The organism is Oerskovia sp. USHLN155 (assembly GCF_037145535.1).
Taxonomy (GTDB): domain Bacteria; phylum Actinomycetota; class Actinomycetes; order Actinomycetales; family Cellulomonadaceae; genus Oerskovia; species Oerskovia rustica.
On record NZ_JBBCXG010000003.1, the window covers coordinates 170,298 to 285,640 of the forward strand.

Annotated in this window: 96 protein-coding genes, 1 tRNA gene and 2 pseudogenes (2 of these 99 cut by a window edge); 72 read left to right on the forward strand and 27 right to left on the reverse strand. The window is 70.8% G+C overall.

Annotated features, from left to right (window positions below; translation table 11 throughout):
* The 4 genes from WFH32_RS05615 to secA all read left to right on the forward strand — a co-directional run.
* On the forward strand, positions 1-235 hold the 3' end of the coding sequence (locus WFH32_RS05615; protein ID WP_336706440.1) for a ComF family protein. The gene continues 728 nt to the left of window position 1, outside the view; only the last 235 of its 963 coding nucleotides appear in the window; the start codon falls outside the window, past its left edge; it ends in the stop codon at positions 233-235.
* 97 nt (positions 236-332) lie between these two features.
* A complete protein-coding gene (gene hpf / locus WFH32_RS05620) occupies positions 333-980 on the forward strand; it encodes a ribosome hibernation-promoting factor, HPF/YfiA family (RefSeq protein WP_191794144.1) in 648 nt (215 codons plus the stop codon).
* Positions 981-1,075: 95 nt separating this feature from the next.
* Positions 1,076-2,347, forward strand: a complete 1,272-nt coding sequence (locus WFH32_RS05625; protein WP_336706442.1) for a winged helix-turn-helix domain-containing protein — start codon at positions 1,076-1,078, stop codon at positions 2,345-2,347.
* 186 nt (positions 2,348-2,533) lie between these two features.
* On the forward strand, positions 2,534-5,554 hold the full coding sequence (gene secA, locus WFH32_RS05630; protein ID WP_191794142.1) for a preprotein translocase subunit SecA: 3,021 nt from the start codon (positions 2,534-2,536) through the stop codon (positions 5,552-5,554).
* Positions 5,555-5,585: 31 nt separating this feature from the next.
* Here secA and WFH32_RS05635 read toward each other — a convergent pair whose 3' ends face one another.
* Together WFH32_RS05635 and WFH32_RS05640 are read right to left on the reverse strand one after the other, a co-directional pair.
* Positions 5,586-6,116, reverse strand: coding sequence for an Rv3235 family protein (locus tag WFH32_RS05635; protein WP_191794141.1), 531 nt, complete (start codon positions 6,114-6,116; stop codon positions 5,586-5,588).
* 92 nt (positions 6,117-6,208) lie between these two features.
* The gene (locus WFH32_RS05640; protein WP_336706445.1) at positions 6,209-7,336 is read right to left on the reverse strand and encodes a LysM peptidoglycan-binding domain-containing protein; all 1,128 of its coding nucleotides are present in this window, start codon (positions 7,334-7,336) and stop codon (positions 6,209-6,211) included.
* 172 nt (positions 7,337-7,508) lie between these two features.
* Between WFH32_RS05640 and WFH32_RS05645 the strand changes: the two genes are divergently transcribed.
* On the forward strand, positions 7,509-8,033 hold the full coding sequence (locus WFH32_RS05645) for a hypothetical protein (RefSeq protein WP_191794139.1): 525 nt from the start codon (positions 7,509-7,511) through the stop codon (positions 8,031-8,033).
* 91 nt (positions 8,034-8,124) lie between these two features.
* On the opposite strand, the gene WFH32_RS05650 is transcribed toward WFH32_RS05645, so the two are convergent.
* The gene (locus WFH32_RS05650) at positions 8,125-8,340 is read right to left on the reverse strand and encodes a helix-turn-helix domain-containing protein (RefSeq protein WP_138823467.1); all 216 of its coding nucleotides are present in this window, start codon (positions 8,338-8,340) and stop codon (positions 8,125-8,127) included.
* Between the two features lie 178 nt (positions 8,341-8,518).
* Between WFH32_RS05650 and WFH32_RS05655 the strand changes: the two genes are divergently transcribed.
* The 3 genes from WFH32_RS05655 to WFH32_RS05665 are packed head-to-tail and all read left to right on the forward strand — an operon-like array spanning position 8,519 to position 11,131.
* Positions 8,519-9,205 carry a hypothetical protein gene (locus tag WFH32_RS05655; RefSeq protein WP_336706447.1) on the forward strand — a complete coding sequence of 229 codons (687 nt, stop codon included), beginning with the start codon at positions 8,519-8,521 and terminating at the stop codon, positions 9,203-9,205.
* Positions 9,202-10,602, forward strand: coding sequence for an AAA family ATPase (locus tag WFH32_RS05660; protein WP_336706448.1), 1,401 nt, complete (start codon positions 9,202-9,204; stop codon positions 10,600-10,602). The genes WFH32_RS05655 and WFH32_RS05660 overlap by 4 nt, the downstream gene beginning before the upstream one ends.
* A gap of 4 nt (positions 10,603-10,606) precedes the next feature.
* Positions 10,607-11,131, forward strand: a complete 525-nt coding sequence (locus tag WFH32_RS05665; RefSeq protein WP_191790824.1) for a DUF6912 family protein — start codon at positions 10,607-10,609, stop codon at positions 11,129-11,131.
* Between the two features lie 110 nt (positions 11,132-11,241).
* On the opposite strand, the gene hisN is transcribed toward WFH32_RS05665, so the two are convergent.
* The 5 genes from hisN to WFH32_RS05690 all read right to left on the reverse strand — a co-directional run bounded on the left by hisN (position 11,242) and on the right by WFH32_RS05690 (position 16,133).
* Positions 11,242-12,021, reverse strand: coding sequence for a histidinol-phosphatase (hisN, locus tag WFH32_RS05670; RefSeq protein WP_191790823.1), 780 nt, complete (start codon positions 12,019-12,021; stop codon positions 11,242-11,244).
* Positions 12,022-12,024: 3 nt separating this feature from the next.
* Positions 12,025-13,158, reverse strand: a complete 1,134-nt coding sequence (gene rsgA, locus WFH32_RS05675) for a ribosome small subunit-dependent GTPase A (RefSeq protein WP_336706450.1) — start codon at positions 13,156-13,158, stop codon at positions 12,025-12,027.
* Entirely contained in the window at positions 13,158-14,501 is a 1,344-nt protein-coding gene (gene aroA, locus WFH32_RS05680; RefSeq protein ID WP_442946306.1) for a 3-phosphoshikimate 1-carboxyvinyltransferase, read from the reverse strand. The genes rsgA and aroA overlap by 1 nt, the downstream gene beginning before the upstream one ends.
* A 188-nt stretch (positions 14,502-14,689) precedes the next feature.
* The gene (locus WFH32_RS05685; RefSeq protein WP_191794135.1) at positions 14,690-15,304 is read right to left on the reverse strand and encodes a DoxX family membrane protein; all 615 of its coding nucleotides are present in this window, start codon (positions 15,302-15,304) and stop codon (positions 14,690-14,692) included.
* Positions 15,305-15,587: 283 nt separating this feature from the next.
* Positions 15,588-16,133 (reverse strand): ferritin, encoded by a 546-nt coding sequence (locus WFH32_RS05690; protein WP_030149991.1) that lies wholly within the window; start codon positions 16,131-16,133, stop codon positions 15,588-15,590.
* A 184-nt stretch (positions 16,134-16,317) separates the two neighbouring features.
* Here WFH32_RS05690 and WFH32_RS05695 point away from each other — a divergent pair, with 184 nt between their 5' ends.
* Positions 16,318-17,094 carry a sigma-70 family RNA polymerase sigma factor gene (locus tag WFH32_RS05695; protein ID WP_305778416.1) on the forward strand — a complete coding sequence of 259 codons (777 nt, stop codon included), beginning with the start codon at positions 16,318-16,320 and terminating at the stop codon, positions 17,092-17,094.
* The gene (rsrA, locus tag WFH32_RS05700; RefSeq protein ID WP_138823479.1) at positions 17,091-17,414 is read left to right on the forward strand and encodes a mycothiol system anti-sigma-R factor; all 324 of its coding nucleotides are present in this window, start codon (positions 17,091-17,093) and stop codon (positions 17,412-17,414) included. The genes WFH32_RS05695 and rsrA overlap by 4 nt, the downstream gene beginning before the upstream one ends.
* Before the next feature lie 207 nt (positions 17,415-17,621).
* Here rsrA and WFH32_RS19280 read toward each other — a convergent pair whose 3' ends face one another.
* Positions 17,622-17,696 carry a 50S ribosomal protein bL37 gene (locus WFH32_RS19280; protein WP_156968370.1) on the reverse strand — a complete coding sequence of 25 codons (75 nt, stop codon included), beginning with the start codon at positions 17,694-17,696 and terminating at the stop codon, positions 17,622-17,624.
* Positions 17,697-17,844: 148 nt separating this feature from the next.
* Between WFH32_RS19280 and WFH32_RS05705 the strand changes: the two genes are divergently transcribed.
* Genes WFH32_RS05705 through WFH32_RS05715 form a run of 3 tightly spaced genes read left to right on the forward strand, consistent with a single transcriptional unit; the run spans position 17,845 to position 20,317 of the window.
* Positions 17,845-18,825 carry a DUF4097 family beta strand repeat-containing protein gene (locus WFH32_RS05705; protein ID WP_336706452.1) on the forward strand — a complete coding sequence of 327 codons (981 nt, stop codon included), beginning with the start codon at positions 17,845-17,847 and terminating at the stop codon, positions 18,823-18,825.
* Positions 18,825-19,427 (forward strand): PadR family transcriptional regulator, encoded by a 603-nt coding sequence (locus tag WFH32_RS05710; RefSeq protein ID WP_030149987.1) that lies wholly within the window; start codon positions 18,825-18,827, stop codon positions 19,425-19,427. The genes WFH32_RS05705 and WFH32_RS05710 overlap by 1 nt, the downstream gene beginning before the upstream one ends.
* Positions 19,424-20,317, forward strand: coding sequence for a DUF4097 family beta strand repeat-containing protein (locus WFH32_RS05715; RefSeq protein ID WP_336706453.1), 894 nt, complete (start codon positions 19,424-19,426; stop codon positions 20,315-20,317). Before WFH32_RS05710 ends, WFH32_RS05715 begins: the two co-directional genes overlap by 4 nt.
* A gap of 169 nt (positions 20,318-20,486) precedes the next feature.
* Here the strand turns inward: WFH32_RS05715 and WFH32_RS05720 are convergent, their stop codons facing one another.
* Both WFH32_RS05720 and WFH32_RS05725 read right to left on the reverse strand, forming a co-directional pair.
* On the reverse strand, positions 20,487-21,134 hold the full coding sequence (locus tag WFH32_RS05720) for a GDSL-type esterase/lipase family protein (RefSeq protein ID WP_336706454.1): 648 nt from the start codon (positions 21,132-21,134) through the stop codon (positions 20,487-20,489).
* A gap of 143 nt (positions 21,135-21,277) precedes the next feature.
* Positions 21,278-22,192, reverse strand: coding sequence for an aldose 1-epimerase family protein (locus WFH32_RS05725; RefSeq protein WP_191794130.1), 915 nt, complete (start codon positions 22,190-22,192; stop codon positions 21,278-21,280).
* Between the two features lie 146 nt (positions 22,193-22,338).
* Here WFH32_RS05725 and WFH32_RS05730 point away from each other — a divergent pair, with 146 nt between their 5' ends.
* Positions 22,339-23,334, forward strand: a complete 996-nt coding sequence (locus WFH32_RS05730; protein ID WP_191794129.1) for an aldo/keto reductase — start codon at positions 22,339-22,341, stop codon at positions 23,332-23,334.
* Between the two features lie 101 nt (positions 23,335-23,435).
* On the opposite strand, the gene WFH32_RS05735 is transcribed toward WFH32_RS05730, so the two are convergent.
* The 3 genes from WFH32_RS05735 to WFH32_RS05745 form a co-directional block, all read right to left on the reverse strand.
* Positions 23,436-27,299: a multifunctional oxoglutarate decarboxylase/oxoglutarate dehydrogenase thiamine pyrophosphate-binding subunit/dihydrolipoyllysine-residue succinyltransferase subunit gene (locus WFH32_RS05735; protein ID WP_191794128.1), complete on the reverse strand. Its 3,864-nt coding sequence runs from the start codon at positions 27,297-27,299 to the stop codon at positions 23,436-23,438.
* A gap of 255 nt (positions 27,300-27,554) precedes the next feature.
* Positions 27,555-28,709 carry a sensor histidine kinase gene (locus WFH32_RS05740; protein ID WP_191794127.1) on the reverse strand — a complete coding sequence of 385 codons (1,155 nt, stop codon included), beginning with the start codon at positions 28,707-28,709 and terminating at the stop codon, positions 27,555-27,557.
* On the reverse strand, positions 28,706-29,467 hold the full coding sequence (locus WFH32_RS05745) for a response regulator transcription factor (protein WP_225227495.1): 762 nt from the start codon (positions 29,465-29,467) through the stop codon (positions 28,706-28,708). Before WFH32_RS05745 ends, WFH32_RS05740 begins: the two co-directional genes overlap by 4 nt.
* Before the next feature lie 220 nt (positions 29,468-29,687).
* On the opposite strand from WFH32_RS05745, the gene WFH32_RS05750 reads away from it, so the two are divergent.
* The 3 genes from WFH32_RS05750 to WFH32_RS05760 all read left to right on the forward strand — a co-directional run bounded on the left by WFH32_RS05750 (position 29,688) and on the right by WFH32_RS05760 (position 33,363).
* Entirely contained in the window at positions 29,688-31,169 is a 1,482-nt protein-coding gene (locus tag WFH32_RS05750) for a hemolysin family protein (protein ID WP_336706457.1), read from the forward strand.
* Positions 31,166-32,281, forward strand: a complete 1,116-nt coding sequence (locus tag WFH32_RS05755) for a hemolysin family protein (RefSeq protein ID WP_191794126.1) — start codon at positions 31,166-31,168, stop codon at positions 32,279-32,281. Before WFH32_RS05750 ends, WFH32_RS05755 begins: the two co-directional genes overlap by 4 nt.
* A 290-nt stretch (positions 32,282-32,571) precedes the next feature.
* Positions 32,572-33,363, forward strand: a complete 792-nt coding sequence (locus tag WFH32_RS05760) for a M15 family metallopeptidase (RefSeq protein WP_191794125.1) — start codon at positions 32,572-32,574, stop codon at positions 33,361-33,363.
* Between the two features lie 9 nt (positions 33,364-33,372).
* Here WFH32_RS05760 and WFH32_RS05765 read toward each other — a convergent pair whose 3' ends face one another.
* Positions 33,373-35,073 carry a cation:proton antiporter gene (locus WFH32_RS05765; RefSeq protein WP_336706459.1) on the reverse strand — a complete coding sequence of 567 codons (1,701 nt, stop codon included), beginning with the start codon at positions 35,071-35,073 and terminating at the stop codon, positions 33,373-33,375.
* A 224-nt stretch (positions 35,074-35,297) separates the two neighbouring features.
* Here WFH32_RS05765 and WFH32_RS05770 point away from each other — a divergent pair, with 224 nt between their 5' ends.
* Positions 35,298-35,957: a hypothetical protein gene (locus WFH32_RS05770; RefSeq protein WP_336706461.1), complete on the forward strand. Its 660-nt coding sequence runs from the start codon at positions 35,298-35,300 to the stop codon at positions 35,955-35,957.
* A 10-nt stretch (positions 35,958-35,967) separates the two neighbouring features.
* Here WFH32_RS05770 and WFH32_RS05775 read toward each other — a convergent pair whose 3' ends face one another.
* The 3 genes from WFH32_RS05775 to WFH32_RS05785 all read right to left on the reverse strand — a co-directional run bounded on the left by WFH32_RS05775 (position 35,968) and on the right by WFH32_RS05785 (position 37,989).
* Positions 35,968-36,594 (reverse strand): CYTH domain-containing protein, encoded by a 627-nt coding sequence (locus tag WFH32_RS05775; RefSeq protein WP_191794123.1) that lies wholly within the window; start codon positions 36,592-36,594, stop codon positions 35,968-35,970.
* A 22-nt stretch (positions 36,595-36,616) separates the two neighbouring features.
* On the reverse strand, positions 36,617-37,780 hold the full coding sequence (locus WFH32_RS05780; protein WP_336706465.1) for a N(5)-(carboxyethyl)ornithine synthase: 1,164 nt from the start codon (positions 37,778-37,780) through the stop codon (positions 36,617-36,619).
* Positions 37,781-37,913: 133 nt separating this feature from the next.
* A tRNA-Arg gene (locus WFH32_RS05785) sits at positions 37,914-37,989 on the reverse strand.
* A gap of 188 nt (positions 37,990-38,177) precedes the next feature.
* Here WFH32_RS05785 and WFH32_RS05790 point away from each other — a divergent pair.
* From WFH32_RS05790 to nrdF, 37 genes are all read left to right on the forward strand, one after another.
* Positions 38,178-39,512, forward strand: coding sequence for an MFS transporter (locus tag WFH32_RS05790; RefSeq protein WP_191794121.1), 1,335 nt, complete (start codon positions 38,178-38,180; stop codon positions 39,510-39,512).
* Positions 39,513-39,534: 22 nt separating this feature from the next.
* Entirely contained in the window at positions 39,535-41,229 is a 1,695-nt protein-coding gene (argS, locus tag WFH32_RS05795) for an arginine--tRNA ligase (RefSeq protein WP_336706467.1), read from the forward strand.
* A complete protein-coding gene (lysA, locus tag WFH32_RS05800) occupies positions 41,226-42,671 on the forward strand; it encodes a diaminopimelate decarboxylase (protein ID WP_442946307.1) in 1,446 nt (481 codons plus the stop codon). Before argS ends, lysA begins: the two co-directional genes overlap by 4 nt.
* Before the next feature lie 246 nt (positions 42,672-42,917).
* Positions 42,918-44,282, forward strand: coding sequence for a homoserine dehydrogenase (locus tag WFH32_RS05805; protein ID WP_191794119.1), 1,365 nt, complete (start codon positions 42,918-42,920; stop codon positions 44,280-44,282).
* A complete protein-coding gene (gene thrC / locus WFH32_RS05810; protein WP_336706470.1) occupies positions 44,282-45,385 on the forward strand; it encodes a threonine synthase in 1,104 nt (367 codons plus the stop codon). Before WFH32_RS05805 ends, thrC begins: the two co-directional genes overlap by 1 nt.
* Positions 45,386-45,441: 56 nt before the next feature.
* A complete protein-coding gene (gene thrB, locus WFH32_RS05815; protein ID WP_191794117.1) occupies positions 45,442-46,419 on the forward strand; it encodes a homoserine kinase in 978 nt (325 codons plus the stop codon).
* A gap of 326 nt (positions 46,420-46,745) precedes the next feature.
* Entirely contained in the window at positions 46,746-48,809 is a 2,064-nt protein-coding gene (gene rho / locus WFH32_RS05820) for a transcription termination factor Rho (RefSeq protein ID WP_336706472.1), read from the forward strand.
* A gap of 149 nt (positions 48,810-48,958) precedes the next feature.
* Entirely contained in the window at positions 48,959-49,177 is a 219-nt protein-coding gene (gene rpmE / locus WFH32_RS05825) for a 50S ribosomal protein L31 (RefSeq protein WP_336706473.1), read from the forward strand.
* Between the two features lie 188 nt (positions 49,178-49,365).
* Positions 49,366-50,466 (forward strand): peptide chain release factor 1, encoded by a 1,101-nt coding sequence (gene prfA, locus WFH32_RS05830; protein ID WP_191794115.1) that lies wholly within the window; start codon positions 49,366-49,368, stop codon positions 50,464-50,466.
* Positions 50,467-50,516: 50 nt separating this feature from the next.
* A complete protein-coding gene (prmC, locus tag WFH32_RS05835) occupies positions 50,517-51,479 on the forward strand; it encodes a peptide chain release factor N(5)-glutamine methyltransferase (protein WP_336706573.1) in 963 nt (320 codons plus the stop codon).
* Positions 51,480-51,484: 5 nt separating this feature from the next.
* Positions 51,485-52,234, forward strand: coding sequence for an L-threonylcarbamoyladenylate synthase (locus tag WFH32_RS05840; RefSeq protein ID WP_442946308.1), 750 nt, complete (start codon positions 51,485-51,487; stop codon positions 52,232-52,234).
* Complete coding sequence (locus WFH32_RS05845; RefSeq protein ID WP_191794114.1) at positions 52,231-53,490, forward strand: MraY family glycosyltransferase; 1,260 nt, start codon at positions 52,231-52,233, stop codon at positions 53,488-53,490. The genes WFH32_RS05840 and WFH32_RS05845 overlap by 4 nt, the downstream gene beginning before the upstream one ends.
* Entirely contained in the window at positions 53,487-54,002 is a 516-nt protein-coding gene (locus WFH32_RS05850) for a hypothetical protein (protein WP_336706474.1), read from the forward strand. Before WFH32_RS05845 ends, WFH32_RS05850 begins: the two co-directional genes overlap by 4 nt.
* Positions 54,003-54,400: 398 nt before the next feature.
* On the forward strand, positions 54,401-55,147 hold the full coding sequence (atpB, locus tag WFH32_RS05855; protein ID WP_336706576.1) for a F0F1 ATP synthase subunit A: 747 nt from the start codon (positions 54,401-54,403) through the stop codon (positions 55,145-55,147).
* A gap of 116 nt (positions 55,148-55,263) precedes the next feature.
* Entirely contained in the window at positions 55,264-55,491 is a 228-nt protein-coding gene (atpE, locus tag WFH32_RS05860; protein ID WP_030149959.1) for an ATP synthase F0 subunit C, read from the forward strand.
* Positions 55,491-56,084, forward strand: a complete 594-nt coding sequence (locus WFH32_RS05865) for a F0F1 ATP synthase subunit B (RefSeq protein ID WP_191794113.1) — start codon at positions 55,491-55,493, stop codon at positions 56,082-56,084. Before atpE ends, WFH32_RS05865 begins: the two co-directional genes overlap by 1 nt.
* Positions 56,084-56,899 carry a F0F1 ATP synthase subunit delta gene (locus WFH32_RS05870; protein WP_191794112.1) on the forward strand — a complete coding sequence of 272 codons (816 nt, stop codon included), beginning with the start codon at positions 56,084-56,086 and terminating at the stop codon, positions 56,897-56,899. The genes WFH32_RS05865 and WFH32_RS05870 overlap by 1 nt, the downstream gene beginning before the upstream one ends.
* A 134-nt stretch (positions 56,900-57,033) precedes the next feature.
* On the forward strand, positions 57,034-58,665 hold the full coding sequence (atpA, locus tag WFH32_RS05875) for a F0F1 ATP synthase subunit alpha (RefSeq protein WP_336706476.1): 1,632 nt from the start codon (positions 57,034-57,036) through the stop codon (positions 58,663-58,665).
* 1 nt (position 58,666) lies between these two features.
* Positions 58,667-59,563: a F0F1 ATP synthase subunit gamma gene (locus WFH32_RS05880; RefSeq protein ID WP_191794110.1), complete on the forward strand. Its 897-nt coding sequence runs from the start codon at positions 58,667-58,669 to the stop codon at positions 59,561-59,563.
* Between the two features lie 85 nt (positions 59,564-59,648).
* Entirely contained in the window at positions 59,649-61,130 is a 1,482-nt protein-coding gene (atpD, locus tag WFH32_RS05885; protein ID WP_138823534.1) for a F0F1 ATP synthase subunit beta, read from the forward strand.
* Between the two features lie 88 nt (positions 61,131-61,218).
* Positions 61,219-61,503, forward strand: a complete 285-nt coding sequence (locus WFH32_RS05890) for a F0F1 ATP synthase subunit epsilon (RefSeq protein ID WP_191794109.1) — start codon at positions 61,219-61,221, stop codon at positions 61,501-61,503.
* An 18-nt stretch (positions 61,504-61,521) separates the two neighbouring features.
* A complete protein-coding gene (locus WFH32_RS05895) occupies positions 61,522-61,935 on the forward strand; it encodes a DUF2550 domain-containing protein (RefSeq protein ID WP_191794108.1) in 414 nt (137 codons plus the stop codon).
* A gap of 129 nt (positions 61,936-62,064) precedes the next feature.
* Positions 62,065-62,760, forward strand: coding sequence for an endonuclease NucS (nucS, locus tag WFH32_RS05900; RefSeq protein WP_030149951.1), 696 nt, complete (start codon positions 62,065-62,067; stop codon positions 62,758-62,760).
* 190 nt (positions 62,761-62,950) lie between these two features.
* Positions 62,951-63,640: a TetR/AcrR family transcriptional regulator gene (locus WFH32_RS05905; protein WP_336706479.1), complete on the forward strand. Its 690-nt coding sequence runs from the start codon at positions 62,951-62,953 to the stop codon at positions 63,638-63,640.
* Between the two features lies 1 nt (position 63,641).
* A complete protein-coding gene (locus WFH32_RS05910; protein WP_336706481.1) occupies positions 63,642-64,583 on the forward strand; it encodes a YndJ family protein in 942 nt (313 codons plus the stop codon).
* On the forward strand, positions 64,580-65,104 hold the full coding sequence (locus WFH32_RS05915; protein ID WP_191794105.1) for a DUF1990 family protein: 525 nt from the start codon (positions 64,580-64,582) through the stop codon (positions 65,102-65,104). The genes WFH32_RS05910 and WFH32_RS05915 overlap by 4 nt, the downstream gene beginning before the upstream one ends.
* A gap of 85 nt (positions 65,105-65,189) precedes the next feature.
* A complete protein-coding gene (locus WFH32_RS05920; protein WP_191794104.1) occupies positions 65,190-66,512 on the forward strand; it encodes an N-acetylglucosamine-6-phosphate deacetylase in 1,323 nt (440 codons plus the stop codon).
* Between the two features lie 218 nt (positions 66,513-66,730).
* Positions 66,731-67,756 carry a LacI family DNA-binding transcriptional regulator gene (locus WFH32_RS05925; RefSeq protein ID WP_191794103.1) on the forward strand — a complete coding sequence of 342 codons (1,026 nt, stop codon included), beginning with the start codon at positions 66,731-66,733 and terminating at the stop codon, positions 67,754-67,756.
* Between the two features lie 179 nt (positions 67,757-67,935).
* A complete protein-coding gene (locus WFH32_RS05930; protein WP_225227493.1) occupies positions 67,936-69,204 on the forward strand; it encodes an ABC transporter substrate-binding protein in 1,269 nt (422 codons plus the stop codon).
* A 75-nt stretch (positions 69,205-69,279) separates the two neighbouring features.
* Positions 69,280-70,245, forward strand: a complete 966-nt coding sequence (locus tag WFH32_RS05935) for a carbohydrate ABC transporter permease (protein WP_336706486.1) — start codon at positions 69,280-69,282, stop codon at positions 70,243-70,245.
* Positions 70,245-71,150: a carbohydrate ABC transporter permease gene (locus WFH32_RS05940; protein ID WP_138823553.1), complete on the forward strand. Its 906-nt coding sequence runs from the start codon at positions 70,245-70,247 to the stop codon at positions 71,148-71,150. Before WFH32_RS05935 ends, WFH32_RS05940 begins: the two co-directional genes overlap by 1 nt.
* 30 nt (positions 71,151-71,180) lie before the next feature.
* Positions 71,181-73,460 carry an alpha-xylosidase gene (gene yicI / locus WFH32_RS05945; RefSeq protein ID WP_336706488.1) on the forward strand — a complete coding sequence of 760 codons (2,280 nt, stop codon included), beginning with the start codon at positions 71,181-71,183 and terminating at the stop codon, positions 73,458-73,460.
* Positions 73,461-73,718: 258 nt separating this feature from the next.
* Entirely contained in the window at positions 73,719-75,203 is a 1,485-nt protein-coding gene (locus tag WFH32_RS05950) for a GH1 family beta-glucosidase (RefSeq protein ID WP_336706489.1), read from the forward strand.
* A 643-nt stretch (positions 75,204-75,846) separates the two neighbouring features.
* Positions 75,847-76,089 (forward strand): glutaredoxin-like protein NrdH, encoded by a 243-nt coding sequence (gene nrdH / locus WFH32_RS05955; RefSeq protein ID WP_030149940.1) that lies wholly within the window; start codon positions 75,847-75,849, stop codon positions 76,087-76,089.
* Between the two features lie 37 nt (positions 76,090-76,126).
* Positions 76,127-76,558 carry a class Ib ribonucleoside-diphosphate reductase assembly flavoprotein NrdI gene (nrdI, locus tag WFH32_RS05960; protein ID WP_138823559.1) on the forward strand — a complete coding sequence of 144 codons (432 nt, stop codon included), beginning with the start codon at positions 76,127-76,129 and terminating at the stop codon, positions 76,556-76,558.
* Positions 76,528-78,687 (forward strand): class 1b ribonucleoside-diphosphate reductase subunit alpha, encoded by a 2,160-nt coding sequence (gene nrdE / locus WFH32_RS05965; protein ID WP_377679149.1) that lies wholly within the window; start codon positions 76,528-76,530, stop codon positions 78,685-78,687. Before nrdI ends, nrdE begins: the two co-directional genes overlap by 31 nt.
* A 235-nt stretch (positions 78,688-78,922) precedes the next feature.
* Complete coding sequence (nrdF, locus tag WFH32_RS05970; protein WP_030149937.1) at positions 78,923-79,903, forward strand: class 1b ribonucleoside-diphosphate reductase subunit beta; 981 nt, start codon at positions 78,923-78,925, stop codon at positions 79,901-79,903.
* A gap of 453 nt (positions 79,904-80,356) precedes the next feature.
* Here nrdF and WFH32_RS05975 read toward each other — a convergent pair whose 3' ends face one another.
* The 4 genes from WFH32_RS05975 to WFH32_RS05990 all read right to left on the reverse strand — a co-directional run bounded on the left by WFH32_RS05975 (position 80,357) and on the right by WFH32_RS05990 (position 83,209).
* Positions 80,357-80,995 (reverse strand): hypothetical protein, encoded by a 639-nt coding sequence (locus tag WFH32_RS05975; RefSeq protein WP_336706491.1) that lies wholly within the window; start codon positions 80,993-80,995, stop codon positions 80,357-80,359.
* Entirely contained in the window at positions 80,995-81,585 is a 591-nt protein-coding gene (locus WFH32_RS05980; RefSeq protein WP_336706492.1) for an SAF domain-containing protein, read from the reverse strand. Before WFH32_RS05980 ends, WFH32_RS05975 begins: the two co-directional genes overlap by 1 nt.
* Positions 81,586-81,689: 104 nt before the next feature.
* Positions 81,690-82,685 (reverse strand): hypothetical protein, encoded by a 996-nt coding sequence (locus tag WFH32_RS05985; RefSeq protein ID WP_336706494.1) that lies wholly within the window; start codon positions 82,683-82,685, stop codon positions 81,690-81,692.
* The gene (locus WFH32_RS05990; protein WP_336706495.1) at positions 82,628-83,209 is read right to left on the reverse strand and encodes a hypothetical protein; all 582 of its coding nucleotides are present in this window, start codon (positions 83,207-83,209) and stop codon (positions 82,628-82,630) included. Before WFH32_RS05990 ends, WFH32_RS05985 begins: the two co-directional genes overlap by 58 nt.
* 550 nt (positions 83,210-83,759) lie before the next feature.
* On the opposite strand from WFH32_RS05990, the pseudogene mobF reads away from it, so the two are divergent.
* The 10 genes and pseudogenes from mobF to WFH32_RS06040 all read left to right on the forward strand — a co-directional run.
* A pseudogene (mobF, locus tag WFH32_RS05995) lies at positions 83,760-85,637 on the forward strand (MobF family relaxase); the annotation flags it as partial.
* 61 nt (positions 85,638-85,698) lie between these two features.
* A pseudogene (locus WFH32_RS06000) lies at positions 85,699-85,851 on the forward strand (AAA family ATPase); the annotation flags it as partial.
* 69 nt (positions 85,852-85,920) lie between these two features.
* Positions 85,921-87,282 carry a hypothetical protein gene (locus WFH32_RS06005; RefSeq protein ID WP_336706586.1) on the forward strand — a complete coding sequence of 454 codons (1,362 nt, stop codon included), beginning with the start codon at positions 85,921-85,923 and terminating at the stop codon, positions 87,280-87,282.
* Positions 87,283-87,742: 460 nt separating this feature from the next.
* Complete coding sequence (locus tag WFH32_RS06010) at positions 87,743-88,036, forward strand: hypothetical protein (protein WP_336706497.1); 294 nt, start codon at positions 87,743-87,745, stop codon at positions 88,034-88,036.
* Between the two features lie 136 nt (positions 88,037-88,172).
* A complete protein-coding gene (locus tag WFH32_RS06015; RefSeq protein WP_336706498.1) occupies positions 88,173-88,415 on the forward strand; it encodes a hypothetical protein in 243 nt (80 codons plus the stop codon).
* 132 nt (positions 88,416-88,547) lie between these two features.
* Positions 88,548-93,851 (forward strand): sacsin N-terminal ATP-binding-like domain-containing protein, encoded by a 5,304-nt coding sequence (locus tag WFH32_RS06020; RefSeq protein ID WP_336706499.1) that lies wholly within the window; start codon positions 88,548-88,550, stop codon positions 93,849-93,851.
* A gap of 399 nt (positions 93,852-94,250) precedes the next feature.
* Complete coding sequence (locus WFH32_RS06025; protein ID WP_336706500.1) at positions 94,251-96,257, forward strand: type I restriction-modification system subunit M; 2,007 nt, start codon at positions 94,251-94,253, stop codon at positions 96,255-96,257.
* On the forward strand, positions 96,254-97,534 hold the full coding sequence (locus WFH32_RS06030) for a restriction endonuclease subunit S (RefSeq protein ID WP_336706501.1): 1,281 nt from the start codon (positions 96,254-96,256) through the stop codon (positions 97,532-97,534). Before WFH32_RS06025 ends, WFH32_RS06030 begins: the two co-directional genes overlap by 4 nt.
* A 3-nt stretch (positions 97,535-97,537) precedes the next feature.
* The gene (locus WFH32_RS06035) at positions 97,538-100,747 is read left to right on the forward strand and encodes a type I restriction endonuclease subunit R (RefSeq protein WP_336706503.1); all 3,210 of its coding nucleotides are present in this window, start codon (positions 97,538-97,540) and stop codon (positions 100,745-100,747) included.
* Positions 100,748-100,760: 13 nt separating this feature from the next.
* Positions 100,761-103,310: an HsdM family class I SAM-dependent methyltransferase gene (locus WFH32_RS06040; RefSeq protein WP_336706505.1), complete on the forward strand. Its 2,550-nt coding sequence runs from the start codon at positions 100,761-100,763 to the stop codon at positions 103,308-103,310.
* A 194-nt stretch (positions 103,311-103,504) separates the two neighbouring features.
* Here the strand turns inward: WFH32_RS06040 and WFH32_RS06045 are convergent, their stop codons facing one another.
* Positions 103,505-105,124, reverse strand: coding sequence for a DUF6119 family protein (locus WFH32_RS06045; protein ID WP_336706506.1), 1,620 nt, complete (start codon positions 105,122-105,124; stop codon positions 103,505-103,507).
* A gap of 362 nt (positions 105,125-105,486) precedes the next feature.
* Between WFH32_RS06045 and WFH32_RS19285 the strand changes: the two genes are divergently transcribed.
* Positions 105,487-105,912: a DUF6933 domain-containing protein gene (locus tag WFH32_RS19285; RefSeq protein WP_442946309.1), complete on the forward strand. Its 426-nt coding sequence runs from the start codon at positions 105,487-105,489 to the stop codon at positions 105,910-105,912.
* An 89-nt stretch (positions 105,913-106,001) separates the two neighbouring features.
* Here the strand turns inward: WFH32_RS19285 and WFH32_RS06050 are convergent, their stop codons facing one another.
* Both WFH32_RS06050 and WFH32_RS06055 read right to left on the reverse strand, forming a co-directional pair.
* The gene (locus WFH32_RS06050) at positions 106,002-106,496 is read right to left on the reverse strand and encodes a phosphoribosyltransferase (RefSeq protein WP_191794099.1); all 495 of its coding nucleotides are present in this window, start codon (positions 106,494-106,496) and stop codon (positions 106,002-106,004) included.
* Positions 106,497-106,625: 129 nt separating this feature from the next.
* Positions 106,626-107,588 carry an FKBP-type peptidyl-prolyl cis-trans isomerase gene (locus WFH32_RS06055; RefSeq protein ID WP_336706507.1) on the reverse strand — a complete coding sequence of 321 codons (963 nt, stop codon included), beginning with the start codon at positions 107,586-107,588 and terminating at the stop codon, positions 106,626-106,628.
* Positions 107,589-107,747: 159 nt separating this feature from the next.
* On the opposite strand from WFH32_RS06055, the gene WFH32_RS06060 reads away from it, so the two are divergent.
* From WFH32_RS06060 to WFH32_RS06070, 3 genes are all read left to right on the forward strand, one after another.
* Positions 107,748-108,047 (forward strand): hypothetical protein, encoded by a 300-nt coding sequence (locus WFH32_RS06060; RefSeq protein ID WP_336706509.1) that lies wholly within the window; start codon positions 107,748-107,750, stop codon positions 108,045-108,047.
* 236 nt (positions 108,048-108,283) lie between these two features.
* Positions 108,284-109,087, forward strand: a complete 804-nt coding sequence (locus WFH32_RS06065) for an alpha/beta hydrolase (RefSeq protein ID WP_336706578.1) — start codon at positions 108,284-108,286, stop codon at positions 109,085-109,087.
* A complete protein-coding gene (locus tag WFH32_RS06070) occupies positions 109,084-109,878 on the forward strand; it encodes an alpha/beta fold hydrolase (protein WP_336706511.1) in 795 nt (264 codons plus the stop codon). The genes WFH32_RS06065 and WFH32_RS06070 overlap by 4 nt, the downstream gene beginning before the upstream one ends.
* Before the next feature lie 15 nt (positions 109,879-109,893).
* Here the strand turns inward: WFH32_RS06070 and WFH32_RS06075 are convergent, their stop codons facing one another.
* Positions 109,894-110,430: a hypothetical protein gene (locus WFH32_RS06075; RefSeq protein ID WP_225227491.1), complete on the reverse strand. Its 537-nt coding sequence runs from the start codon at positions 110,428-110,430 to the stop codon at positions 109,894-109,896.
* Positions 110,431-110,434: 4 nt separating this feature from the next.
* A complete protein-coding gene (locus WFH32_RS06080) occupies positions 110,435-111,832 on the reverse strand; it encodes a hypothetical protein (protein WP_138823573.1) in 1,398 nt (465 codons plus the stop codon).
* 261 nt (positions 111,833-112,093) lie between these two features.
* Here WFH32_RS06080 and WFH32_RS06085 point away from each other — a divergent pair, with 261 nt between their 5' ends.
* The 3 genes from WFH32_RS06085 to WFH32_RS06095 form a co-directional block, all read left to right on the forward strand.
* A complete protein-coding gene (locus tag WFH32_RS06085; protein WP_336706513.1) occupies positions 112,094-113,314 on the forward strand; it encodes a hypothetical protein in 1,221 nt (406 codons plus the stop codon).
* Positions 113,311-114,330: a hypothetical protein gene (locus tag WFH32_RS06090; protein ID WP_336706514.1), complete on the forward strand. Its 1,020-nt coding sequence runs from the start codon at positions 113,311-113,313 to the stop codon at positions 114,328-114,330. The genes WFH32_RS06085 and WFH32_RS06090 overlap by 4 nt, the downstream gene beginning before the upstream one ends.
* 109 nt (positions 114,331-114,439) lie before the next feature.
* Positions 114,440-115,343, forward strand: partial view of a tetratricopeptide repeat protein gene (locus WFH32_RS06095; protein WP_191794095.1) — the 5' portion only. Its footprint extends 44 nt past the window's final position; only the first 904 of its 948 coding nucleotides appear in the window; the start codon lies at positions 114,440-114,442; its stop codon lies off the right edge, out of view.

Sequence of the window (115,343 nt, forward strand, 5' to 3'; positions counted from 1 at the left end):
GTGCGAACGGGCGCTGGAGGACGCTGGCGCCCGGGTCCTGGGCGCGGTCGCGCTCGGCGCGACACCCCCTCCGCGGCGAGGTGACGCGCCACCTGAAGTTCATCTCCCGAAGATGCTGCCTTTACCTACCGGGAGGGTTAACCTGGGGACCAGTCGTCACGGGGAACGGTTGGTAGGGGACCCGTGCGGCCACAGAGCGATCGACCCGAGGCAAGGTCCTCGGGCAGGGAGGTGATAGGTACTCCGGATCCCCCTCGGGGGAGCCAGACCCAGGACCACACGGGACGCTCTGGAAGCACCGAGAGCGTCCGAGACCCTTTGCGGAGGCTCACATGGAGATCGTTGTCGTCGGCAGGCACACGGAAGTGGCTGACCGCTTCCGCCGACACGTGGAAGAAAAGCTCGCGAAGTTCGAGCAGCTCGCACCGACCGCCCAGCGGATCGACGTCGAGGTCACCCACGAGAACAACCCCCGACTGTCCGAGGTGCGCGAGAGGGTCGAGCTGACCGTCCGCGCCAAGGGACCCGTCGTCCGCGCCGAGGCGGCAGCAGACGACCGGTTCGGGGCACTCGACCTGGCCATGAACAAGCTCCAGGAGAGGCTGCGACGCGTCAGCGACCGTCGCAAGAACCACCGCAACAACAACCCCGCACCGCCCGTCGACGTCCGGCCGTTCATCCCGGAGGACAAGCACCCCGAGCCCGCGCCGGAGCACCCGGCAGCACCGGGGGACGCGGTCGAGACCCAGCTCGGCGACTCGCCCGTCGTCATCCGTCAGAAGCTCCACTCCGCAGAGCCCATGACGATCGACGACGCCCTCTACGAGATGGAGATGGTGGGCCACGACTTCTACCTCTTCGTCGACGTGGAGACGGCCCGCCCCTCGGTCGCCTACCGGCGCCGTGGATGGAGCTACGGGGTCATCGCGCTCGACACGTCGTGCGCAGGCGGCACCAAGGCCGCACCCGAGGCGGGCTGACCGCCGCCACCAGCTGACCCGACGGGGTGACGTCGCCGACCAGGCGGCGCCACCCCGTCGGTGCGTCCGGGCGGGTGTCGGTGGCGCGCGGCAGGATGGACCGGGTGAAGACCGAGTCGATGTCGCTCGCCCAGGCCCGCAGGGTCGCCCTCGCCGCGCAGGGCCTGCACGCTCCACGGCCCGACGCCGCCGCGCCCCGGGAGGTCACGCTGCGCCAGGTGCAGCGCACCGTGGACCGGCTCGGGCTCCTGCAGATCGACTCGGTCAACGTCCTGGCCCGGGCCCACCTCGTCCCGCTGTACTCGCGGCTCGGCCCGTACGACGTGTCGCTGCTCGACCGGGCCGCGGGACGCGCACCGCGCCGGCTCGTCGAGTACTGGGCGCACGTCGCGTCCTACGTCCCGCCCGAGACCTACCGGCTCCTGGAGTGGCGCCAGCGCGCGTACCGCACCGAGGCGTGGGGGTCGATCAGCGGGGTCGAGGCCTCCCACTCGGCCGTCGTGGAGCACGTCCGGCGGATCGTGACCGAGCGCGGGCCGGTCACGGCGAGCGAGGTCCACGAGATCCTCGAGGCCCAGGGCATGGGCGAGGCGCGCGGCACGGTGGAGTGGGGCTGGAACTGGTCGCTGGCCAAGCGGGCCCTCGAGCTCCTCTTCTTCACGGGCGAGATCACTGCGGCGCGCCGCAACGCCGCGTTCGAGCGCTGCTACGACCTGACCGAGCGGGTCCTGCCGCCCGCGGTGCTCGCCGCGCCGCCCGTGAGCGACGAGGACGCCGTCCGCCGCCTGCTGGAGATCGGGGCGCGGGCGCACGGCGTCGGGACGCTGCGCTGCTTCCAGGACTACTTCCGGCTCAAGGGCCCGGCCCCGCGCCGCGCGCTGGCCGAGCTCGTCGAGGACGGCGTGCTCCGCCCCGTCGAGGTCCGGGGCTGGGACGAGACCACGTACCTGCACCGCGACGCCGCCCTCCCGCGTCGCGCCCAGGGACGCGCGCTGCTCAGCCCTTTCGACCCCCTCGTGTTCGAGCGCACCCGCCTCGAACGACTCTTCGGCACGTACTACCGCATCGAGATCTACGTGCCCGCGGCCAAGCGGGTCCACGGCTACTACGTGCTGCCGTTCCTCCAGGGCGACCGCATCACCGCGAAGGTCGACCTCAAGGCGGACCGTCGCGCCGGGCTGCTCAGGGTCCTGTCGGCGCACCGCGAGGAGCACGCCGACGCGGGCACCGCGCCGGCGCTCGCGGCCGAGCTCCGCCTCATGGCGACCTGGTTGGGGCTGGCGGACGTCGTCGTCGGGCCGGCGGGGGACCTGGCGCCCGCGCTCGCGGCAGAGGTCGGGCGGGTGGACGCCGGGGCTGCCGGGTAGCTCTCGCGCCCCGGACCGTGCGTTTCGCCGGAGAGCGAAACCACAGGTACCGGACAGAAGCCCACCCATGTGCCGGACTCGCCTACGATGGTCTGTGGTGTGATCCAGCCGACTGCCGCCAGGTGGTCGCCTCGCATTCGCCCCGGACCGTCCGGCCCGGGGGCTCGATCGATACGGGAGTACTGCGTGCCTGCGATCCTCGAGAAGGTCCTGCGCTTCGGCGAGGGCCGGATCCTGAAGAAGTTGTCCGGCCTGGCAGAGCAGGTCAACAAGCTGGAGCCCAGCTTCGAGGACCTGACCGACGAGGAGCTGCGCGAGGAGACCGACCGCTTCAAGGAACGGCTCGAGAACGGCGCGACGCTCGACGAGATCCTCCCCGAGGCGTTCGCCGCGGTCCGTGAGGCCGCCCGCCGCACCCTCGGGCAGCGCGCCTACGACGTGCAGCTCATGGGCGGTGCGGCCCTGCACCTGGGGAACATCGCCGAGATGAAGACCGGTGAGGGCAAGACCCTCGTCGGCACCTTCCCCGCGTACCTCAACGCGCTCACGGGCAAGGGCGTGCACGTCGTCACGGTCAACGACTACCTGGCCAAGTACCAGAGCGACCTGATGGGCCGCGTCTTCCGCGCCCTCGGCCTCACGACCGGCTGCATCATCTCGGGCCAGACGCCCGCCGTGCGTCGCGAGCAGTACGCCGCGGACATCACGTACGGGACGAACAACGAGTTCGGCTTCGACTACCTGCGCGACAACATGGCGTGGAGCACCGACGACCTGGTGCAGCGCGGCCACAACTTCGCGATCGTCGACGAGGTCGACTCGATCCTCATCGACGAGGCGCGTACCCCGCTCATCATCTCGGGCCCCGCGTCGGGCGACGCGAACCGCTGGTACGGCGAGTTCGCCAAGGTCGTCCGCCGCCTGAGCCCGGAGGCGGACTACGAGGTCGACGAGAAGAAGCGCACCATCGGTGTGCTCGAGCCCGGCATCGCGAAGGTCGAGGACTACCTCGGCATCGAGAACCTGTACGAGTCGCTCAACACGCCGCTCATCGGGTTCCTCAACAACGCGATCAAGGCCAAGGAGCTCTTCAAGCGCGACAAGGACTACGTCGTGCTCAACGGCGAGGTCATGATCGTCGACGAGCACACGGGCCGTATCCTCGCGGGCCGTCGCTACAACGAGGGCATGCACCAGGCCATCGAGGCCAAGGAGGGCGTGCAGATCAAGGCGGAGAACCAGACGCTCGCCACGATCACGCTCCAGAACTACTTCCGCCTGTACGACAAGATCTCCGGGATGACCGGTACGGCCGACACCGAGGCCGCCGAGTTCCAGGGCACGTACAAGCTGGGCGTCGTGCCCATCCCCACGAACCGCAAGATGCAGCGCGTGGACCAGCCCGACCTCGTGTACAAGAACGAGGAGGGCAAGTTCGACGCCGTCGTCGCGGACATCGTCGAGCGCCACGCCGAGGGGCAGCCGGTCCTGGTCGGCACCACGAGCGTCGAGAAGTCCGAGCTCCTGTCCTCGAAGCTCAAGAAGCAGGGCGTCCCGCACGAGGTCCTCAACGCCAAGCAGCACGAGCGCGAGGCCGCGATCGTCGCGCAGGCGGGTCGCAAGGGCTCGGTCACGGTCGCGACCAACATGGCCGGCCGTGGTACCGACATCATGCTCGGTGGCAACGCCGAGTTCATGGCGGTCGCCGACCTCGCCGCGCGCGGGCTCGACGCCGCGGAGAACCCCGACGAGTACGAGGCCGCGTGGCCCGAGGCCGTCGAGCGCGCCAAGGCCGCCGTGGCCGCTGAGCACGACGAGGTCACCGAGCTCGGCGGGCTCTACGTCCTGGGCACCGAGCGCCACGAGTCGCGTCGTATCGACAACCAGCTCCGTGGTCGTTCCGGCCGTCAGGGAGACCCGGGCGAGTCCCGCTTCTACCTGTCGATGCAGGACGACCTGATGCGCTTGTTCAACTCGGGTCTCGCCGAGTCGATGATGAACCGCGCGGGCTTCCCCGACGACGTGCCCCTCGAGTCGAAGATCGTCACGCGCGGCATCGCGAGCGCGCAGGGCCAGGTCGAGGCGCGCAACTTCGAGATCCGCAAGAACGTCCTCAAGTACGACGACGTCCTCTCGCGCCAGCGCACCGTCATCTACGACGAGCGTCGCCGCGTGCTCCAGGGCGAGGACATGCAGGAGCAGGTCCAGCACTTCATCACGGACGTCGTCACGGCCTACGTCGACGGCGCCACGTCCGAGGGCAACCCGGAGCACTGGGACCTCGAGGCCCTGTGGACGGCGCTGCGCGCGGTGTACCCGGTCTCGATCGAGGTCGACGAGGTGCTCGAGCAGGCCGGGGGAGCCACGCGTCTGACGCGTGAGCTGATCCTCGAGGAGATCCTGTCCGACGCCCGCGTGGCCTACCAGGACCGCGAGGCGTCGCTGGGCAGCTCGAACATGCGTCAGCTCGAACGCCGCGTGGTGCTCTCGGTGCTGGACCGCAAGTGGCGCGAGCACCTCTACGAGATGGACTACCTCAAGGAGGGCATCGGGCTGCGCGCCATGGCGCAGCGCGACCCGCTCGTGGAGTACCAGCGCGAGGGCTTCCAGCTCTTCCAGGCCATGACCGAGGCCATCAAGGAGGAGTCGGTCGGCTTCCTGTTCAACCTCGAGGTCAAGGTCGCCGAGCCCGGCGCGTCGCCGGTCAACCCGGTCTCGGCCGCGGCTGCCGCGCAGTCGGTGGCCGGTCAGGCCTTCGGCGGTACCGCCGGGGCCGCGGGGGCCGCCGCGGCGGCCGGGGCCGCGGCGAAGGCTGCGGCGGACGCCAAGGCTGCTGCTGAGGCTGCGCAGGCCCAGGCGGCGGCGCAGGCGCAGGCCGACGCTGTTCAGGACGAGCCTGTCGAGGACGAGCTCGTGGACGCGCCGGTCGCACCTGCCCCGAAGGCCGAGCCGACGCTCATCGCGAAGGGCCTCGACGGCCCGAGCGAGCAGGTGCCGCTGCAGTACTCGGCGCCGTCCGACGACGGCTCGGGTCAGGCCGTGGTCTCAGGAGACGGCTCGCGCCGCGCCCGCCGCGCCCTGCACGGCGAGGCGACCGCGGTCGAGGGTGACGGGCGCACGTTCCCCGGCACGCCCCGCAACGCCAAGTGCCCCTGCGGCTCGGGCAAGAAGTACAAGCTCTGCCACGGTCTGAACGAAGAGGAGTAGCCCTCTCCGAGAGGACACCCGCGAGCGGCGGTCAGCCGATCTCGAGGACCACGACGCGCCACACGCCGCGTCGGGCCTCGAGTCGGAGGGCCGCCGCTCGCACTCTGTCCATGTCCTCCAGGACCACCGTGGCCTCGGCCGTGGTCTCGCCGAGGCGCACGAGCCGCGCCCTGCGGATGACGACGGGCCGTGCCGCCACGTCCGGCTCGGCGGAGCCCTGCATCAGCAGCGCGCGTCGGCCCAGTGCGTCGAAGACGTCCGGGGCGAGCCACCGCTGGAGCTGCGCGACGGGGCGTTCACCGCGCAGCACCTCGACGGCGGCCCGGACGACCGAGCAGCAGATCGACGTCGGGTCCGGCAGCACGAGCTCCGTCGTCGACGTGACGGGCCGACCGTTGTCGGCAAGGTCCTCGGCGACGGGGAACTGCGGTGCACCCCCGAAAGTCAGGACCCGGGGCCCCCGCGGGACGGCTCGGGGGAGCGCGGCCGGCGGGGCGGCGAGGCGAGGGGCCGCACCGGAACGAATCGGGCGGGCATGGTGGCGGACGGCGGTGATCGGCATGACGTCTCCTGGGGTCGGCACGGGCCGGTGCGTCGAAGGACGACCGGTGGGACGGTGTGCGAGGTCGGCGGTGCTGTGCAGAGGTTGCAGGGTCAGGGAGTTCGGGGTGCCCGTAGGACCTGACCTGGTCTGATGAGGTCGGGGTCCTCGCCGATGACCGCGGTGTTCGCCGCGTACCAGCGCTGCCACTCCGCGGCGACCTCCGCGTCGGTCGCCCCCTCGCCGAGTGCTCGCTCGGCGAGGGACCAGAGGGAGTCGCCGCGCAGGACGACGACCGAGACGGTCGAGGCGTCGTTCCCGACGTCGGGCAGGAGAACGGCGGTCCCGGAGCCCTCTGACCGAGTCGGGCCAGACGACGCCACGGCGGGCGGGCTGTCGGCCCGCGGTGCCGGGACGACGCGCTGCGCGCCGCCCAGGAGCCCGCTGAGCGGGACGTGGCCGGGCCTCGCCGCGCCGGTGCTCGAGACCACGTCGGTTGGGGGTGGCGCGGGGCTCCCAGCGTCCCGGTCGCCTGGCGCGACGGTCGACGGCACGGCGTCGTCCGTCTGCCCCGTGCCCAGGTCGGAGGAGATCGGGCTGCCGGGGTCGACCGTCGGGGTGCCTGTGTCGGTACCTGTCTCGGCGGCGGGATGCTCGCGGTCGTCGGGTACCGGGGGCGCGCTCTCCGGGCTGTCCGCGACGGAGTCGGCAAGAACCTCCGTCGGTCCGGCTGCGGGGAGCGCCGCTTCCGGGGCGACGGCCTGCTCGGGAGACGTGCTCTGCCAGCCGAGATCGACGACCGCGGGTGCCGGGACGGGGGCGGCGGGGTCGACCTCGGCCGCCTGGGCGCTGCCGGCGCCCAGGACGAGTCCTGCCCCGACCGACACGGCGACGCTCGTGCTGGCGAGCCGGCGGACGAGGGCCGGCGCGTGCTGACGGACGATCCGTTCGCCGGCCGACCATCGGTGTCCCGCGGCGCGCACGAGGACGCACGCCACGGCGAGCAAGGAGTTGATCGCGACCCAGGCGGCGAGCAGGCCTCCCGCCCCGACGAGCGGGAGCTCCAGATAGGTCTCGAAGCGAGGGGTGGGGAGGTCGTCCGCGAGCGTCAGGACCCGCAGGGTGAGCAGGGCTGCGGCAGAGCTGGTCGCGGCGGCGAGGGCGACGAGTGCGGCCAGCCGCGGGCCGTGTCGAGCGTCTCGCCGCGCGTTCGCGTGGTCGGGTCCGGAGTGCTGCGCCATGCTTCCCCCTGAAGATGGACGACGACGTCGGGTCCGTGCTCGGATCGATCATCGCGTTTGATGCATTTTGATCGTGCTACATCAAACTAGACCGTTCTTCGGTTGTCCAGAGGGAGTTCGCAGTTCGGACGCCTCTGGACGAAACCCCCGGGCCGACCGCTACGGTGTGGGCGTGCGCTGGGACCTGTTGTTCGCCGACCTCGAGGCACAGCTCGACGCCGCCGACGTCCAGGCTGACGCCCACGTGCTCGCGGACCTCACCCGTGCGGAGCAGGCCACGATCTCGCTCGCAGACCGCCTGCGGGGAAGCATCGAGGGTCGGCCGGTCACGGTCAGGCTCGCCGACGGTTCACACCTGACCGGTCAGGTCCGGGCAGCCGCCGCCGACTGGTTCATGCTCGCGGACGGGAATCGACGGCACGTCGTGCCTCTGCTCGCGGTCACGGTCTTCGACGGGCTCAGCGCGCACGGCGTCCCCGCGCCCTCCGGCACAGGAGCCGGCCGCGGGCTGCCGGCCCTGCTGAGGGCGCTCATGCGCGACCGCGCCGTCGTCCGTGTGCGGACGCTCGCCGGTGAGGTCGACGGACGGGTCGGACGGGTCGGCAAGGACCACCTGGACGTCACGGACACCGGGGGCGGCGCGAGGAGCAGCCGAGCCGTCCCGTTCGCGGCGCTGCTCTGCGTGAGCGAGTCGTAGGCGACGGACCAGGGGGCGGGTGCAGGTGCAGGGGGAGCAGGGGGTGCGTGGCGCGGCGATCGCGTCACGCCGACGGCGACCGCTCGGGAGCTCAGGACTCGAAGTCGCCCGCGTCGATACGGGTGCGGGTCTGTGCGTACATGCGCTGGATGTAGCCCTCGAGCTCGCTGGCCTCGACCCGCCACTGACCTCGTCCGCCGACCTGGATCGCCGGGAGGTCACCGCTGCGGACCAGCGCGTAGGCCTGAGCCGCAGAGATGTTGAGCTCCTCCGTGACGTCCGCGAGGGTGAGGAAGCGCTGTGACATGGGAACAGTCTTTCACGGAGCCGACACCGGTACGGGTTGTCCACAGGCGACCGCCCCTTCGGCTCGCGCGGGGGGCGTCGGTCGGCATGATGGCCCCCTGGCTCCCTGATGCTCGCCACTCGGGGGCGTCGCCCCGCCCCTGCCCGCACGAAATCTCCCGACGACGAAACGGACACTCATGACGAGCTCCCTCGACCCGCTGCCGACGCCCACGGTCGCCCGACTTCGACGGCCCGGTTGGCGGGACCCTCGGCTGCTCCTCGGGCTCGTGCTCGTCGCAGCCTCGGTCGCCCTCGGTTCGTGGGCCGTGTCGTCGGCCGGTCGGACCGTCGCCGTCTACGCCGCGGCGGGCCCGCTCACACCGGGCGAGCCCGTCGACGCGAGGAACCTCCGGGCCGTCGAGGTGCGCCTCGGGTCCGGGGACGGGAAGTACTTCCTCGCGGGGCGACCGCTGCCGGACGACCTGGTGGCGCTCCGCGTGGTGGGTGACGGGGAGCTCGTGGCCCGCTCCGCGGTGGGCGGGTCGGAGGAGCTCGCGGTCCGTGCCGTGGCGATCCCGGTCGCGGGGGCGCTGTCCGACAGGGTCACCGACGGTGCCCTCGTGGACGTCTGGTTCGTCCCGGCCTCCGACGACGGGGCGACGGCGGCCGAGCGCAAGGCGGACGAGAAGGACGGGAGCGGGCCCTACACGCTCGCCTCGCAGGTCGTGGTCGCGCAGGTCGCGGAGTCCGGGGGGACGCTCGTGACCGGAGGGCCGACCACGCTCCACGTGCTGGTTCCCACGGACGAGCTGGCCGGGGTCCTCGCGGCTCTCGCGGCCGAGGGCGAGATCGCTGTCGTGCCCGTCGCAGGCGGCAGCGCATGACCGCCGACGCGACGCTGCCCGTCGCGTCGGTCCTGTGCGCGGTGAGGGGCAGCGGCGAGACCGCGGTCGTGACAGCGCTGACGACCCCCGGGTCCGGAGTCGCCGTGGCGCGCCGGTGTGCCGACCTCACCGAGCTTCTCGCCGCGGCCGGGGCCGGCGCAGGCACGGCCGCGATCATCTCGGCCGACCTGCCCGGGATCAACCGTGAGTCGATCGCGCACCTGCACGGGTGCGGTGTGCGGGTCGTCGTGCTCGCGGGGCGGCAGGAGTGGCTCGGCGACCGGCTGCGTGCCATCGGTGTCGACGTGGTCCTCGACGAGGACACCCCGAGCGAGGTGCTCGTCGCGACGGTCCGCGACGAGGCCCACGGACGGGGTCGTGGGCAGGGAGGACCGCCGTCGGGCGGCCTCCCCGCCGAGCCGGGTGACGGCGCGCGCGACCAGGCCCCGCGGACCGGGCGGGTCGTCGCGGTCTGGGGACCGGCCGGCGCTCCCGGGCGGACGACGCTGGCGGTGCACCTCGCGGCCGAGCTGGCCGGGCCGGACGCCCACCGGTCGCGGCGAGGTGGGCGACGTCGCCGCCGGGGCCAGGACACGCCGTCGGGCGCGGAGGGCGGGTATCTCGCCGAGGTGCTCCTCGTCGACGCCGACACCTACGCCGGCTCGGTGGCCCAGCACCTCGGCCTGCTCGACGAGTCACCGGGCCTCGCGGCGGCCGCCCGCAGCGCGGGGCAGGGAGCTCTCGACCTCGCGGGTCTGGCGCGCCTGGCCCCGGTCGTGGCACCGCGACTGCGTGTCCTGACCGGGATCACGCGTGCCGCGCGCTGGCCCGAGCTCCCGGCGACGTCGCTCGACGTCGTCTGGGGGCTGTCGAAGGCGCTCGCCGACTGGACCGTGATCGACTGCGGGTTCGGGCTCGAGCAGGACGAGCTGCTGTCGTACGACACCCACGCCCCGCAGCGCAACGGGGCGACGCTCAGCGCGCTCGCCGCCGCTGACGTCGTGCTGGTCGTCGGCGGGTCCGACGCCGTCGGGATCCAACGGCTCGTCCGGGGCCTGGGAGATCTTGCGGACAGCGGTGCGACGAGCGGGGCGCTGCGGATCGTGGTCGCGAACCGGGTCCGGTCCTCGGCAGCCGGGCCTCGACCCGAGGCCGCGGTCCGGGACGCACTCGGCCGGTACGGCGGTGTCACGGACCTGCACGTCCTCCCGGACGACCGGCAGACTCTCGACGCGGTGCTGCTCGCGGGCAGGACCCTCGCCGAGCACGCACCGCAGACCCCGGTCCGGCGGGCGGTCGCCGACCTCGCCGAGCGGGTGCGAGGGGCGGTCGGGCCCCCCGTGAGCGCGTCCACGCCGGGTGGACCACGCGAACGCGTCCCGGAACCGGCACACTGATCCCATGCGCATCTACGTTCCCGCCACCGTCGACGAGCTCGACGCCGTCACCGTGACCGGCGACGAGGCCGTCTGGTCCCTCGCTCCGCGAGCCGCCCACGCCGTCACGTCCGCCCTCTCCCGCGAGCTGCCCGACGAGGACGAGGAGGGGCTGGAGTTCGCCGCGGCCCTCGAGGCCGCCGACGACTCCCTCGCGCTCATCGCCGGTCGCGTCGGCGCCCCGCGTCAGCGTCTCGTCGTCACGGTCGAGGTGCCCGACGAGATGGTCGCGCTGACCCAGCCCGGCGACGACGAGTCGGCCGACGACCTCGCGCCCAGCGCGGTCGACGTCACGGCGTCCATCCCCGAGGTGCGCATCGTGTGCGTCCACGTCGACGAGCCCGAGGCCGCGACGGACATCGCCGAGGTCTTCGCGGCCGCCGACGAGGACCGCGACGAGGACCTCGACGCCGCGCTCGACCGCGTGAGCGAGCGCGACCTGCTCTGGTACGACTGGTCGGAGCTCAAGAGCGTCCCCCGCGCCAAGTGACCTTGCGGTAGCAGGTGCCGAGAACGGACCTGAGGCCGCCATCCACCGGATGACGACCTCAGGTCCGTTCTCGTCCGCCGGGCAGCCGGGCAGCCGGGCGGCCGGCCCGGTCAGGAGAGGCGGCCCAGGATCTCGTCGTGGAGCAGGCCGTTCGTGGCGACGGCGTTGCCGCCCCACGGCCCGGGCGAGCCGTCGAGGGACGTGAACGTCCCGCCGGCCTCGGTGACGATGGGGACCAGGGCCGCCATGTCGTAGAGCTCGAGCTCAGGCTCCGCGGCCGCGTCCACGGCTCCCTCGGCCACGAGCATGTAGGACCAGAAGTCGCCGTAGGCCCGCGTCCGCCAGGTCTCGCGGGTCAGGTCGAGGAACGCGTCGAGCTTGCCGCGCTCCTCCCACCCCGACAGCGACGAGTAGGACAGCGAGGCGTCGTCCAGCTTGCCGACCTGCGAGACGCGCAGCCTGCTCGCGGCCGCGAGCGAGCGCCCGCTCCAGGCGCCCGTGCCCTTGGCGGCCCACCAGCGGCGGCCCAGGGCAGGAGCGGACACGAGCCCGACGACGATCTCGTCGCCGTCGGCCAGCGCGATGAGCGTGGCCCACACCGGGACCCCGCGCACGAAGTTCTTGGTCCCGTCGATCGGGTCGATGATCCAGCGGCGGGCGCCGTGACCGGTCTCGCCGAACTCCTCACCGACGATCGCGTCGCGCCCGCGGGCCCGCGAGAGGTGGCTGCGGATGATCTCCTCCGCGGCGCGGTCGGCGTCGCTGACCGGGGTGTTGTCCGGCTTGGACTCCACGGACAGGTCGAGCGCCTTGAAGCGGGACATGGTGTGGGAGTCGACCTGGTCGGCGATCACGTGAGCCAGGCGCAGGTCGTCGTCGTAGGTCGGCATGGCTCACACCGTACCGGTGCGCGCCGCCAGCAGACGTCGGAACGACTCGACACGCGCGGTACGCGCCGCCTTCTCGTCCTCGGGGGAGGCCTCGAGCCAGTCGTCGAGCGCGCAGTCGGGCGCACCGTCGAGGTGCGTGCAGCCGCGCGGGCAGTCGTCGGCGACCACGTCGAGGTCGTCGAACGCCTTGAGGAGGTTGCCGACGTCGACGTGCGCGAGCCCGAACGACCGCACGCCGGGCGTGTCGATGACCCACCCGGCGGGGTTGCCCTCGGCGTCGGGCAGCCGCAGCGCGACGGCCGACGTGGAGGTGTGCCGACCGCGGCCCGTGACGTCGTTGACGACGCCCGTGGCCCGGTACGCGTCCGGGACCAGCGCGTTGACGAGCGTCGACTTGCCGACGCCCGAGTGGCCCACGAGGACCGACGTGCGGCCCTCGAGCTCGGCCCGCACGGCCTCGAGCGGCTCGATGCGCCACGCGTCCTCGGCCGCGTCGGAGGAGTTGTGGCCGGGCTCGTTGCCGTGTCCGCCGTGCCCAGCATCGTCGCCGGTCCCGGCAAGAGCATCGTCGTGCACCCGCCGCGTCACGACGACCTTGACCCCGATGGGCTCGTAGAGCTCGCGCAGCGGTGTCGAGTCGGCGAGGTCCGCCTTCGTGAGGCACAGCAGGACGTCCATGCCCGCGTCGTACGCGGCCACGACGCAGCGGTCGATCATGCGGGTGCGGGGCTCGGGCTGGGCGAGGGCCGTGACGATCACGAGCTGGTCGGCGTTGGCGACGATGATGCGCTCGTACGGATCGGTGTCGTCCGCCGTGCGCCGCAGGGTCGAGGTGCGCTCCTGGATGCGGACGATGCGCGCGAGCGTCCCGTCCTCGCCCGTGGTGTCGCCCACGATGTCGACGCGGTCGCCGCACACCACGCGGTTGCGGGTCAGCTCGCGCGCCTTCATGGCGAGGATGGTGCGCTCGGTCGGCTGGTCCTCGTCGAGCAGGAGCGTGTAGCGCCCGCGGTCGACGCCCGTGACGAGCCCGGACTCGGCGTCCTCGTGCTGGGGACGCTGCTTGGTCCGCGGGCGCGAGTTCTTGTTGCTCGCCCGGTCGCGGAAGTCGGACTCGTCGCGGACGCGCCGCGCCATCAGCTCGCCGATCCCGCGGCGCTCAGCATGCGGTCCCACATGGCGGTGAACCCGGGCAGGGTCTTGGCGGTCGTCTCGACGTCCTCCACGAGCACGCCGGGCACGCGCAGCCCGATCAGGGCGCCCGAGGTCGCCATGCGGTGGTCGTGGTACGTGCGGAACGTGGCGCCGTGCAGCGGGCGCGGCGTGATGACGAGCCCGTCGTGCGTCTGCTCGGCCTGCCCGCCGAGACGCGTGATCTCGGTCGCGAGCGCGGCCAGGCGGTCGGTCTCGTGCCCGCGCAGGTGCGCGATGCCGCGCAGGCGGCTGGGGGAGTCGGCGATCGCGGCGAGGGCCGCGATGGTCGGGGCGAGCTCGCCGGCCTCGTGGAGGTCGACGTCGATCCCGCGGACCTCGCCCGTCCCGGTCACGGCCATGACGCCGCCCACCAGCTCGGCGCGGCCGCCCATCGCGGTGAGGAGCTCGGCCATCATGGCGCCCGGCTGGGTCGTCACGGCGGGCCAGCCCGGGACGCGCACCGTGCCGCCCACCACGAGGGCCGCGGCGAGGAACGGCCCGGCGTTCGAGAGGTCGGGCTCGACGTACACGTCGCGCGCGGCGATCGGCCCGGGGGAGACGGTCCAGATCGTGGGGCGCGAGTCGTCGACCTGGACGCCGACCTCGCGCAGGACCTCGACCGTCATGTCGATGTGGGGCACGCTCGGCAGCGTCGGGCCCGTGTGGCGCAGCGTGACGCCCTGCTCGAAGCGCGCGGCGGCGAGCAGCAGGCCCGAGACGAACTGGCTCGAGCCCGACGCGTCGACGTCGACGTGCCCGCCGCGCACCGCGCCGCGTCCCGTGATCGTGAACGGCAGGGTGTCCTTGCCCTCGACGGGCACGCCCAGGTCGCGCAGCGCGTCGAGCACGGGGCCCATGGGGCGCACGCGTGCGCCCTCGTCGCCGTCGAACCGCACGGTGCCGTCGGCGAGGGCTGCGACCGCGGGGACGAAGCGCATGACGGTGCCCGCGAGACCGCAGTCGATCTCGGCGGGGCCGCGCAGCGCGCCGGGTGTCACGTGCAGCTCGCTCGGGTCCTCACCCTCGGTGATGCCCACGCCCAGGTCGCGCAGCGCAGCGGCCATGAGGTCGGTGTCGCGGCTGCGCAGCGCGCCGCGCAGCACGCCCGGCCCGTCGGCGAGGGCCGCGAGCACGAGGAGGCGGTTGGTGAGCGACTTGGAGCCTGGGACCGCGACGGTCGCGTCGAGCGGGGCGCCGGCGGTCGCGCCGGCCCGGCTGGGCGCGGGCCACGCCGGCAGCGCGGGGGTGGTCTCGTCGGGGCGGGCGGCAGGAAGGTCGCTGGTCACATGCCCCAGGTTATGGCACGGGGCTTCGGGGGAGGGCTTCGGTCCGGTCCTCGGCCGGGCCCGTCCACGGCCCGACGGCGTCGCTCACCTGCCGTGGTCGGGCCGCGGCGAGCGAACCGTCGGTGGGCCGGAGGCGGTCGTGCGAGGAAGCCGGGGCGGGCCTCCCGGGCCGGCGGTGCCTGTGGTCCTCAGTGCGAGACGGCGCCCTTGACGGTCCCGGCCGCCGAGCTCGCGGCGCGACGTGCTGTGCGGGTCGCGGTGCGGGCGCTCGCCGTCACGGCGTGCGTGGCCTTGTCGGTCGCGGACTCGACCTTGTGCTTGGCCGCGTCGACCTGGTGCTTGGCGTTCTTGGCCAGGTCGAGGTCCTTGCGTGCACGGTCGACGCGCCAGCGGACACCGGGGCGCCCCTCGTAGTCGGCCCCGGCGATGAGTGCCGCACCGATCGCGCCGAGGTTGCCCACGAACTTGCGGGCGCGCACGTCGCGAGGCACGTCGCTCGGGGTGAAGGGCTGGTTGACGACCGCGAGGGGAACGCTCAGGGCCGCGAGCGTGAGGGCGGCGGTCCGGGGCGCCTTGCCGACCGCGAGGAAGAGACCGGCGACCGCGGTCGCCGCGCCGTGAGCCCGGACCAGCGCCGAGACCTGCTTCTCGCTGAGCGGCTCCTCGACGCCGAGCTGCTGACCGACGAGGCTCACGCCCCGTCGGGCTGCGCGCACGTGCTCCGCGGGCTTGAGGGCGGCCTGCACGCCGTCGTAGATGAACCAGGAGGCCAGCATGGGCCTCGCGACGTGACGCAGCAGCATCGGTGGGTCTCCTTCGTCGAACGGGTACCGGTGAGAGCGGCGGACACCGGGACGCCGGTGCCGCCCCCGGTCGACCCAGCCTGTCCCATCGCTGCTCAGCATGCCACCGGGCGTGCACCCTCGGGGCGACGCGCGCCGGGGGAGCGGGGTGATCCAGGAGCGGGCGACGCGCGCGCCCGGGTGAGCGGCGCCGTCGGGCGGGAAGGTCCGGAGGCCGGCACGGGCGCAGGCACGGCGAGGGCGGAGCCGGGACCTGCCCGGCTCCGCCCGTGGGCTCGTCAGGTCAGAGCGCGCCGCCGGCAGCCTCGGGGGCGTCCGCGGACTCTCCGCCGTCTCCGATGGTCTCGCGGGCCACGTAGTTCTCGAGGTCGAACAGGTTCTCGCCGGCGCGGCGGGCGACGGTCAACAGCGTCGTGGCCGACGCGACCTCCTCGACCTGCTCCTTGAGGAACCACAGGAGGAACTGCTCGCCCAGGGCGTCGCCCTCCTCGCGGGCCGCGCGGAAGATGGCCTCGATCTGGTCGGTGACCTGCTTCTCCTGGTCGAGCGCGAGCTGGAGGGGCTCGAGCACCGAGTCGAAGTCGTTGCGCACCGCGCCCGTGCCGGGGATCGAGATCTCCAGGTCACGGTCGAGGTGGTACTGCACGATCATCATGGCGTGGTTGCGCTCCTCGACCGACTGGCGGTAGAAGTGCGCGGCGAGCTGGGGCAGGTCGTGCGAGTCGAACCACACGGCGATCGCGATGTACTGCTGGTGGGCGTCGAGCTCGTGTCCGACCTGCTCACGCAGGAGGGTGCGGAACCGGGAGTCGGGAGTCGTGGTCGTCATGCGGTCACGCTAGCGAGGATCGGGCCCGAGCACACCCGATGGTTGCCTGTCCTCACCGAGCACAGGCTTGCCTCTGCCCGCCCCGGGAGGCGTGCGAACCGCGGGATCCGGCCCCTGCGGGAATGACACGGCGCACCCGACGGTTGTGCTGAGCGTGACATGTGTACTGGAAGCGGAAGCGGCCGTGAGCGCCCCCGCCGCACCGAGCCTCGAGGTCGTGCCGTTCGGCGCGGTCGCACCTTCTGCGCTCTCGGCGGACACCCGACCGGCAGGAGGACTAGGCTCGTTGTCGATGACGGACCAGATCAGCAGCAGCGCAGGCGACCTCTCGGGCGCCGATGACGCCGAGGACACCAACCGGGCTCCCTCCACGGAGGACGACGCGGCCCGTTCGGCGCGCTTCGAGCGCGACGCGCTGGTGTACCTCGACCAGCTCTACTCGGCGGCGCTGCGCCTGACGCGCAACCCGACCGACGCGGAGGACCTGGTCCAGGAGACGTTCACCAAGGCGTTCGCCGCGTTCCACCAGTACCGCCCGGACACCAACCTCAAGGCGTGGCTCTACCGGATCCTCACCAACACGTTCATCAACAACTACCGCAAGAAGCAGCGCGAGCCGCTGCAGTCCGCGGCGGAGGACGTCGAGGACTGGCAGATCCACCGCGCGGCGTCGCACACGTCGCAGGGGTTGCGCTCGGCCGAGGCCGAGGCGTTGGACCGGCTCCCGGACTCCGACGTGAAGAAGGCTCTCCAGGAGCTGCCGGAGGACCGCCGGATGGCCGTGTACTACGCGGACGTCGAGGGCTTCCCGTACAAGGAGATCGCCGAGATCATGGGCACGCCGATCGGGACCGTGATGTCGCGGCTCCACCGCGGTCGGCACCAGCTGCGTGATCTCCTGAGCGACTACGCAAAGGACCGAGGACTGGTGGGGGCCAAGACCCCCGGAGGTGAGTCGTGAGTCAGCAGAACGTGGGCACGGAGGCGCAGGACGAGGTCATCGTGCCGATCCCCCACTCGACCGAGGGCGAGACCGAGTGCGAGCACGCGCTCAAGCACCTGTACGAGTACCTCGACTCGGAGATGACCTCCGACGACGAGGTGCGCATGCGCGCGCACGTCGCGCACTGCTCGCCGTGCCTGGCCGAGCTGAGCGCCGAGGAGCTGGTCAAGCAGCTCGTGCGCCGCTCGTGCCACGAGCAGGCTCCCGTGGAGCTCCGGCTGCGCATCCAGGCGCAGTTCACCGTACTGCGTACGACGACGGTCATCGAGGGCATCTGACGCGCCGCCCGGGGGCGTGACGCCGTCGGGCACCTCTGCGCTTCCGTGTCGGCCGCCTTCTCGGCGAGGCGGCGCGGCCGGGCCGCACCCCCGCGAGGGTGCCGCCGCCGAGAACGTCGAAAGGGCCCGTCCTCACCGAGGTGAGGACGGGCCCTTTCGTCGCACTCGCCCGCAGGGCGCGTGATCGCGGCCCTGGCGGGCTCGTGATCAGGCGTTGGGGCGCTTGCCGTGGTTCGCTGCGCTGCCCTTGCGGCTGCGACGCTTGCGTCCGCGCTTGCTCATGATTGCTCCTCACGCCGGATTCTGTCTGCTCCATGTTCCCACATCTGGGGCTTGTCCTGGTCCAAGACGCGATATATCGTGTGACCAGAAACGCGATACATCGCGTTCACGGGACCGGGCGGGACACCGCAGGAACGCGAGGAGAGACATGGCGACCGAGAACTGGACCGTGACCGGTCCGCAGACGATCGACGTCGGGCCCGTGGCCCGCCTCGACGCGAACCTGCTCAACGGACGCATCGACGTCGTGGTGCACGACGAGCCCGGCGTCCGCGTCGAGGTCCACTCGATCGAGGGCCGTCCGCTCGAGGTCCGCCTCGACGGCGACCGGCTCACGGTCGGGTACTCGCCCACGGGCGGCTGGCAGGGCTTCCTCGACTCGTTCCGCAACTACCGTGGCAAGGACCGCGCCGACGTCTACGTCGGCGTGCCCGCGCACGTCCGGGTCAAGCTCGCGACCGTGCGCGGCGACGGCCTCGTCGCCGGGACCCAGGCGAAGGTCTCCGTCGCCACCGTGGGTGGCTCGGTCATGACGACGCAGACGACCGGCGCGGTCCGCGTCGACACGGTCTCGGGCGAGGTCACGGTCCGCGACCACGTGGGCACCCTCGTCATGGACTCCGTGTCGGGCGACCTCACGGCCTCGGGCGCGCTGACCGACGTCAAGCTCAACACCGTCTCCGGGAACGTCACGCTCGACTCGAGCGCGACGCCCGACGTGATGAACGTCAACGCCGTCTCGGCCGACGTCCTGGTGCGCGTGCCCGAGCCCGACGCCCTCGACTACACCCTGCGCTGCGTGAGCGGTCGCCTCGTGGTCGACGGCGTCGAGCACCGCGGCACGCCCGGTGGCTCCTACCGCCAGGCGGGTCCGTCCGGGACCCCGGGCAAGAAGCTCCAGGTCAACTCCGTCTCGGGCAACGTCACGGTGCTGCGGGGGGAGCCCGCCGACGCCGTCGCGTGGGACGCACCCGGCGGTGTCGCGGACAGCGCCCCGGCCTGGTCGTTCGACGACGCCGCGACCGACGCGTACCCGGGGTACGGCGCCCCCTGGGGCACCGCGGACAGCCGCGCGACGTGGACAGGCACGCCCGGCGGCGGACCCGCGGACGGACCGGCGGACCGCTGATGGCCTCCGTCTTCGCCCACGGGGAGCTCCGGCTCTACCTCCTCGCGCTGCTCGAGTCCGGGCCCAAGCACGGCTACGAGCTCATGACCGAGCTCAGCGACCGCTTCGGCGGCACCTACCGCCCCAGCGCCGGCACCATCTACCCGCGCCTCGCCCGGCTCGAGGGGGAGGGGCTCGTGCGGCGCAGCGACAGCGCCCGCAAGTCGACGTACGAGCTCACGCCCGCCGGCCGGGCCGAGGTCGCGGCGCGCCGGGCCGACGTCGCGGCGCTCGAGGACGGGATCGCCCAGACCGTGCGCACCCGGGCGCACGCCCTGCGCGCCGACATCCAGGGCTCGATGCAGGGCCTGCGCGCCGAGCTCGCGGCCGCGGCCCAGGAGGCACGCGTCCGTCCGCGGCCGGCCGCCACCCCCGACCCTCGCCGTGGCGAGTCCTACGCCCGCCGCGTCGAGGCCGAGGCCATGGTGCAACGGTTCCGCGACGACGTGCGCGCCGACCTCCGGCGCGCCGACGCGAGCAGCGCGGTCACCGAGCTGACGCTCGAGACGCTGCGCACGGTCCTGGACTCCGCCCGGCGGGCGGTCCGGGGGACGCTGCCGTGACCGGCGGCCCCGAGGCGGCGGACCCGCACGACCCGCACGACCCGCACCAGCACGACGACCGGCACGACACGCAGACGACGAAGGAGAACGACATGGGAACCGAGTCCTGGGTCATCGCAGCACCGCAGCAGATCGAGGTCGCCGACGTGGCGTCGCTCGTCGTGGGCCTCACGAACGGGGCAGTCGAGGTCGTGAGCGACCCGAGCCGGGAGTCCGGCGCGACCGTCGACGTGACCGACGTGAGCCCCCGGCCCCTGCGGGTCACGACGCACGCGGGCGAGCTGAAGATCGCCTACGACTTCGACGGCGTCGAGGGGGCCGTGGACCGGCTGCGCGGCCTCAAGGACAAGGACACCGCCACCGTCCGGGTCGTGCTCCCGGCCCACCTGCCCGTCAAGATCGCGACCGCCCGCGCCTCGGCGACCGTCAGCGGCACCCGCGCGCCCGTGTCCGTGACCACGGCCGACGGGTCGGTCACCGTGACCGACACCGTGGGCCCCCTCTCGGTCAAGACCGTCGCGGGACGCGTCGCGGTCGCGACGCACGAGGGTGACGTCAAGGTCAGCACGGCCTCGGGCCGCGTCGAGGCCGAGGGCGCGCTCGGACGGGTCACGATCAGCACGGTCACGGGAGACGTGGTCGTGGAGGCCCGCGAGACGACCCCCCTCGTGACCGCCAAGACCGTCTCGGGCGACGTCACCCTGCGCCTGAGCGAGGGTGCGGGGGTCAACCTCAAGGCGCGCGCGGTCACGGGCAAGGTCGTGCTCGACGGCGCCCCCGTCCCCAGCGCGCAGTCCCGCACCACGTCCGTGGACCACTCGGAGGGCACGAGCGGCGCGTACGTGTCGGTCAGCACGGTCTCGGGCAACCTCACGGTCTCGCGAGGCTGAGACCCAGGGCGGTCTGCGCCCCGAGACGACGACAGCGGCCTGCGGTCACCCCTGGACGGGTGGCCGCAGGCCGCTGTCGTCTCGCAGCCCGGGTGTGGTCACCGTCGGCGGGTGAGACGGTCACCCTCGGCGCGCACGAGCGTCACCGTCGGCGGGCCGGGCGCCCTGGCTACACGACGTCGTCGGGCAGGCCGAGCCACGCGTGCCAGCCCGTGTGCAGGACGAGCCACGCCATGAGCCCGTAGCCCGCCTGCCCCGGGTACCCGCCGCCGCTCGTCGCGAGGTCCGCGAGCCACTGCTCGTGCGTGACCAGGGGCGTGAACGTGTCCACGTACGGCACGCGGCGCCGGTTGGCCACGTCCGCGAAAGCCGCGGAGAGCTCGGCGACCCGGTCGTTGTCCTCGGGTCGGCCGGGCGGCGGCCCGACGACGAACGTGGGCAGACGACGGTGCTCGGCCACGTCCAGGACGTTCGCCAGGTTGAGCCGCGACCGCGCCACCGACAGGCCCGCGTCGAGGTCGTGACGACCCAGGGCGAGGACGAGCCGGTTGTCGGCCTCGGGGTCGTGGTCGAAGCGCCTGCTCGTCTCGGCGTCCCAGCGCTGGCTCATCGCCGTCGTCGTCTCGCCCGGGATCGCGAGAGGGAAGACCATCGCCGTCCCCGGGAAACGGGTGCGCGCGACCACGCGCCCGGCCCAACCGAGGCCCTTGGCGTCGCCGACACCCGCGCTCAGCTCGTCGCCGACCACGCAGATCCGTACTTCAGGTTCTCCCACGGTGATGTGCTCCTCGTTCGCTCGCGCACCATTGTCCGTCACGACAAGGCTCCCGTGCGGGATGTCCGGCCGGTCGGGCGCCACCCGGACCGGGAATCGTCGACCTCCCCTCGCGCCGGGAGGCCCAGGGGGAGAGAGGCGCCCCGACGCCGGGCCGGACAGGACGTGACCGGCGCCACGCCCCGTCAGAGGAGCGTCGCACCCCACACGGCGTCGTGCGAGGCACCCGGAGCGAGGCGCACGAGGCGCTCGCCCGTCCGGAACGCGTCAGCGACGCAGCTCATGGGCTCGGCCGCGACCCCCGTGCGCCGGTAGCCGGCCGCCGAGACGTGGTCGCCCGTGCACACCTGCCACGTGTCCATCGAGGAGTCCATCCAGACCGCGGCCGTGCGGCCGTCGGGAGCTGCCAGACGCATCCAGGACAGCCCGTCCTCGTCCCGCAGGACGTCGACGTACGCGTCGTCGAGGTCGATGCCCGCGAGCAGGCGGGGCTCGCGCAGGTCGAGGTCGCCCGCAGCGGACTCGGTGCCCGTGGGCAGCAGCCGCTCGTCCGTCGTGACACGGGTGCGCGCGTCGAGGCGCAGCGTGCACTCGTCGACCGTCGCGGTGCCCGGCGACAGCCACGGGTGGAACCCGACGCCGTAGGGGGCGTCGGACGTGCCCACGTTCGTCGTGCGGGCCGTGACGCGCAGCCCTGCGTCGCTCAGTGCGTACGTGACGCGCGCGACGAGGTCGAACGGGTAGCCGGGCGTCGGGACGAGGTGCAGCTCGAAGGTCACGGCCGAGGTCGACTGCTCGACGACGTCCCAGCGTTCCCAGCACACCAGACCGTGGATGGCCGTGCTCCTCGGCACCTCGGTGATCGGGAGCTGGTGATCCACACCGTCGAACGTGTACCGCCCGTCGCGCAGCCGGTTGGGCCAGGGGAGCAGCACCGCGCCGTGCGACGCGGGAGCGATCTCGTCCTCGGCGAAGGGCGTGAAGACGTCGCGCCCCCCGACGGAGTACTCACGGACGGTCGCACCGACCGCCGTGAGCGTGGCACGGTGGTCCCCGTGCTCGATGCGGATCTGGACGCCTGACGGTGCATGGATGTTCACGTGCACACGCTACTGGGTGCGGAACTCCCCACGAACAGGGACAGTAGAACCCGGTCGTGCCGTCCTCCCGGGCGCACGGCCCAGCGACGCACCGTCCCCGGCACTGCCGGGGACGGGAGCACCACCCGCAGGACGAGGAGGAACACATGGAACGACGAGTGCTCGGACGCACCGGACGACTGGTCTCGGTCGTCGGGCTCGGCACCTGGCAGCTCGGGGCGGACTGGGGTGAGGTCAGCGAGGCCGACGCCCGCGCCGTGCTCGACGCCTCCGCCGAGTCCGGCGTGACCTTCTTCGACACCGCCGACGTCTACGGCGACGGTCGCAGCGAGGAGATCATCGGGTCCTACCTCGCGGACAACCCTGGCGCGGGCATCACGGTCGCGACCAAGATGGGCCGACGAGCCCCGCAGGAGCCCGCGAGCTACACGCTCGCGAACTTCCGCGAGTGGACGGACCGGTCGCGCCGCAACCTGCGCACCGAGCGCCTCGACCTCGTCCAGCTCCACTGCCCGCCGTCCTCGGTCGTCGACGACGACCAGGTGTACGACGCGCTCGACACGCTCGTGGCCGAGGGGTCGGTCGCGGCCTACGGCGTGAGCGTCGAGACCGTCGACGAGGCGCTCGCGGCCATCGCGCGCCCCGGCGTCGCGACCGTCCAGATCATCCTCAACGCTTTCCGGCTCAAGCCCCTCGACGAGGTGCTGCCCGCGGCGTCCGACGCGGGCGTCGGGATCATCGCTCGCGTCCCCCTGGCCTCGGGCCTGCTGTCCGGGAAGTACACGCGCGAGACGACCTTCGCCGAGAACGACCACCGGAGCTTCAACCGCGACGGTTCCGCGTTCGACGTCGGCGAGACCTTCTCCGGGGTCGACTTCGCCACCGGTCTCACGGCTGCGGGGGAGTTCACCGCGCTCGTGCACGACGTGCTCGGACCCGACGTGTCCCCGGCCCAGGCCGCGATCGCCTGGATCTGGCAGCAGCCCGGTGTCTCGACCGTGATCCCCGGTGCCCGCAACGTCGAGCAGGCCCGCGCCAACGCCGAGGCCGGTTCGGCGGAGGTGCTCGGACCGCTGTTCGCGTCGGGGGTCCGTGAGATCTACGACCGGTACCTGCGCGAGCAGGTCCACGGCCGCTGGTAGGCGACCCAGCCGGCCTGTACGACGCATGACGAAGGCCGCCTCCCCGGACGGGGGAGGCGGCCTTCGTCATGGCCCTCAGGGGGTCAGCGCGCGAGTCCTGCTCAGCGGGCGAACGCCTGCTCGAGGAGGACGGCCTGCTGGGCCTGGTGCTTCTTGGCCGTGCCGGCAGCGGTCGAGGCCGACGCCGGGCGCGAGACGACCCGGACACGAGGCAGGTCCTCGGGCAGGTTCACGTGGACGAACGACCACGCGCCCTGGTTCTCCGGCTCGTCCTGGACCCAGACGACCTCGGCGCCCGCGTACTTCGCGACCTCCCGACGGATGCCTTCCACGTCGAGCGGGTAGAGCTGCTCGAGGCGGACGATCGCCGTCCGGTCGTCCCCACGCTTGGCGCGCTCGGCGACCAGGTCGTAGTAGACGCGCCCCGTGCAGAGCAGGACGCGGTCGACCGACGACGGGTTCGCCGTCGTGTCCCCGAGCACCGGCTGGAAGGTCCCGGTCGTGAAGTCCTCGACCCCGGACGCGGCCGCCTTGAGACGCAGCAGCTGCTTGGGCGTGAACACCACGAGCGGGCGGCGCGGGCGGGCGTACGCCTGCTGACGCAGCAGGTGGAAGTACGACGCCGGCGTGGACGGCTGCGCGACCGTGAGGTTGTTCTCCGCGCAGAGCTGGAGGAACCGCTCGATGCGGGCCGACGAGTGGTCCGGCCCCTGGCCCTCGTAGCCGTGCGGCAGGAGCATGACGACCGAGGAGTTCTGGCCCCACTTCTGCTCGGCGGACGAGATGAACTCGTCGATGACGGTCTGCGCGCCGTTGACGAAGTCGCCGAACTGCGCCTCCCACAGCACCAGGGCGTCAGGACGCTCGACCGAGTAGCCGTACTCGAACCCGAGGGCCGCGTACTCGCTCAGCGAGGAGTCGTAGACCCAGAACTTCGCCTGGTCCGCGGAGAGGTACAGCAGCGGGGTCCACTCGGCGCCGGTCTCGCGGTCGTGCAGGACCGCGTGGCGCTGGACGAACGTGCCGCGGCGCGAGTCCTGGCCGGCGAGGCGCACGGGCGTGCCCTCCACGAGCAGCGACCCGAACGCGATCAGCTCGCCGTAGCCCCAGTCGATGCCGCCGTTGGCGGACATCTGGTTGCGCTTCTCGAGGAGCTGCGCCAGCTTGGGGTGGACCGTGAAGCCCTCGGGCGGCGAGACGTGCACCTGACCCACGCGCTCGATGATCGACTGGTCGATCGCGGTCTTCCACCCGACCATCGTGCCGGCGTCCTCGCGCTGGGACTCGGGGCGCTCCAGGCCCGCGACGGGCTCGGTGGCGGGCGACGGCGTGAAGCCGCCTTCCTTGGTCTCGGTGAAGACGCGCTCGAGCTGGGCCTGGTAGTCCTGCAGGACGTGCTCGGCCTCCTCGAGCGTGATGTCGCCGCGTGCGACGAGGTTCTCGGTGTAGAGCTTGCGCACCGAGCGCTTGGCCTCGATCAGGTTGTACATGAGCGGCTGCGTCATCGAGGGGTCGTCGCCCTCGTTGTGGCCGCGGCGGCGGTAGCAGATCATGTCGATGATGACGTCACGGTCGAACTGCTCGCGGAACGCGAAGGCGAGCTCGGCGACGCGCACGCACGCCTCGGGGTCGTCACCGTTCACGTGGAAGATCGGGACCTGGTAGCCCTTGGCGACGTCGGTCGAGTAGAGCGTCGAGCGCGACGAGGACGGGCCCGTGGTGAAGCCGACCTGGTTGTTGATGATGACGTGGATCGTGCCGCCCGTGCGGTACCCGCGCAGCTGCGCGAGGTTCAGGACCTCGGGCACCACGCCCTGGCCCGCGAAGGCCGCGTCGCCGTGGATGAGGATCGGCAGGACGGAGAACCCGTCGCCGCCCAGGTCGATGCGGTCCTGCTTGGCGCGCACGATGCCCTCGAGCACCGGGTCGACCGCCTCGAGGTGCGAGGGGTTGGCCGCGAGGTAGACGCGCGTCTGCGCACCCGACTCGGCCGAGAACGTGCCCTCGGTGCCGAGGTGGTACTTGACGTCTCCCGAGCCCTGGACGCTCTTGGGGTCCTGGTTGCCCTCGAACTCGGCGAAGATCTGCGCGTAGCTCTTGCCGGCGATGTTCGCGAGGACGTTGAGGCGGCCGCGGTGGGCCATGCCGATGCAGACCTCGTCGAGGCCGCCGTCGGCCGCCTTGGACAGGACGGCGTCGAGCAGCGGGATGACGGACTCGCCACCCTCGAGCGAGAAGCGCTTCTGGCCGACGAACTTGGTCTGCAGGAAGGTCTCGAACGCCTCTGCGGAGTTCAGGCGGCGCAGGATGCGCAGCTGGTCCTCGCGCGGGGTGCGGGCGTACCCGGACTCGAGGCGCTCCTGGAGCCAGCGACGCTGGGCGCGGTCCGCGAGGTGCATGTACTCGATGCCGATCGAGCGGCAGTACGAGTCGCGCAGCAGGCCGAGGATGTCGCGCAGCGTCGACTTGGTCTTGCCGCCGAACCCGCCCGTGGGGAAGGTGCGGTCCAGGTCCCACAGCGTGAGGTCGTGGGTCTGGACGTCCAGGTCGGGGTGCTTGCGCTGGCGGTAGGCGAGCGGGTCCGTGTCGGCCATCAGGTGGCCGCGCGAGCGGAACGAGTGGATGAGCTCGGCGATCTTGGCGGGCTTGGCCGCCTCGATCTCGGCGTCCGTCGTGTTGTCGCGGGTCCAGCGGACCGGCTCGTAGGGGATGCGCAGCGCGGCGAAGACGCGGTCGTAGAACCCGTCCTCACCGATCAGCTTGGTCCCGAGGATGCGCAGGAACTCGCCGGACTGGGCGCCCTGGATGATGCGGTGGTCGTAGGTCGACGTGATCGTCAGGACCTTCGAGACGCCGAGGCGCGCGAGCTGCTCGACCGAGGCACCCGCGAACTCCGCGGGGTAGTCCATGGCGCCGACGCCGATGATCGTGCCCTGGCCCTGCATGAGGCGCGGGACCGAGTGCACGGTGCCGATGCCGCCCGGGTTGGTGAGCGAGATCGTCGTGCCGGCGAAGTCGTCGACCGTGAGCTTGTTGCCGCGGGCCCGGCGGACCAGGTCCTCGTAGGCCGCCCAGAACTGGGCGAAGTCCATCTGCTCGGCCTTCTTGACGCTCGGCACGAGGAGCTGGCGGGTGCCGTCCGGCTTGGCGAGGTCGATCGCGAGCCCGAAGTTGACGTGCGCCGGGTTGTTCACCGCGGGCTTGCCGTCGAGCTGCGTGTAGCTCGCGTTCATGGCCGGCATCTCGCCGAGGGCCTCGACGAGCGCGTACCCGATGAGGTGCGTGAACGAGATCTTGCCGCCGCGCCCGCGGGCGAGGTGGTTGTTGATCACGATGCGGTTGTCGACCATGAGCTTGGCCGGCACGGCGCGCACGGAGGTCGCCGTGGGGACCTCGAGGCTCGCCTCCATGTTCACGACGACGCGCGCGGCGGGGCCGCGCAGCTTCTGCACGTCGTCCGCGGCGTCGGGCGTGTCGGACTTCGACTTCGCGGCGGCGACCGCGGCGTACGGGGCCGTCGCCGGCTGCGCGGTCGCGACCGGACGGTTGGCCTTCACGGCCGCGATCGCGGCGTTGACGGTCGGGTCGGCGGGGACCACGGGGGACTTGGGGCGCTGCGCGGACTCACCGGCGGCAGAGCCGTCGGTCGCCGGTACGGCGCTCGTGGCGTGGGCCGGCGGCGTTGCCGGTGCGTTCGCCGGGATCTGGACCGCGGGGGCCGGGGTCGCGACGGCGGGCGTCGCAGTCCCTGCGGCAGGGGCGGAGGGAGCGGCGGTGGCGCTGCTCCCGTTCACCTCGCTCGCCTTGTCCCCGGGACGGTAGTCCGCGAAGAACTCCCACCACGCGGGGTCCACCGCGTTCTTGTCCTTGAGGTATTGCTCGTAGAGCTCGTCGACGAGCCATTCGTTGGCGCCGAACACAGAACTTGCTGCGCTGATCGACTCTGACTCAGCCTTCGGGGACACGCGAGGATCGCCCACTTTCACCACTGATCGTCACTGGATATCGGGTACCTAGTCCGGAACCGGACCCGTCAAGCCTAGGCCCTCCGGTCCGCTCGCCCGAGCCTCGGCCGGCGGAAATGTGCAGGGTGTCGGCCGGTTCTTCACGGGACGTCTGCCAGAGGCAAACAGGGGGGCAACAGCGACCTGTTCGCTGACCAAAGGTCAGGTCGTTTAGACCATCGCCGGGTATGCCCGCCACCGAGTGTGACGAAGGTCTCACTCCGTCGGGTCGGACGGGCGTCGCTCCTGGTCGCTCGGACGAGGCGCGCCGGGGTGACCCAGGATCTCCGGCAGGTCGTCCGGGAGGCCGGTCGTGTGCGGCTGGGGACGAGCCGGGAAGGTCAGGCGCATCGTGGCGCCCTGGAGGGAGTCCGCGACCTCGATCCGCCCGCCGTGCAGGTCGACCGCCCAGCGCACGATCGCGAGCCCGATCCCCGTCCCGCCCGTCGACGAGTGGCCCTGCGACGGGGCGTTGCCCCGGGCGAAGCGCTCGAAGATCCGTTCGCGGTCCTTCTTCGCGATGCCGGGTCCCTCGTCGATGACCTCGATCACGACGTCGTCGTCGACGGGGTAGGCCTCGAGCCGGATCTCGCCGTTCTGGGGCGAGTGCCGGATCGCGTTCTGGAGCAGGTTCGTGACGATCTGCCGCAGACGCTCGGGGTCCGCCGGCAGCGTGAGGTCCTCCGGGGTCACGTCGACCACGTACTGGAGCTGCTTGCCGGCCTCGACCATCGAGACGGCGTCGGCGTTCTCCTCCAGGAAGTCGCCGAGCGGGATGTCCTGGAAGTTGAGGGCCGCGGCGCCTGCCTCGATCCGGGACAGGTCCAGGAGGTACGTCACGAGGCGGGTCAGGCGCTCGGTCTGGGCGAGGGCCATCTCCATGGTCGCCGGGTTCGCCTCGCTCACGCCGTCGACGACGTTCTCGAGCTGGGCCTGGAGCGCCGCGATCGGTGTACGGAGCTCGTGCGACACGTTCGCGATGAGCTCTCGTCGCATCTGGTCGGACGACGCCAGGTCCTCGGCCATGATGTTGAAGGCGACCGCGAGCTGGCCCACCTCGTCACGGCTCGTCGCGCGCACCCGCCGGGTGTAGTCCCCGTCGGCCATGGACTGCGCGGCAGCCGTCATCTCGCGCAGGGGCGAGGTCATGCCGCGCGCGAGGATCTGCGTGAGCAGGAGCGAGAGCACGATCGCCAGCGGGAACGTGCGGGTGGGGCCGAGCTTGTTCTGCTGACCGAGCCAGGTGATGAGGACCGCGAGCGTGACGGTCGCGAAGACCAGCACGCCGAGCTTGATCTTGAGCGACCGGAACGAGTCGAGGGGCCGGACGTCCGGGAGGTGGGGGCGGATGGTCCGGGGGCCGGAGGTCACGCGACCGGGGGCTCGAACGCGTATCCGACCCCGTGGACCGTGCGGATCAGGTCGGGCCCGAGCTTGCGGCGCAGCGCCTTGATGTGGGAGTCGACCGTGCGGGTCCCGCTCGCGTCGGCCCAGTCCCAGACCTCGGCGAGGAGGCGTTCGCGCGTGAGCACGGTCTTGGGCGAGCTGGCCAGCATGACGAGCAGCTCGAACTCGGTCGGGGTCAGGTGGACCTCCTCGCCCGCGCGGTGCACGCGTCGCTGGGCGCGGTCGATCACGACGTCGCCCACGACCATGGGCGGGTCCGTGGGGGTCGACGTCGCCGCCTGGGCCGCGCGGTCGACGCGCCGGAGCAGCGCCTTGACCCGGGCGACCAGCTCGCGCATCGAGAAGGGCTTGGTCATGTAGTCGTCGGCGCCGACGCCGAGCCCGATGAGCATGTCGGTCTCGTCGTCGCGCGCGGTCAGCATGAGGATCGGCACGGGCTGCTCGGCCTGGATGCGGCGCGTGACCTCGAGCCCGTCGATGCCCGGCAGCATGACGTCGAGCACGATCACGTCGGGTCGCAGGCGGGTTGCCGCCTCGACGCCCGAGAGCCCGTCGCGTGCGACCTCGACACGCCAGCCCTCGGCGCTCAGGCGCTGGGCGATGGCCGTGGCGATGGCCGGCTCGTCCTCGACGACGAGGATGTTCGCGGACTGCGCGGGTGTGCCTGCGGGTCCACCAGCGCTCGTCGCGCCGGTACCGGTGGGGAATGCGCTGGCTGTCATGGCACCAGCGTGGCACAACCGGGGCGTCGATGGCCGCAGGACGGACGAAAGTTCCGTCGATGTCTGTGGTGTTCCGGTGGGTGTCCGGCGTGGGTCGTGTGACGCCGTCGCCGACGGACGGGAGGCCGGGACGGCCCGCGCCACGGATGGACGGCGGGCCCTCGGCCGATAACATCGTTGGCACGATGAAGAGCACACCCCGATATCCGTGGAGCACCCCGTGGTAGGCGACTGGTTGATGGTCGCGCTGGGGGTGCTCCTGACCGCAGGCACAGCAGTCTTCGTGGCGAGCGAGTTCTCGCTCGTCACCCTCGACCCCGCCGTCCTGGCCAAGCCGGGCAGCGACGAGGCCCACGTCGCCGAGCAGGGGGGCCGTGACGGCGCACCGGGTGGGACGCGCGGGGCCGACGTCCCCGGGGCCGAGGCGCGCAGCAGCCGCCGCGACCGCAGCGTCCGGGCCGGACTCAAGCACCTGTCGACAGAGCTCTCGTCGGCGCAGGTCGGCATCACGATCACGACCATCCTGCTCGGGTACACGGCCCAGCCGGCCCTTCAGAGCCTCATCGGCGACGCGCTCGGCAGCACGGCCCTCGGGGCGAGCGCGGCCACGGTCCTCGCGGTGATCCTGGCGCTCGTCGTCGTGAACCTGTTCTCGATGCTCTTCGGCGAGCTCATCCCCAAGAACTTCGCGCTCTCGACCCCGTACGCCACCGCCCGCCAGGTCGTCCCGGTCCAGCGGCAGTTCACCAAGCTCTTCCGACCGGTCATCTCGGTGCTCAACGGCTCGGCGAACGCGATCCTGCGCCGCATGGGCGTCGAGCCGCGCGAGGAGCTGTCGGGCGCGCGCTCGGCGTCCGAGCTCGCGGCGCTCGTCAAGCGGTCGGCCCAGGAGGGCACCCTGGACACCTCGGTCGCGACGCTCCTGACCAACTCGATCGAGCTCGACGAGCTCAGCGCGGTCGACGTCATGACGGACCGCATGCGCATGGTGGTGCTGCGCCGTGACGACACGGCCGAGGACGTCGTGGCGCTCGCCCGCACGTCGGGACACTCGCGCTTCCCCGTGATCGGCGAGGATCGCGACGACGTGCTCGGTCTCGTGCACCTGCGCCGCGCCGTGGGGGTGCCCCACGAGCGTCGTGGCGAGGTGCCGGCCGCCGCGCTCATGGTCGACGCCCCGCGCGTCCCGGAGACGGTCGCGCTGGGGCCGCTGCTCGTCGAGCTGCGCGGCTTCGGTCTGCAGATGGCCGTGGTCGTGGACGAGTACGGCGGAACCTCGGGGGTCGTGACCCTGGAGGACGTGGTCGAGGAGCTCGTGGGCGACGTCGCCGACGAGCACGACCCGCGCCGGGCCGGCACGGCCCGTGGGGCCGACGGCTCGTGGATCGTGCCAGGGGTCGTCCGCCCGGACGAGCTCGTGGAGTCGACGGGGCTGGTGGTGCCCGAGGACGGCGCCTACGAGACCCTCGGGGGGCTCGTCATGGCCGACCTGGGCCGGGTGCCGGAGGTCGGGGACGAGGTCCGGGCCGGCGACGTCGTGCTGCGTGTCGAGGCCATGGAAGGGCGCCGCGTCGAGCGGCTCCGGGTCCGCGTGCTCGCCCCGCAGGAGCATGGCGACACGGACGGCCGCCGAGCCGGGTCGCCGGGCAGGTCGAGCGCCGACCGGCACCCGGGTGACGGCTCGCAAGGAGGTGCCCGATGAGCTCGACCGCAGCCCTTCTGCTGGGCCTGTTCCTCCTGGCCGCGAACGCGTTCTTCGTGGGTGCGGAGTTCGCGATCATCTCGGCCCGGCGCAGCGCGATCGAGCCGCTCGCGGCGCAGGGCAACCGCCGGGCGCAGACGGTCCTGTGGGCCATGGAGCACGTCTCGCTCATGCTCGCGTGCGCCCAGCTCGGCGTCACGGTGTGCTCGGTGGGGCTGGGTGTCGTCGCGGAGCCGGCCGTCGCGCACCTCATCGAGGTGCCCCTGCACGCCCTGGGCGTGAGCCCGTCGCTCACGCACCCGATCGCCTTCGTGATCGCGCTGGCGATCGTGGTCTACCTGCACGTGGTCCTCGGCGAGATGGTCCCGAAGAACCTCGCGGTGTCCGGTCCCGAGAAGGCCGTCATGTGGTTCGGTCCGCCGCTCGTCGTGCTGGGGCGCATCCTCAAGCCGATCATCGTCTCGCTCAACTGGCTCGCGAACCACGTGGTGCGCTGGACCGGGGTGGAGCCCAAGGACGAGGTCGCGTCGGTCTTCACGGCCGAGCAGGTGCAGTCGATCGTCGAGCACTCGCAGGCCGAGGGCATCCTCCAGGACGAGCAGGGCCTGCTGTCGGGGGCCATCGAGTTCTCGGAGCGCACGGCGGCCGAGGTCATGGTGCCGGTCGACCGCCTCGTGACCGTGGTCGAGGGGTGCACGCCCGACGAGATCGAGCGTCTGGTCGCCAAGACGGGCTTCAGCCGCTTCCCGGTCGCCGACGTGCACGGCGAGCTCGTCGGCTACCTGCACCTCAAGGACGTGCTGTACGCGAGCGGCGAGGACCGGTTCCGGCCGGTGCCCTCGTGGCGTGTGCGCGCGCTCGCGACGGCCGAGCCGGGCGACGAGATCGAGGACGCGCTGCGGGCAATGCAGCGCTCCGGCGCGCACCTGGCGCGTGTCGACCCCGGGGTGCTGGAGCGTGAGGGCGGCATCCCCGACGCCTCGTCCACCGCGCTGCCCGACGACGTCGCACCGGTCGGCGCTCCCGGTGCGCTGGGCGTCGTCTTCCTCGAGGACATCCTGGAGGAGCTCGTGGGCGAGGTGCGGGACGCGATGCAGCGGCGGGTGCGCTGAGGCTGGGCGGGAAGGGGTGGCGCGCCCGGGGTCCGGGTGCGCCGCCCCCGCTCCCGGGGCCGGCCGTCGGGGCGGCACTGTCCGGCGCGGGGCGGCCCACGGCCCGTTGAACAGGGGACTTGGCTTCCCCGGCGCCCCCGGATATCGTGTCCGATGCTCGTCTCGCACGGTTCCTCCTGTACCGGAGGGTCGTCCTTTCTGCGAGGTGCAGCGCGTTTCTTGTCGTCTGTGCCGCTCCGTCCACCGTGAGGTGTCCGGACGGTTCTTCGAGCGGAGGTCCGGTGGAGTCGGTGTCGACGTCCCAGTCCTCCGACTCCCGTCGCGCTCGCCGCGAGGCGGAGAGCGGGCACAAGGGGCGCCGTCGGGCGGAGATCCCTTCCCACCAGCGCTGGGCCCCCCGCATGGCGGTCCTCGGGACGCTCGCCGTCGCGACCATCGCGATGCCGCTGTCGGCCGGAGCCCAGGACGGCCCGGCTGCACCCTTCGGCCCGGACGGCAGACCGACCGGGCCCAGCGCCCTGGACCTCGTCAACAACCCGGCCTCGGCCGAGCCCACGTCCGAGTACGTGGCCGCGGCCCCGAAGATCGACGGCCGGGCGCAGGCCGCGAGCCGATCGGTCGAGCGTGCCCCGCTGCCGGACTGCGACCCGACCGTCAAGCCGACGAGCGCCAACGGCAGGCTCACGGGCCACGAGCTGTGCGACCTGTGGCAGCCGGGGGAGTCGTTGCGTCCGGATGCGGCGGTCGCGCTGTCGGCCATGAACGAGGCCTTCCGGTCGACGTTCGGGCGGGACATGTGCCTGGTCTCGAGCTACCGCACGATCGCGTCGCAGGTCTCCCTCAAGGGTTCGCGCGGGGCGTTCGCGGCCAAGCCGGGGACGTCGTTCCACGGGTGGGGCCTGGCGATCGACCTGTGCTCGAGCGAGACGGGCAACCGCGAGGTCTACTCGTGGATCAACAAGAACGGCGGCGTGTACGGCTGGGCCAACCCGTCGTGGGCCAAGCGGGGCGGCGGCGGCGCCTACGAGCCGTGGCACTTCGAGTTCACCGAGGGTGTCGTGGAGCTCGGCGGCCCCACCTGACGGAGCCCGTCAGATCCGGTTGACCCAGGACTCGGCCAGCGCCTCGGCCTCGATGTCCAGCTCGCGCAGGATCCTGCGCATCACGGCCTCGTTGAGGCGTCCGGCGTCGCGCTCGTCGACCAGCACCTGGCGCTGGGCCCTGTTCATGTCGGCGCGCAGGGCGTTGAGCCGGCGCAGGTCCTCCGACCGGTCGCCGGGCCTGGCCACGGGAAACGCCCGGCCGCCCGTGGGTCGCGCGCGGACGGGAGCCTGCTCGACAGGTTCCTCGGCCGCCGACTCGGGCGAGAGCAGGCGCGCCGCGGCCTGTGCGCGTCCGACGATCGCGGCGGACATGGCGGCCCGTGTCGCCTCGGCCTTCTCCTCGCCGATCACGGGCGCCCACTCCCGCGTGGCGTGGGCGATGGTCGCGGCCTGGGCGTCGGCCATGAGCCGACGGACCCGGGCCTCCTCGGCGGCGTCGCTCGCGGCCTCGTCCTCGCCCCCGACCCCGAGCGTCCGGATGACCCACGGCAGCGTCACGCCCTGCAGCAGGAGCGTCCCGATCGCGACCGTGAAGGCCGCGAGCTGGATGGTCGCGCGGCCGGGGAACTCGGCCCCGCCGAGCGTCGCGGGGATGGCGGCCGCGGCGGCGAGCGTCACGACACCTCGCATGCCGGCCGAGGAGACCACGAGGGACTCGCGCCAGTCGAGCTGGTCGGCTCGCGAGCGTTTCGAGCCCGGCAGGTGGACGCGGTCGAGCCACGCCGTGGCGAAGACGTACAGCGGACGGACGGCCATGGTCACGACGAGGGCCGCGAGGGACACCCAGATCGCGGTCCGCAGCCCTTCGTCGGAGTCCACGACGGTCTCGACGACGAACTTGAGCTGGAGACCGATGAGCGCGAACGTGATGGCCTCGAGCAGCAGGTCGAGGCTGTCCCACAGGGGTTCCTCGACGAGGCGGGTCTCGTAGCCCGCGGTCGGGGCGGTGTGCCCCAGGTAGAGGCCCGCGGCGACGACGGCCAGCACGCCCGAGCCGCTGAGCTCCTCCGCGATCCAGTAGGCCGCGAACGGGAGGATGATCCCGGCGACGCTCGTCAGGAGGGGGTCGGCGAGCCGCAGCCGTGCGGCGTGCATCCCGATGCCCATGACGAGGCCGACGCCCACGCCGACGACGACGGCGAGCGTGAAGACGCCGATGCCCTCGGTCCACACCCACGCGCCCGTGGCGACGCCGGCGAGGGCGACCTTGTAGAGCGTGAGCGACGTCGCGTCGTTGATCAGGCTCTCGCCGCCGAGGAGCGTCATGACGCGTCGTGGCAGTCCGAGTCGGCGTCCGACCGCGGCGGCCGAGACCGCGTCGGGCGGGGCGACGACGGCGCCCAGGACGAGAGCGGCGGCGAACGGCAGGTCGGGCAGCAGGAGGGTCGCGACCCACGCGACGGCCAGCGCAGTGACGATCACGAGCCCGACCCCGAGGCGCACGATCGCGTGGAGGGACGACCGGAAGTCCTGGTAGGAGCTGCCGTTGGCCGCCGAGAAGAGCAGCGGCGGCAGGATGACGCCGAGGAGCACCTCGGGTTCGAGCTCGATGTGGGGGACGGCGGGGATCAGCGAGACGCCGAGGCCCACGGTCACGAGCACGAGGGGAGCGGGCAGGTCCCAGTGCCGGGCGGCGGCCGTGACGGCCAGCGCGCCGGTGATGACCAGAAGTACGACGGCCTCGTCCATGCCCTGCATTCTCCGTCGGGTCGGCCGGGACGGCGCGGGAGGCGTGCCCGACGGCGTGTTCCCGACCGGGTGCGGCCGCGCTGCAAGTGTCAACAGGTTCTTGACGGTCACGGGTTGTCAAGCCAAGGTTGACGCATGGCTACCCGAAGTTCTCCCGTCGCCGACCTGTCCGCCGCCCTCGCGACCGGTGCTCCGGCGTCGGGCATCGAGGAGAGGCGCGAACCGTGAGCGACGCACCCGCCTGGGGAAGCCTCGAGCCGCGCGACGACGACCGGACGCTCGACGACCTGCTCGCGGAAGCCGTGACCGCTGCCGACCCCGGCATCGGCGACCGCATCGCGACCGACCCCGGCGCGCACCTCGAGCTCGTCGCGCTCACCGCGCGGGCCGCCACCTCGGCCGAGTCGCTGCTCGCGACGGCCGTGTCGTCGGCGCGTTCGGCAGGGCACAGCTGGGAGGCGATCGGCACGACCCTCGGGATCTCGCGGCAGGCCGCGCAGCAGCGCTTCGGTCGTCCGGTCGGGCCGGGGGCGCCGGGCACGGTCCAGGACCTCGTCGGGGGCGCGGAGGTCGGCGACACCCGGATCCTCTCTCCCGTCACGGCCGTGACCGAGATGCCCGCGCTCGAGGCCTACGGGCGCAAGGGTTGGCGCTCGACGGGCTTCGGGGCGGGCTTCCACCGGCTCGTGCGCACCACGACGCAGTGGGAGCACAAGCGCGTCTACGTCCTGGGAGCGAGCCGGTTCGGGCTCGAGGCCGACGGGTGGGAACGGATCGGGTCGTGGTTCCCGTGGGTCTACTACGCGCGCAGCCTGGGGGTCGCCCCCGTCGGGGGAGACCGTGGCGTCGTGGACGGGCCGCGCCTCGTGGGCGACGGGGCCTGAACTGCCCGGGCTACTCCCCGGGCAGGTGGGCGTTGTGCCCGAAGTCCTGGCGGAACCGCGGCCCGGAGACCGCGAGCTCCGCGGCGAACGACCCGGCCCACGCCGAGTACGGGGTGTGCGAGAGCGAGTCGTTCGAGAAGCGACGGTCGTCGGTGATCTCGGTGACGCAGAACGCCGGGATCTGGAGGTCCACGACCGGGCCGGACCGCTCGCACTCCGCGATCACGAGCGGGTGGTTCGCGCCCCCGAACACGTCGATGACCCAGCCGTCCGCCCCGAGCCACGCCGAGTAGCGGGTCTTGACGATGCGGCCGCCACCACGGCGGATCATCTCGACCCCGACGTTGACGTCGATCTCACGCTCGGCCTCGTACCGGGTGCCGCCCACCTGCGGCCCCTTGACCGTCAGGGCGCAGAAGTCGAACGCGTACCGGTCCAGGACGCTCAGGGGAGAGGTGGCGGCGCCGAGCTCGCCGGCCGTCGCGCTCGCCTGGGCGCGCAGGCGCAGCGCGTAGCCGTCCTCCGCCAGGAAGTAGCTCTGCACGATGAGCGCGGGCGCGTCGAGCAGGTCGACCGGGACGTCCTTCACGAGGAAGCGACGCTCGAACTCGAAGTCTCCGTTACCACCGTCCGTCATAGGACATACCGTACGCGGTCGCTCACGGCAGGGCCGGGACCGGGTGGTGCGGGTACGCGGCCTCGCGGTGCTGGAACTCGAGGACGGCGGGGTTGAGGACGACCCCGTCGCGCACCTCGATCGCACGGCGGACCGTCTCGTTCGCCTCCCAGCCCGCCGGGCCTGCCATGACCGCCGGGAGGAAGGGCAGGACCGCCGAGCTGATCTCCCAGGTCGCCGAGTTCCACAGGTACGACGGGCTGTGGTCCACCGCGTAGTAGTTGATGCTCTTGCCGACCGTGACCAGAGGGTCGGCGAACGTGGTCGAGCGCGCCCAGTCGAACGCCATGCCGTCGTCGCACGACACGTCGACGATCAGGCTGCCCGGACGGAACGCTCCCAGGTCCGACGTGCGCAGGTAGAGCAGGGGCGCGTTCGGGTCCTGGAGGGTGCAGTTGACGACGATGTCGCTCTCGGCGAGGAACGGGGCGAGCGGGAGGCGGCCCTCGTCGGTGATGACCTCGCTGAGGTACGGCGCGTCGTCGTGGTCGAACTGCACGATCTGCGCCGAGTGGATCGGTGCCGCGACCGCGGCGACCCGGCGGTTGGTGAGCACGCGGACGTCGTGCACGCCGTGCGCGTTGAGGGCCGTGACGGCTCCGCGAGCGGTGGCGCCGAAGCCGATGACCACGGCGGTCAGGCGCCTGCCGTAGTCGCCCGTCGAGCCGCACAGCTCGAGCGCGTGCAGCACCGAGCAGTAGCCGGCCATCTCGTTGTTCTTGTGGAAGACGTGCAGGCCGAACCCGCCGTCCGCCGCCCAGTGGTGCATGGCCTCGAACGCGACGAGCGTGAGCCGCTTGTCGATCGCGAGCTGGGTCAGGTCGCGGTCCTGGACGCAGTGCGGCCAGCCCCACAGGGTCTGGCCGGGGCGCAGGTCGCGCAGGTCCTCGAGCTGGGGCTTGGGCAGCAGGATCACGTCGGCTGCCGCGATGACCTCGGCGCGGGTGCCCAGGGAGCGGACCCAGGGCGCGATCTGCTCGTCGCTCACCCCGAAGCGCTCGCCGTACCCGTGCTCGACGACGATCCGCGACCGGAGCTCGGGGGCGATGCGCTCGAGGTGGTCGGGGTGGAGGGGGAGCCGGCGCTCGTCGGGCTTCCGCGACCTCCCGAGGAGGCCGAGGATGGTGTCGTTCGATGCTGTTGTCACGCTTGTCCCGTCAACGAGACCACGGTGGCCCAGTAGTGCGGACGCTACACGGGTGCGGGGGAGTCCCGGACCACCGTGACGGGTCCCGGGCACGACGAAGCCCCTGGACCGAGGGGTCCAGGGGCTTGGTCCGTGGTGCCCTCGATAGGACTCGAACCTACGACCTTCTGCTCCGGAGGCAGACGCTCTATCCACTGAGCTACGAGGGCAGCATGCGTTCGCTCTGACGAGCATCCGGCACGGTGCACGAGACTACCAGTCTCCGGCGGGTTCGTGCTCCCACCTGCCGAGAGTCGTCCGGGACGCCTGGCCTCGTGGTGGCGGGGTGACCGGACTCACCAGCCCGGAACGGCCTCCGGGACGGGTGCCCCGGGAAACGGATGCGTACCCTCCTGGAGTGGATCGCCAGGACTCGAGCTCGACCCCCGACAGCACCCCCGACAACGCCCGCCGCCCGTGGAGAGGGCGGTTCGTCGTCCTTGCCGGGATCGTCCTCGCGGCCTTCAACCTGCGGATCGCGGTCGCCTCGGTCTCCCCGATCCTGGAGGTGGTCCGGGCCGACATCGACCTGAGCGACCAGGTCGCGGGTCTGCTGGGCACTGTCCCGGTCATCGCGTTCGCGGTCTTCGGCTCGCTCGTCCCGGTCCTGTCGCGCAGGTTCGGGCTCGAGCCGACGCTCGTCGCCGCGCTGGTCGTGAGCTCGGTCGGGGAGATCCTGCGGTCGCTGTCGAGCACGGCCCCGTCCTTCCTGCTGTGGACCGCGGTGGCGCTCGCGGGCATGGGCATGGGCAACGTGCTGCTCCCGCCCCTGGTCAAGCGGTACTTCCCCGACCGGATCGGGGCCGTGACCGCGGCGTACACCGTGACGCTCTCGCTGAGCACCGCGATCCCGCCGCTGCTCGTGGTGGGTATCGCCTCGTCGCTGGGCTGGCGTCCGGCCCTGGGCGGCTGGGCGCTCGTGGGCCTGCTCGCGGCCGTGCCGTGGACCGTGGTCATCGCCCGCTCGGCCCGTGCCCGCGCCGAGCTCGCGTCGGTGCTCGAGCACTCGCCCGAGCACACGGTGGGGCTCGACGGGCGGCACCGTCACGAGGGGCGCGCCTGGCGCAGCCCGCTCGCGTGGGGCGTCGCGGGGATGTTCGGTCTCAACTCGCTCAACACCTACGTCATGTTCGCGTGGCTGCCGCACGTCCTGATCGACGCGGGGATGTCGGAGCCCACGGCGGCGAGCGCGCTCGCGCTGTACGCGTTCGTCGGCATGCCGATGTCGATCGTCACGCCGCTGCTCGCAGCCCGGATGCGCAACCCGTACCCCCTCGTGGTGGTCTTCGTCGCGATGCTCGCGGTCGGGTACGGCGGGCTCATGGGTGGTCAGGCAGGTCCTGCGACGTGGGTGTGGGTCGTGCTCGCAGGGCTCGGGGCCTCGACGTTCCCGCTGGGGCTCGCGCTCATCAACCTGCGCAGCCGCACCTCGGCCGGGGCCGTGGCGCTGTCCGGGTTCGTGCAGGGCGTCGGGTACCTCATCGCAGGGGCCGGGCCCCTGACCGCGGGCATCCTCTACGGCCGCAGCGGGACGTGGGACAGCACGTTCGTCTTCCTGTTCGGCACCCTCGCCGTGATCCTCGTCGCCGCGGTCGCGGGGTGCCGTCCCGTCATGATCGAGGACACGTGGGTTCCGCGTGCACGGCGGGGTGGGCCCACGTCGTCGCCCGCGGGCGACGACACAAAGCGCTAGCGTCCCTCGCTAGAATCGTCGGGTGACCCCGAACGAGCTCTCCGAAGCGCTCAGCGCTGCCCTGGCCTCCGCCGTCGCCGACGGCACCCTCGCCCTGCCCGCCGACGCGGTCCCCGCGTCGGTTCACGTCGAGCGACCCCGCCAGCGCGAGCACGGCGACTGGGCCACCAACGTCGCCCTGCAGCTCGCGAAGAAGGCCGGCGTGGCCCCGCGCGTCCTGGCCGAGGACCTCGCGCAGCGCCTCGCCGCGCACCCGGGCATCAAGTCGGTGGACATCGCCGGGCCGGGCTTCCTGAACATCACGCTCGACGCGGCGGCCGCGGGCGAGCTCGCGCGCACGATCCTCGCCCAGGGTGCGGCCTACGGGAACAACGACTCCGAGGCCGGCACGCGCATCAACCTGGAGTTCGTCTCGGCGAACCCCACGGGTCCCATCCACATCGGCGGCGTGCGCTGGGCCGCGGTCGGCGACTCGCTGGCCCGCGTGCTGCAGGCCTCGGGTGCCGTGGTCGAGCGCGAGTACTACTTCAACGACCACGGTGCGCAGATCGACCGCTTCGCTCGCTCGCTGCTCGCGCGCGCCAAGGGCCAGGACGCTCCCGAGGACGGGTACGGCGGCCAGTACATCTCGGACATCGCCGAGGCCGTCATCGCCGACGCGATCGCCGCGGGCGACCGGGACCCGCGCACGCTGCCCGACGACGAGGCCCAGGAGGTCTTCCGGGCGCGCGGCGTCGAGCGCATGTTCGACGAGATCCGCAGCGCGCTGCACGACTTCGGCGTCGACTTCGACGTGTACTTCCACGAGGACTCGCTGCACGAGTCGGGTGCGGTCGAGCGCGCGGTCCAGCGCCTGCGCGAGGGCGGCCACGTGTTCGAGGCCGACGGCGCGACGTGGTTGCGCACGACCGACTTCGGTGACGACAAGGACCGCGTCATCATCAAGTCGGACGGCGAGGCCGCGTACATCGCGGGCGACATCGCGTACTACCTCGACAAGCGCGAGCGCGGGTTCGACGACGTCATCATCATGCTCGGCGCGGACCACCACGGGTACGTGAGCCGCATGATGGCGGTGTGCGCGGCGTTCGGCGACGAGCCGGGCAAGAACCTGCAGATCCTCATCGGGCAGATGGTCAACCTGGTCAAGGACGGCCAGCCGGTCCGCATGTCCAAGCGCGCCGGGACCGTCGTGACGCTCGAGGACCTGGTCGACGCCGTGGGCGTGGACGCCGCGCGCTACTCGCTCGCGCGCTCCTCGACCGACTCGAGCATCGACCTGGACCTCGACCTGCTGTCCAGGGCGACCAACGAGAACCCGGTCTTCTACGTGCAGTACGCGCACGCCCGCACCGCCAACGTCGCGCGCAACGCCGAGGCGCACGGGGTCTCGCGGTTCCGTGAGGACGGGAGCGAGGCGTTCGACCCGTCGCTCCTGACGCACGAGACCGAGTCGATCCTGCTCGGTGCGCTCACCGAGTTCCCCCGCGTCGTGGGCCAGGCCGCGGAGCTGCGCGAGCCGCACCGCGTCGCGCGCTACCTCGAGGCGCTCGCGGGCGACTACCACTCCTGGTACCACGAGTGCCGCGTGACGCCGCTGGGCGACGAGGAGGTCACGGACGTGCACCGCACGCGCCTGTGGCTCAACGACGCGACGCGTCAGGTGCTCGCCAACGGCCTCGGCCTGCTGGGCGTGTCCGCGCCGGAGCGCATGTGAGCGCGTCGGCAGGCCCGACGACGCCGCCCGCCTTCTCGCCGACCGGCACCTTCGTGCCGGGCGAGCCGTGGTCGAGCGGCGTGCGCCGCGGTCCCGACGGCGCGCTGACGGTCGCGGGGGTCGACGTGCGCGAGCTCGCGGCCGCCCAGGGCACCCCGGCGTACGTGCTCGACGAGGCGGACCTGCGCGAGCGGGCACGGTCGTACCGTCGCGCGTTCGAGGCCGCGTTCGCCGAGGTCGGTGCGGGAGTCGACGTGTACTACGCGGGCAAGGCGTTCCTGTCGGTCGCCGTGGCCCGCTGGGTCCGTGCCGAGGGCCTGCGGGTCGACACCGCGACGGGCGGCGAGCTCGCGGTCGCACTGCGCGCGGGCGTGCCCGGAGAGCACATCGGCCTGCACGGCAACAACAAGTCCGACGCGGAGATCGCGCGAGCGCTCGACGCGGGCGTGGGCCGGATCATCGTCGACTCGCTCGTCGAGGTCGAGCGCGTGGCCGCCGCGTCCCGGGCGCGGGGCGGGGTTCCGGCCCCGGTCATGATCCGGGTGACCACGGGCGTGCACGCGGGCGGTCACGAGTACATCTCGACCGCGCACGAGGACCAGAAGTTCGGGCTGTCCCTCGCGACCGCGCCGGACGCGCAGGCCGAGGACAGCCCGGCCATGACCGCGCTCCTCGCGGTGCTCGCGCACCCCGAGCTGGAGCTGCTGGGCATCCACTCGCACATCGGTTCGCAGATCCTCGACCCGTCGGGCTTCGAGGTCGCGGCGCGCAAGGTCCTCGAGCTGCGGGCCGCGCTCGCGGAGCGCACGGGTTTCCTGGTCCCGGAGGTGGACCTGGGCGGTGGGTACGGCATCGCGTACCTGCCGGGCGAGGTCGCGCTCGACCCGGACCGCATCGCGAAGGACGTCGCCGCGTCGGTCGCGGCCTCGTCGGCGGACCTCGGCACGCCCCTGCCGCGCTTCTCGATCGAGCCGGGCCGGGCGATCGTCGGGCCCGCTGGCCTGACGCTCTACACGGTCGGAACGGTCAAGCCCGTGCGGGTCGGCGGGGCGGCCGGGGACGGCGAGGCCGAGAGCACGACCGTGCGCACGTACGTCTCGATCGACGGCGGCATGAGCGACAACATCCGCCCGGCGCTGTACGGCGCGAACTACCACGCCGAGCTCGCGAACCGGCTCTCGGACGCCGCGCCCGTGCTCGCACGCGTGGTCGGCAAGCACTGCGAGAGCGGCGACATCGTGGTCCACGACGTGCTGCTCCCGGGCGACGTGCGGGCCGGCGACCTGCTGGCCGTCGCGGCGACGGGCGCCTACGGGCGCTCGATGGCCTCGAACTACAACCATGTGCCCCGGCCCCCGGTCGTGGCCGTGACCGACGGCGGGACCAGGGTCCTGGTCCGTCGTGAGACCGAGGACGACCTGCTCGCGCTCGACCTGGGCTGACGCCCGCCGGGCCCGGGCGCGGCGCCTCGCGGCCCGGTGACCGCGCACCCGTATCCTGAGACGAGCGCCCAGGATCCGGGCAACCGGGCGAGGATCGACATGCTCGGGATCGACCGGTGGGGACGTGCGGCACAGGGTGCCGTGCCCACCGGGACCGAGGGGCCCTGCGACGTGATCGCGTCCGACAGGGCCAGGAGAACGACGGCACCGCTGACCGTGCGGGCCGGGTGATGGAGGAGGAGCTTCGTGGGAGCCAGCCAGCAGGAGCAAGGTCCGCTGCGCGTCGCGCTGCTCGGGTGCGGCGTCGTCGGGTCCGAGGTGGCTCGGCTGCTGACGCAGCAGAGCGCCGACCTGGCCTCGCGCGTCGGGGCACCGCTCGAGCTCGTGGGCATCGCGGTGCGTGACGCGTCGGCCCCGCGGCCGCTCGCCGAGTCGGTTGACCGCTCGCTCCTGACGGAGGACGCCGAGGGGCTCGTCGCGCGCGCCGACATCGTCATCGAGGTCATGGGCGGCATCGAGCCGGCCCGCGCGCTGCTGCTGCGGGCGATCGAGGCGGGCGCCGCCGTCGTGACCGCGAACAAGGCGCTCCTCGCCGAGGACGGCCCCACGCTCTACAAGGCCGCGGACACCGCGGGCGTCGACATCTACTTCGAGGCCGCGGTCGCGGGCGCGATCCCGATCGTCCGCCCCGTCCGCGAATCCCTCGCGGGCGACAGCGTGCGCCGCATCCTGGGCATCGTCAACGGCACCACGAACTACGTGCTGGACCAGATGGCGAGCACGGGCATGTCGTTCGACGACGCCGTGCGACAGGCCCAGGACCTCGGCTACGCCGAGGCCGACCCGACCGCCGACGTCGAGGGCTTCGACGCCGCGGCCAAGGCTGCGATCCTCGCGAGCCTCGCGTTCCACACGCGCGTCTCGCTCGAGGACGTCGCGCGCGAGGGCATCACGAGGATCACCGCCGACGACGTCGCGTGGGCCGCGCAGACCGGTCACGTCATCAAGCTGCTCGCCATCGCGGAGTCCGTGACGGACGACGACGGCTCGCACGGCGTCTCGGTGCGCGTGCACCCGGCGCTCGTGCCCGTCGCGCACCCGCTCGCCGGTGTGCGCGGGGCCTTCAACGCGGTCTTCGTCGAGGCCGACGCGGCGGGCGAGCTCATGTTCTACGGCCGCGGTGCGGGCGGAGCGCCGACGGCGTCCGCCGTGCTCGGCGACGTCGTGTCCGCCGCGCGTCACCGCGTGCTCGGCGGCAAGGGCCCCGAGGAGTCCACCTACGCGGCCCTGCCGATCCTGCCGGCCAGCACCGCGGTCACGCGCTACCAGGTCCGTCTCGCGGTCGACGACCGCCCCGGCGTCCTGGCCCAGGTCGCCCAGGTCCTGGCGTCGAAGGGCGTCTCGATCGAGGCCGTGCGCCAGCCCTCGGAAGCCGCCGCGCCCGGGGCCGACGACACGCACGGCGCCGACGGCGGGTCGACCGGCGTCGCGCACCTCGTCATCACGACCCACGCCGCAGCGGAGGCCGCGCTCGCCGCGACGGTCGACGCGATCGCGGTGCTCGAACCCGTCCGAGAGATCACGTCCGTCCTGAGAGTCGAGGGAGCCTGATGGCCCACCAGTGGCGAGGCATCATCGCCGAGTACGCCGACCGCATGCCCGCCCACGTCACCGAGCGCATCGTGACGCTCGGCGAGGGCGGCACGCCGCTCGTCGAGGCGCCCGCGCTCTCGGCCCGGACCGGGGCGCAGGTCTTCCTCAAGGTCGAGGGCATGAACCCGACCGCGTCCTTCAAGGACCGCGGCATGACCGCCGCGATCTCCTCGGCCGCGGGCCGCGGGGCGAAGGCCGTGGTGTGCGCCTCGACGGGCAACACGTCGGCCTCGGCCGCCGCGTACGCGACCAAGGCCGGCATGGTGTGCGCCGTCCTGGTCCCGGACGGCAAGATCGCGATGGGCAAGCTGAGCCAGGCGATCGCGCACGGCGCCAAGCTGCTCCAGGTCGACGGCAACTTCGACGACTGCCTGGTCGCGGCCCGCAAGCTCGCCGAGGCGTACCCGGTCGAGCTCGTGAACTCGGTCAACCCTGACCGCATCGAGGGTCAGAAGACCGGTGCGTTCGAGATCGTCGACGCGCTGGGCGACGCCCCGGACATCCACGCTCTGCCCGTGGGCAACGCGGGCAACATCACCGCGTACTGGAAGGGCTTCCGCCAGTACGCGGGCCTCGGCGACCCCGACGCCCCGGGCGCGCACCTGCCCGCGGTCTCGACGCGGACCCCGATCATGTGGGGCTTCCAGGCTGCCGGTGCCGCCCCGATCGTCGCGGGCCACCCCATCACGCACCCCGAGACCATCGCGACCGCGATCCGCATCGGCAACCCCGCGTCCTGGGCGCAGGCCGAGGCCGCGCGCGACGAGTCGGGCGGCGTCATCGAGGCCGTGACCGACGAGCAGATCCTCGCGGCGCACCGCATCCTGTCGGCCGAGGCCGGGGTGTTCGTCGAGCCCGGCTCGGCGGCCGGTGTCGCGGGAATCCTCTCGCGGGCCGAGCGCGGTCTCGTGCCCGCGGGCGCGCGCATCGTCGTCACGGTCACGGGCCACGGGCTCAAGGACCCGCAGTGGGCTCTCAAGACGCTCGACGGAGCCGACGTGACGCCGATCCGGGTCAGCGCCGACGTCGTCTCGATCGCCGACGCGCTCCAGCTCGGCTGAGCGCTCGCCGTCCGTCCCCGAACTCCCCGTAGCTCCCCGAAGAGAGGTCCCGCGAGATGCAGCTCGGAGCCGACCATGTGCGCGTGCGTGTGCCCGCGACGAGCGCGAACCTCGGCCCGGGCTTCGACGCCATGGGGCTGGCCCTCGCGCGCTACGACGTGCTCGAGGTGCGCGCGCTCGGCAACGGCGACGTGGTCGTCGACGTCGAGGGGGAGGGGGCCGGTGAGGTCCCCGGCGACGAGCGGCACCTGGTCGTGCGCGCCCTGCGCGCGGCCCTCGACCTGGTCGGCGCGCCCCAGACGGGGCTGCACCTGACGGCGACCAACGCGATCCCGCACGGCCGGGGTCTCGGATCCTCGGCCGCTGCGGTGGTGGCGGGGATCGTCGCCGCGCGCGCCCTGGTCGCGGACCCCGCGGCCCTGGACGACGCGACGGTCCTGCAGCTCGCGACCGAGTTCGAGGGGCACCCCGACAACGCCGCTCCCGCGATCTACGGGGGCGCGACGATCGCGTGGACGAGCACGGTCGAGGGTGACGAGGGGGCGCACGCGGTGCGCCTCGAGGTCCACCCGGACATCGAGGCGACCGTGCTGGTCCCCACCGTCCGGCTCGCGACGAGCCGTGCTCGCGGCGTCCTGCCGGAGACCGTGCCGCACGCCGACGCCGCGCTCAACGCGGGGCGTGCAGCGCTGCTCGTCGAGGCGCTGACCCGTTCGCCGCAGCACCTGTTCGACGCGACCGAGGACCGGCTCCACCAGGAGTATCGCGCGGGGGTCATGTCCGCGTCGTGGGAGCTCGTGCGCGCGCTGCGTGCCGACGGTCTGGCAGCGACGATCTCGGGTGCGGGCCCCACGGTCCTGCTGCTGGGGAGCGTCGACGAACGTGACCAGGCCGACGCCGTGCTGCGCGACCTGCTGCACGGTTCGGACCAGTGGCGTGCGTACCGTCCGGGCATCGACCAGGGAGGCGTGCGTTCGGAGCGCGTCCTGGGCTCGACGGGCCTCCCGGAACCGTCCCCGCGACAGGTGCGCTGACCGGACGTCGCCCCCTGGCGCAGCCCCTGGGGGGACTGGTCCTGCGGGGGGCTACGGATGGTAGAATCCATTGAGCCTTCGCAGGTTCGTGATGATGCCTCGGTGATTCCTCGACGAATCTCCGCCGAGTCCCCGGGCATCGGCAGAGCAACCACTGACTGCGCCTCATACCCCGCGAGAAGGCAATCCAGCCCACGTCAGCTGACGTCGTCGTACCACTGACGCGTGGTTCCACTGCGTTCCGGCCGTCACGTGCCGAGCGTCGATCACCCGCGGCCCACCCCTCGCACAGAGCAAGTGGGCGCAAACGAGGGGAAGGGTCCTTCGTGACAGACACCACCGACACCGCCCGTGCAGGCGCACTCTCGACGCTGCGCCTCCCCGAGCTGCAGGCACTCGCCTCGCAGCTCGGTGTGAAGGGCACGTCCAAGATGCGCAAGAGCGATCTTGTCGACGTCATCCGTTCCACCTCCGGCGAGAAGAGCGCTCCCGAGCGCACCGCCGGGGCGTCCGCCGCCGCGCGTCGCGCGCCGGAGAAGGACACCCAGACCGAGAAGGTCGTCGTGCAGCCGGCCGTCGAGGTCCCCGTGCGCACGGCGACCGAGAACGTCGAGCGCACCGAGCGCCCCCGCCGCGAGCGGGGCCAGCGTTCCGCGCGCGCCGACCAGGCCGCCGACATCGTCGCCCCGCTCCTGGAGCAGGGCAGCCGCGCCGCGCGCGTCGACGCCGACCGTGCTGCCGGGGGAGAGACCCCGGACGAGCGTGCCGCTCGTGCGGCCGCCGCCGTGGGCCTGGTGACGGGCACGGCTCCCGAGCGCGGTTCGCGTCGCGCCGGACGGGGCGCCGGCGCCCCGCGCGGCGGCGAGGGCGAGACCGCTCGTGAGTCGGCTCCCGAGGCCGCCGGAGCGGGCACCGGACGCCAGGAGCGCCAGCGCGAGCAGCGCGACCAGCAGGGCCAGGGCGAGCGCCAGAACGGCCAGCAGGAGCGCCAGGGCGGCCAGCGCCAGCAGGGCCAGGGCAACCAGCAGGGCGGCCAGCGCGACCAGCAGGGTCAGGGCAACCGTCAGGCGGACGAGTACGACGAGCGCGGCGGACGCCGCCGTCGTGGGCGCGACCGCAACCGCGACCGGGACCGCAAGCGCGGCCGCACCCGTGGCGGGAACATCGACGTCGTGGGCCTCGACGAGATCGAGGTGTCCGAGGACGACGTGCTGCTGCCCGTGGCCGGCATCCTCGACGTGCTCGACCAGTACGCGTTCGTGCGGACCAGCGGTTACCTGCCCGGTCCGAACGACGTCTACGTCTCGCTCGGCCAGGTCAAGAAGTCGGGCCTGCGTCGCGGTGACGCGATCGTCGGCGCGGTGCGTCAGCCCCGCGACGGGGAGTCGTTCCAGCAGACCGGACCGCGCAACCAGAAGTTCAACGCGCTGGTCCGGCTCGACTCGGTCAACGGCATGTCTCCCGAGGCCGCCCGCAACCGTGCCGAGTTCAACAAGCTGACCCCGCTCTACCCGCAGGAGCGTCTGCGCCTGGAGACGGGCGAGGTCGGTCGTCTCACGCCGCGCGTGATCGACATCGTCGCCCCGATCGGCAAGGGCCAGCGTGGTCTGATCGTCGCCCCGCCCAAGGCGGGCAAGACGATCATCATGCAGCAGATCGCGAACGCGATCACGACGAACAACCCTGAGGTCCACCTCATGGTCGTGCTCGTGGACGAGCGACCTGAAGAGGTCACGGACATGGAGCGCACCGTCAAGGGCGAGGTCATCGCCTCGACGTTCGACCGTCCGGCCTCCGACCACACGATCGTCGCCGAGCTCGCGATCGAGCGCGCCAAGCGTCTCGTGGAGCTGGGCCAGGACGTCGTCGTGCTGCTCGACTCGCTCACGCGACTGTCGCGTGCGTACAACCTCGCGGCCCCGGCGTCCGGGCGCATCCTGTCCGGTGGTGTCGACGCCTCGGCGCTCTACCCGCCCAAGCGCTTCTTCGGCGCGGCGCGCAACATCGAGAACGGCGGGTCGCTCACGATCCTCGCCTCGGCGCTCGTCGAGACCGGCTCCAAGATGGACGAGGTCATCTTCGAGGAGTTCAAGGGCACCGGGAACATGGAGCTCCGGCTCTCCCGCTCGCTCGCGGACAAGCGCATCTTCCCGGCCGTGGACGTCAACGCGTCCGGTACGCGCCGCGAGGAGATCCTCATGCCGCAGGACGAGCTCCGCATCGTCTACAAGCTGCGCCGCGTGATGGGTGCGCTCGACCAGCAGCAGGCCATCGAGCTGCTGCTCGGCAAGCTCAAGGAGACGAAGTCCAACGTCGAGTTCCTGCTCCAGGTGCAGAAGACCACACCTGGCGGCATCAACAACGACGAAGAGGTCGGACGCGCCGTCTGATCCCCCGTGGGCTGCTCGCCCCGAGAGAGCGGCCCACGGATTTTCCGTGTGCCGGACCCGTCTGGCACAATGTCCTGTTGGTTTCCCCGTTCCCGGTTCACGGCTGCTGTCCGCAGACGACCCGGGGGCACCCCATTGAGGAGAGTCCTGTGAAGGCTGATATCCACCCCGAGTACGTCGTGACCGAGGTGACCTGCACCTGCGGTTCCACGTTCGTCTCGCGCAGCACCGAGAAGTCCGGGCGCATCTCGTCCGACGTCTGCTCGGCCTGCCACCCGTTCTACACGGGCAAGCAGAAGATCCTCGACACCGGTGGCCGCGTGGCCCGCTTCGAGGCTCGTTACGGCAAGAAGGCCGCCGACAAGTAGCGACTCTCCAGCGCCGGTGGTCCGGGCGTCCGTCAACCTCTCCAGGGGCAGGCGGCGTGCCCGCTCCACCGGCGCTGTCGTCTTTTCCGGCGAGAGCGCGCCGCATCGTGCGGCACTGCGCCGAGCCGCGACCAGCCGTCATCAGCCGCACAGCCCCCGCCACCCACCCCTCTCGTCAGGACACCCTCGTGACCGAGTCCTTCGCCGCCGTCGAACACCTGCTCGCCGAGCACGCCGAGATCGAGACGCTGCTCGCCGACCCCGCGGTCCACGCGGACGCCGGTCGGGCGCGCACGCTCGGGCGCCGCTACGCCGAGCTGGGCCAGGTCGTCGCGGCCTACCGCGCGTGGCGGGACGCGACCGACGACGCCGAGGCCGCGGCCGAGCTGATCGAAGGCTCAGGGGAAGACACCGCAGAATTCGCCGCCGAGCTCCCCGCGCTCCAGGAGGCGGCCGCGGCCGCGACCGAGAAGCTGCGCCGGGTCCTCGTGCCGCGCGACCCCGACGACGGACGCGACGTGATCCTCGAGATCAAGGCGGGCGAGGGCGGCGAGGAGTCAGCCCTGTTCGCGGGCGACCTGCTGCGCATGTACCTGCGCTACGCCGAGCGCCGGGGCTGGAAGACCGAGGTCATCGAGGCCACGGACTCCGACCTCGGCGGCTACAAGGACGTCCAGGTCGCGGTCAAGGCTCGAGCAGGCTCCTCGGACCCTGCCGATGGGGTGTGGGCCAACCTCAAGTACGAGGGTGGCGTGCACCGCGTCCAGCGCGTACCCGTGACCGAGTCGCAGGGCCGCATCCACACCTCGGCCGCGGGCGTGCTCGTGTTCCCCGAGGTCGAGGACGCCGGCGAGATCGAGATCGACCAGAACGAGCTCCGCATCGACGTGTACCGGTCCTCGGGCCCGGGCGGCCAGTCCGTCAACACGACAGACTCCGCGGTGCGCATCACGCACCTGCCCACGGGCATCACGGTCTCGATGCAGAACGAGAAGTCCCAGCTCCAGAACCGCGAGCAGGCCATGCGCGTGCTGCGTGCCCGGCTCCTGGCCGCACGCCAGGAGGAGGAGGCCGCCGCTGCGAACGACCTGCGCCGCTCCCAGGTGCGCACGGTCGACCGCTCCGAGCGCATCCGGACGTACAACTACCCGGAGAACCGGATCGCGGACCACCGCACCGGGTACAAGGCGTACAACCTGGACCAGGTGCTCGACGGCGACCTGGAGCCCGTGATCCGTTCGGCCATCGACGCCGACGAGGCGGCCCGCCTCGCCGCCGCGGCGTCGTGACCTCTCCCGTGGTCCCGCCGTCGTCGTCCGGTGACGGCCCCACCCACGCCCTGCCCGACGACGTCTCGCGCCTCGTGCGCGAAGCGGCGGCCCGCCTGGGTCGCGCCGGGATCGACACGCCCCGCGTGGATGCCGAGCTGCTGCTCGCGCACGCCGCGGGCGTCCCGCGCGAGCGCGTCGTCTCGGCGGCGGTCATGGGACGTCCCGTGTCCTCGTTGCTGCCCGCCCGCACCGTGCACGCCGTGCTCGACGAGCTCGCTCGTCTGCTCGACGCCCGTGCCGAGCGCGTGCCGCTCCAGCACCTCGTCGGGACCGCCCCCTTCCGGCACCTCGACCTCGTCGTGGGACCCGGCGTCTTCGTGCCGCGTCCCGAGACCGAGCAGGTCGCGCAGGTCGCGATCGACGAGGCTCTCGGCGTCGCCCGGGGCTCCGAGGGGCCGGTCGTCGTGGACCTGTGCACGGGGTCTGGCGCGATCGCCCTGGCCGTCGCGACCGAGGTCCCGGGTGCCCGGGTGCACGCGGTCGAGCTCGACCGCGACGCGCACGCGTGGGCAGAACGCAACGTCACCCGGACGCGCGAGGCGAGCGGCGCCGTCGTGCACCTGGTGCGCGGGGACGCGCGGACCGCGCTCGCCGAGCTCGACGGGTCGTGCGACGTCGTCGTCTCGAACCCGCCGTACGTGCCGCCCGACGCGGTCCCGCGCGACCCCGAGGTCGCGCTGCACGACCCCCAGGTCGCGCTCTACGGGCTCGGCGAGGACGGCCTCGAGGTGCCTCGCGGAGTGACCCGCGCCGCCGCCCGCCTCCTGGCCCCCGGCGGCCTCTACGTCATGGAGCACGCCGAGGTGCAGGCGCGGTCGGCGCGCGACATGGTCGCCGCGGTCGGCGGCTTCGAGGACATCCGGACGGCCGACGACCTCACGGGCAGACCGCGTATGGTCGTGGCCCGGCGCGCGCGCCCGACGAGCGAGCCTGACCCCGCACCAGGGGACCCTTCGGACATGGAAGACTGAGAAGCGTGAGCTCTGTGCACCCCGTCACCGACCCGAACACCTGGGGACCGTCGATCGACGAGGCGGTGAACGCCGTCTCGCGAGGCGGTCTCGTGGTCCTGCCGACCGACACGGTCTACGGGATAGGGGCCGACGCGTTCGACGCCGAGGCCGTCACGGCCCTCCTGGCCGCGAAGGGACGCGGGCGGCAGATGCCGCCGCCCGTCCTCGTCCCCGACCTGCGGACCCTCGACGGGCTCGCGACCGACGTGCCCGACGACGCGCGCGCCCTCGTCGAGGCGTTCTGGCCCGGCGGCTTCACCATCATCCTGACCGCGCAGCCCTCGCTCGCGTGGGACCTCGGCGAGACGCACGGGACCGTCGCGCTGCGCATGCCCGACCACCCGGCCGCGCTCGCCCTGCTGCGTCGCACGGGACCGCTCGCGGTCTCGAGCGCCAACTCCACGGGTCTGCCCGCCGCGCTCGAGGTCGACGACGCCCAGGTGCAGCTCAGGGACTCGGTCGCGGTCTACCTCGACGGCGGCACCGCACCCGGGGGAGTGGCCTCGACCATCGTCGACGCGACCGGGCCGCACCTGAGGGTCGTGCGCGAGGGCGCAGTGTCGCTCGAGCGCCTCCGCGAGGTCGCGCCCGTCCTGGGGGTCGGCGAGGAGCCGGCCGACGAGGTCGCCGGGACCGGCGACCTGCCGACGGACGAGGACGCGCCCTCCGACGAGACCGTGCCGGCGAGCGGCCCGGAGGCGAACGGCGGGTGAGGGTCTATCTGCTCGTCCTGCTGATCGCAGCGGCGGTCACCTACCTCCTCACGCCGCTCGCGTACTGGGTCGCCGCGAGGACCGGGGCCATCACCGCGGTCCGTGACCGCGACGTGCACACCATCCCCACGGCCCGCCTCGGCGGGCTCGCGATGACCGCGGGGCTCGTCGTGGCGGTGACGTTCGCCTCGCAGATGCCCTTCCTCGACGGGGTCTTCGCGATCGACGACCGGGCGTGGGCGATCGTCGGCGGGGCGCTCATCGTCTGTCTCCTCGGCGTCGCCGACGACATCTGGGACCTGGACTGGATGACCAAGCTCGCCGGTCAGGTCCTCGCAGCGCTGTTCGTCGCGTGGCAGGGCGTGCAGCTCGTGACGTTCCCCATCAACGGGCTCGTCATCGGCTCGTCCCGGCTCTCGCTCATCGTCACGGTGCTCGTCATCGTGGTCGCGATGAACGCCGTGAACTTCGTGGACGGGCTCGACGGCCTGGCCGCGGGACTCATCGCGATCGGCGGCAGCGCCTACTTCGTCTACACCTACAGCCTGACCGTCGCCGCGAGCCCCACCGACTACTCCAACCTCGCGACCCTGGTCATGGCGGCCCTCGTCGGCATCTGTCTCGGGTTCCTGCCCCACAACTTCCATCCCGCCCGGATCTTCATGGGCGACTCCGGCTCCATGGTGCTCGGGCTCGTGCTCGCGTCCGCGGTGATCGTGGTCACCGGGAGCATCGACACCGGCATGGCCTCGGACCCGAGCCGACAGCGCGAGCTCATCCCCATCCTGCTGCCGCTCGCGGTCATCCTGCTCCCGCTGCTCGACATGGTCCTCGCCGTGGTGCGCCGGGTCGGGACGGGCAAGTCGCCCTTCCACCCGGACCGGCTCCACCTGCACCACCGGCTCCTGGCGCTCGGCCACTCGCACCGGCGTGCGGTCATCATCATGTACGTGTGGACCGCCGTCTTCGCGTTCGGCGCGGTCGCGCTCGTGCGCTGGCCCGCGGAGAACGTCGCGATCGGGCTGGTCGTTGCCGTCGTCGTGGCGGCGATCCTCACCCTCGGCCCGCTGCGCACCCGTGGTCGGTTCCTCGACGACGACGCGGTCACCGCGCCCGAGGGCATCCCGTCCGCGCCCCCGCCCCGACGCGTCGCGGCGGCGAGCGGGGCCTCGCCGGTCGCGCCTGCGTCGACGCCGACCACCACTGAACCCCCGACCGATCCGTTCCGCGCCCACCCCGAAGGACACTCCCGATGACGACCCCCGCACCGCAGACTCCCGACGAGCCGACGAGCGACCAGGGCCCGAGCGGGGTGGAGCCCACGGGCGCGAGCCCCGCGCAGGTCTCGGCGGACGCCGTGGGGGACGCGGTCAGCGCCGTGTTCCGGACCGCGCTGCGCGACACCCTGCTGCTGCTCGGAGGGCTCCTGGTCCTGGGCGTGGGGCTGGGGGCGCTCCTGGCCGGCACCGCAGGTGTCTGGGGTGCGCTCATGGGCGTCGCGATCGCGCTGGTGTTCTCCGGCACGACGATCGTGGCGATGGCGCGTACCGCGCGCTCGACCCCGACGACGACGGCGGCCGTCGTGCTGGGCAGCTGGCTCGTCAAGATCGTCCTGCTCGGGATCGTCCTGGCCGTCCTGCGCAACTACGAGTTCTACGACCGCGTCGTCTTCGCCGTGGTGCTCCTCGTCGGGGTCATCGGCTCTGCGCTGCTCGACTACCGTGCGGTCGACCGCGGCCGCATCCCGTACGTCACGCCGAAGGCCTGAGGTCCCGGCTCCCGCTCCCGCTCGGGCCCTGCGTGGCCGGGCGGGAAGGGCGGGGGCTGCCGCCTCCCGGTCGCTCGGGGCACCGTGCCGACCGCCCGACGAAGGGCGGTCGGCACGGTGCCGTCGGGCCGTGCTGCACGTCGACGCGCGAGGGGTCGGCGGCACGCGGGGTCACGGTGTCCGGCGGGCCCTCGGCCCGTTCGGACCCGTGCTCTGAGGAGGGCTCAACATGCGTTAGGCTATCGGCGAATCCATGAAGGCCTGGTCCGACGGCGTGCCCATCGAGCGCACGGCCCCGGCAAACCGACGAACACCGGGAGTCCACCCTGTTCACGCTCGCGACCCCCTCTCCCTTCGTTGCCGCAGCAGAAGGCGAAGGCGGCTTCCACGCGCCGACGATCGGTGAGTTCTTCCCCGACGCCATCTTCTTCGCCGGCACGCCGTTCGAGTTCAACCGGCTGCAGCTCATCCGCGTGATCGCCACGATCGTGATCCTGACGATCTTCGTGATCGCGGCCCGGCGCGCCAAGCTCGTGCCCGGACGGTTCCAGAACGGCGTCGAGATGGTCCTCGACTTCGCTCGCGTGAACATCGTCGAGGAGATCATGGGGACCGAGCGGGCTCGCCGCTACGTGCCCATGATCACGACGATCTTCGTGACGATCCTCGCGTTCAACCTGACGGGTGTGGTGCCGGGGCTCAACCTCGCGGGCACCTCGGTCGCCGGCGTGGCGATCCTCCTGGCGCTGTGGGTCTTCGTGGCCTACTGGGCCGCGGGCATCAGGCAGCACGGCCTGTGGGGCTACATCAGGGCGAACCTGTTTCCCCCCGGCGTGCCGTTCCCGATCTACTTCATCCTGGCGCCGATCGAGCTGCTCCAGCTCCTGATCATCCGCCCGGCCTCGCTGGTCATCCGACTCACGGCGAACATGGTCGCAGGCCACATCATGCTGGTCCTGTGCTTCGCCGCCACGAACTTCCTGCTCCTCGAGGCAGCGCCGGCCCTCAAGGCGATCAGCGCGCTGACTCTCGCGGGCGGCATCGCGATCACGCTCTTCGAGGTGTTCGTCGCGGGCCTGCAGGCGTACATCTTCGCGCTCCTCGCCACGGTCTACATCAACATGTCGATCGAGGAAGAGCACTGACCCGCACGACAGACCTGGTCCCGGGCCCTCGGTCCCGGAACCGACCCTGAGCTCCACCTGACGCATCGCACCTGACGCCCGTTCGCACGACCGGGCGCCCAACGGAAGGAAACACCGTGGACGTCACCACCCTCGCCGCTGTCGAAGGCAGCATCAACACCATCGGCTACGGCATCGCCGCGATCGGCCCGGGCATCGGCCTCGGCATCCTGATCGGCAAGACGGTCGAGGGCATGGCCCGCCAGCCCGAGGTCGCCGGCCAGCTCCGCGGCACCATGTTCATCGGTCTTGCCTTCGTCGAGATCCTCGCGCTGCTCGGCTTCGTCGCTGGCTTCATCTTCTGATGTCGACCATCGGCCCCCAGGCGGTCCTCGCCGCAGAGTCTGGCGAGGTCGACCCCATCAAGCTGTTCCTCCCGCCGTTCTACGACCTCTTCTGGTCTGCGATCGTCCTGGTGATCATCGCGTTCGTCTTCTACAAGATGGTCCTCCCCAAGTTCCAGGCGGTGCTCGACGAGCGCACGGCCAAGATCGAGGGTGGCCTGGCGAAGGCCGAGTCCGCTCAGGCCGAGGCCGCTGCGGCACTCGCGGAGTACCACCAGCAGCTGCAGGAGGCACGCACCGAGGCCGCGAAGATCCGTGAGGACGCTCGCGCCGAGGGAACGGCCATCGTCGCCGACCAGAAGGTCAAGGCCGGCGAGGAGGCCGCTCGCATCGTCGAGACGGCACACCGCCAGATCGAGGCCGAGCGCCAGCAGGCGTCGGTCTCGCTGCGCAACGACGTCGGGACGCTCGCGACCCAGCTCGCCTCGAAGATCGTCGGCGAGTCCCTCGAGGACTCCGCACGTCAGTCGCGTGTCGTGGACCGGTTCCTCGACGAGCTCGAGGCAGCGGGAGCCGGGGCTGCCAGCGCGGCGGCCAACGGCAAGGAGGGCTGATGCGCGGGACGAGCGGAGCCTCCCTCGCGCAGGCCCAGGACCGCTTCGAGCCGGTGCTGCGTGCCGCGGGCGAGGGTGCCTTCGCCCTGGGCGAGGAGCTCCTCACCGTGGCCGCGGCGCTCGACGGCTCCGTGCCGTTGCGCCGCGCCCTCGCCGACCCGTCGCGGTCCGGCGAGGACAAGGCGGCCCTCGTGGCCGACCTGCTGCGTGAGGGCTTCGACGGTCGTGTGGTCGACCTGGTCTCCGGGCTCGCCCGGGACCGTTGGGCCCACGACGCGGACATCGCCGACGCCGTCGAGCACCTCGGCGTCGACGCGGTCCTGGCCTCGGCCGAGGCCCGCGGTGCGCTCGAGCGCGTCGAGGACGAGCTGTTCCGCATCACGCGGTCGCTCGTCGGAGAGCGCGAGGCCCGTCGCGTGCTGACGGAGACCTCGACCGACCCCGCTCGTCGCAAGGCGTTCGTCGACGCGCTGCTCGCCGGCAAGGTCGACCCGGTCACCCAGTTCCTCGCGGAGCGGGCGACCGTGGCACCTCGTGGTCGTCGTTTCGTCGCCACCCTCGTGTGGCTCGGGGACGTCGCCGCACGTCGTCGCCGTCGCCTCGTCGCCTCGGTGACGTCGGGCACGGTGCTCAGCCAGGCACAGCAGGACCGTCTGTCCGCGCTCCTCGAGCGCGCTTACGGCCGGGCAGTCCAGCTGAACGTCACCGTGGACCCCGAGGTCCTCGGCGGCATGCGCATCCAGGTCGGGGCGGACGTCGTCGACTCGACGGTCCTCTCGCGCCTGGTCGACGCACGCAGACGACTGGTCAGCTGACCTGTTCGCCCGAACACTGAGGTCCTCGCGGCCCCCGGTGTCGTCGACACCCCGCCGGCTCCCGAGCCGGCGAACTGACAAGAACGTTCGACCGCTCCCGCACACCGCGGGGTGGCCACGACAGGAGAAGAGCAATGGCTGAGCTGACGATCCGGCCCGACGAGATTCGGGCCGCGCTGGACAGCTTCGTGAAGTCCTACGAGCCCGGGGGCGCGGTGACCGAGGAAGTCGGTCGCGTCACCCTCGCCGCTGACGGCATCGCCCAGGTGGAAGGCCTTCCGGGCGCAATGGCCAACGAGCTGCTGCGCTTCGAGGACGGCACCCTCGGCCTTGCCCTGAACTTGGACGTTCGCCAGATCGGTGTCGTCGTCCTGGGTGAGTTCACCGGTATCGAGGAGGGCCAGGAGGTCCGCCGGACCGGAGAGGTCCTCTCCGTCCCCGTCGGTGACGGCTACCTGGGTCGCGTCGTCGACCCGCTGGGTCAGCCGATCGACGGACTCGGCGAGATCGAGACCGAGGGCCGCCGCGCCCTCGAGCTGCAGGCCCCCGGTGTCATGGACCGCAAGTCGGTCCACGAGCCGCTGCAGACCGGCCTCAAGGCGATCGACTCGATGATCCCGGTGGGCCGTGGTCAGCGTCAGCTGATCATCGGTGACCGCCAGACGGGCAAGACGGCGATCGCGACCGACACGATCATCAACCAGAAGGCGAACTGGGAGACCGGCGACCCCTCGAAGCAGGTGCGCTGCATCTACGTCGCGATCGGCCAGAAGGGCTCGACCATCGCCGCCGTCCGCGGCGCGCTGGAAGAGGCCGGTGCCCTCGAGTACACGACGATCGTCGCGGCCCCCGCGTCGGACCCGGCGGGCTTCAAGTACCTCGCCCCCTACACCGGTTCGGCTATCGGCCAGCACTGGATGTACGGCGGCAAGCACGTCCTCATCGTCTTCGACGACCTGTCGAAGCAGGCCGAGGCCTACCGTGCCGTGTCGCTGCTGCTCCGTCGCCCGCCGGGCCGCGAGGCGTACCCCGGTGACGTCTTCTACCTGCACTCCCGTCTGCTCGAGCGTTGTGCCAAGCTCTCGGACGAGCTGGGCGCGGGCTCGATGACGGGTCTACCGGTCATCGAGACCAAGGCGAACGACGTGTCGGCGTACATCCCGACCAACGTCATCTCGATCACCGACGGTCAGATCTTCCTCCAGTCGGACCTCTTCAACGCCGACCAGCGCCCCGCCGTGGACGTCGGTATCTCCGTGTCCCGTGTCGGTGGTGCCGCACAGGTCAAGGCGATGAAGCAGGTCTCGGGCACGCTCAAGCTCGAGCTCGCCCAGTACCGCTCGCTCGAGGCCTTCGCGATGTTCGCCTCGGACCTCGACGCGGCGTCGCGCGGCCAGCTGACCCGTGGGGCTCGCCTCATGGAGCTGCTCAAGCAGGGCCAGTACTCGCCGTACCCGGTCGAGGACCAGGTCGCCTCGATCTGGGCCGGGACCAAGGGCAAGCTCGACGACGTGCCCCTCGAGGACGTGCGCCGCTTCGAGAGCGAGCTGCTCGACCACCTGCGCCGCAACACCGACGTGCTCAGCACGATCGCGGACACCGGCAAGCTGTCGGACGAGACCGAGGCCGCGCTGGCCCAGGGCGTCGACGACTTCCGCAACGGCTTCCTCACGGCCGACGGCACCCCCCTCGTGGGCGGGGAGTCGGACGAGGAAGAGGCCGTCGTGGTCGAGCAGGAGCAGATCGTCCGGCAGAAGAAGGCCTGACATGGCCGGATCCCAGCGCGTCTACAAGCAGCGGATCAAGTCGACGCAGTCCCTCAAGAAGATGTTCCGCGCGCAGGAGCTCATCGCTGCGTCGAGGATCGGCCGGGCTCGCGCCCGGTCGTCCGAGGCGGGCCCCTACGCCCAGGCGATCACCACGGCGGTCTCGGCCGTCGCGACGCACTCGACGACCCGGCACCCGCTGACGTCCGAGCGCACCGACACCAACCGGGTCGCGGTGCTCGTCGTCGCCTCGGACCGTGGCATGGCCGGCGCCTACTCGGCGTCGATCATCCGCGAGACCGAGCGTCTGGTGGAGCGCCTCACGCACGAGGGCAAGGAGGTCGCGCTCTTCGCCGCCGGGCGTCGTGCAGTGACCTACTACACCTTCCGTCACCGTGAGCTCGCCGGTTCGTGGACCGGTGGCTCGGACTCGCCGTCGTCGGACGTCGCCGGAGAGATCGCCGACACGTTGCTGAACGCCTTCCTCGCCCCCGCGGACGAGGGTGGCGTCGGTGAGCTGCACATCGTGTACACGCAGTTCGTGAACATGGTGACGCAGCGTCCCCGCGTCGTCCGGATGCTTCCCCTCGAGGTCGTCGAAGGGGTCGCGCCGGTCGGGCAGAACGACGTCCTGCCGCTGTACGACTTCGAGCCGTCGCCCGAGGCCGTCCTCGACGCACTGCTGCCGCGCTATGTGCGCAGCCGCATCTACAGCTGCCTCCTGCAGGCGGCCGCGTCGGAGCTGGCTGCCCGCCAGCGCGCGATGCACACTGCGACGGACAACGCCGAGGACCTGATCCGCATGTACACGCGACTTGCGAACCAGGCACGACAGGCCGACATCACCCAGGAGATCAGCGAGATCGTCTCCGGTGCCGACGCCCTCGCGGCGTCGTGAGGCACCGCATGACGAACCTGACGATTTCCTTCACCTGCACCGAACCTGCCGGAGCTGTCTCCGGCCCTGCGAAGCGAGGCCAGTAATGACCGCCACCACCGTGGAAGCCCAGGTCGAGCACCAGAGCGGACCCGGCGTGGGCCGTGTCGCCCGCGTGATCGGCCCCGTCGTCGACATCGAGTTCCCGTCGGACGCGATCCCCGAGATCTACAACGCGCTGACCGTCGACATCGACCTGTCCGGACAGGGCGAGGGCGAGAAGTCCTTCCGCCTGACCCTGGAGGTCGCGCAGCACCTGGGTGACTCGCTCATCCGTGCGATCGCCCTCAAGCCGACCGACGGCCTGGTCCGTGGCGCCGTCGTCACCGACACGGGTTCGCCGATCAGCGTCCCCGTGGGCGACGTGACCAAGGGCCACGTGTTCAACGTGACCGGCGACGTCCTCAACCTCCAGGAGGGCGAGAAGCTCGAGATCACCGAGCGCTGGCCCATCCACCGCAAGCCCCCGGCGTTCGACCAGCTCGAGTCGAAGACCACCATGTTCGAGACCGGCATCAAGTCGATCGACCTCCTGACGCCGTACGTGCTCGGTGGGAAGATCGGCCTCTTCGGTGGTGCGGGCGTCGGCAAGACGGTCCTCATCCAGGAGATGATCCAGCGTGTCGCCCAGAACCACGGTGGTGTGTCGGTGTTCGCCGGTGTCGGCGAGCGCACCCGTGAGGGCAACGACCTGATCGTCGAGATGGAGGAGGCGGGCGTCTTCGACAAGACGGCCCTCGTCTTCGGCCAGATGGACGAGCCGCCGGGCACGCGTCTTCGCGTCGCGCTCTCCGCGCTCACCATGGCGGAGTACTTCCGTGACGTGCAGAAGCAGGACGTGCTGCTCTTCATCGACAACATCTTCCGCTTCACGCAGGCCGGTTCCGAGGTCTCCACGCTGCTCGGGCGCATGCCCTCCGCGGTGGGCTACCAGCCGAACCTGGCCGACGAGATGGGTCTGCTCCAGGAGCGCATCACCTCGACGCGTGGTCACTCGATCACGTCGCTCCAGGCGATCTACGTCCCTGCCGACGACTACACCGACCCGGCGCCTGCGACGACGTTCGCCCACCTGGACGCGACCACGGAGCTCTCGCGCGAGATCGCCTCGAAGGGTCTGTACCCGGCGATCGACCCGCTGACCTCGTCCTCGCGCATCCTCGACCCGCGCTACGTGGGCCAGGAGCACTACGACGTCGCGACGCGTGTGAAGTCCATCCTCCAGCGCAACAAGGAGCTCCAGGACATCATCGCGATCCTCGGTGTGGACGAGCTCTCGGAGGAGGACAAGACGGTCGTGGCGCGTGCTCGCCGCATCCAGCAGTTCCTCTCGCAGAACACGTACATGGCCGAGAAGTTCACGGGTGTCGTCGGTTCGACGGTTCCGCTGACGGAGACCATCGAGGCCTTCAAGAAGATCGCGGACGGCGAGTTCGACCACGTCGCCGAGCAGGCGTTCTTCAACATCGGTGGCCTCGAGGACCTCGAGCGCAACTGGGCCCGTATCCAGAAGGAGTACGGCGTCTGAGACGACGTGAGCGCGCCGCGCGCCGGGCCTTGGGGTCGGGCACGCGGCGCGCTTCGTCAGACCCGTGCACCGACATGAAGGAGTTGAAGTGGCACAGCTGAACGTCGACCTCGTGGCGGCGGACCGCAAGATCTGGTCGGGGGACGCGCGCGCCGTGAGCGCGCCCGCCGCCGACGGTGAGATCGGTATCCTCGTGAACCACTCGCCCCTCCTGTCCGTCCTCGGTGAGGGCACCGTGCGGATCACCGGCGCGAACGGCGAGAAGGTCGCCGTGAAGGTCACCGGTGGGTTCCTCTCGGTGGACTCCAACCAGGTCATGCTCGTGGTGGACGACGCAGAGGTGCTCGACGGCGCCGGCGTCTCCGGCCACTGACGGGCTCAGGTAGCACACGTGCCGCTCCCCGCCTGGATCGCGATCGGACTGCTTCTCGCAGTCGCGCTCGTGGTCGGGCTGGGAGCGTTGCGTCTTCGGGCCATCTCCCACCGGGTGGGGTCCTTCGAGTGCAGCGCCCGCCCCGCAGGGGACGGGCAGGCGTCCTGGTCGCTGGGGATCGCGCACTACGGCGTGGGACGCATCGACTGGTGGCGCTGCTGGTCCCTGTCTCTGCGTCCGTCCCGCTCGTGGCGGCGTCAGGACCTCGTGATCGTCTCGCGCCGCCCCCTGGACGGGGACCGCGACCTCTTCCTCGTGGAGTGCTCGTACGAGGACGTCCGGTTCGAGCTGACGATGTCTAGCGGCGCGTACGCCGGCCTCGCGTCGTGGCTCGAGGCTGCGCCCCCCGGCCGTCGCGGCGTGGTGGTCTGAGCCCGGCTGCGTGGCGCGGCGGGATGCTAGCGTCGCCCGTGGACGTCGTCCCGGGCCGGGGCTCTCGGCCACGAGAGGCCGTCCGCGCTGTCCCGCCGCCACCTTCTGTCCCCGTCTGAGGAGTTCTTCGTGCGTCTCGTGGTTGCCCAGTGCTCGGCTCACTACACCGGCCGGCTCTCGGCCCACCTCCCGCTCGCGACTCGCGTGCTGCTCGTCAAGGCAGACGGCAGCGTGCTGCTGCACTCGGACGGCGGCTCGTACAAGCCCCTCAACTGGATGAGCCCGCCGTGCTCGATGGCGGTCTCGGAGCCTGACGAGTCGGCGCGCGAGCGTGGCGTGACCCAGGTCTGGGCGGTCCAGCACGCGAAGAGCGACGACCGCCTCGAGATCGAGCTGTACGAGGTCCTGCACGACTCGGCCCACGACCTGGGCGTGGACCCGGGCCTGATCAAGGACGGGGTCGAGGCGCACCTGCAGGAGATGCTCGCCGCCCAGATCCAGCTCCTGGGGACGGGGCACACGCTGATCCGCCGCGAGTACCCGACGGCGATCGGCCCGGTCGACATCCTGGCCCGGGACAAGGACGGTGCGACGGTCGCGGTCGAGATCAAGCGTCGGGGCGACATCGACGGTGTCGAGCAGCTCACGCGCTACCTGGACCTGCTGAACCGGGACCCGCTCCTGGCGCCGGTGCGGGGCGTGTTCGCTGCGCAGGAGATCAAGCCGCAGGCGCGTGTCCTGGCGACGGACCGGGGGATCGGGTGCCTGGTCCTGGACTACGACGCGATGCGCGGGGTCGACGACGTGGACTCGCGCCTGTTCTAGGTCGCCTCGCGGCGGTCGCCTCGCCGCGATCGCGGCCCGGTGGTCGCGTGCCCGTGGTCGCGCAGAGGGTCCTGGTCCTTCGGCGGCGTCGTCGTGAATGCTGCCCGTCCGGCCGTCGTGGCTGGGCGGGCTCTTCTCGTGCTATGTTTTTGAACATGTTCAAAAACTCTCGCGAGCTACGGCGGAGCGCGTGACCGCGCCGTCGCCCGGTGCGGTCCCGGCCGCCACGCCCAAGTCCGTGCAGACCCGCGCCAGGGTCCTCGACGCGGCGCTCGGGATGCTGCGCGAGCAGGGCTACGAGGCGACGACCATGCGCGCGATCGCCACCCGGGCCGGGGTGAGCACCGGCAACGCGTACTACTACTTCCCGTCCAAGGACCACCTGGTCCAGGAGCTCTACGTCGACGTCCAGCGGGCGCACCGGCGGGCCGTGGACGATGCGCTCGTGCAGGGTGGGACGCTCGCCGCGCGCCTGCGCCTCGTGCTCGACGCGGGGATCGACGTGTTCACGCCCTACCACTCGTTCGCCGCCGAGTTCGTCTCGGTCGCGATCCGTCCTGGCGCTGCGGCCAACCCCTTCAGCGACGCCTCGCGCGAGGCGCGCGAGCTCTCGCTCGCGATCTTCGAGGACGTCGTCGCGGGGGCCTCGCCCGCGGTGCCCGCCGCGCTGCGGGCACAGCTCCCCGAGCTGTTGTGGCTCGCGAACCTCGGGGTGACGCTCTTCTGGGTCCAGGACTCGTCGTCGGGCACCGCGCGGACGCGGCGCCTCGTCGCCGGGGCGAGCCCGATCGTCGGCACGCTCGTCCGGCTCTCCCGCCTCCCGGTGGCGCGCAAGGTCGTCGACGACCTCCTGCGCCTGACCGCGTCGCTCAGGACCTGACGTGAGCCCCGCGACCGCGGTCCTCGTGGATCTCGTGGTGGCCTTCGGGCTCGTGGTGATGCTCCCGCTCGGGCTGACCCTGCTCGGGCCGCGCACGGTCCCGGGGGCGGGCAGCGTGTGGTGGCCCGTGGCAGGAGCCGTCACGGCCGCAGGATCCTGGCTCCCGCGGGGGCCGCTCGCGCAGGCGACGACGGCGCCGTTCCTGGTGGCGTCCGCGGTCCTGGCGGTCGCGGCGGTCCGCGTCGCCCTTCCCGGCCCGACGGCGCCTCGACCGCCCGAGGTGCGGCTCGCCGTCGGCGTCGCTCTCGTCATGCCGGGGGTCGGTGCAGCGGCGATGCTCGCCGACCGCGGAGGATGGGGCCTCCTCGGGTTCTCGGGGACGTACCTGACGCTGACCGTGCCGCACATGCTCTTCGCGGGTTTTGCGGCGGCGCTCGTCGCCGGGCTGGCCGCCGGCCTCAGCGGCAGACGCCCCGAGGCCGGCCGAACGGGGCCCTCGACCGTTGCGCGCGTCGGCGCGGCCGGGGTGCCGCTGGGGACCGGCCTGGTCCTGGTCGGGTACTTCGTCGGGAACGTCGCCGAGCTGGTCGGTGCGCTCGTGCTGACGGGCGCGCTCTGGTGCACCGCCTGGGCCGTGCTCGGCATCCCGGCCCGGCGGGCCGCGCGGGCGCTCCTCGTGGCGGGCTCCGTCGCGGTCGTGGCGTCGATGCTGCTCGCAGTCTGGTGGGCCGTCGGTGAGGCCACGGGGGTGCCGCACCCGAGCATCGGGCAGATGGCGGCGACGCACGGCGTCGCGAACGCGCTCGGCTTCGCCCTGTGCACGGTGCTCGGCCTGCGGCTCGCCCGGGGCGGAGCGAACCCGGGGGGCCGGGCTCCGGTGCTGCAAGATCACGACCTCTCGGCACACAGACCTAGCAGGAGCCCAGGACGGAGACAGGCATGACGCAGCCCCGCACGACCTACCCCGAGGTGGGAGCCACCCGGTCCGCAGAGCTACCAGCAGGCTATGCGCACCTGCGGTTGCGCCACCGGATCTCCGAGCGGCCCTGCTCGGTCGACGAGCTCGGTCGCCTCGGCGAGCTGCTCCTGACCTGGCAGGTGCACGCCCGTGCGCGCGTGCAGATCGTGACCTCGGCCCCCGTCGCCGAGCCCGGTGGGCTCGTGACGACGCGGCTGGGCCTCGGGCCCGTCCGTCTCAGCGAACCGTGCGAGATCGTGTGGGTCGAGCGCGAGGAGCAGCGGATCGGCTTCGGCTACGGAACCCTGCCGGGGCACGTGTTCGTGGGGGAGGAGTCTTTCGTGCTCGAACGCGACGCGGCGGGCGACGTGTGGTTCGTCGTGGACGTCTTCAGCAACCCTGCGGTCCGGTGGGTCTCGATGGTCCGCCTCCTGGTCCCGACGTTCCAGCGGCTGTACATCGGGCACCTCGCACGGGCGGCGGGCCGACTCCTGCGCGACCTCTGACGGTTGCGTCTCATCACTCGGCCCACCTCGAGGGTCCTCGCGACCATTCGTGCGTCGTCCGAACGAAGTACGCAAGAATGAGGCCATGACGTCGAACCCCGCCCCGCTGTCGTCCGCCTCCACGCCTGCGTCCTCGTCGGGGGAGGCGCCGCCCGCCGGGCGGACCGCCGTGCGGGGCCGGGTCGTGACCCCGCAGGAGGTGATCGAGGACGGCGTCGTGGTGCTCGACGGTCCGGCGATCGCGTGGGTCGGCGAACGTCGGGACGCCGCTGCGGCCGGATACGCGGCCGAGGTCGAGGCTGCGGCCGAGCCCGCCGAGGGGCAGGTCGTCCTGCCGGGCCTCGTGGAGGTGCACAACCATGGTGGTGGAGGTGCGAGCTTCCCCGACGCTGCCGACGCGCAGGAGGCCCTCGTCGCGGTCCGCGAGCACCGCCGCCACGGGACCACGAGCCTGGTCGCGTCGCTCGTGACCGCCGAGCGCGAGACCCTGCTGCGCCGGGTCGCGACGCTCGCCGAGCTCGGGGACGCGGGCGAGATCGCGGGCATCCACCTGGAAGGACCGTTCCTGTCCGAGGTGCGCTGCGGCGCGCAGAACCCGCACGACATGCTCGCGGGAGACCCCGACCTGGTCCGGGCGATCGCCGAGGCCGGGCGCGGGCACGTCCGCACCATGACCTTCGCCCCTGAGGTCCCGGGCAACACGGGGCCGGGCGGGGTCGTCGAGACCCTGGTCGAGGTCGGCGCGGTTCCCTCGGTCGGGCACACCGACGCGTCGTCGGAGCAGACCGATGCCGCGATCGCCGAGGGGGTCGCGGCGCTCGCCGCGCGTCGGGCCGCACTCGTCGCGGCGGGGGAGCAGATGGGTCCTGCGCCCCGCGTGACCGCGACGCATCTCTTCAACGGCATGCGCCCGCTGCACCACCGCGCCCCCGGGCCCATCGCCGCGTGCCTCGCGGCCGCGGCGCGCGGCGACCTCGTGGTCGAGCTCGTCGCGGACGGCACCCACCTCGCGGCCGGGACGGTCCGCAGCGTGTTCGAGCTCGTCGGGCCGGACGCGATCGTGCTCGTCACGGACGCGATGGCGGCCGCGGGCATGGCCGACGGCACGTACCAGCTCGGTCCGATGGCGGTCACGGTCGCCGACGGCGTCGCGCGCCTCGACGACGGGACGCCCGAGGGGTCGATCGCCGGGGGGACGTTCCACCTGCTCGACGTGGTGCGCGCGACCGTGGGCTTCGGCATCCCGCTGGTCGATGCCGTCAAGGCGGCGTCGCTGACGCCGGCCGGTGTGCTCGGGCGCGCGGACATCGGCGCGCTGGAGGCCGGTCGTCGGGCGGACGTCGTCGTGACCGACGCAGACCTCCACCCAGTCGGCGTCTGGCGTGGTGGAGCGTTGGTCACCGACTGACCCCGAGAGATCCTGGCGGACGTCGCCTGACCTGCGACGACGCCCGAACGGCGGCCCGGCCCGAGCGAGAGCTCGGCGCCGGGCCGCCGTCGTTCGCGGGAGAGGGGTTGACGGATCGCAATAGTTCAGTCAATACTCGTATTCAATCGAAGCGCTTCGACGAAGCGCTTCGACGATTCGATCCCCGAGGGCGGGGCCGACCACGAGGAGGTGGCGAGATGGTGACCATGCAGGACGTGGCCGCGCGGGCGAACGTGTCGCTCAGCACGGTGTCGTACGCGCTCAACGGGACGCGCAAGATCTCCGACGAGACACGCGCCCGGATCGAGGCGGCCATGACGGACCTCGGGTACCACCGCAACGCCATGGCTCGGGGGCTCGCCTCGCGCCGGAGCCACGTCCTCGCCCTGATCTTCCCCGCGACCGAGACCGGGATCGGCGGGACCGTCTCGGAGTTCGTCACGAGCGCCGCCGCTGCCGCTCGCGAGGCCGGGTACCACCTGGTGCTCTGGCCCTTCGCGGCCCACGAGGCCACCGAGATCCGCGACCTGACGCAGCAGGGCATGGCCGACGGGGTCCTGCTCATGGAGGTCCGGCTCGACGACCCGCGCGTCGAGGTGCTCCACGAGGCCGGCGTGCCCTACACGATGATCGGACGCACGCGGGAGCTCGAGGGTCGCCCGTACGTCGACATCGACTTCGCCGCGACGACCGAGGCCGCCGTGGAGCACCTCGCCGCGCTGGGCCACCGGCGGATCGCGTTCATCAACCACTCGGCCGAGAGCGCCGCGGCGGGCTACGGCCCGACCCTGCGTGCCGACGAGGGGTTCGCCGCGGCCATGGAGCGCCGCGGGCTCGTGGGGAGAAGCCTCCTGTGCGACGAGACGGCCGAGGCCGGGCGCGCCGCCGTCGGCGAGCTGCTCGAGCAGGACCCGTCGCTCACCGCGTTCGTCACGATGAACGAGATCGCGACGTTCGGCGTCATGTCGGGCCTGCAGGCGCGCGGGCTCTCGGTCCCGGGCGACGTCTCGGTGCTCGGCATCGTCAGCTCGCCCGGCGTCGGTGCGATGAGCACACCCCCCTTGACCACCATGCACGCACCGGGCGCCGAGCTCGGGCGGCTCGGTGTGCAGTCCCTGGTGGCGCGGATCGACGACGCAGGCAGGGCGCACGCGCCCGTCCTCGTCCCGTGCGACCTCGAGGCCGGCGCGAGCGTCGGCCCCGCCCCTGTCCGGGGGCCCTGACCCCGGGTGCTCGGCCCCGACCGCGGCCTCGATCCCGAGGCGCCGAGGTCACGACCGGCGGTCCGCCGGTGCACGTCCGCCGGTCTCGCCGGTGCAGGACCAGACGATCGGCGCTGGCGCCGACGCTCAATGATGAGGAGAGAGTCATGTTGCGTACACGGAAGCCTCTTGTCGCTGCCTTGGTAGCGCTCCCACTCGCCCTGGCGGGCTGTGCGGGAGGAGGGAGCGGCGGAGGGGACTCCGACGACAAGACCCTCACGATCTGGCACTACGAGTCGGAGACGTCGGCCATGGGCCAGGCCTGGGCCAAGGCGATCGAGATCTTCGAGGACGAGAACCCCGACGTCACGGTCGACGTCCAGAAGCAGACGTTCGAGCAGATCCAGAAGAACGCGAAGATCGTGCTCACGGGCGACGACGTGCCCGACGTCATGGAGTACAACAAGGGGAACGCGACCGCCGGGCAGCTCGCGTCGCAGGGCCTGCTGACGCCCCTGACCGACGCGGCCAAGGAGCGCGGCTGGGACACCACCCTCAGCGGGTCGCTCCAGACCACCGCGACGTACGACGAGAACGGCCTCATGGGGTCGGGCGAGTGGTACGGGGTGCCGAACTACGGCGAGTTCGTGGGCGTCTACTACAACAAGGACATGTTCGCGCAGTACGGCGTCCAGGTCCCGACGACGCTCGCCGAGCTCGAGACCGCGATGGCGACCTTCCAGGCCGCCGGCGTCACCCCGCTCGCCGAGGCCGGCGCCGAGTACCCGCTCGGGCAGCTCTGGTACGAGCTCGTCCTCGCGAACGCGGACCAGGACTTCGTCGACGCCTACCAGCTGTTCGACGGTGACGTCGACTTCCAGGGCCCCGAGATGACCGAGGCCACCGAGACCCTCGCCGACTGGATCGACAAGGGCTACATCGCCTCCGACTCCGCCGCTCTCACGGCCGAGGACATGGGCGTCTCGTTCATCAACGGCACCTACCCGATGATGGTCTCCGGCTCGTGGTGGTTCGGGCGCATCGTCGACGAGATGGACGCCGACTGGGGCCAGTTCAACTTCCCGGGCAACACGCTGCAGGTGGGGTCGTCGGGCAACCTGTGGGTCGTCCCGACCAACGCCGACTCCAAGTCGCTCGCCGAGGAGTTCATCGACATCACGCTGCGCCCCGAGGTGCAGAACATCCTGGGCGAGGCGGGCGGGCTGCCCGTCGCGGGTGACGTCTCGGCGATCACGGACGAGCGCACCCAGGCCCTCACGCAGAACTTCAACGACATCCTGGCTGCCGACGGCCTCGCGTTCTACCCCGACTGGCCCGTCGCGGGCTACTACGACGTGCTCGTGAGCCAGCTCCAGTCGCTCGTCAACAAGTCCAAGACCCCGGCCGAGGTCCTCGACGGCCTGTCAGGCCCGTACGAGGAGGGCAAGGCGGACCTGCTCGAAGGCTGATCCGCAGCGCAGGGACCCGGTGGGCGGGCGACCACCCGCCCACCGGGGCCGAGGACCCGACGACGAGGAAAGACCATGAGCACTGTCAAGACGCCGGCCCCTGCGGTCGAGCGAGCACGAGCCGCGCGCTCGCGGCGCAGCAGACCCCGCTGGGTGGGGTACCTGCCCTACCTGATCCCGGGAGCGGTCGCCTTCACGGTGGTCATCCTGATCCCGTTCGCCACGAACGTGTACTACAGCCTCTTCAAGTGGAAGGGCGGTATGGCCCCGAAGAAGTTCGTCGGGCTCGACAACTACGCCGCCCTCATGGCCGACGAGCAGTTCTGGACCTCGTTCCGGAACTCGGTCGCGATGATCCTCGCGATGGTCGTGGTCCCGACGATCATCGGCCTCGTGCTCGCGGCCGTCCTGTTCGACTACCTCGGACGCCGGTTCGGGGGCGGTGTCGCGGCCTTCCTGCGCGCGACCTACTACCTGCCGCAGATCCTGCCGGTCGCGGTCGCAGGCGTGCTGTGGAACTGGATCCTCAACTCCCAGACCGGCGCGCTCAACGTGGTCCTGCGCTCGATCGGGTTCGAGAACCCGCCCAACTGGCTCGGGTCCACGACCACGGCGCTGCCCACGGTCATGGCCGTCCTGGTCTGGGTCCAGATCGGCTACCCGGTCGTGATCTTCATGTCGGCGCTCCAGCGGGTCGACCCCGAGCTGTACGAGGCGGCCGAGCTCGACGGCGCCGGGTGGTGGCGCCGGTTCGGCGCGATCACGATGCCGCAGATCCGCCCCGAGACGTTCGTGGTGGTCCTGACCTGCACGGTCGCCGCGCTCAAGGTCTTCGGCCCGATCTACGTGCTGACCCGTGGCGGCCCCGAGAGCTCGACGCTCGTCCCCAGCTACTACTCGTACCTCAACTTCTTCGACAAGTCGAAGGTCGGCTACGGCGCTGCCGTGGCCACCGTCCTGACACTGGTGATCGTCGTGGTCGCCCTCGTCATCCTCGCCCTGCAGGCCCGCGCCGAGCGCCGTGAAGAAGGAGGCCGCTGATGGCCACCGACACGTTGTCCCCGTCCGTCGACGAGACCACGGGGGACCAGGTCCTGCGGGCCACGCGCCCCGACCAGCGGCACCGTCGGGGGATCGGGCGCTGGTTCGTGCTCGCCGCCGCCGCGCTGTTCGCGCTCCTGATGCTCGCCCCGTTCGTCATCATGCTCCTCAACGCGTTCAAGTCGCCCGCGGAGTACTCGCAGGACGGTCCGCTGAGCTGGCCGACGCACCTGTACTTCGACGGCGTCGTGGCGTTCTGGGAGCGGGTCGACTTCCCGCAGAAGCTGCTCAACTCGATCTGGATCTCGGCCGCCGTGGCGATCGGGGGCACGCTGCTCTCGCTGCTCAACGCCTACGCGATCGGCGTCGGGAGGGTCAAGGGCCGCCTGTGGATCATCATGCTGTTCCTGCTCGCGAACATGCTGCCGCAGGAGGCCCTGGTCTACCCGCTGTTCACCATGGCGCAGCAGGTCGGCCTGTCGAACTCCCAGTGGTCCGTGATCATCATCTTCACGGTCATCCAGTCGGCGTTCGGCACGTACCTCCTGTCGTCGGTGCTGGGCACCTTCCCGCCCGCGCTGCTCGAGGCCGCGGCGCTCGACGGCGCCACGCGCTGGCAGATCCTGTGGAAGATCGTCTTCCCTGTCGTGCGCCCGACGCTCTCGGTCCTGATGATCTTCTTCTTCATCTGGACCTGGAACGAGTTCTTCATCCCGCTGGTCATGCTGACGACCAACGCGACGCAGACGATCCCGATCGCGCTGGCCTCGCTCCAGGGCGACCGGATGATGGACGCCACGACGACCAACGCGGGTGCGCTGGTCTCGCTCGTCCCCGCCGTCATCTTCTTCCTGATCTTCCAGCGCACCCTGACGCGAGGCGTCACGGCCGGCGCCGTGAAGTGATCGCACCTACCCCGAAGGAACCGAGCACCCATGAAGTTCACCGACGGCTACTGGCAGGTCCGTGACGGCTTCTCGCCGCTCCACCCGGCCCAGGTCGACGACGTCCGCGCGGACCCCGCGGCGGGCACGATGACGGTGTACGCCCCGACCGCCGTGATCCGGCGTCGTGGCGACACGCTCAACCGGCCGCTCCTGACGGTCACCTACTCGTCGCCCGCACCGGGGGTGATCGGCGTGCGGATCGAGCACCTGAGCGGCGGGGTGCGGCGTGGTCCGCACTTCGAGCTCCACCGCGAGGAGGGCTTTCGCCCCGAGATCTCGGTCGACGACGCCGCGGGCGTGCTGCGCTCGGGGCCGCTCGCGGTGCGGGTGCACCGGGACGGCGGCTGGCGCGTCGACGTCGAGCAGGACGGGCAGGTCGTGACGTCGAGCCTGCACAAGGCCGTGGGCGCGGTCCAGGCCGACGCCGCGCACGGGGGTGCGCACTTCGTGCACGAGCAGCTGAGTCTCGCGCCGGGCGAGCAGCTGTACGGGCTGGGGGAGCGGTTCGGGCCGTTCGTCAAGAACGGGCAGGCGGTCGACATCTGGAACGCCGACGGCGGGACGTCGAGCGAGCAGGCGTACAAGAACGTGCCGTTCTACGTGAGCAGCCGCGGGTACGGCGTGTTCGTCGACCACCCCGAGCTCGTGTCGTTCGAGGTCGCCTCGGAGATCAACACGCGGGCGCAGTTCTCGGTCGAGGGGCAGTCGCTCCAGTACTACCTGGTCGCGGGCCCTACGCCCAAGGAGGTCCTGACGCGGTACACCGCGCTGACGGGACGCCCCGCGCGCGTCCCGGGCTGGTCGTTCGGGCTGTGGCTCACGACGTCCTTCACGACGAGCTACGACGAGCAGACCGTGAGCGGGTTCATCGACGGGATGGCCGAGCGGGACCTGCCGCTGTCGGTCTTCCACTTCGACTGCTTCTGGATGCGCGAGTACCAGTGGGTCGACTTCGAGTGGGACCCGCGCACGTTCCCGGACCCCGAGGGCATGCTGGGCCGGCTGAAGGACAAGGGCCTCAAGATCTGCGTGTGGATCAACCCGTACGTCGCGCAGCGCTCGCCGCTGTTCGAGGAGGCCCGCGAGGCGGGGTACCTGCTCCGCACGACCGACGGCGGCGTGTGGCAGTGGGACAAGTGGCAGGCGGGCATGGGCCTGGTCGACTTCACGAACCCCGAAGCGACCGAGTGGTACCTGGGCAAGCTCAAGGACCTGCTCGACCAGGGGGTCGACTGCTTCAAGACCGACTTCGGCGAGCGCATCCCGGTCGACGACGTCGTGTGGTCCGACGGGTCGGACCCCGCGAAGATGCACAACTACTACGCGCAGCTCTACAACGAGGCGGTCTTCCGGCTCCTCGAGCGCGAGCGTGGCGAGGGGGACGCGGTCCTGTTCGCACGGTCGGCGACCGCGGGCGGCCAGCAGCTGCCCGTCCACTGGGGTGGTGACTGCGACTCGACGTACGCGTCGATGGCCGAGTCGCTGCGCGGCGGGCTCTCGCTCGCGATGTCCGGCTTCGGGTACTGGAGCCATGACATCGGGGGTTTCGAGGGGGTCCCGGACCCGGGGGTCTTCAAGCGGTGGCTCGCGTTCGGCCTGCTGTCCTCGCACAGTCGGCTGCACGGCTCGGACTCGGTGCGCGTGCCGTGGGCGTTCGACGAGGAGGCGGTCGACGTGACCCGGCGGTTCACGCGGCTCAAGCTCTCGCTCATGCCGTACCTGGCGGGGGTCGCGGAGGAGGCGCACCGGGACGGGATCTCGATGATGCGGCCCATGGTGCTCGAGTTCCCGGGCGACCGCGGGGGCTTCGGGGTCGACACGCAGTACATGCTGGGCGGTTCGCTGCTCGTGGCGCCGGTCTTCACGGCCGAGGGCGACGTCGAGTACTACGTCCCGGAGGGGCGCTGGACGAACCTGCTCGACGGGAGCACCGTCTCGGGTCCGCGGTGGGTGGCGGAGCGTCACGGGTTCGACTCGCTGCCGCTCCTTGTCCGTCCGGGCACCGTGCTGCCGGTCGGCGCGCGTACCGACCGCCCCGACTACGAGTGGGCGGACGCCGTGACCCTGCGCCTGTTCGAGCTGCCCGACGGCCACGACTCGACGACCACCGTGCCGTCAGAGACGGGGGCGGCCACGACGTTCCGCACCGTCCGTGAGGGGGCGCGGGTCACGGTCACCTCGGACGACGCCCGCGCACCGTGGGCCGTGCAGCTCGGCGACCAGGTGGCCCGGGCGCAGGGCGCGGGCAGCGTCGAGCTGTCCGTCTGACGCTCGTCCCGCGCCACGCGGCGGGGGAGCGGGCGAGGGTGGTGGGGGGGGGGGGGGGGGGGGGGGGGGGGGGGGGGGGGGGCGGCGGCGGGGGGCGGCGCGCCCCCCCGCCCCCCCCCCCCCCCCCCCCCCCCCCCCCCCGCTCACCACCTGCCCTCGACGTCGCCCGGCAGCGTGGGTACGCTGATCGAATCGATACGTGAGAGCGCTTCCACGCTCCGTCAGACCATCCACCCGACGACCGACCGAAGGAACACCGTGAGCACCGTCGCCACCCGGCAGGACGCCGACCCCGCACCGTCCGCAGCGCAGCCCGCACGGCGGGCCTTCCCGACCGACTTCCTCTGGGGATCGGCCACCGCCGCCTACCAGATCGAAGGAGCCGCCGCCGAGGGCGGCCGCGGCCCCTCCATCTGGGACACCTACTCCCACACGCCCGGCCGCACCCTGGGCGGCGACACCGGGGACGTCGCCGACGACCACTACCACCGGTGGGCCGAGGACGTGCAGCACATCAAGGAGCTCGGGCTCGGGGCGTACCGCTTCTCCATCTCCTGGTCGCGCGTCCAGCCCGGCGGGACAGGGGAGTTCAACCCCGAGGGCATCGCGTTCTACTCGCGGCTCGTGGACGCGCTCCTCGAGGCCGGGGTCAAGCCCGTCGTGACGCTCTACCACTGGGACCTCCCGCAGGAGCTCGAGGACCGTGGCGGCTGGGCGAACCGCGAGACCGCCTCCGCGTTCGCGGAGTACTCGCGCCGGATGGCCCGCGAGCTCGGCGACCGCATCGACGTGTGGACCACGCTCAACGAGCCCTGGTGCTCGGCCTACCTCGGCTACGGGTCGGGCGTGCACGCCCCCGGCCGCACCGAGCCCGTCGCGGCGCTCGCGGCCGTGCACCACCTCAACCTCGCTCACGGGCTCGCGTGCCGCGCGATCCGTGACGAGCTGGGCGAGGACGCCAAGACCTCGGTGACCCTCAACCTGCACGTCATCCGGCCCGACGACCCCACCTCGGACGCAGACCTCGACGCCGTGCGGAAGATCGACGCGCTCGCCAACCGGGCGTTCCTCGGCCCGCTGCTCGACGGCGCCTACCCCGCGGACCTGCTCGCGGACACCGCGCACGTCAGCGACTGGTCGTTCGTCCAGGACGGCGACCTGGAGCTCGTGCGCCAGCCGCTGTCGATCCTCGGCGTCAACTACTACTCGACCGTGCGCGTCCGGCACTTCTCCGGGAACGGTGAGCGGTCCGAGAGCGACGGCCACGGCGCGTCGAGCCACAGCCCGTGGATCGGGGTCGACGACGTCGAGTTCGTCCAGCAGCCCGGCCCCTACACGGCGATGGGCTGGAACATCGAGCCCGCGGGCATGACCGAGCTGCTGCTCTCGGTGCACCAGGCCTACCCCGACCAGCCGCTCATGGTCACCGAGAACGGTGCGGCCTTCGACGACGAGGTCAGCGTCGACGGCGACGGGACCGCCCGGGTCCACGACGACCGCCGCGTGGCGTACCTGCACGACCACATCGACGCGGTCGGGCCCGCGATCGACGCGGGCGCCGACGTGCGCGGGTACTTCGCGTGGTCGCTGCTCGACAACTTCGAGTGGGGCTACGGCTACGACCGCCGCTTCGGGATCATCCGGGTCGACTACGACACGCTCGAGCGGACGTGGAAGGACTCGGCCCACTGGTACCGCCGGCTCGCGACGACGTCGGTGCTGCCCGGGGTCGACGAGGTCTGACCCCGGCGGAACGTCCCGACCGCGGACGTCCGGGCCTTCCTGAGAGGGGAAGGCCCGGACGTCGTGCGCTGTGCCCCGGACGGTGCCGACGGGGAGCCGGTGATCTTTGTCGCAGCCCGACCGGATCCGCGCGACACGCCGAGCGGACACGACACGCCTGAGAATTTTCTGCCCGGCTTGTCCGCTTCGCGGCGTGCCCCTCGGTGCTCGGCAGGGTCCCTCGACGATCCGCAAGCCCCGACGACGAGAGCGGTCCGGCTCCCCACAGCGTGTGGACGACGATCCTCCACAGCCTGTGGAGAAGTCGCCGGGGCCGCGAGAGCGTGCGGATCGAGGTGCGGACGAGCGGTGGACGACGACGTCCGGCGGGTCCTGTCAGTGCCTCCTGGGAGGATGGATCCGTACTTGTAGCACACTCCGAGGGGCCCCGAGGATGAGGCGACCAGAATCACCCGACCACGACATCTAGTGCCGAGCGCCAAGCCCGCCCACTAGGTATAGTGGTCAGCACCAGGGAGCGCATCATCTCCTCGGGCACATCACACGATCGTAGTTCCACCAGTGTTCTTCGAGGTCAGGACCCTTCGCGGAGTCCACCCGAGACCCGTGGAAGACCGATCCCCTACACGAGGAGACTGACCAGATGAGCATCACGGTCTACAGCAAGCCGGCTTGCGTTCAGTGCGACGCGACCTACCGCGCCCTCGACAAGAAGGGCATCGAGTACTCGGTCGTGGACATCAGCCAGGACGCCGAGGCGCTCGAGCTGGTCCGCGGCCTCGGCTACCTGCAGGCACCCGTCGTCATCGCGGGCGACGACCACTGGTCGGGCTTCCGCCCCGACCAGATCAACGCACTCGCGGCGAAGGTCGCTCCCGTCGCCTGAGCAGCTCGTCCCTCCGGTCCCCGCTGCGAGGTGTGACATGGGATCGCTCGTCTACTTCTCCAGCGTCTCGGACACCACGCACCGGTTCGTCCAGAGGCTGGGCCTCGAGGACCGCGGCCAGTCGGTCCACCGCATCCCGCTGCGACCCAAGGACGAGTTCCTGCGGGTCGACGAGCCGTACGTCCTGATGATCCCGACGTACGGCGGCGGCAACGAGGGCGGGGCAGTGCCCCGCCAGGTCATCAAGTTCTTGAACGACGCACACAACCGGTCGTTGATCCGCGGCGTGATCGCCGCGGGCAACACCAACTTCGGCGCTGCCTACTGCATCGCCGGCGACATCATCTCCTCGAAGTGCCAGGTGCCCTACCTGTACGCCTTCGAGCTTCTTGGAACAGCCGAGGACGTCGAGCGCGTCCGCGACGGATTGGGACGATTTTGGCAACGACAGTCACGGATTCCAGCGTGAGCACGGTGGCTGCGGGAGTCGAGCTCGACTACCACGCACTCAACGCGATGCTCAACCTGTACGGCCCCGACGGCGAGATCCAGTTCGACAAGGACCGCCAGGCTGCGCGCCAGTACTTCCTGCAGCACGTGAACCAGAACACGGTCTTCTTCCACAGCCTCGAGGAGAAGCTCGACTACCTGGTCGAGAACAAGTACTACGACCCCGCGGTCCTCGCCAAGTACGACCGCGCCTTCGTCAAGTCGCTCTTCGAGTTCGCGTACTCCAAGAAGTTCCGCTTCGACACGTTCCTCGGTGCGTTCAAGTACTACACCTCGTACACGCTCAAGACGTTCGACGGCAAGCGGTACCTCGAGCGCTTCGAGGACCGCGTGTCCATGGTCGCGCTCGGCCTCGCGGACGGCAACGAGCAGACCGCGCTCGACATCGTCGAGGAGATCGTCGCAGGCCGCTTCCAGCCCGCGACCCCGACGTTCCTCAACATCGGCAAGGCGCAGCGCGGCGAGCCCGTGTCCTGCTTCCTGCTGCGCATCGAGGACAACATGGAGTCCATCGCGCGCGGCATCAACTCCGCGCTGCAGCTCTCCAAGCGCGGCGGCGGCGTCGCCCTGCTCCTGAGCAACATCCGTGAGCACGGCGCCCCGATCAAGCACATCGAGAACCAGTCCTCGGGCGTCATCCCCGTGATGAAGCTCCTCGAGGACTCCTTCTCCTACGCGAACCAGCTCGGGGCCCGCCAGGGTGCCGGTGCCGTCTACCTGCACGCGCACCACCCCGACATCATGCGGTTCCTCGACACCAAGCGTGAGAACGCCGACGAGAAGATCCGCATCAAGACGCTGTCCCTCGGCGTCGTCATCCCCGACATCACGTTCGACCTGGCGAAGAAGAACGAGGACATGTACCTCTTCTCGCCGTACGACGTCGAGCGCGTCTACGGCAAGCCCTTCGCCGACATCTCGGTCTCGGAGAAGTACGACGAGATGGTCGACGACGCACGCATCCGCAAGACCAAGATCAAGGCGCGCGAGTTCTTCCAGACCCTCGCCGAGCTCCAGTTCGAGTCCGGCTACCCGTACGTCATGTTCGAGGACACGGTGAACAAGGCGAACCCCATCAAGGGCCGCATCACCCACTCGAACCTGTGCTCCGAGATCCTCCAGGTCTCGACGCCCTCGACGTACAACGAGGACCTGTCGTACGACCACGTCGGCCGCGACATCTCGTGCAACCTGGGCTCGCTCAACATCGCCAAGACGATGGACTCGCCGGACTTCGCCAAGACGATCGACACCGCGATCCGTGCCTTGACGGCCGTGTCCGACCAGACGAGCATCGAGTCCGTCCCGTCGATCAAGCGCGCCAACGAGTCCGGCCACGCGATCGGCCTCGGGCAGATGAACCTGCACGGCTATCTCGCACGTGAGCGCGTGTTCTACGGCTCCGAAGAAGGCATCGACTTCACGAACATCTACTTCTACACCGTGGCCTACCACGCGATCGCCGCGAGCAACCGCCTCGCGATCGAGCGCGGCCGTGCGTTCGGCGGGTTCGAGGACTCGACGTACGCCTCGGGCGAGTACTTCGAGAAGTACACGACCCAGGTGTGGGAGCCCGCGACGCCGCGCGTCAAGGAGCTGTTCGAGACCGCCGGCGTGCACATCCCCACGCAGGAGGACTGGAAGGCGCTCGCCGCGTCCGTCAAGGAGCACGGCATCTACAACCAGAACCTCCAGGCCGTCCCGCCGACCGGCTCGATCTCCTACATCAACAACTCCACGTCGTCGATCCACCCGGTCGCCTCGAAGATCGAGATCCGCAAGGAGGGCAAGATCGGGCGCGTCTACTACCCGGCGCCCTACCTGACGAACGACAACCTGGAGTACTACCAGGACGCGTACGAGATCGGCTACGAGAAGATCATCGACACGTACGCCGCCGCGACGCAGCACGTGGACCAGGGGCTGAGCCTCACGCTGTTCTTCAAGGACACCGCGACCACGCGCGACGTCAACCGCGCGCAGATCTACGCCTGGCGCAAGGGCATCAAGACCTTGTACTACATCCGCCTGCGTCAGCTCGCGCTCGAGGGCACCGAGGTCGAGGGTTGCGTCTCCTGCATGCTGTGATTGCCTGAGGCAATCGCCCAGGTTTCGCGGCCTCTGCGGAGGGGGCGCGGGTCTGCCATCCGGCCGTTCGTTCCTCACGGCCTCCCGCCAGACCCGACCACGACCCGCGCCCCCTCCGCAGCTGCCGCTGTCTCTCGTCCAGGTGTCGCCACGTGCGGCCAGGACGAGAGATGCTGACTACTGAGTGTTGTTCGTGCCCCGGCCCGGATCCGGGCGTTGGAGAGAGAAGTTGTCGATGTCCCCCACAGGGAAGCTCAAACTCATCGATCGCGTGTCCGCGATCAACTGGAACCGTCTCGAGGACGACAAGGACGCCGAGGTCTGGGACCGGCTCGTCGGGAACTTCTGGCTCCCCGAGAAGGTGCCGGTCTCCAACGACATCCAGAGCTGGGCCACGCTCACCGAGGAGGAGAAGACGCTCACCATGCGCGTCTTCACCGGCCTCACGCTCCTGGACACCATCCAGGGCACCGTGGGCGCCGTGTCGCTCATCCCGGACGCGATCACCCCGCACGAGGAGGCCGTGTACACCAACATCGCCTTCATGGAGTCCGTGCACGCCAAGAGCTACTCGTCGATCTTCTCGACGCTGTGCTCGACGCGCGAGATCGACGAGGCGTTCCGCTGGTCGGAGGAGAACCCCAACCTCCAGCGCAAGGCCGAGATCGTCATGGAGTACTACAAGGGCGACTCGCCGCTCAAGCGCAAGGTCGCGAGCACGCTCCTCGAGTCCTTCCTGTTCTACTCGGGCTTCTACCTCCCGATGTACTGGTCGAGCCGGGCCAAGCTCACGAACACCGCTGACCTGATCCGCCTCATCATCCGCGACGAGGCCGTGCACGGGTACTACATCGGCTACAAGTTCCAGAAGGGGCTCGAGAAGCTCAGCCCCGAGGAGCGCGACGAGATGAAGGCCTACACGTACGAGCTGCTCTTCGAGCTCTACGAGAACGAGGTCCAGTACACGGCCGACCTCTACGACGGTGTCGGGCTGACCGAGGACGTCAAGAAGTTCCTGCGCTACAACGCCAACAAGGCCCTCATGAACCTGGGCTACGAGGCGCTGTTCCCCAAGGACGAGACCGACGTCAACCCGGCGATCCTGTCCGCGCTGTCCCCGAACGCCGACGAGAACCACGACTTCTTCTCCGGCTCGGGCTCGTCCTACGTGATCGGCAAGGCCGTGAACACCGAGGACGACGACTGGGACTTCTGAGACTCCTCGGGAGCCAGTTCTCCTGAACAGGCTGATCACAGGCCCGGAACCGCGGAATCTCGCGGTTCCGGGCCTGTTTGCGTGCCTCCGTGGTCGATACACAGGAGGTCAGAGATGGTCAGCAGTACTCGTTCGGAGTGGCACGCAGGTGGCACGCGCACACCTGAGAGGCGTCGACGGGGTACCCCGCCGGCATCGATTCTGGGTCGGCATGCCATCGAGGTCATGCCACTTCGTGCCACAGCTGCCGTGTGTGATGGCTCGCAGGCCGCGGAATTCTGCGGATTCTGCGAGTGGCACGCGATTCGTGGCACGGAGTGGCACGACAACGTATCGCCGTCCCCGCGAGCCCACGGAGGACGCGATGACCGGGCCACGAGAGGCATGGGGGAGCCTGCGGAAGTTGCCCTCGGGCCGGTGGCAGGTGCGCTATCCGGCCCCGGACGGGCGGACCTACACGGCTCGTACTGCGGACGACAAGGCGCTGACGTTCCAGACGAAGACAGATGCCCGAGCGTGGCTCGCGCGGACGCACACCGTCATCGCCCAGGGGATCTGGGAGGCGCCGACGGCGGGCTGTCGCCACGCAGTGCTCGAACCGAGCTGTTCGACCCACGGTCGTGCGGCGGACAAGGCCGGCAGGTGCGTCCGGGTGACCAGGAGGCTGAGGTCCGCCCATGCGAGCAGCGGCTCGGGAGATCCGGGAAGACCGAGCGCTCCGGCGTCGACGATCACGTCCTGCCCGGCGCGCTCCAGGTCCGCGAGCTCCTCCCCGAGGGGCGCCCACAGATCCCGCAGCCCGGCTGCCTGCGTGTGGCTCTGCGTGCCGACGAGGTAGCTCACTGTCGTGCCCTCGACGTGGTGTACCGCATCCCGGACGGCGTCGTACATCGCCAGGGGCGACGCTGCAACGTCGAGCAAGCCCGTCTCGTACTCCTGGTAGCCGCGGAACATCCCGGCCAGCAGTCCGTTCGTCCCGCGCGGGTCGGCCTCGACAAGGAGCACCGGGCGCGGCCAGTTCATCGCCAGCGCAACCGCCGTCGTCGTGACCCCGGGGGCGCCCGACGCCGAGCACAGTGTGATGACGGCCATCAGTCCACCTCGCGCGAGTCGAGGACGAGGTAGAAGTTCCCGGCCGCGACCCGGTCCGCCAATACCGGACCGTCGACGTCGGGGACGAGGAGCGAGACCACTGTTGTGCCGGTGTCGGGGGAGGCGGTGACACCGGCAACCTCGGCCGACGTAAATGGCGGGTTGCCCCCGGCCTCTTGCCCAGACGGCGTCGTCATGACCACCTTCACGCGGTCGCCGACCTCCAGATCGAGTCCGAGCGCCTGCTCCGGCGGCAACGCCACTGGCACCAGCGACGCCCCCTCACCGGGCAGCGTCTCCGGCTCCACCATCGACTCGGTCATCAGCGTCCCGGCCGTCAGGGGAGCCGATGCCCGCTGCCCGACGAGTTCGTCGGCTCGTGCGGCAGGGATCGGCGCGAGCAGGGGGTCCAGCGTGACGCGCGCGGTCGCGAGATCCGATGCCTGGATGGCCGCTCCGCGCGGGACATCGGCAGTCACGACGATGACCTGGGTTGCCTCGTTCGACGACGTCCAGAGCCACGCGATCCCCAACGCACCGAGGACCGCGGCGACAAGGGCTGCGATCGCGAGGGCAGGACGTCGTCGCATCCGCGGAAGCGGCGACGGAGGTGGCGCTGTCTCGTCCGGGGCCTCGCGTGGTCGTGAAGTTGTACTGGTCATGCTCCGCCCCTTGCTGTGTGGCGGTGCTCGTGTCAGCGGGTCACGAGCACCTGCGCTTCCCCGACCGCGATCTGGACGGACTGAGCCAGCCCGTCCAGGCGGATGTTCCCGGATTGGCCCCCACCAGTCCAGGTGATGACCCAGTCCGAGCTCGCCGAGACGGTGAACCCGTCACCCGGCTTCCCCGCACTCGAGGTCGTGTAGACGTGGCCGCAGTCAGGAGACGGCTCACGTCCGCGATTCGCGTTGTACGGAGTCCCGGGACCCGCGCACGCGACGGTGTTGCCGTCGCCCATGTCCCAGGTGATGTCCTCGAGTCGTGCGGTGGCGGTCACGGTGATGCCGCCCGCCGATGCCGACGCCGTGATCGGGCCGGTCGTCGACGGACCGGGGTCCGAGGCCCACATCCACACCGGCATCCCGACCAGGCCGATCGAGTCCGGACCGGGCTCCGGCACGATGCCGATCTCGATCGCATGCAGGTTCATCGAGTCCACGGCGCGATCGGCGAGCTCACCGGGTGACGGACCGGCCGCCGGGGCGCCGGGCGCCCAGTAGAGGTCGATGTAGCAGTCGTCAATGCCGATGCCCTCGACCACGCAGTAGGGCGGCACGCACGCGATGATCACGCCGTCGGTGTTGCCCTCCCACGCCGGGTCGTCGGCCGCCGGCTGCGGGTCGGCTACCTGCGCATAGCACATCCGTGACGCGTCCCAGGTGTAGCCGTCGACGCTGCACGGCACCTCGGAACCGCCGTAGGTGCAAGTCCGCGTGGACGTGCCCGAGCCACCGCCAGGGCTGTCGCTGCCATCAGCTACCGGCTCGGCCGGTTGCTGGGGATCTGGCTGCACCCACACGAGACAGGTGCCCGTGGCCGGGTCTGTCAGTTCGCAGACAGGTTCCGCCTGGGCGGTCCCCGGGGCGAGGATCGTCAGGCTCGCGACGGCGAGCAGGAGGAGGATCGCATTCGTCAGTCGGTGGCTTCGCATGGCGGCTGCTCGAGATCCACGCTCGTCGACACTCGCCATCCGTCCACGGGATCGGATTCCCAGGTGCGGTTACTGACGGTGTGGCGAATCCAGCCAGTATCTGGCCGTTCGACAGTGACGACGGAGATACCACTACCGTCGACGACGTCGACACCCGAGACGTCGAAACACACATCGACCTCGACGGTCGGCACGCGGCCCGCGCTGGGGTCGGAGTTGTCGAGGTTCACCGACTGCACCTCGACGACGGAGAGCCGGGTACTGCCGGTCTGAGTCCAACCGTCGCGGGCCCAGCTCGAGAACTGGCTCTCCCGGACGTCCAGATCCTTGTCTATCGCCACGGACTCGAGTTCGGCAGCGTCGGTGGCGGGCCGCGCGCCGAACCGATCGAGGACCGCGTAGTACTCGTTGACGAGCGCTTCGGCGTTCGCTGAAGCAGCCTCGGTCTCCGACGTCGGGGTTGGGCTGGACGTGAAGGACTCCGTCGATTCGGAGACTGTCGGGCTTGGCGTGGGGGAGTTGTCGGGCTGGCCCGAGCACGCCGCAGCGCCGGCAAGCACCATGAGTGCTGTCGCTACCGCACTAACGCGACCTCCACGAACGGCCACTACCGAGCCTTCCTCTGAGAACACCTTCGTTCCCGCAGGATGTGACGTCCCTCGGCCGGTTCACCGGTCCGGGGACGAACCACAACAGTGTGGGCCCGATCACGCCGCCCGGCAAGGGCGGCAGGGCGGGCATGACATCCGATGTGAGTAGGAAATCGGCCTCCACGACATGGAGGTGTGCCTCTAGCCCCACGACGTCGAACAGGCGAGTCCCGCGCGCACGCTCGATGTCCGCTGTGCCGGGCCCACGCCGTCAGCCGCACCTCTTTGCTGTCGGCCGAGGCGACGAAGCCCGCTCCAAGCCCGTGTATCCCCTCCGAGGTCGCACCCCCGATCGAGCGGTCACACGTCTTGCAGTCGAGGCGGACAGGCCCACAATGGCGGCCGACGCAACTGCGTCGGGCGAGGTCGGCGGGCCAATCTCGACATGTAGTCGACTGGGGACTTCCTGCGCTCGGAGAATCGCGAACACCTCCTGGCTGGAGGTGTGCCGATGACCGTCTCGATGCACGTGCTCAGGGCCGGTGACGGCGTCGCCTACCTGCTGCGCACGGTCGTGTCCGGTGACGGCGACCGATCGCTGGCCACGCCTCTGACGCGCTACTACGCGGAGGCCGGCACACCTCCCGGGACATGGATGGGATCCGGTGTCAGCGAGTTCGGCAACGGAGAGCTCGCTCCCGGCGACACCGTCACTGCCGCCCAGCTCCAGAACCTCCTGGGCGAAGGGCGCGACCCGATCACCGCCGAAGCGCTCGGGCGACAGTTCCCGAACTACGCGCCGCTCGTCGAACGCATCGCCGATCGCGTCGCCAAGCTTGACCCCGACCTGTCGGGGATCGAGCGCGCGGCCGCCGTCGCGCGGGTCGAGGGCGAGGAGACCGCCCGCGGAACCCGCCGAGCGGTCGCCGGGTTCGGCCTCACCTTCTCCGTCCCGAAGTCCGTCTCGGTGCTGTGGGGCGTGGCCGACGCCGCCACCCAAACGACGATCATCGAGGCACACCATGCCGCCGTCGAGCAAGTGCTCGCCTTCTTCGAACGCGAGGTCGCGGGCACCCGCGTGGGCGCCGACAGCGGCAACGGACTCGTCGCTCGTGTCGACATCGTCGGCGTCGCGGTGACCGCGTACGACCACTACGACTCACGGGCCGGCGATCCGCAGCTTCACACGCACGTCGTCGTCTCGAACAAGGCCAGGACCGCGACGGACGGCAAGTGGCGGACCCTCGACGGGCAGCCGATCCACGCCTCGGTCGTCGCGCTGAGCGAGTACTACAACGCCGTCCTGGCCGACCGGCTCACCGCCGTCCTCGGAGTCGGCTGGGACCGCCGCCGACGCCCGGGCATCGACCGGTCCGACAAGTGGGAGATCAGTGGCGTCAGCGAGGCCCTCGTCGCAGAGTTCGCCAGCCGCTCGCGCGAGATCGACGTCGAGAAGCACAGCCTCATCGCTGAGTTCGTCGTCGCACACGAACGACAGCCCACGCCTCGGCAGGTCGTGAAGATGCGCGCCCAGGCCACGCTCGCGACCCGTCCCGACAAGGAGATCCGCTTCCTCGAGGACCTCACCGCCGAATGGCGGCAACGCGCCAGCGCAATCATCGGTGGTGACCCGACCGAGTGGGCGGGCGAACTGACCGGCAGCCGCGGGGGAGCGCAGCTCAGCGCGGACCTCCTCGATCCCGATCTCGTGAGCGAGATCGGCCAGCGTGTCGTGGCCAGTGTTTCGGAGAAGCGCTCGACCTGGCGACACTGGAACCTGTGGGCTGAAGCCTCCCGCCAGACTATGGGCTGGCGGTTCGTGACGATTGACGACCGCGAACGTATCGTCGCCCGGATCGTCGACGCCGCCCGGTGCCGGTCCGTCGCCGTGACCCCGCCCGAGCTCGCGTCGAGCCCGCCGAATATCACGCGGCCCGACGGGTCGAGCGTCTTCCGGCCCAAGCATGGCGCCGTCTTCTCGTCCACCGAGATGCTCGCCGCCGAGGACCACCTGCTCGACCGCGCCGGGAACATCACAGCGCCCACGGTCGACGCCGACGTCGTCGAAAGCGTGCTCACCCGTCGTCACGACGGGCGCCTGCTGTCCGCCGAACAGCGCCGAGCGCTCAGCGCAATCGCGACGTCGGCACGCCAGCTCGATCTGCTCGTCGGCCCGGCGGGAGCGGGCAAGACCACCGCGATGCGCGCGCTCCTGGCCGCCTGGACCGCTGCGCACGGGCACAGTTCCGTCGTCGGCCTCGCGCCGTCCGCTGCCGCCGCCGCGGTGCTCGCCGAAGACCTCGGCATCGCGTGCGACAACACCGCCAAATGGCTTCACGAACACGACCACGGGCGCGCCGACTTCACCCGCAACCAGCTCGTCATTATCGACGAAGCCACCCTGGCCGGCACGGGTACCCTCGACCGCATCACCGCCCGCGCCGAAGCCCGCGGGAGCCAAGGTGCTTCTCGTCGGCGACTGGGCGCAGCTCCAGTCCGTCAGCGCCGGTGGTGCCTTCTCGCTGCTTGCCTCCGTACGCGACGAGATGCCCGAGCTCGCCGAGGTCCACCGCTTCACCCACGAGTGGGAGAAGGCCGCATCCCTCGGTGTGCGCGCGGGGCGCGCCGACGTCGTCGCGACCTACGCCCGCCACGACCGACTGCGGGAAGGCAGCACCGAGGAGATGGTCGACGCCGCGTACGCCGCCTGGCACGCCGACCTGACCGCTGGGCTCACCGCGCTGCTCATCACCGACTCGGTCGAGACCGTGCACCTCCTCAATGAGCGGGCGCGAGCCGAACGCATCCAGACCGGCGAGACCTCCGCGGAACAGGACGTCGCGCTGACTGACGACGCTCGCGCCTCTGAGGGCGATCTTGTCATCACACGCCGGAACGCCCGCGCTCTGCGCACTGGGCGCGACGGCTGGGTCCGCAACGGCGACCGCTGGAAGGTCACCGACGTCCGATCCGACGGCTCCATCAAGGTCCAGCGCCACGGCCGACGCCGCGGAGCCTCCGTCGTCCTGCCTTCCGAGTATGTGGGTGAGCATGTCGAGCTCGGCTACGCCGTCACCGCGCACCGTTCCCAGGGCATGACCGTCGACACCGCGCACGTCGTGATCACCGGAGGCACCACCCGCGAGAACCTATACGTCGCCATGACCCGCGGCCGCGAGGCCAATATGGGCTACGTCGCCCTCGACCGCCCTGATGGCCTGCACGTTCCGCCACGGGCCGACGACATCGACGCCGTCGTTGTCCTCTACGGCGTGCTCAACCACACCGGGTCCGAGCTGTCCGCGCACCAGACCATCGCCGCCGAGCAGGACCAATGGAGCGGCATCGCCCAGGTCGCCGCCGAGTACGAGACGATCGCGACCGCGGCCACGCTGGAGCGGTACGAGGCGATCGTCCGCGACGGACTGCGGGGCGCGGGGCTCGGCGCCGCTGTGGTCGCCGACGTCATCGCGTCCGACGCTTTCGGGTCGCTCGCCGCGGAGATGCGCCGCGCCGAGTCCGGGGGAGCAGACCTCCCCACGCTGATGTCTGAAGCAGTCGGGCGTCGTCGGCTCGACGACGCCGACGACGTGGCGGCCGTCCTGCACTACCGACTCGGACGCGCGGTCGCCGACCTCGCGCTGGATCCCGAGCTCATCGTCGGGATGACTCCCGCCGTCGCCGTTGATCTGGCCGACGACGTCCGCGCCGCGCTCGACGAGCGCCGTGACCTTATGGAGGCCCGCGCCCGGAGCCTCGCAGTCACCGCAGTGCGGTCGGGCGAGGCGTGGGTGCGTTCCCTCGGACAGGAGCCGAGCCTCCCCGATCAGCAGGTTCGGTGGCTCCGCAATGTCGAGATCGTCGCCTCGTACCGCGACCGCTACGGCATCACCAGCGACGCACCGCTCGGCGTCGAACCGACCACGATCGCGCGGCGCCGGGACGCAGCCCATGCTGCCGCTGCGGCGCGCAACGCGGTCGCGCTCGCGGACACGCTCGACGATCAGCTCGACGACGCCCTGGCGTCGGGACTCGAGCTCGGCTGATTGCACCCCGCCATGAGGCACACGACGTGCCCACACGCCGCGATCGTGCGCTCGCGTATGCCTCGCCACGACGGGTTCCGACTTGGTAGTGGACAATCTCGGGTTACTGGCAGGTCTCGCACGTCGCCACGGGAAGACGAGAAGGAACCTGCCGGGGACACGCGCCCTTGGCCACGGGGATACACGCACAGGCAGGCTGCCGGCGGCGTTCTCGGTAGATGCGAGCACCTCCCTGTCCAACATCGGTCGCGGCCAGACCGCCGTCGCGGGCACCGCGGCGAAGATCCTTGACGTCGAGACCGTCGCGAGCCGCGACGAACTCGTGGCGCTCTCTCGATCGTTCGACCGGATCGGCACGGGCCTGTCGATGCTCCTGGAGCGCGGTGCGAAGGAGCGCTACTACTTCGTCGCGCACCACACGCGCATGGCGTAGGTCCCTTCGAAGGGCATCCTGCACGCGGTGCACTGGTACGTGGCCATCACCGAACAGACCCACCCGGCGTTCTTCGAAGAGGCGCGCGCTGTGCGCCCCGCGCTCCGCGTTCGAGCGGTGGATGCCGCGTCCGTGACGGGCCGCGAGTCGTTCCGCGAGCTCATTGACAGCGGGTTCGGCCGACAACGCACCGACGTGGGTCCTGACATGTCGGTGCGGATCAGGCACGCGTGGAGCAGCGGCCGGACTGTCGCGGACTTGGCCGCGATTGAGTCGGAACTCGCCGATTTCGAGCCCGCCGGTTTCAGTCTCGCCATCTAGCCGCGGACCACAGTGTGCCGGCTGCGCGAGGTCTTCCACAGGTCGGCGCTCCGTTCCGGAGACGCGTCCGGCGCCCGACTAACCGTCCGACTCAGGACGTCGGTGCGAGCGCCGCGGCCCAGGGAAGGAGATCCCCGTGGTCTGGTACCTCAGCTCCTGGATCGTCGCGGCCGTCCTCGTGCCCGCCTACAACGTCGGGATGATGAGGTGCACCGACTGGTACGAGACCACCGACAACGGCTGCGTCGCCCTGCTCGGCGGGCTCATGTTCTGGAACGCGGTCAAGTTCAGCGGCCTCGCCATCGCGAGCGTCGGACTGCTTGTGCGGGCGCGGTTCCGGGAACGGCGGCGGCGGATGCAGCAACGCACATGGCCGTGACGCGGTCCCACTTCAGCCGTACATTTGCACACTTCGGGTCGTGCAGCAGACCCAGACGCTCGAGCGACGCGTGGCGAGTCGGCCAGCGCATGGTGGAGAATCTAGCTGCGACGACGTGGTGAAAGGCGGACCTTGGAGCAGGCCAGTATTGGGACGATCGACGCACCTACGTCTGACTACTTCAGGCGGCGTGTCGAGGAGCGGGCGAACTCCGAAGCACGGCTATACCTCGCGGGCCGCGACGAGGACAACCCAGCCGTCACAGAGCTCAAGGATCTCATCGAGGGCGTCATCGGCCCTGAGTACGCAGGCCGGACGGTACTTGAACTCCTTCAGAACGGCCATGATGCACACGACCCGTCGCGGCGCGACGGTGAACTCCGGATCATCCTCGACGTGGATGAAGGCGAGCACGGCACCTTGTACGCCGTCAACGGTGGCGCACCTCTCAGCGACGAGAACTTTCGCCGGATGGCGGGCACCGGGCTGAGTTCCAAGCGGCCAGACAACAGCATCGGGAACAAGGGCATTGGCTTCAAGAGCGTTCGCGAGCTGTCGGCGGTCCCGGAGGTGTACAGCGCGCGAGGTGAGCGCATTCCTGGGCTAACGGGCTACCGGTTTCGCTTCGCAGCACCGGGCGACTTCGACGAGATTGCTCGTCGCGTGGCACCGGAGCGCGCCGGGTTGGCCGACGAGCTACGGTCCGGCCTCTCGAGCCTTCGAGTACCGGTGCCGATCGACGGTGCGGTACCGGCTCGGGTCGAGCGCCTCGCCGAGGAGGCCGTGTCGACGGTGATCCGGCTTCCGATTCGGTCGGCCGACGCCTTGGAGAGCGCACTGGCGCAGATTCACGAGATCGAGAGCAGCACCGTACCCTTCCACATCTTCCTCGAGCGAGTTGAGCTTGTCTCGCTGGAGGTTGTCGGCGGCGCGGAACCGCGCGCCACAACGCTGACGCGCGAGGAGGCGCCTGTTTCGTGGGCCGTTCAGTTGTCTCCCTTCGACGTGACGGTCCTCGAACGCCGCCTCGGGGACGGGCACAACTATGTCGTGGCGTCACACGACGTCAGCGAGGCGGAGTTCATGAGGGCGATCGAGGAGAGCTGCGCCGCGGGACAACTCAATGAAAACTGGCTGACGTGGAGGGGGCCCGCCCGGGTGAGCGTCGCGCTTCCGCTCGACCAGTGCTTCGACGCCGGGCGCCTCTACACCTTCCTTCCGATGGGTGACCACGCAGTGGCCCCGGTTCCCGGCCTGGTGAACGCACCGTTCGCATCGCGCGCGGATCGGCGAACACTGATGGAGTCGGTTCCCGTCAACGCGCTGCTCCTTGATTCTGTGGCAAGAGTGTGTGCCGCCCTTCTCGACGTCGGCGCCGACGATAGTTCGGACGTTCCGTCCGACGTGCTTGTCGACGCTGCCTCGTGGACGGCTGAACCCGCCCGGCTAGACGGGGAGCTTAAGCGGCTCGATCGAAGCCTTCGGACTGTGCCGTTCATCCCGGCACTCAGCCGTAGGCGACGACGGATCGCGATCGACACGGCATACGTGTGGCCCCATTCGGGAACCGTGCTGACGGTGGATGCTGTCGCGGCAACGGACGTTATCGACGTCGTCGACCCTGCACTGGCGGCTGGGCGGATCGACCGTGTCCGCCAGCTCTGCATGGCGTTCGGCGCGGTGTTCGAACCGCCGCCGCAGGTGTTTGCCGCGTGTGTCGAGGCGGTTGCCCAGAGCCTGGCGGCGGATGGCACAGCCGGTGAGGTGTGGGCCGACTTCTACGACGACCTAGCCGCGATCGACGCGGCGCCTGAGGCGCTTGCCGGACGCGCGATCGTTCTTGACGAGTCGGGTCAGGCTGCTGCGGCAGGCCATGCCGCTGGCTCGCCTCATGTGTACTTCGCGCCGAGGCAGACGGACGACGATGCCGCTGCGATCCCGTTGCCTGGCGTCCTGCGGACGCGCGTCGTCTTTGCGGCACCGGATGTGCCGGACCGAGTTGAGGGGCGTCCGACGCAGCGTCCCGGCCGCTCGTGGTTGGCACGGCATGGGTTGGTCAGCGAGTACCGCACTGAGAGTGTTCTTGAGGCGGTGTCCCGCACGATGGAGGAGCTCACCGCCGCGCCCGACGAGAATGACGCGTCGCTGCACGAGTGCCTGCTCTTCGCCTTCGCCTTGAACCGGCGAGGTTCGCGAGAAGTCAGCGACGCGACACTCGAAGCACTGGAATTGCACGTTCCCGTTCGCAGCGGTTGGGCGCGCGCGACGGACGCGCGTTTCGGAGCTGGCTGGGGCGGCGCGGATGTGGACATCGATAACGCGCTCGTTCGGCTCCTCACGAACGCGGGGGACGGCAGCGCAGAGCTCCAACTGCACAGCGACTCTTTGCTTCGGGCCCCTCACGAGCTCCTCCCGGAACCGGACGATCTCGCCGTCAGTGACCTGGGTCGGTTCCTTGCGGCGATCGGAGTGCGGCACGGTCTGTGGCCGGTCGCCCTTAAGAGGCGTCCACGGTCCCGCTATCACGCGGATCTCACGAAGCCACGGGGTGCGGAGATCCTTGGAGACCTCCCTATGATCGGCTTCGATGCCGACGACTGGCGCTCGTTGGCCGAGAGGTGGCCGGGACGTACTCCCCAGCAGTACTCCACTGAATACCGGGCACGCGGCGGGTGGTGGGTGCTGCCCGGCCAGGCCGAGTTCGCAGCGCTCAGCGCCGAGGGGCAACGGACTTACAGCGAACTCGTGGTCCTGGGTCTGGGCCAGTGGCCCGACGAGGCCCTGGAGGTCCGTTACGTCAGGCAGACCGACCCGGTGGGCGCGGTGTGGCCCACCCCGTTGGCCGCCTTCCTCGCCGCAGCCGCTTGGGTGCCACAGACCATCCCCGGAGATCGCGCGACGATCACGCTCACGACACCCGCCGAGTCGTGGTGGTTGGCGGAGATCGACACCGTCGATTTCTTGCCTGCCCAGCCGGCGCGGCTCCGGCGGGTGAATTCGCGCGCCTTCCTGGAGCGCATCGCCCGGCTCGGCTTGCGCATCTGGGACTGGGCGGACACCGCGAGGCAACGGCTTGACCACCTCACCGAGATGGTCCGCGCCGGCGGCCTCGACCCTCGTACTACCCTCTCCGTACGGAAGGCCGTCGAGGCTGGCTGGAGCGCCCTTGTTGACCAGACCAGCTTCATCGAAGTTCCCAAGGACGTTGTGGCGTACAGCCGGCGTGAGCTTCGCGTCGTCCCGACGACGTCGGATCACGAACCCGTCTACGTCGTCGACGTCGACGACTCGCGGCGGCGCAACCTGATTGAGGCGTCCCGGCTGAACGTCCTGCCGATCCGCGACATTCGACTGGGTCGCGCGGTTTTCAAGGTGCTCCGGCGCGAGGGGGCCAACGTCCGAAGCGTCGCCGACGCCCCGATGACCGTGACCGTCGACGGCATTCCGGTGAGCCAGACGCCGAAGCGTCAGCTCCTGGATTCTGAGACTGGCTGGCTAACGTCGCTCGCCGTCGGGCTCCTAGAGCTCCGGTATAGCGCCTTCCCGCCCCTGACGCCGAACGTGATCGCGGCCGCGATCGATCGAATCGAACAGGCGCAGGTCGTCGTCGGCCACCTCGTGACGGTGTCCATCGGAGAAGCAGCCGTGCCGCTCACCGACTCGGCGTCGCTGTACCTGCCCGACGACGGCGTCATCGTCGTCAGATGTGCGGACGACAGCGGGTGGCAGGTGCTCGCGGCGAGCGCCGACAGCATCGTGCAGCTGCTCGGCGCGCCGAGCACGATGGCCGACACGCTGCTCCTCGCGCTCACCAGCCTGCGCACGGCCGACCTGTCCGGCGATACGACGGCGGCCGTCGCGCAGGCCCTCAGGGTCGACGAGCACGAGCTCCGCGGGGTCCTGCACCTGGCCGATCCCGGCATCGACACCAGCGCGACCGTCTTCGTTCTGATGTGTGTCGCCCCGTCCATCGGGTACGAGCTGCATGAGTTGGAGACGCCAATACGCGACGACGCGTCGCTGCGCGACTGGCTGTCGAGCCACCTCGCCGTGGGGGACGCCGACGCGGACCGGGTTTTGCGGTTCAGCCTCACCACTGACCGTGGTGAGGTGCTCACCGAGCTGGGCGCCGACCTCAGCAGCGTCAATGAGCACCTCCGTTCCGTGCAGCTCGCCGAGCTCGAGAACGGCGCGGCCCAAGCTCAACAGTTTCGGGCCTACTTGCAAGAGCGCGGCGCCGTGCTGCGCGACCGACTCCGCGACCGGTTCGTCTCGACAGCACGATCCGGCGGGGATCTGAGCGACTACGTCCGCCTGACCGGACAGCTTGCGTCCATCGACGTCGATCCTGACTGGGTGAAGACACGTTGGACCGTGGATGCCGCGACCATGGACGACCATGTGACCCAATGGCTCGACGCCCAGGCACCAGGCGTCGACCCGGATGCGGAGGCGATGGCGGCGGTTGACGTGACCCGGGCCGACGCGCAGAACAGTCTTCGGTCCGTCCTCGGGCGGCTGCCTGCACTGATTGCGGCGTGGCAGTTCGGGGAGGGCGACACTTCGGGGACGAAACCCCTCGACGTGCCGCAGTTCGTCGCGGAGGTCACGGCGTCGGGACGTCTCGATTTCGGACGCCTGACACCGACGGAGATCGTCGCACGTCTCAAAGCACAGGGTCAGTGGCCCGCAGCGATGCCAGGCTTCACGACCGCATCGGAACTCAAGATCGCTCAGAGCGAGCTCGACGCTGCGCGGGCGAGGATCAAGGAACGGGAGGAGGCGGCTCGACGCGCGACCACAACGCTCACTTTCAAGGACGTGACGTTCACGGCGGAAAACGACGAGATGGTGCGCCTCTACGAGACCGTTCGCCGCTCCGTGCACGAAGGCATTCTCGAGACCCCGCGCGACCCGGTTGACCTGGCCATCACGTCAACGGACGACGCACCGGCGTCCCGACGAGGATCATCCACCCGACGTGGCGCCTGGCAGGCCCAAGGCGCCCCACCAGAGAAGACCAAGCTGATCGGGCTCATGGGCGAAGCGATCGTTGGCCGGTGGATCGAGGAGCAGTTCGAGCTGTCGCCGACCGACACATGGGTCTCCGGCTACCGACAGTCCGTGCTGGCCGACGGGATAGGCAACGACAGCTTGGGCTTCGACTTCCGGGTTGAGACCGCCGATCGGACGCTGCTCATCGAGGTCAAGGCGAGCCTGGGCGACGACAGGCGCTTCGAGCTAGGGGAGTCGGAAGTCCGACGGGCTCAGGACCTCGCCGACGATGAGGAGTACCGGATCGTGTTCGTCGTCAATGTCGCCGACCTGGAGAACGCTCGTATCTACCCGCTCCCAAACCCGTTTGCCTTGGGCGGCTTGCAGCGATATCGCGTCGTCGGTCGCTCGATGAGCCTCCAGTTCGATCTCGACCCGTGAGCTGTCCATGGGCTGTGCACGGACGGAGGCGTGGCCGATACGGCTCGGATTGCACGGGCTCTGGGTGAGTCGAGGTCTACCTGGCAATGGGCCTGGCCGGACGCCATCGACGACGAAGGTGTGGTGGAGGACGTGACGTGACATTGCACATGCTGCTAGCCGCGCCAGACGTTCTAGCGGTGCCAGGTAGAGTACGCAGAGCTCTCCGAGTGGGCCTGGCCGCATGCGCGGTGCGCAAGCTCGACGCGACCGACGTAACGCTGCGCAGGCGCTGATTGCCCGACTCCACCAGCCGACGTCCCGCGCTGTGGGGCTTGCCACGACTAGGGTGTCAGCGCAACTCAATCGCCGGGCCTGCCGGCACTTCGAGCCTCGACCAGATACGGAGATTCGTCAGTCGTGTCAGTCCTTTCCAGTCTTGTGTGGAGCGTGGCTGACACGCTGCGCGGTCCCTACGCCGAGGCCGAGTACGGCTCGGTGATCCTGCCGTTCACGGTGCTGCGCCGCTTGGAGTGTGTGATGGACGCGCACCGCGAAGCGATGGCCGAGATCGTCGCGAAGTACCCCGGTGAGCAGCAGCGGCGCACGCACCTGAAGATCGCCACCCGTACCGAGGACAGCGCCGGGCTGTCGTTCTGGACCACAAGCGCCTACACGCTCGAGAAGGCGCTGCAGGACCCGGACAACCTTGCCGAGAACCTCATTGACTACGTCGGCGGCTTCTCCGCGAACCTGGACGTATTCAAGTCCTTCGGCTTCGAGAACGTGATCCGCACCCTCGACGAGCGCGACCGGCTCGCCCAGGTCGCCCGCCACTTCGACAGGATCGACCTGTCTCCCGACGCCGTCTCGAACGCCGACATGGGCGACTTGTTCGAGAACCTCATCTACCGGTTCGCGGAGTCCGCCAACGATGGGGCGGGCCAGTTCTACACGCCCCGCGACGTTGTGAGGCTCCTGGTCGACCTCGTCTACGCCGAGGACACCGAGGCGCTGCGCGACCGCGGCACCGTGCGGTCGATCTACGACCCGACCGTCGGCACCGGCGGCATGCTGACCGTCGCCGACGAGCACCTCCACGGGCTCAACCCGGAGGCGTCCACGGCGCTGTTCGGGCAGGAGATCAACCCGCGCACCTACGCCATCTGCAAGGCGGATCTGCTCATCAAGGGCCAGGACCCGTCGAACGTCCGGCAGGGCGACACCCTCGTGGTCGACCGCTTCGAGGACCGGCGGTTCGACTACGTGCTCTCCAATCCGCCCTTCGGAACCGACTGGAAGGCCGTCGAGTCGGATGTGAAGAACGAGCACGAGCGCGGCGGCCATGGGCGGTTCGCCCCGGGCCTGCCGGCCGTCGGCGACGCCGCGATGCTGTTCCTGCTGCACGTCGCCTCGAAGATGCGCGACGTCGATGAGACCGGGCGCGGCGGCAAGGCCGGCATCGTCCTCAACGGCTCCCCGCTCTTCAACGGGGGAGCTGGTTCAGGCCCGTCGGACATCCGCGGCCACATGCTCGAGAACGACCTCGTCGAAGCCATCGTCGCGCTGCCGAACGACATGTTCTACAACACCGGCATCGCGACCTACCTGTGGGTGCTGTCGAACTCGAAGCTCGAAGAACGCGAGGGCACTGTGCAGTTGATCGATGCCACCGGGCTCGGGTCGAAGCTGCGCAAGTCGATCGGCTCGAAGCGCGTGGAGATCGCCGAGAATGGCCGCGAGGCGATCGTGCGTGCCTTCAACGGGACCGAGAGCGAGAACGACGACGCCAAGGTGCCGGCGAAGGTCTTCGACAACCTCGACTTCGCCTACTGGACCGTCACTGTGGAGCGCCCGCTCCAGCTGCGGTTCGAGTGCAACCTGTTGACGATCAGCGCCGTGGCCGAGCACAAAACGCTCGGCAAGATCGCCGGGCTGACCGAGGCGCTCGAGTCGTTCGGCGACGCGCCGTACCTGAGCAGGGAGAAGTTCAACAAGGAACTCGGCAAGCACCTCGGCGACCAGGGCGTCCGACTGACCACCGCGCAGCGCAAGACACTGTGGCAGGCCATCGGCGTGCACGACGAGGCAGCCGACATATGCGTGTACGCCTCGGGAGCGAACAAGGGCGAGCCTGAGCCCGACCCTGCTCTGCGCGACACGGAGAACGTCTCGTTCGGCTGGGGCGGCCATGCCAAGACGCACGTGGCTCTCGAGGAGACCGTGCAGGCGTACTTCGACGCCGAGGTGAAGCCCCACGTCGACAACGCCTGGATTGACTGGAGCAAGACGAAGACGGGCTACGAGATTCCGTTCACGCGGCACTTCTACACCTACGAGCCGCCCAGGCCGCTCGACGAGATCGACGCAGACCTCGAACGGGTCGTCGGCGAAATTATGACCTTGCTACGCGAGGTCGAGTCGTGAGCAGTGCTCGTTACCCGGCGTATCAGTCATCCGACTGGCCGACTTTCAACGAACTGCCGGCGCATTGGAGAGTCGTGCGCGGCCGGCACTTGGTCACGATCCAAACCGGGTCGGGCGACACGGTGGACGCCGAGGACGGCGGTCAGTATCCGTTCTACGTTCGGTCGGATACCCCACTGCGGTCATCTGGCTGGGAGTTCGACACCAGGGCAGTCCTCACAGCTGGCGATGGTGCCGGGGTCGCCAAGGTGTTTCATCTGGTATCGGGCAAGTTCATGGCGCATCAGCGTGTGTATGTGCTTCACGACTTCCGTGAGGTGACCCCCGAGTTCTTCTTCTACGCCTTCAGGAGCATGTTCTACCTGATGGCGCTCGACGGCAGCGCGAAGTCCACCGTTGACTCAGTGCGGCGACACATGATCGCGGATATGCCCTTCGGCATTCCGCCGATCGACGAGCAGCTCGCCATCGCCGGCTACCTGGATCACGAAACGACCCAGATCGACGCGCTCGTGGCCAAGCAGGAAGAGTTGATCCGTCATCTCGGTGAGCGCCGTCTCGCGGTCATCACGACGACGGCGCTGAGAGGCCTCCGGGGCGAGGAGGCAGGACAGCATGACGTCAAGCGATGGGGAAGCTCGCTGGCGGTGGAGCCGTGGCTCGCCAGAGCACCGCGGTCCTGGGGTGTGGAGCGGTTCAAGACCGTCTGTCCGCCCCGGGACGAGCGCAACGTCGCCGGCACCGAGCTCATGCTGTCGCTTACCGTGAAGGGACTTCTTATCGACCGGTCCACGATGGCGATTCAGCAGAACGCCTCGGACGCGTCGATCCCGCGGTACTTCGTGACGCGCCCAGGTGATCTCGTCGTCAATCCGATGTGGCTTACCGGCGGAGCGATCGGGGTTTCCGACAAGCGCGGTGCCGTCAGCCCCGACTACCGTGTGTTCGAGATCGCCAAGGCGCTGGACCCGTGGTACCTGCACGCGGTTCTTCGTTCCGCGCCGTACTTCGACCAGTACAGGCTGTACACCCGTTCGAATACCACGTTCGACCGGCGGATCAAGCAGAACGACCTCGACAACCTGCCCCTTCCGATCCCGCCGATCGACGAGCAGCACGCGATCGTCGAGCACATCGACGAGCAGACCTCCCGAATCGACGCCCTGATCGCCAAGGCCGAGGAGCACATCGCCCTCGCCAAGGAGCGGCGCTCGGCGCTGATCACGGCGGCGGTGACGGGGCAGATCGACATACGCACAGCACGGAAGGCGAGCTGAACCATGGCGGCACCCGACGGCACCCGCGAGGAGGCGTTCGAGACCGAGATTGCCGAGTACCTCGCGGCGCACGGCTGGGAGTACAGCGAGACAGACGATGGCTACGATGCCGAGCGCGCGATCTGGCCCGAGGACGTGCACTGGTGGCTGAGCGAGACCCAGCCGGACGAGTACGCGAAGGTCGTCCGCATAGGCACCGGCGCTGAGGCGGCGGACCGCGATGCGCTGCTGTCCTCCCTCGTGTCGCGCCTGGACACCCCGATGAGCTCCGGCGGCGGCACGTTGAACGTGCTGCGCCGGAAGTTCTCGCATACCCGCGGCGCGACCGCGCACCTGCGGATGTGCCAGTTCAGGCCGGCGACCACCCTGAATAAGGACGTCACCGAGAACTACCGGAAGGTGCGGCTCCGCGTCGTCCGGCAGGTGCACTTCTCGGCGAAGCGCGGCGATTCGCGGTCGATCGACCTAGTGCTCTTCGTCAACGGCCTGCCGGTGGCGACGATCGAACTCAAGTCGTTCTTCAAGCAGGAGTGGCGCACGGCGATCAGCCAGTACCGCAAGGATCGCGACCCGGCTGGGCAGCCGCTGCTCGGCTTCGGCACGCGCGTCCTGGTGCACTTCGCCGTCGACGACGACCAGGTCCACATGACCACGAAGCTAGCGGGGGAGAAGACCTACTTTCTGCCGTTCAACCGCGGCCACGACGACACCGGCGCTGCCGGGAACCCCCACAATCCTGACGGCGCTGCCACCTCGTACCTGTGGGAGCGGGTCCTGGAGCGCGACAACTGGCTGGCCATTTTCGGCTCGCAGATGTTCCTCAAGACCGAGGCCGACGAGGACCCCGCCACCGGCAAGATCAAGCGCTCGACGACCCTGATGTTCCCGCGGTACCACCAGTGGCGCGCGGTGACGAAGCTCGTCGACACGATCGCCGACGAGAAGCCCGGCAGGCGCTACCTGATCGAGCACTCGGCTGGTTCCGGCAAGACCAACACCATCGCGTGGACCGCGCACCGACTCGCTCGGCTCCACGACCAGGCCAACGAGAAGGTCTTCGACAAGGTCTTGATCGTCTCCGACCGCCGTGTCCTGGACGCGCAGTTGCAGCAGGCCGTCGAACAGGTCGACGACACCATCGGGACCGTTGCGGTCATCGACTCGGCCGCAGTGCGCCGCTCGGGCGGATCGAAGTCGCGAGCGCTCCTGGATGCACTGACCGGGTCCGCTCTCATCATCGTCGTCACGATCCAAACGTTTCCGTACCTCAAGGGCCTGCTGGAGACGACGCTCGGCGACAAGAACTTCGCCGTGATCATCGACGAGGCCCACACCTCCCAGTCGGGCAAGACCGCCGCGGACCTGAAGAAGGTCCTCACCGAGGGCGGCCAGATCGCGACCGACGAGGACCTCGACGCGCAGGACCTCGTCAACGAGATGATCGAGGCGGACGCCGCGCGCGAGGAGAAGATCGCAGCCGAGACGGCGGCCCGCGCCGGCGCGCGAAACGTGTCGCTGCTGGCGTTCACGGCCACGCCGAAGACGAAGACGAAGACGCTCTTCGGCCGCGAGAACGACGCCGGGCTGCCCGTCTCGTTCGACGTCTATCCGATGCGGCAGGCGATCGAGGAGGGCTTCATCCTCGACGTGCTCCGCGGTTACCAGACCTACAAGACCGCGTTCGAGATCGAGCAGCGCGGCGAGGACGGTGTCGTCACCGGCATCGTGGAGAACGACGACGACCGCCTGGTGGACCCGAAGGTCGCGTCCCGCAAGATCATGCGGTTCGCGAACCTGCACCCGACGAACATCGGCCAGAAGGTCGAGATCATCGTCGAGCATTTCCGCGCCAATGTCGCCCAGCTCCTCGACGGCCACGCTAAGGCGATGGTTGTCACGGGCTCCCGGCAGGCCGCAGTCCGCTACAAGGTCGAGGTCGACAAGTACCTTGTGCAGAAGGGCTACGGCTACCAGTCCATCGTCGCGTTCTCCGACAAGATCAGCGACGACGAATACGGCCTGAGCGACGTCACGGAGGCGTCGATGAACCCGGGCCTCGGCTCGGACCTGGCTCGGGAGTTCCGGCGGCCCGAGTACCGGCTGATGCTGGTCGCCGACAAGTTCCAGACCGGCTTCGACCAGCCACTGCTGTGCGCGATGTACGTCGACAAGAAGCTGCCGGACGTGCACGCCGTCCAGACACTGTCCCGGCTGAACCGCACCTACCGAGCGCCCTCGGGGGAGGTAAAGGACCGCACCTTCGTGCTCGACTTCGTCAACGACCCCGCCGAGATCCGCGAGGCGTTCCTGGCCTACTATCTTGAGGCGCACGTCGAGACCGCGACGGACCCGAACCTGGTGCACAAGCTCGCGACCAAGCTGGCCCAGGCGCGGATCTACACGCCGGAGGACGTGGAGCGCTACGCGGAGGCGTGGTGGGCGCCTACGCAGTCGCACGCCGCGCTGGCTGCCGCGGTGACCCCCGCTCGCGACGAGTTCGCCCAATGCTGGGCGGAGGCGATGGAACAGCAGGACGGTCAAACCCTCGACGAGCTGCAGACGTTCCGCAAGGACTGCGGCTCGTACGTGCGCTTGTACGACTTCATGTCGCAGGTGGTCGACTACGGCACCAGTGACCTGGAGAAGCTAGCAGAGTTCCTGAGGCAGCTGTCGCGGCTGCTTCCCTCCGACGAGCCGGGGGCAGACGCCGACGTGGCGGGCCTCGAGTTGCGCCGCGTCCGCCAGATCGACCAGGGCAGGGCCGACATCGGCCTCTCCGGCGACCTCGACACGCCCGAGCTGAAAGGGATCACGGGGGTTGGGTCGGGAGTCTCGCGTCCGGACCCGCAGCAGGAGCTGCTGTCGGAAGTGGTCGCCCGGATCAACTCACTCTTCGGCGCCGAGTTCGCCGACCCGCAGATCGAAGGCTTTGTGATCGCCGCCGCAGGCATGGCTGAAGAGGACCTGCGGATCACCGAGCAGATCGATCACAACGCCGTGGACCAGTTCCTGGCCTCGCCAGACCTCCGTGAGACTCTGACCGACGCCGCGGTGCTCAACGAGGGGGCGTTCGGAAAGCTCACAGTCGCGCTCACGGGAGAGAGCGAACGAGCCGACGAGTTCATCCGGCTCATCGGTCAGTACCTGTACCAGTCGCGCCGGATGCGAATGACGGACGAGACGGACTCGGATGACGCCGGTGCCTCCGAGTAGGGCGAGTAGGGCGATGGCGACGAAGAGCGCTCCGCACCCGGCAATTCGCTCGGTACTCCAGGACACGACGACGGGCGCGGGACCCGACGACTCCGAGTCCGTGCCGTACTCCGACAGGAACCGTGGCCCGGTTGGCCTGGAGCACGCGACGAGTGTGTCCTTGGCGCGGGCTCTTGCAGTCGGCGCCCTAAGTCGGCTCGATCCGAGTCTCACGACTGTCGGCGTCTGGGATCCTGCGGCCGGCCTGGGGTTCGCCGGCTTCCTCCTAGTTGAAGCGCTGCAGTCTTCGGGAGTGGAGGTCCGCTACCGCGGCCAGGACATCAACGAAGCCGCCGTGTCCGCGAGCCTTCGTCGGTTCGAGGCGGTCCACGACGCCAGGATCGCCCATGCGGACACGTTGGCGCACGACGCCTTCGGGGACTTCAGCGCCGATCTGGTGATCGTCGACGCGCCCTGGGGGATGAACTGGCGGAGCTCGGCTGCGGCCGTGGAAACGCGGCAGTCGAACGGCGAGTTCGGGTTCGGCCTCCCGCAGCGCTTCGACAGCACCTGGCTCTTCATCTCGCTGGCGCTGGAGAAGCTGCGCCCGGCGGAACAGGGCGGTGGACGCGTCGCGGCATTGGTGAACCCGGGCGCCCTGAGCTCCTCCGGCGCAACTGCGGACGTCAGGCGGCGGATCGTCGAGGCCGGCCTGCTGGAGTCGGTCACCCGGCTCCCGGATGGCCTCGCGCCGAACACCGCCATTCCTCTGTACCTCCTGACCTTCTCCAACAGAGCAGAGGACGATGGCAAGGGCAACGCGACGATCGCCGATTTGCAGACGATGTTCACCACAGAGCACCGCCGCAGGTCGATCCCGGTCGAGGCGTTCCACGAGCTTGAGTCCGGGCTGAGGACGAAGAAGTCAGGCCCGCGCAACCGCACCATCAGCACCCGCCAGTTCACGCGCAGGGACGCACGGCTGTCGCGCATCACGAGCGAAGGCCGTCAGCTCTCGTGGCGCGTCACCACGTACAACGACACAGCGATCGATGGTCGCCTCCTGGAGACCCGCTATGGTTCAGGCTCCGGCGTCTCGTTGACCGAGGAGCCACGCGAGACCGTCGACCTCGATCCCAGCCGCATCTTTGGCGACGACTCGCGCGAGTTGCTGCAGGACATAGCCGCGAAAGGCTGGCCGAGCCGCCGTCTGAGCAGTCTTCTTGCCCGCGAGCCCGAGGCCGTCCCGGATTCGGCTGACGCACAACGCGAACGCCAGTTGTTCGTCCCGACGACCCGGGCTGGCAGAGCCGCCACTGACCTGTCCGAGACGAACGCCGGCGGACGCGTCCTAGCGGTGCAGCTCGACGACGACTCGGTCTACCCGCCCTTCATGGCGGCGTGGCTCAATTCGGAGCTGGGCGTCGTCAGTCGGCTTCGTGCGATCGACAACGCCAGCTCCGGCCACCGCCCCAGGGCATTGCGGTCGGACGTCAACTCATTGATGAGGTGGGCCGACGAACTACTCGTCCCGGTGCCGGACCTCAATGCCCAGCTGGCCCTCGCGTCCGCGGACGAACGGCTCAGTTCGTTCCAGGCCGACCTCGGCGCTCGACGAGCGAGCATCTGGTCATCGCCCGAGAGCGCTGACGAGGTGGTGAGCAAGGTCGCTAGTGCCTTCGACGACTCGTTGACATCCTGGCTCGACCAGCTGCCGTACCCGATCGCATCGGCGCTGTGGACCGCGGAGTCCGCCCATTCGGTGGGAGAACAACAGCGCGCCTATCTCCACGCCTGGGAGGCGATCGTGACCTTCCATGCAACGGTCCTGCTCGCCGCGAGCCGCAACGATCCGGGCAGCAGCAGCGAGACCGAGGCCGTGATCCGTCGGACCCTGCATGAACAGCACCTCGGCATAGAGAGGGCCTCGTTCGGCACCTGGGTGGTCATCGTCGAGAAGACGTCGAAGAACCTGCGCAACGCGCTCGAGAACGGCAACGCCGATGACGTGGCCCGTGTCCGCCGCGCGTTCGCCGACCTCGGCCGCGCCGGCATCGAGCGGCTGATCTCGAAGGACGTAGTCAAGAAGTTCAACGAGCTGAACGGCAAGCGCAACCGGTGGTCCGGCCACACGGGGTACACCTCGGAGCATGTGCTAAGGACTCAGGTCGACTCGCTCGTCTCAGACCTCAGGGAGCTGCGCGGGCTCCTCGGGAATGTCTGGTCCCAACTCTTACTCGTCCGCCCAGGCAGCGCCAAACATCGTCGTGACGGCGTCGTCCAGACCGCCGAGGTCGCAGTAGGGACTCGGACACCCTTCGCGGCTCGGGAATTCGTTGTTGGGGAGCACATGTTCGACGATGAGCTCTACCTCGCCCGGCACGGATCGCAGTCGCCGCTGCGCCTCGGGCACTTCGTGCAACTGCACGTCGCCCCGAGCAGCGCCCAGTTCACCACATACTTCTACAACCGCACCGAGGGGACGAGTGTACGGATGGTCAGCTACCAGTACGGACCGGAGACTGAATTCCAGGACGACGTGGAGAACCTCCGAGCGGACTTCGGGGGGCTGGCGCTTGGGTGAGGTCGGACGCAACCGACGGATCGTCATCGACTGCTCGATGTCGGTGCGCGCCGCAGAAGTACTTCGCTTCCTAGTAGATTGCGGTTGAACTGCGTGGACGTCGTCGGCGAACCAGTGGCGGCGGCATGCTATGCGCGCTCACGCCTTCCGTATTCCCGGTTGATGGGCGCCTGCACGCCGTCGCCGAGTCGCGATCATGATGCCGGCGCGGGTTCGACAGGTATCCGTGCGAGCGCGATGCGCGTGAAGCCAAGTCGGTTGAGGTCGCGGACTGTCTGCATCAGCGTTAGCCGGCTGAAGAATGGCAGCCACTCAACCCCGGACGCGCGGGAATTGGCGATCACAGCATAGGTGACGGTCACCTTCTCGCGCGCGGGGTCTGAGCCGTTCGGAGGGATCAGTTCGAGCCATGCGGAGGGATCGGCGCTCCCAGCTGAAATCTTGATCGCCGCGCGGACCTGGTCTCGCAGCGGTCCGTCGACTAGCGACTCGGCGGAGACGTGCCCTTGGGCGAAGAGATGGCTGAGGGTCGACGAGCGGGACTTCCGCTTGACGTGGATGAGCGAGCCGTCCTTGCTTATGAGGTCGCAGAACTCGATCTTGGTCGTCGCCCCATCTGGCGCTACGAGTCTCTTGTCGAGCAGTGTGAGGTCGGGAGATGCCGCGGCGGCCCTGGCGTTGTAGTCGCCTTCAGGCTCGCCGGGGCGTCCTGGTGGGAGGGCGACCGTGGCGGACGGAAGCGCGGAGACGGCGGCGTCCACCTGGTTGACTAGAGAGTCGGCAACCTCGAACCATCGCCCTTCAACGAGGGCATACAACTTTCCCTCCACCCTCTGTTCGGAGACGAGGCACTGGTAGACGCTCCACTTGGTGACGGGGTCTTCGCCGCGGATGAACTTGACAGAGACCTTCCGTTTCTTGAGCAAGTCAACCGTCAGCTCGCCGGACTTCGTCGCGGGTACGGCAATGTAGGCATCGAGGTCGAGCTCGTCGAACTGAGTCTGCCGTCTCGTGGGCGTGATGACGAAGTGTTCGATGTCCTCCCACTCGAGGTTCTCGGGCATCGCCATATGCGTCGAGTCGGTCACCCCAACCTTGAGCTGGTCCACCATCAGTTGGTCGAGCGCCTCAACGAGAGTCGGGTTCCTCACCTCGGCAAGCTGATCGACCCAGCCGAAGGCGTCCTGGTACTTGGTTGCGGTGTAGTGGATGTACAGATCCCGAAGAAGCGCGGGTAGATCGGAGACCGGCGTGTCGACGCCGAGTACGAGCGCGTCCGCACCGCTGACCGACTTGTATCGGCTGCCGTCTGGGGCACTCCCGGTGACTGCGCGGAGGATGTCCCGCAGTATGTCAACTCCGAACGTTGGGAGCTCCGTAGTCCGACTCGTCTGCGTGTTTGTCGACACGACCATCTCGTCAAACTTCTTCGTGTCCAGACTGCGGATCTGCCGTTCGTCGATCAGGTTGAGGGCGACCTTCAGTCCGAACCGTCGCTCGATCTTCGCTTGGTTAAGGAAGGTTCGGCCGTAGCCAAACGTAAGGGCGAACATGTGGTTGTCGACCTTCAGGACGAGCAGGCCAGACGCGGAGGCTGACTGGACCCCCTGAAGCCCTCCCTCGACAACCGGCTCGACGTACGTCGCCCATGATGGAGTGCTCGGGAAGTTCTTCCTCGAGTAGAACCGGCCGGCGAGTCCTGAGCCCGCTGTCAGCTCGCTGTGGACGAGTCCTGTGGTGCCATCCTCGGCAAGGGCATCATCGGGCTCGGTAACCTCGCGGAGGAGGAAGATCGTGAGACGCTGCGTAGACATGCGTGGCTCCCTGAGAATGTGCCTCGAAGGTACTGCTCGGGGATGCCTCGGGAGTCCAGCGTGGTCGATGGATCGTGGGTGAAATCTGCCGGACTCGCGATCCGGCAGCGCGGGGCATCGCGGGTCCGGACCGGTTCCGAACCCAAGCACCGCGGTCGCGCCCTCTGCCTTCGATGGGCCCGGACGGCCAACGGGCTGCCCACAGACGACGACGCGACAAGTCGGGGTACCGACCTCGCCTCGGCGGGGAGAGCGCACCGCGAGCCCCGATTCTCAAGCGGTTCTCCAACAGCCGAAGCACTGATGGTGAAACGCCAGGTCAAGTGGGATCTGTGCAGTTCAACGTCTGAAGATTGGCTACCGTGCTGGTTCTCCGTACGACCAAGAAGCTCCGAGACAAGATCGACGGTGTACCGCCGGAGTCAAGGGAAGAGCCCACGACGCGCCTTGGTGACTGGTGCGCCAGCCACGTCCCGTGGCGGCCCCAGCACGCGATTCTCATCAACGGCCGCACCCTCTTGCCCACAGCCCGTGCAGCACGTTCCCAGACACGGAACTCGCGGCGGTCATCGCGGAGCGCTCGGCGTAACCTGGAGGGGTTCGTCGGGCCGTTGAGCAGGCCGCGATCGACACGACCGATCACGAGTGGCACGCAGGTGGCACGTCGCCTCCCGTCCACGGCGAGATCCGCGGGATTCCGGGCTCGACACCCCGGCCAGGCAGGAACTGGGACTTCTGATCCCGTCGACCGTGCCCGTCAGGTCCGCGCTCGCGTGAGCCCGCGCTGACCCGGCACCGGCACGGCATCCCGCGGACGACCGACGCCCCGCTGCTCCTCGAAGGAGCGACGGGGCGTCGTCGTGCTCGTGGGGGCGCGTCAGTCGTTCGGCCTCGACATCGCGCCCTCGACCGGAGGCTCGGCCGACCACGGGAACGTGATCCACAGGTCGGTCTCCTTCCAGGCGAAGTCCGGCTGGATGATCGTGCGCGGCTTGGTGTAGAGCACCGCAGAGCGGGCCTCTGTGCCGTGCTCGGCGAGCATGCCCATGACCAGGGCGAGGGTGCGGCCCGAGTCCGCGACGTCGTCGACCACGAGGACCTTCGACCCCGGGAGCTCGGACGTGTCCATGAGCGGGGGCAGGACGCGCGGGTCGGCGAGGGTCTGGCCGATGTCCGTGTAGAACTCGACGTTGAGCGTCCCCACGCCCTTTGTCCCCAGCGCGTACGCCACGGCGCCACCGGGCAGGAGGCCGCCGCGGGCGATGGCGACCACGACGTCGGGCAGGAAGCCGCCGGCCACCACCTGCTCGGCCAGCTGCCTGGACGCGGTGCCGAACAGCTCCCACGTCATGACTTCACGCTCTGTGCTCATGGGCAGAGCCTAGGTGCTGCACCTGGGGGTCGGCCCGCCGAGGGCCGAGCGCAGGACGGCACGGTCCAGCACACGAGAAAGGCCGCCCCCCGCGAACGGGAGGCGGCCCTTCGGTGAGGCTGAAGAGACTCAGTACGCCGCGAGGATGTCCACGACGAAGACGAGGGTCTCGTTCTGCAGCTCGTGGCCCTCAGAGGCGCCGTAGCCGAGCGACGGCGGGATGACGAGCAGCACCTGGCTGCCGACCGTCTGGCCCGTGAGCCCCTGCGTCCAACCGGCGACCACGCCGTTCAGCGGGAAGGTGGCGGGCGTGCCGCGGTCCCACGAGGAGTCGAACTGCGTGCCGTCGAGCTTCCACCCGGTGTAGTTCGCGATGATCGTCTGGTCGGCGGTCACCTCCGGGCCGGTGCCCTTGATGAGGGGCTGGACGACGAGCTCGGTCGGCGCCGTGTACCCCTCGGGGATCGTCACGGTCGGCTTGCCCGTGTCGTCGAGCGTGACGACGGGGAGCCCGTCGGCCGGTGTCACGGCCTCACCCTCGGCGCGGGTCGGCACGTCGGCCGGGTCCGGCACGTCCTTGGTCTCGACGACCTCGGCGACGGTCACGAGCGTGCCCGAACCGTCGTTCATGGGAGCGGCGAAGAGGAAGCGCGTCCCGACCTTCTTGCCGACGAGGACGTCGAGCAGCTGCGGGTACAGGTTGTCGTCCAGGACGAGCTGCTCCGGGCTGTTCGTGTCCCACGTCGACATCGCCTTGCTGCCGTCGGTCCCCAGGAAGGCCGCGGACTGCATCGAGATCTGCTGCCCCTTGGTGATCGGGTCACCGTCGCCCTCGTCGAGCGACCGCGCGGTCGCCGCCGAGACCGTGAACGGCGTCTCGAACTCCACGGTGGGCTCGGCGCCGACGTCCCCGGTGACCTTGACGGCCTCGAGCGCCGCGATGTCCTCTGCGGAGGGCGTCGGGATGTCGGTGGCGGCGGCGTCGGAGGGCGACGGGCTGGCGCCGCCGTCGTTGCCGCTCGCGCAGCCGGAGAGGACCAGGGCGGTCCCCAGGGCGATCGCGACGAGGCCGCGGGAGGTACGGAGCTTCACAGGGATCCTTCGTTCGGGGGTGTCCGCGCACGACCGGTGGCGAGCACGTCGCCGAGCACGGGTTGCAGGCCAGGTAACTCTAGCGGCACTCTCTGGGAGGCCGCTGGGAGGGGCGCCTCGTACGCCGCGAGCAGGGACACGAGCAGGGACAATGGACGGATGCCGTCGAAGCGTCCCTCCCGTCGCCGCCCCTGGGGGGCAGAACCCGCCCCGCTCGACCTGGGCCGTGCCCTGGGCGGGCTGCGCTCGGAGTCGGGGGCTGACGGCGAGTGGTCGGTTCGCACGGTGCGCTCGGGCGACAAGTCCTATGTGTGCCCGGGGTGCCGGCAGACCATCCCGGCGGGCACGAGCCACGTCGTGGCCTGGGCGAACGACTCGATGTTCGGCGCGGCCTCGGCCCTCGAGGACCGCCGGCACTGGCACCCGGGCTGCTGGTCCGCCCGCGAACGCCGGCGCTGACGCGTGCACGGCATGGCCCCTCACGTCGCCGGGCCGTCGCCCGGCGGAACCGGCGGCTAGGCTCGGTCGTGATGAACTCGCACCGTCCCGCCCCCGCGACCGACCACCCCGACGAGCCCGCCGCCCAGGCCGAAGACCAGGCCTCGGCCCCTGCTGCCGCGACGCAGCCCGCACCGCAGGAGCCCCCGGCGGCGCCCACGGCCCCCGAGGGCAGGCCCGCCGAGCACGGTGCCCCGATCCGTTCGCTCACGGTGCTGCCGGCCCGCCGCGAGGACGTCGAGCTGCACACCGCGGACGGCCTGACCCTCGTGGGTGAGCTCGCGCTCCCGGCGCACGCTGCGCCGTCGGGCACGCTGATCACGCTGCACCCGCTGCCCACGCACGGCGGCTACATGGACTCCCACGTCTACCGCAAGGCCGCGTGGCGCCTGCCCGCGCTCGCTGACCTCGCGGTGCTGCGCTTCAACACCCGGGGTACGTCGTCCCCGCGCGGGACGAGCGAGGGCGCGTTCGACGGCGGCGAGGCCGAGCGCTTCGACGTCGCCGCCGCGATCGAGCTCGCCGAGTTCCACGACCTGCCGAACCGGTGGCTCGTCGGATGGTCGTTCGGGACCGAGATCGCGCTCAAGCACGGCACCGACCCGGGCATCGAGGGCGCGATCCTGCTCTCCCCGCCCCTGCACCGCGCGACCGACGACGACCTGGACCGCTGGGCGGCGTTCGGCAAGCCGCTCGTGGTGCTCGTCCCTGAGCTCGACGACTACCTGCGCCCCGACGAGGCACGCCGCCGGTTCGCGCGCGTGCCTCAGGCCGAGGTCATCGCGGTCGAGGGGGCGAAGCACCTGTGGGTCGGGGAGCCGTCGGTGCGCCGCGTGCTCGACGAGATCGTCGCGCACGTCCTGCCCGGCTTCCCCGTGCCGCTGCCCACGACGTGGGACGCGGCGACCGAGACCGGGACCGACACCGAGTCCACCGACCAGGCCTCCTACGACGCGAGCCGCACGCACGTCCAGCCATCGACGACGGGACAGGAACCATGACCACGACCGACCGAAGCCTCGCCCTCCACACGCTGCGCCACGGTCACGGGCTGCCCGTGCTGCTCGTGCACGGCTTCCCGTTCGACCACCGCATGTGGCTCGACGTCGCCGCCACCCTGCCGAACGGCGCCACGGTCCTCGCGGTGGACCTCCCCGGCGCGGGCCAGAGCCCGCACGGTGCCGAGCCCGCCTCGATCGAGGCCGCGGCGGACGGCGTGGTCGCCGCGGCGCGTGCCGCGGGGGTCGAGCGCGCGGTCGTCGTCGGGATGTCGATGGGCGGCTACGTCGCGCTCGCGGCCGCCGAGCGGCACCCCGACTTCACCGTCGCCCTGGGCCTCGTGGACACCAAGTCCACGGCCGACACCGACGAGGCGCGGGCCAACCGCCTGCGCATCGCCGACGCCGTCACGAGCAGCGCCACGGTCGACTCCGTGCTCGGCATGCCGGGTGCGCTCCTCGGGGCGACGAGCAAGGTCGCGCGCCCCGCGCTGACGGCCCGCCTCGAGGAGTGGATCCGTTCCCAGCGGCCCGACGGCGTCGCGTGGGCCCAGCGCGCCATGGCCGCCCGCCCGGACCGCACCGAGGTCCTGGCCCGCTTCGCGGGTCCGGTCACCGTGGTCGTGGGCGAGGAGGACACCCTGACGCCCGTCGAGGCGGCAGAGCACATGGTCGCGGCCGCACGCGGCACCTCGCTCGTCCTGGTGCAGTCTGCCGGCCACATGAGCGCGGTCGAGGAGCCGGCAGCGGTCGCGAACGCGCTCGGAGACCTCTGGGCGACCGCCAAGGGGTGACGCCGGCGGCGCGGGTCAGCCGCGCTCGAGGACCAGCGCGATGGCGTCGGCGAGCGAGATCGACTCGCCGTCGCGGCCGCCCTTGCCGAGCACGAGCGGCGGGTCCGAGGGCGTGAGGACGGCGCCGCGCAGCCTGGCCGAGAGCCCGCCCGGGACGCTGAGGACGTAGAACGCGCCGTCCGTGCCGACCGCGAGGGTCCGGTTCTTGCGCAGGTACCAGCCGAGCGTGCGCGTCCGGTACGTCGCGTCGCCCGCGTACGACCGGGCCTGCAGCGGCACGGGCGCGATGCCGCGGCGCCCGGCCTCGGCGACGAACTCGTGCAGCAGGACCGCCGCCTCGGCGGACTCCTGCGCGCGGCGACGTTCGAGCTCGGCCGCCTGGTGCGCCGCGGCCTCGGTGCGCTGGGCACGCCAGGCGGCGACGTCGTCGGGCCGGCCGGTGCCGGGGACGGACGGCGTGCCGGCGGGACCGCCGTGCGTGCTGGCCCCCTCCGGACGCGGCGACGGCGACGACCCGGGAGTGCGTCCCGTGCCGTCGCCGTCGGTCGTCATCTCGTCAGCCCTTGGTCCGGGCCGGAGCCTCGGGCTCGTCGGCCGTGCGTGCCGACTCGGCCTCGGGCTCCGCGGCCTCGACCTGCGGGAACTCGGCGGTCATGAGGTTGGCCGCACGAGCGCGCTGGGCGGGAGTGCCCGCGATCGCGGCGGGAGCGGCGGCCTTCGCCTTGGCCGCACCCGCGTCGCTGTCGCCCAGGAGACCGCGCAGCTCGTCGAGGTACGTGTTGATCGACTCGTGCTGGCGCGTGAGGTCCTCGAGCTGGCGCTGAGCGGCAGCGCGCTGCTGCTCGGCCTCCGCCTTGGCGTCCCCGACCGTCTGCTCGGCGAACTCGCGGGCCTCGGCGACCACGCGGTCCGCGTTGTGGCGCGCGGTCGCGATGACCTCCTTGACGTACTCGTCGGACTCGGTGCGGACCTTCTCGGCCTGCTCGAGCGCGGCGACCACCCGGGCCTCGGCGTCCGAGGCGTGCGACTCGGCGGTCGTGACGAGCTTCTCGGTCTCCTCCTTGGCGACCTGGTGACGTGCGGCGCTCTCCAGCTCGGCCTCCTCGCGGCGGCGGGCGATGTCGAGCTCGGCCTCGGCGAGGGCGGTCCGCGCCTTCTCGCGCAGCTCCTCCATCTCCGACGTCACGGCGTTCGCGGCCTCGGACGCGGCGCGCTTGGCCTCGGCGACCTGGCGCTCGGCCTCGCGGCGCGTCGTCTCGCGCAGCTCGGTCGTCTCGCGCTCGGCGGCCTCACGCATCGCCGCGGTCTCGGCGGAGACCCGGGCGCGGAGCTCCGCGGTCTCGCGCTCGGTCGCGACGCGCAGCTCGGTCGTCTCGCGCTCGGTCTGGGCACGCAGCGTGCCGAGCTCGCGCTCGAGGCTCGAGCGGCGCTCGCTCTCCTCGGTGTTCAGCGCGCTCTGGATCCGGGCGGCCTCGCGCTCGGCCGAGCCGACGAACTCCTCGGCGCGGCGCTGCGCGCCGACCAGCGTGCTCTCGGTCTCCGCGGCGGCGGTCGAGCGGATCTCCTCGGCCTCGCGGCGGGCGTTCGACAGGAGCTCGGCGACCTCGTTCTCGGCCCGCGAACGGATCTGCCCGCCCGCGACCTTGGCGCGCGACATGATGTCGACGGCCTGCGCGTTGGCCTGGGCCAGGATGTCGGCCGACTGCTCCTCGGCCGAGCGGAGGAGCTGCTCGATGCGGGAACCCAGACCGGCGTACGAGGGCCGGTCCGTCTCGCGCAGCTGACGCTGTGCGTCCTGGAGGTCCGACGTGAGCTGCACGGCCCGTGCGTCAGCGGCCTCCGCTCGGTGTCGGGACTCCTCGAGGTCCTTCTCGAGCTTGGCCAGCTGGCCTTCCACCATGATGCGGTCGTATCCGCGCATGGTGATGGGGAACAGTGTGCGTTCGTCGGACACGGGTCGACCTTCCGCCTTGGGCTGGTCCACGCCAGCATGGGTGTCGGGGGATGAGTGCCGGCGCGTCACCGGCAGCCCGACCTGTGGATCGTCCACCAGGATACGTGGCCCGGCTGTGTCCTGAATACCCGGAATGGGTACCGTCAGGGTGTCGCGAGGAGTTCGTGAAGAGTCTGCGGCGATCGTCGCCATCCGGCGAACTTTCGAATCCGACGCTCGTTCGCCTCTATTGTGGATTGTCCATGACGAAGGGAAAACTCGGTGCTTCAACGAATCCTGGCCGCCGGCCTGATCGTGCTCGGCCTGGTGGGGATCGGCACGGGGGTCGCCTCGGCGACGATCTGGCGTGAGAGCGAGACGGTGGTCGCCACGACCCCCGCCGGCGGCTCCTCGCCCCTGGTCGTCTCCGATCCTGGCGTCCTCGACATGGTCGCGGGCGACGTGACCGTCACCGCGAAGACCTCGGACGACAAGCCCGTCACGCTCGTGATCGGCCGCGAGGTCGACGTCGAGGGATGGGTCGGCACGGACGCCCACACTGTCGTCACGGGCCTCACGGACTGGGACACGCTCTCGACCAGGTCGGTCGCCGCGCCGCCTCCGGCGGAGGAGACCCCGGCCGAGGGCGAGGCTCCCGCCGAGGGTGAGGTGCCCGCTGAGGGTGACGCCACGACCGACGAGGCCGCTCCGGCGCCGGTCGTCGGCGTGGACCCGGCCGGCTCCGACATGTGGTTCGCCGAGTCGTCGGGCGCGGGCGAGGTCAGCCTGCGCTGGTCCGACCGACCGGGCCGCTGGAGCCTGCTCGCTGCCGGTACCGGTGAGGACCCTGCCACCCCGGTCGTGACCCTGACCTGGGCCCGAGAGGTCTCGACGCCCTGGCAGTGGCCGGGGATCGCCGGGGGCACCTTGCTCCTGCTGGCCGGGCTCGCGATCGGCGTGATCTCGTTCGTGGGTGGCAAGAAGGACGGCAAGAAGGGCGGCAAGCCGTCCGGGCGCACCACGAAGGGCAAGGGCGACGAGCCGACGGCTGGGACGGCCGAGGGCACCGCAGGCCCGACGGGTGCGCCCGCACCGACCGACCCTGCGTCCGGCGACGCTCGAGGCACCGCCCAGCGGGAGCCCTCGCCGCAGACCGGCGCGACCGCCACGCTCACCCGCCGTGAGCTGCGGGAGAGGGCCGAGAGGCAGCGCCTCGAGGCCGAGAGCGCAGCCCAGGAGGAGGCGCGCGCGCAGCGCCCCCGCAACCGGTGGCTGACCGGGCAGATCCCGGTCGTGCCCGGTCGGCAGAAGAACGCCACCGCCGCCCAGCCCGTCGTGCCCGCCCCGACCGCCGAGCCGCAGGCCGGCGCCGACGGTGGCTCGGCCGCCCGGGCCGACGCCTGGCGTCAGGCGTGGGGCTTCGGGCAGACGAAGGCTGCCCCGCCCACGTCGGGCGACGACGACCAGACCCAGACCCCCGACACGACCGGAGGAGACCGATGAGCAAGCGCACCCCCCGCCGCTCCGCGACCCGCACGGCCGCCGTAGCAGGTGTCCTCGCAGGGGCCATCCTGCTCGCAGGCTGCGCCTCGCCCGTGCCCACGGCAGACCCGGACCCGACGCCCACCGAGGCGGTCCCTGCGCTGACTGCCGACCAGATGGCCGAGGTCCGCACCGCGGTCGGCACCTCGCTCGACGAGGCGGCCGCGACCAACGACGCCGCCCAGCTCGGCAACCGCCTCGCCGGCCCGGCGCTCTCGCTCCGGACGAGCCAGCTCGCGGTCGCCGCGGTGCGGGGCAACCAGGACCTGGTCACGAAGCTGCCGACCGACGTCCAGCAGGACATCATCACGACGACGGACACCTGGCCCCGCCAGACCTACGCCGTGACCGTCCAGCCCGAGGACCTCCAGTCCCCGCGCCTGCTCGCGTACGAGCAGACGGCGGCCCGCGACCCGTACAAGCTGTGGGCCTGGGTCAGGCTGTTCCCGAGCGCGACCCTGCCCGCGTTCGCGGGCCCTGCGGTGGGCAGCGAGTCCGTCCCGATGGACGACCCGTCGCTCCTCGTGACTCCGGCGGACGCCGTGGCGCAGTACGCGGACGTCCTGACGCTCGGTGCGGGCTCCGCGTACGCCGGGTCGTTCGCCGACGACCCGCTGCGTGCGTGGGTCGCGAACAACGCGACCGTGCAGATGGCCGAGCTGAGCAAGGCCGAGGGTTCGTTGACCATGACGTTCACCCCGACGCCCGACCAGGCGCGCGCGGTGCGCACGGCCGACGGCGGCGCGATGGTCATGGCCGGGCTGACCGCTCTCGAGACGCGCACGATCGAGGAGGGCGGCAAGATCGCTCCCGGGTCGGACACCGAGAAGGCGCTCTTCGGGGCCAGCGAGCCGACGAACAAGCTCAACGTCGGGTACACGACCATGGTCGCGATGTACATCCCGCCCGCGGGTGCGACGACCGGCGTCCAGGTGCTCGGCATGGAGAACGTCGCGACGTCCGTCGCGACCTCCTGACGCCTCAGGGATGCGCCCGGTCCCGGGCGCCCCGCCACCCGTGTCCCGGCCGCGTGCCGCCCGTCGTCGGACGCGCGGCACGCGGCCGGATTCTTCATAGGATGTAGCCATGAGCCAACCGAGCCAGCAGCCGAACTTCGACGTCCGCGGTGCCGTCGACCTGTCGTCCCTGAATCGTCCGACGGCCCCTCCGCCCGGCGCTCCTGGTGGCGCGCCCGAGGCCGGTGGCTACGTCGTCGACGTGACCGAGGAGTCGTTCCCGCAGCTCGTGCAGGACTCGACGCAGTACCCCGTCGTGGTCCTGCTCTGGATCCCGACGGACCAGGCGAACGCGCAGCTCGGCACCGAGCTCGGCGCGATCGCCGAGGAGTTCGCCGGGCGCTTCCTCCTGGGCCGGGTCGACGCGCAGACGTACCCGCAGATCGCCGCCGCCTTCCAGGTCGAGAGCGTCCCGACGGTCGTCGCGATCGTCGGCGGCCAGCCGGTCCCGCTGTTCCAGGGCGCGGCCGCGGGGGACCAGGTCCGTGCGGTCCTGGAGCAGGTGCTGCAGATCGCCGAGGGCAACGGCGTCACGGGCCGTGCGCCCGCCCAGGGAGGAGCCCCCGCGGCCGAGGCTGCGGAGGCCCCGGCTCCCGAGCCCGAGCTGCCGCCGCTGCACCAGGAGGCGTACGACGCGATCGAGCGCGACGACTTCGACGCGGCCGTCGCGGCGTACGAGAAGGCCATCAAGCAGGACCCGCGCGACCACCTCGCGACGGCCGGTCTCGCACAGGTGGGGCTGCTGCGCCGCACGCGCGACCTGGATCTGCAGGCCACGCGCGACGCCGCGGCGTCCCGGCCCACCGATCTCCAGGCGCAGCTCGACGTCGCGGACCTGGACGTCCTCGGGGGCAAGATCGAGGACGCCTTCGGGCGCCTGCTCGACCTGCTGCCCGGGTCGAGCGCCGAGGACAAGGAGACGCTGCGCCGTCGGCTCGTCGACTACTTCGAGATCCTCGGCCCCGCCGACCCCC

Excerpts from the sequence above, each read along its gene's own strand:
- hpf (WP_191794144.1), top strand. The coding sequence starts at position 333 with ATGGAGATCGTTGTCGTCGGCAGGCACACGGAAGTGGCTGACCGCTTC.
- WFH32_RS05625 (WP_336706442.1), top strand. The coding sequence starts at position 1,076 with ATGGACCGGGTGAAGACCGAGTCGATGTCGCTCGCCCAGGCCCGCAGG.
- WFH32_RS05635 (WP_191794141.1), bottom strand. The coding sequence starts at position 6,116 with ATGCCGATCACCGCCGTCCGCCACCATGCCCGCCCGATTCGTTCCGGT.
- WFH32_RS05640 (WP_336706445.1), bottom strand. The coding sequence starts at position 7,336 with ATGGCGCAGCACTCCGGACCCGACCACGCGAACGCGCGGCGAGACGCT.
- WFH32_RS05650 (WP_138823467.1), bottom strand. The coding sequence starts at position 8,340 with ATGTCACAGCGCTTCCTCACCCTCGCGGACGTCACGGAGGAGCTCAAC.
- WFH32_RS05655 (WP_336706447.1), top strand. The coding sequence starts at position 8,519 with ATGACGAGCTCCCTCGACCCGCTGCCGACGCCCACGGTCGCCCGACTT.
- WFH32_RS05660 (WP_336706448.1), top strand. The coding sequence starts at position 9,202 with ATGACCGCCGACGCGACGCTGCCCGTCGCGTCGGTCCTGTGCGCGGTG.
- WFH32_RS05665 (WP_191790824.1), top strand. The coding sequence starts at position 10,607 with ATGCGCATCTACGTTCCCGCCACCGTCGACGAGCTCGACGCCGTCACC.
- hisN (WP_191790823.1), bottom strand. The coding sequence starts at position 12,021 with ATGCCGACCTACGACGACGACCTGCGCCTGGCTCACGTGATCGCCGAC.
- rsgA (WP_336706450.1), bottom strand. The coding sequence starts at position 13,158 with ATGGCGCGGCGCGTCCGCGACGAGTCCGACTTCCGCGACCGGGCGAGC.
- WFH32_RS05685 (WP_191794135.1), bottom strand. The coding sequence starts at position 15,304 with ATGCTGCTGCGTCACGTCGCGAGGCCCATGCTGGCCTCCTGGTTCATC.
- WFH32_RS05690 (WP_030149991.1), bottom strand. The coding sequence starts at position 16,133 with ATGACGACCACGACTCCCGACTCCCGGTTCCGCACCCTCCTGCGTGAG.
- WFH32_RS05705 (WP_336706452.1), top strand. The coding sequence starts at position 17,845 with ATGGCGACCGAGAACTGGACCGTGACCGGTCCGCAGACGATCGACGTC.
- WFH32_RS05710 (WP_030149987.1), top strand. The coding sequence starts at position 18,825 with ATGGCCTCCGTCTTCGCCCACGGGGAGCTCCGGCTCTACCTCCTCGCG.
- WFH32_RS05730 (WP_191794129.1), top strand. The coding sequence starts at position 22,339 with ATGGAACGACGAGTGCTCGGACGCACCGGACGACTGGTCTCGGTCGTC.
- WFH32_RS05745 (WP_225227495.1), bottom strand. The coding sequence starts at position 29,467 with ATGACAGCCAGCGCATTCCCCACCGGTACCGGCGCGACGAGCGCTGGT.
- WFH32_RS05755 (WP_191794126.1), top strand. The coding sequence starts at position 31,166 with ATGAGCTCGACCGCAGCCCTTCTGCTGGGCCTGTTCCTCCTGGCCGCG.
- WFH32_RS05765 (WP_336706459.1), bottom strand. The coding sequence starts at position 35,073 with ATGGACGAGGCCGTCGTACTTCTGGTCATCACCGGCGCGCTGGCCGTC.
- WFH32_RS05775 (WP_191794123.1), bottom strand. The coding sequence starts at position 36,594 with ATGACGGACGGTGGTAACGGAGACTTCGAGTTCGAGCGTCGCTTCCTC.
- thrC (WP_336706470.1), top strand. The coding sequence starts at position 44,282 with ATGGCCCACCAGTGGCGAGGCATCATCGCCGAGTACGCCGACCGCATG.
- thrB (WP_191794117.1), top strand. The coding sequence starts at position 45,442 with ATGCAGCTCGGAGCCGACCATGTGCGCGTGCGTGTGCCCGCGACGAGC.
- WFH32_RS05850 (WP_336706474.1), top strand. The coding sequence starts at position 53,487 with ATGACGACCCCCGCACCGCAGACTCCCGACGAGCCGACGAGCGACCAG.
- WFH32_RS05865 (WP_191794113.1), top strand. The coding sequence starts at position 55,491 with ATGTCGACCATCGGCCCCCAGGCGGTCCTCGCCGCAGAGTCTGGCGAG.
- WFH32_RS05870 (WP_191794112.1), top strand. The coding sequence starts at position 56,084 with ATGCGCGGGACGAGCGGAGCCTCCCTCGCGCAGGCCCAGGACCGCTTC.
- atpA (WP_336706476.1), top strand. The coding sequence starts at position 57,034 with ATGGCTGAGCTGACGATCCGGCCCGACGAGATTCGGGCCGCGCTGGAC.
- WFH32_RS05880 (WP_191794110.1), top strand. The coding sequence starts at position 58,667 with ATGGCCGGATCCCAGCGCGTCTACAAGCAGCGGATCAAGTCGACGCAG.
- atpD (WP_138823534.1), top strand. The coding sequence starts at position 59,649 with ATGACCGCCACCACCGTGGAAGCCCAGGTCGAGCACCAGAGCGGACCC.
- WFH32_RS05915 (WP_191794105.1), top strand. The coding sequence starts at position 64,580 with ATGACGCAGCCCCGCACGACCTACCCCGAGGTGGGAGCCACCCGGTCC.
- WFH32_RS05920 (WP_191794104.1), top strand. The coding sequence starts at position 65,190 with ATGACGTCGAACCCCGCCCCGCTGTCGTCCGCCTCCACGCCTGCGTCC.
- WFH32_RS05925 (WP_191794103.1), top strand. The coding sequence starts at position 66,731 with ATGGTGACCATGCAGGACGTGGCCGCGCGGGCGAACGTGTCGCTCAGC.
- WFH32_RS05935 (WP_336706486.1), top strand. The coding sequence starts at position 69,280 with ATGAGCACTGTCAAGACGCCGGCCCCTGCGGTCGAGCGAGCACGAGCC.
- WFH32_RS05940 (WP_138823553.1), top strand. The coding sequence starts at position 70,245 with ATGGCCACCGACACGTTGTCCCCGTCCGTCGACGAGACCACGGGGGAC.
- yicI (WP_336706488.1), top strand. The coding sequence starts at position 71,181 with ATGAAGTTCACCGACGGCTACTGGCAGGTCCGTGACGGCTTCTCGCCG.
- nrdH (WP_030149940.1), top strand. The coding sequence starts at position 75,847 with ATGAGCATCACGGTCTACAGCAAGCCGGCTTGCGTTCAGTGCGACGCG.
- nrdI (WP_138823559.1), top strand. The coding sequence starts at position 76,127 with ATGGGATCGCTCGTCTACTTCTCCAGCGTCTCGGACACCACGCACCGG.
- nrdF (WP_030149937.1), top strand. The coding sequence starts at position 78,923 with ATGTCCCCCACAGGGAAGCTCAAACTCATCGATCGCGTGTCCGCGATC.
- WFH32_RS05975 (WP_336706491.1), bottom strand. The coding sequence starts at position 80,995 with ATGGCCGTCATCACACTGTGCTCGGCGTCGGGCGCCCCCGGGGTCACG.
- WFH32_RS05980 (WP_336706492.1), bottom strand. The coding sequence starts at position 81,585 with ATGCGACGACGTCCTGCCCTCGCGATCGCAGCCCTTGTCGCCGCGGTC.
- WFH32_RS05985 (WP_336706494.1), bottom strand. The coding sequence starts at position 82,685 with ATGGCGAGTGTCGACGAGCGTGGATCTCGAGCAGCCGCCATGCGAAGC.
- WFH32_RS05990 (WP_336706495.1), bottom strand. The coding sequence starts at position 83,209 with ATGGTGCTTGCCGGCGCTGCGGCGTGCTCGGGCCAGCCCGACAACTCC.
- WFH32_RS06005 (WP_336706586.1), top strand. The coding sequence starts at position 85,921 with ATGGTCGACGCCGCGTACGCCGCCTGGCACGCCGACCTGACCGCTGGG.
- WFH32_RS06035 (WP_336706503.1), top strand. The coding sequence starts at position 97,538 with ATGGCGGCACCCGACGGCACCCGCGAGGAGGCGTTCGAGACCGAGATT.
- WFH32_RS06040 (WP_336706505.1), top strand. The coding sequence starts at position 100,761 with ATGGCGACGAAGAGCGCTCCGCACCCGGCAATTCGCTCGGTACTCCAG.
- WFH32_RS06045 (WP_336706506.1), bottom strand. The coding sequence starts at position 105,124 with ATGTCTACGCAGCGTCTCACGATCTTCCTCCTCCGCGAGGTTACCGAG.
- WFH32_RS06050 (WP_191794099.1), bottom strand. The coding sequence starts at position 106,496 with ATGAGCACAGAGCGTGAAGTCATGACGTGGGAGCTGTTCGGCACCGCG.
- WFH32_RS06060 (WP_336706509.1), top strand. The coding sequence starts at position 107,748 with ATGCCGTCGAAGCGTCCCTCCCGTCGCCGCCCCTGGGGGGCAGAACCC.
- WFH32_RS06070 (WP_336706511.1), top strand. The coding sequence starts at position 109,084 with ATGACCACGACCGACCGAAGCCTCGCCCTCCACACGCTGCGCCACGGT.
- WFH32_RS06075 (WP_225227491.1), bottom strand. The coding sequence starts at position 110,430 with ATGACGACCGACGGCGACGGCACGGGACGCACTCCCGGGTCGTCGCCG.
- WFH32_RS06090 (WP_336706514.1), top strand. The coding sequence starts at position 113,311 with ATGAGCAAGCGCACCCCCCGCCGCTCCGCGACCCGCACGGCCGCCGTA.